This window comes from Micromonospora sp. DT46, assembly GCF_049841735.1.
GTDB lineage: Bacteria > Actinomycetota > Actinomycetes > Mycobacteriales > Micromonosporaceae > Micromonospora > Micromonospora reichwaldensis.
On record NZ_JBNCKW010000006.1, the window covers coordinates 238,150 to 350,686 of the forward strand.

Below are 112,537 nucleotides of genomic sequence, written 5' to 3' on the forward strand. Positions count from 1 at the left end.
ACCAGCTCGTCATCTCCGACCACTGCCACCCCCGGCCCGCTCCGGCCAGCGCCGCCGGCTGGCCGTGGCTGCCGCCGGCCTCCGGCTGACGGGGGGGACGGGCTGACGGTCAGCGGCGGGCGGCCGTCACGGGGTCGGCACGGCCTGCGGGCCGGGCACCCGGGCGGGGCCGGGGATCACCACCGGCGTGCCGGCGGGGGTGAGCAGGGCGCGGGCGGCCACCGCCAGCCGGCGGCGCTGCGGCACCAGCGCCCGGTCGACGAAGACGTCATAGTCCCGCGCGGCCACCTCGTCCAGGATCCCGCCGTAGAGCGCGTACGCGGTGCGCATGCAGGCCTGCGAGGCGGGTGCGAGCAGGGTGATCCCGGGAGCCGCGGCGACGTAGTGCGCCTGGGCGCGGGTCACCTCGTACGCGATCAGCTCCCGGATCCGGGACGTGGCGCGGCCCCGGGCGCGCGCCTCGGCCAGGTCCTCCCGGGTGACGCCGAACAGGGCCAGGTCGTCGTCGGGCAGGTAGGTCCGCCCCCGGTCGAGGTCCTCGGCCACGTCCCGGATGAAGTTGGTGAGCTGGAAGGCGAAGCCGAGCTGGCGGGCCGGCTCCCGGGCCGCCGCCGGGTCGGAGCTGCCCAGGATCGGCAGCATCATGGTGCCGATCACCGCCGCCGAGCCCTCCATGTAGTGGAGCAGGTGGTCGTAGGTGCGGTACGAGGTGACCGTCAGGTCCATCGCCATGCTCTTGAGAAACGACGCGAAGTCGTCCCGGTCGAGATCGAAGACGGCGATCGTGTGCAGCACGGCGGGGAGCAGCGGGTCGTCCACCGGGCCGCCGTGCAGTCCGGCGATGAATCGGCCGGCCCAGTCGTCGAGCCGGGCGGCGCGCTCGGCCGGGGGAAGTTCCTCGGTGCGGTCGACGATCTCGTCGGCGTAGCGCGTAAATCCGTACAAGGCGTGCACATGCCGCCGTTTCCAAGCGGGCAGCAGCCGGGTGGCGAGATAGTAGGTGCGGCCGTGCCGTTTGTGCAGCTCACGGCAGCGGTCATAGGCAGCGGTGAGATCGGTGTCCACCGGCCCTCCTCAATTATCGACGCACAAATCGACGCAACTCGTAAGCCTAGGGTACGCTCGGTCACATGGCCAACGACGCAGTTGCGGGTAACTCGCTCCGCGTGGCCCCCACCGGCCCGACCGACGGGGACGACCCGGTCCGGGCGGTCCTGGCCGCGTACACGAAGGACCTGGTTACGGCGGTGCAGGACACCCTCGCCGCCTTCCTGGCCACCGAGGTCGACGCGTTGCGCGAGATCGACGCGGCGATGGGCGGATTCGCCGCGACGGCGCGCGACTGCGTGCTGGCCGGCGGCAAGCGCGTCCGCCCCACGTTCGCCTACTGGGGGTGGCGCGGCGCGCCGGACGGCACGGGTCCGCTGCCGGCGGTGCTGCCCGCCTTCGCCGCCCTGGAGCTGCTGCACACCTTCGCCCTCGTCCAGGACGACGTGATGGACGCCTCCGCGACCCGCCGTGGCCGGCCCACCGCGCACGTGGCGCTGGCCGCCCGGCACGCCGCCGCCGGCCACCAGGGCGACCCGCGTCGGTTCGGCGAGGCGGTCGCCGTGCTGATCGGCGACCTCTGCATGGTCTGGGCCGACCGGCTCCTCGCGCGCGCGACGCTGCCGCCGGCCCGCCTGCTCGACGTCCGGCGCTGCTACGACCAGATGCGCGTGGAGACGATCGCCGGGCAGTACCTCGACGTGCTCGGCGAGAGCGACGCGGCGAACTGGTCGGTCGACCGGGCGCTGCGGGTTGCCCGCTACAAGACCGCGAGCTACACGGTGCAGCGGCCGCTGCTCTTCGGCGCCCGTCTGGCCGGCGTCGGCGGCGACGCCCCGCTGACCGCCGCGTACACCCGCTACGGGCTGGCCGTCGGCGAGGCGTTCCAGCTCTGCGACGACCTGCTCGGCGTCTACGGCGACCCGGCGACCACCGGCAAGCCGGCCGGCGACGACCTGCGCACCGGCAAACCGACCGTGCTGCTCATGCTGGCCCGGCAGCTCGCCACGCCGACCCAGCGGCGCGCGCTGGACGGCCTCGGCGCCGACGTGGGGGACGCGGAGGTCGCCCGCCTCGCCGAGGTGGTCGCCGACACCGGGGCGGTCGACCGGGTCGAACGCATGATCTCCGACCGGGTCGACGAGGCGCTGACGGCCCTCGGCACCGCGTCGATCGACGAGACCGCGCGCACCGCGCTGACCGGCCTCGCCACCGCCGCCACCAACCGGCGGGCATGATGGGCAACTTCGCACAAGGAGGTGGTCGCGTGCGCACCGTCGACGGGCGTACGGACCGGGTGGTCGTCGTCGGCGCCGGGCTGGGCGGGCTGGCCTGCGCGCTGCACCTGGCGGGCAGCGGTCGGCAGGTGACCGTGCTGGAGCGCGAGCCGGTGCCGGGCGGCCGGGCCGGCCGGCTCGGCGTGGACGGCTACGAGTTCGACACCGGACCCACCGTGCTCACCATGCCCGACCTGATCGCCGAGGCGCTCGGCGCGGTCGGCGAGGAGCTGGACGACTGGCTCGACCTCACCCCGCTCGACCCGGCCTACCGGGCGTACTACCCGGACGGGTCGACGCTGGACGTCATCACCGACACCACCCGGATGGCCGCCGAGATCGCCCGGGTCTGCGGCCCGCGCGAGGCCGACGGCTACCTGCGCTTCGTCGACTACGCGCGCAGGCTCTGGCAGTGGGAACGCGCCGACTTCATCGAGCGCAACCTGGACGCACCCACCGACCTGCTCACCGGCAACCTGGTCAAGCTGCTGGCGGGCGGCGCCTTCCGCCGACTCCAGACGAAGATCAACCAGTTCTTCCGGGACCCGCGCACCCAGCGGATCTTCTCCTTCCAGGCGATGTACGCCGGCCTCGCCCCGCACGACGCGCTGGCCATCTACGCGGTCATCGCGTACCTCGACTCGGTGGCCGGCGTCTACTTCCCGCGCGGCGGCATCCACGCGGTCTCCCGGGGCATGGCCGGCGCCGCCGAGAAGCACGGCGTCGAGATCCGCTACGACACCACGGTGACCCGGGTGGAGACCGCGCACGGCCGGGCCACCGGCGTGGTGACCGCAGACGGCGAGCTGATCCCGGCCGACGTGGTCGTGCTCAACCCCGACCTGCCGGTCGCCTACCGCGACCTGCTGCCGCCGAGCCGTCCGCGCCGGCTCACCTACTCCCCTTCCTGCGTGGTCCTGCACGTCGGTTCGACGCAGGGGTATGGGAAGATCGCCCACCACAACATCCACTTCGGACGGTCGTGGAAGGGCACCTTCGATGAGGTCATCCGGCGGGGCGAGCTGATGAGCGACCCGTCCCTGCTGGTCACCAACCCGAGTCGGACCGACCCGTCGGTGGCTCCGGCCGGGCGGCACACCTACTACGTGCTCGCCCCGGTGCCCAACCTCGACCGGGCCCCCTTCGACTGGCGGGGCGACCTCACCCGGCGCTACGCCGACCAGCTCGTCGGGACCCTGGAGGAGCGCGGCTACGTCGGCTTCGGGGCCGGCGTCGAGGTGCTGCGGGCCGTCACCCCGGCCGAGTGGGCGGAGCAGGGCATGGCCGCCGGCACTCCGTTCGCCGCCGCCCACAGCCTCTTCCAGACCGGCCCGTTCCGCCCGTCGAACCTGCACCGGACGCTGCCGAACGTCGTCTTCGTCGGCTCGGGCACCCAGCCCGGCGTCGGCGTGCCCATGGTGCTCATCTCCGGCAAGCTCGCCGCCGGCCGCATCACCGGGGCAGCCTGATGGCCCTCCCCCTCGGACCCTGGAGACACCTGCCGTGACCACCCGCGAGAAGCATCTCGTCGAGCTCGTCGACGACGCCGGGCGGCCGCAGGGCGAGACCACCGTGGCCGCCGCCCACCAGCCCCCGGGCCAGCTCCACCGCGCCTTCTCGGTGCTGCTCGTCGACCCCGACGGCCGGGTGCTGCTGCAACGACGGGCGCCGGTGAAGACCCGCTTCCCGCTGCGCTGGGCCAACTCGTGCTGCGGCCACCCGACGCCGGGCGAGTCCCTCGTCGAGGCCGCCAACCGCCGGCTGCGCGAGGAACTCGGCGCCGGCCCGGTCGAGCTGACCGAGGTCGGGGTGTACGTCTACTACGCCGAGGACCCGGTCACCGGTCGGGTCGAGTTCGAGTACGACCACGTCCTGCGGGGCGAGTTCCGGCCGGACGACCCGCTGCTGCCCGACCCCGACGAGGTGGCCGAGCTGCGCTGGGTGGACCCCCTCTCGCTGGCGGCCGACCTCGACGCCGACCCCCGCGCGTACGCACCGTGGCTGGGCGGGGTGGTGAACCGCCTGCTGGCCCCCTCGGGTCCGGCCGCCAGCCTGCCCGGTCCGCCGGGTCCGGCCGTCACCCCGCCCGGTCCGCCGGCGAACGACGCGTCGGAGCGGTCGGGTGGCCGATGAGGCGCTGAGCGCGGGAGCCGTCGCCCGACGGCTGGGCGTCGCCGTGACCACCCTGCGCACCTGGCACCAGCGCTACGGCCTCGGGCCCAGCGAGCACGTACCCGGGCACCACCGGCGCTACACGCCGGCCGACCTCGCGCGCCTGGAGATCATGCGACGGCTCACCGCCCAGGGGGTCACCCCGGCGGAGGCGGCCCGCTGGGCCCGCCGGACACCGGACGCCGTGCCCGCCGACGCCGCCGTACCCCCACGGGTGCGCGCCGTCACCGGCCGGGACGGCGGCGGTTCGACGATCCCGGTCGGCCGGGCCGGTCCGGCGGCCCGGGGGCTGGCCCGTGCCGCCATGCGGCTCGACGCGGTCGCGATCGGCGAGACGATCGCCCGGGCCGTCCAGGCAGACGGCGTGATCGCCACCTGGGACGGGTTGCTGCGCCCCGTGCTCTTCGGCATCGGGGAGCGGCACGCCGCCACCGGTGGACTGGTCGAGGTCGAGCACCTGATGTCGCGCTGCGTCTCGGAGGCGTTCGCGGTGGCCGCCCGGGCCGGCGCGCCCGCCGGCCCACCACGCATCGTGCTCACCTGCGCCGACGAGGAGCAGCACACCCTGCCGTTGGAGGCGCTCGCCGCCGCGCTCGCCGAGGCCGGGGTCGGCTACCGGATGCTCGGCGCCCGGATGCCGCTGCCCGCGCTGCTCGAGGCCGTCAACCGGACCGGGCCGGCCGCCGTGGTGATCTGGTCGCACACCCGGGACACCGCCGACCCCACCCAGCTCAACGCCCTGCTCGCCGCGCCCCGCCGGCCGCTGCTGGTGCTCGCCGCCGGGCCGGGCTGGCTGGCGGACTCGCTGCCCGCCGGTGTGGTGCGGCCGGTCGACCTCGCCGAGGCGGTCTCGCTGGCGCTCGCCCTACGCGACTCCCTGGACCAGGCGACGGCGGACTGACGGGGGTGCCGCGGGCGGGACGCCGTCCACTAGCGTCGGGAGTTCCGCCGACCCCGACCCCTCCGGGAGCGAACGATGCGCCTACGCGCCGTGCTGGCCACCGGTCTGGCCCTGATCCTCCTCGGCGGCTGCGGCGACGGCACCGCGACAGATCGGCGGGCCGCCGGCCCCGACCCCGTCGCCTCGGCCCCGCTGCCGGCCGAGCCGACTCCGTCGGCCACCCCGCGACCGACCCGCGGCACCCCGCCCAGGCGCCTGGTCCGGCCGCTGCCACCGAAGCTGCCAGCAGGGCTGCGTCGCACGACCGGCGCACGGACCGTGGCGCTGACCTTCGACGACGGGCCGGACCCGACCTGGACGCCGAAGGTCCTCGACCGCCTCCGGGCGGCCAGGGTCACCGCCACCTTCTGCGTGGTGGGCAAGCAGGCCCGGCGCCACCCCGAGCTGGTCCGGCGGATCGTGCGGGAGGGCCACCAGCTCTGCAACCACAGCTGGAACCACGACATGCAACTCGCCCGGCGTCCGGCCGCCGAGATCCGGCGGGACCTCCTGCGCACCAACGCGGCCATCCGGGCGGCGGTGCCGGGCGCCAAGGTGCCGTTCTACCGGCAGCCGGGCGGCCGGTGGACAGCCGAGGTGGTGACGGTCGCCAAGCAGCTCGGGATGCGGTCGCTGCACTGGCATGTCGACCCGCAGGACTGGGGCAAGCCGACCGCCGCGACGATCGCCAAGCGGGTACGCGCCGCGGCCCGCCCCGGCTCGATCGTGCTGCTGCACGACGGCGGCGGCGATCGGGCGGCCACGCTGGCCGCCAGCCCCCGCCTGATCGCGGACCTGAAGCGCCGCTACGGCGTCGCCCGGCTCCGCTAGACCCCTCTGACCTGCGGATTCGTGCGCCGTTGTGGCCAGGGCCATACCGGTTTGGTCGAGAGACCGACCATCACGTAAGCTATCCAAGCCTCCGGCGGGGCCGGATGGGAGCAAGTCCGCTTGAAGTTGCGAGTGTGCAATGATGGCGGGGCCGCCCTCATCGTCTAGCGGCCCAGGACGCCGCCCTTTCAAGGCGGTAGCACGGGTTCGAATCCCGTTGGGGGCACGGTCCGGCTTCGGCCGGAGGCAACAAAGCTAGGTCCTGTGGAGCAGTTGGAGTGCTCGCCGCCCTGTCAAGGCGGAGGTCGCGGGTTCAAGTCCCGTCAGGACCGCCAGCGGAGAACGCCGCGCCCTGCGCGGCGTTCTGCGTATCGGGGCATGTGACCCTTCCGGCGGAGAACCCGCCGTGCGGGTAGCATGAACCGAGCAACACGGCCAGGTAGCTCAGTTGGTACGAGCGTCCGACTGAAAATCGGAAGGTCGGCGGTTCGACCCCGCCCCTGGCCACATAGCCTTTCGCCGGGCTAAAGAGGTCCCCACCAGCGGAAACGCCGGTGGGGATCTTCTTGTATGCCCTTCTGGCGCATCGATCGGCGTTGCCCGTGGTTACCTTCCATGACCTGCGGCACACCGGACAGACCCTCGCCGCGCAGACCGACGCGACCCTGGCTGACCTGATGAAGCGGCTCGGGCACTCGTCCATGGCTGCGGCACGCCGGCATCTGCACGCCACGGCAGGCTACGGCGGGCTTCTGACCTGCGGAAATGTGGGCGCTTGAAAATCGGGAGGCTTCCGGTTCGACGCCGGAGGGGACTCTGCTTCACCTTCCCTGAGGCCAGCGCTGGGTGGCTCCTTCGGAGCTGACGGTCCGGGCAGCGTCGGTGGCAGGACCGGGCTGGCGGACGTCACCTGTCGCCCCGGCTCCGCTGGGTCCGGTGCGCCGGGCGCGTCTGAGGCGCCGTATCGCCTCGGCTCCGGCCGCTCCCGCCGCAAGCAGCCCCGCCATCAGCGGCCATGGAGTACGACGCTTCACGGCTTGTTGCCTCTTCCGAGCACGAGCACGACGGAGAGGGACGGCTGTATGCCTCTTCAGGTACCTCTGCGCTGTCATTTCCTCATTGTGGGCACCCGCGACCGGGCCAGGTGGCTAGATCGAGGCGCAGAAATGGTCCGGTTGGTCCTGCCCCCGGGTTGGTGGCGGGGACGCGGGTGGCGGCAGGTGCTGCGGCTGTCCGAGGTTCTCGTCCGGGTGGGCCACCTGGTGAAGTGCGCGGATGACCATCAACCTGCGTTCCGCACCACCCAGGCAACCAGCACAGGTCATCCACCCAGCCGCGATCCGAATGGAGTCGGCGCAATCGCACGTTGGCTGCCGCAGTACTCGACGTGGCGGCACCCCTGCTACGTTGCGTCTTCCGGGGCGGCCGGCGTCCCGGCGACCAGGACGAGGAGAGCCTCGGGGAGGAGCGCGGTGCCCACCGTCGACATGCCCGCACTGCGCGAGCGGATCGTCGCGAGCATCTGCGCGACGATCGGCCCGATGCTCGAGGGACGTGCATCGGAGGAGCTGTACGCGGTGGCGCTCACCACGGACAGCGACGTCGTCACGGTGACCCTGCTGGCGCACACCGAAGAGGCCCTCCAGGTGCTCGTCGAGGCCGACGACGCGTACGCGGACGGCTACCGCTGGTGGCCCGACGAGTGGGCTGTCACGGACGACCAGGGGGCTGCCGAGCCCGGCGTCGAGTCGATGGTGCAGATCAGCCGGGACATGTTCGACACCCACGACTCGCTCGGCGACGACGACGAGGCTCACGGCGAATGGTGCCTCCGGGCCCGCGCGACGCTGGATGACGCCCTGGGCGGCCACCGCGTCCGGGCGAGCATCGCCGACATCAACCCCGCATGGCACCCCGTGCTGTTCGTCACGGACACGGATGGCAACGCGCATCTCACGGTGCGCAGCATCGACCTCCTCAACGACGGCCACCCGAACCCCGACCTCGTCGCTTCCGCCCGCGACTTCTTCGACGAGACGGACGGCGGCTGACGACCGTTGCCGTAACCCCATCTTCGCGACGCCTACGCCGCCACGCGGCCGGAATGACCGCCTCCTGCCCGGCCTGGGCAGGATCAGCCAGCGACACGGCACGGAGCCGGTGCTCTAGCGCCGGAGCAGGGCGAACCATCCCGCCCCGGTGACGGCAAGGAGGAGTGCCACCACGAACAGGGTGCGCCCGGCCAGGAAGGGCATGGGAACGAGGAACGGCGCCTGCTGGACCAGCAGGCACGCGCCGAACAGCGCCTGGCTACCGCCGATCCGGGCGGGTTGGGACCGCTGGCTCGCCGTCAGACGGGCGACCCGCACCCACGCCGAGGGAAACCGTCCCGACACGGCGACACGCACGCCGAGAGCGATCATGGTCAGGCTGAGGACCACGATCACGAGGCGTACGGCGATCCACACCGGGTCCGGATCACTCAGGCTCATGCGGCCCATCATGCAGGGAACGTCAAGGTCCCAGGCCGTACCGGCGGTGCCCGCCCTTTCGGCTCGGCCGCGACTGTCGGGGGCACGCAGTACGGTCCTGCCATGGCAGCCAGAATCAGCCTGACCCTCGACTGCGCGGACGCGAAACTCCTCGGCGAGTTCTGGAAGACGGCGCTGGGTTACGTGGACGAGCCGCCGCCCGCGCCCTTCCGGACCCGCGCGGAGTGGCACGCGAGTTTCCACCTGCCGGAGGACGACCCGGTGGACGACGTGGCGTGGCTGTGCGATCCCGCCGGCGTCGGGCCCGCGCTCTCCATCCTCAGGGTCCCCGAGCCGAAGACGGCGAAGAACCGACTGCACATCGATGTCCGGGTGCCGGGCCACGGCACCCCCGACGAGCGGTGGGCGCGGATCAGGGCCGAGTCCGAGCGGCTGGTGAAGGCTGGCGGGAGCGTCCTGGAGGAGTTCACCGGGCACCACGTCGTCATGGCCGATCCGGAGGGCAACGAGTTCTGCGTCGCCGCGACCTCCGCCTGACGGCGCGTCTGCCGTCCGCCCGCCCCGACTCCTGTCGGCGGACGGATCCGGGACAGCGGTAGGCCGCCCGGTTCTGCCAGGCTGTTCACCGACCCGCCCTGGTTCCGTCTGCGGCGGGCCGGCGCGACGGGGGGCGGAGCGTGGCCGAGCAGTCGACCGCACAGTCGGCACCGCTGGTCGTGAACTCAGGACGCCTGGCGGTGGGGCAGATGGTCGTGGTCGGCGCGACGGCCGTCCTGTTCCTGCGCGGGACCGACGGGGGCCCGTGGCTGCTGTTCGCCTTCTTCGTGGGGGTGCACGCCGTGCTGCTCGCCGGCGTTGCGACGCTGCTGACGCTGACCTACCTGCTCGGCACGCTCACCCGCCACGGGTCGCTGCTGACCGAGAGCCCCGGGCGCCGGTGCGGCTGGACCCTGCTCGTCTGGGTCGGCGGTGCCGCACTCGTCGGCTACGGGCGTGCCGCCCTCGGCCACCTCGGCTTCGAGCCCGACCGGCACCCCGAGGTCGGTCACTGGTTGCTGGGCCTGGGCGCGGCACTGGTGGTGGGCCTGTTCACCCGGTCGCGACAGGCACGGATCGCCTCCGCCGCCGCCATCGCGCTCTTCGTCGTGGTCACGGGCGCACTGCGGGCCCTCGACTGATCATCCCGGTCGCGCGGGCCCGGACACCTGGGGCCGGGGCGACGGCATCGACGAATTCGGTTGCGACGGGTGCCTGCCCTGCGGTTGTGTGCGGCCATGCCTACGGACCGTGTCGACTCGTACTTCGTCTGCGGCACCCCGCGCACCGGCAGTTCGCTCCTGCTCGGGTTGCTGGAATCCACCGGTCTCGCCGGTCGCCCTCAGGCCTACTTCCGCTCCCCGGACGAGCCGCTGTGGGCCGACCGGTGGCAGCTTCCCCGCGGGGCGGACGGCGGCTTCGACTACGCGGACTTCGTACGGGCCGCGCTCGCCGCGGGCCGGACCGGCAACGGCGTGTTCGGCGCGAAGCTCATGTGGGGCACGCTCGAGGAGGTGGTCGCGAAGCTCGCAGCGGTCCATCCCGACCTCGACGGCGACGACGTCGCGCTGCTGAACCGGGCATTCGGCCGCACCGGCTTCGTCTTCCTGCGACGCGACGACGTACTGGCGCAGGCGGTGTCGCGGCTGCGCGCCGAGCAGACCGGCAGGTGGTTCGTCGGCGGCAGTGGGGAGATCAGCGGCGACGTGGGCAACGGGCAGGCGCCCCGCTTCGACGCGAACGGGATCAGGCACTACATCGAGGAGATCCGGGAGCACAACGCGGCCTGGGAGGCGTGGTTCGCCTCGTGCGGGATCCAACCGCACGTCGTGCGCTACGAAGACTTGGCCGAGGACATGGCCGCCACCACGCGCGGCGTCCTCGACTTCCTGGGGCTCGACGTGCCCGAGGACGGCTGTGCCGTCATCGCACGTCACCAACGCCAGGCCGACGAACTCAACCGGCAGTGGATCGCCCGGTATCAGGCGGCGGTGACCAGCACCTGATCCGTCGGCCGGCGGGGCTCCCCGTCGGCTCCTCGAACCACGGATACTCCGGATGCGTCAGGGCGCCGGACCGCCAGACCGGGCCGCCGCCACACCGGGCCGGCCCTCGGCCCGTGGACGTCCACGACGGGGCCGCAGGCGGGCCCGTCCGCTGGGTCAGCGCCGCTGTTGGCGGTGCTGGGCAATCCCGCCCTGGATCGCCTCCCAGACGCTCCGGCCGGCCTGCCTCAGCGTCTCCCCCGCCTGCTCGGCGATCTGGGCGGCGCTCGGTGCGCCACCACCGCCACCGCCTGAGGTCTCGGGCTGCTGCCGGCCCTGCCCGCCCTCGGACGGGCCGCCCGACGACTCACGCTGCCCGGCCTGCGGCCCGCCACCGGACCCGCCGGCACCCCGGTCCCCGCCGCCCGCTCCGGCCGTACCGCCCCCGGGCCCACCGACCCTCTCGCCGCCCGGCTGCTGAGCGCCCTGTTCCGCGCGCCCCGGCCGCTGCCCGCCCTGCTCCGCGCCGCCTTGCTCCGCACCGCCCTCTTGCGAACCGCCCGGCCGCTGCCCGCCGCCCTGCTCGCCACCCGGCCGCTGCCCGCCACCCTGCTCGCCGCCCGGCTGCTGCCCGCCGCCCTCCGCGCCCTGTTGCGAACCGCCCGGCCGCTGCCCGCCACCCTGATCGCCCTGTTGCGAACCGCCCGGCTGCTGCTCGCCCTGCTCGGCGCCACCCTGTGGCGAACCATCCGGCCGCTGACCGCCCTGCTCCGGGGCGCCCTGGCCCTGCTCCCGTTCCTGGGGTCCGCCCGGCTCCCGACGGGCCGCCTCGTCGCCCTCCTGCTCGCGTGCGCGCTGCGCCTGGCCCTGCTCACCACCGCCGCCCGACCCGCTGGCGAGGCCACCACCCCGCTGGGCCTGCTCGGCGCCGGGCTCCCCGCCCTGCCCTCGGCCGCCCGGCTCCCCGCCCTGGCCGGTGCCGGGCCTGCCGCCCCGGCCCGGGCCGCCCGGCCCCCGCAGTGACTGGTCGGCGACCGCACCGATCGCGCCCACCTGCTGACCGAGATCGTCGGTCGCGCCGCCGGCCCGCTCCAGCGGGCGCTGCTCCCCGAGGGCGGTGAGCTGCCCAGCCCCGCCGCCCCGCTCCCCCGGGCCGGTGAGCTGCTCACTCAGGTTGGCCATCTGCTGACTGGCCCGGTTCACGTCGTCCATCGAGGCCGTCGCCGTACCCGACAGCGTCTGGATGACCTGCGGGTTGCGGTCGATGGTGGTCAGCGCCCGGTCGAGGATCTGCACCAGCTTCTCCAGCCGCACCTTGAGCAACGCCTCGGCGTGCACCCCGGTGATGTCCAGCTCGACGCCCTCCAGGTGCACCCGTACCCCGGCGTCGAGCTGGAGGAGGTTGGCCAGCCTGGCCCGCAGGGAGACGTCGGCGTCCAGCCCGTCCACGGCGAGCCGGATCGAGTCGACCGACACCTCCGGGATGTCCAGCAGGACGTCCGGCTCGTTCTCCCCACCCCGGCGGGCGGGTTCCGCTTCCGCGTCACGTCGCCTCGATCGGCCGCCGGTCCGGTCGTCGTCCCGCTGCTGCGCGTTCTCGCTCATGCTCCCCGCTCCGCATTCTCCGGCCGGGCCGGCCGGGACCGTTCGGCGCGGGTACCCGCTATCCGGCCGAACATCCCGCCGTCACGGCGACACAGCCGGTCACGGGCGGGGCGCGCGGGCGTCTTCCGGCGTACGGATGGGCGGCCCGAAGACAGCAATCACGAAGCTGCGCACCCGGGCATGAGCCGGTATGGTCCGGGCCTATGGGACAGGAGATGGCTGACCCGGCCGGCATCCGGCAGGAGTCCGAACGATTCGCGTTGCGCAGCGCCCTCCTGGTCCCCGCTCCCGCGCAGCGGGCGTTCGAGGTGTTCACCGGCGCCCTGGCGCAGTGGTGGGTGGTGGAATACACCTGGTCCGGGCCGGAGCAGCTAGCCGACCTGGGCATGGAGCCGCGCGGCGGCGGGATGCTCTACGAGATCGGTCCGCACGGCTTCCGCTGCGACTGGGGCCGGGTGCTGACCTGGGATCCGCCCGAGCGGCTGGTCTTCACCTGGCAGATCGGGGCGGACCGGGCACCGGTGCCGGACCCGGCGAAGGCGAGCGAGGTGGAGGTGCTCTTCCACGCCGACGGGCCGGAGCGGACGCGGGTGGCGGTCGAACACCGGCACTTCGACCGGCACGGCGAGGCCGCGGAGGGCTACCGGCAGGCGCTGACCGCCGGCTGGCACGAGCTGCTCACCCGCTACGCCGCCAGAGTGGCCGACCACAGCGCCGACTGACCGGCTTCCGAGCGAATCAGCGGCCGCGGCCCGACCGCCCGCACCACGCGCCACCGCCGCCCGGCCACGCGCCACCGATACCATCCGCCACCGTCACGCACCGCCAGAGGCTGCGGCGGGTCAGCGGTCGAGGCCGGGACGGGCGCCCGGCGCGGTGGCGACGCCCCGGCCGCCGAGGTCGGCGCGGCGGCCCGCCTCGGCACCCGAGCCGAACCCGCCGCCGGCCAGCCGGCGCGGCGCGGCGGTACGCAGGCGTGGGTACACCTCGGCGACGCGGTGCTGGACCCGGTCCGACCGGTCGGCCAGGACCAGAGCCACCGAGGGCGCGCCCGCCTCGGCGACCGCCCCGGCCTCCGCCGCCCGCAGTCGCACGCCGATCACCTGGGCGAACCCGGCCAGCCACGAGCGCCGGAAGGCGGCGACGTGCGCGCCGGCCGGCACCTCGACGCCGGCCAGCCCGTGGGCGGCCTGCACCAGCAGCGACGTGAAGAGCAGCTCGACCCGTTCCAGGTCGCTGGCGAAGCCGAACAGGTGCATGGCGAAGCCGGCGCCCTCCCGGCGGCGGACGCAGCGGCAGCGCAGCGGATCGGCGACCGCGGCGAGCAGGCCGGCCTTGTCCCGGGCGTACGGGGCGACGACCTCGACCACCCGGTCGCCGACCGGGTCCGTGGCCGGGTCCCGGGCGGCCAGCAGCGCCCGGTCCACGCCGTAGCGGGCGATCAGCTCGGTCGCCTTGGCCGTGAACGCGGCCGACTCGGCGGGGGTGCAGGCCGGGTCCTCGGCCTGGGCCAGCAGCTTGCGCACCTTGCTGAGCATGGCGTCGGACATGCCCTCAGCCTGTCACGGCGGTCCGGCCCCGCCGCGCCACGTCCGGGCCGGCGGGCGGGCGGGCGACGGTCCGGCTGGCGGGCGCCCACCCGTCCGGGCCGCCGGGCGCCCAACCGTCCGGCCGGCGTGCGCCGTCGTCCCGGTCCGTGCCGTCGGGGCGGCACGAACGGTCAGGTGGTCCGGCTACGCAGCGTTGCCACGGTCGAGCCGGCGAGCGTGAGCAGGCACTCCGGCAGCAGCCCGTCGGCCGCCGCCGCGCCGAACAGCGCCTCGCCGGTGTCGTCGTCGGCGTTGGCGTACGCGCTCACGAAGCGCGCCACCCAGCGGGTGTCGTAGCCCGCCTCCTCGATGCCGGGGAAGTCCAGCGCGCACGTGCCCGGCGGCACCGGATCGCCGACCATGGTGGCGGCAAGACACCAGGCCACCCCGTACGCGCCGGCCAGGCCGGACCGGTCGACGACCGCGTCGAACGCCCCCGCCACCGCGTCGCCGTCCCCGGCCAGCGCCGAGCGGAGCACGGCGGTCGCGTCGTCAAGCGTCTGCTGTGGTGAGTCCGTCACCCACAGCACGGTAGAGGGGAGGGTCAAGCCATCCACCAGCGGTCACGCTCCGTAATCAGGGCGGGCGACCTGCGGATTGAGCCGCATCCGTGGTCCCGCCGCACGGCCCAGCACGCTAATGTGCGCAGCGGACCTTCGCCGGAGGAAGGACGACCATGTTCAAGTCACGCGCCTCGCGGGCGGCCACCCTGGCTGCCTGCGCGACGTTCCTGCTCGCCACGAGCGCCTGCGGGACCGAAGAGCCCGAGGAGGCGGCCACCCAACAGGTGCGCCTCTACGGCACCGACGGCAACATGCTGAACTCGTACCCTGCCGAGCTGAAGGACCGCGCCAGCCTGGTCGACGGCATGAAGGGCACCACGCCGCTCACGCCCCTGCCCGAGGACTTCAAGAACCGGCTCCGGTCCGTCGACCCGAAGCTGGGCGACTTCCTCTACTCCGCCGAGGCGTACGACGCGGTGGTGATCAGCGCGATCGCCGCCCAGCTCGCGGGCACGACGGATCCGGCCGCCATCGCGAAGCAGATCGTCGGGGTCACCAACGACGGGCAGCGCTGCGAACGGGTGGCGGAGTGCCTGACCCTGGCCCGCGCGGGCCGGGACGTGGAGTACCGCAGCGTCTCGCTGACCCGGGCCGGCTTCACCGACGCCGGCGAGCCGTCCACCGCGAGCTACGGCACGCTGCACTTCGACGGCCAGCGGCTCAACGACGGCAAGACGGAGTTCGTCGGGGCCGGGGACGAGTCGGCGGCGAGCACCAAGGCCCCGCCGAAGGCGAAGAAGCAGCGTGGCGGCCGGACCGACCGCAGCGACGGCTCGCCGCTGGTCCTGGGCGGCCTGCTGTCGCAGACCGGTGACCTGGCCCTCGCGTACCCGCCGATCTCCGCCGGCACCAAGCTGGCGATCAGGGAGATCAACGCGGCGGGCGGGGTGCTCGGCGAGCCGGTGGTCTGGATCGACGGCGACGACGGCACCAACCCGGCGGTCGCCAAGGCCACCGTGGCGAGGCACGTCGCGCAGAAGGTCCACGTCATCATCGGCGCCAGCGCCTCCGGCATCTCCCGCGCGGTGCTGCCCGACGTGGTGCAGGCCGGGAAGGTGCTGTTCTCCCCGTCGAACACCGATGCCAGCCTCACCGAGCTGGACGACAACGGCCTCTACTTCCGCACCGCCCCGCCGGACAGCCTCCAGGGCCGGGCGCTGGCCGACGTCATCCTCCGCGACGGCCCGCAGAAGATCGCCATCGTCGCCCGTAAGGACTCCTACGGCGAGGGCCTCCAGGGCACCGTCCGGGCCGAGTTGGAGCGGGCCGGCATCGGCGGTGACCGGCTCAAGCTGCTGACCTACGACCCGCCGGCGGACGCCAAGGCGAACCCGATCGACTTCGTCGCGGGCGCGAAGGAGATCAAGGACTTCGGCGCGGAGGCCGTGCTGGTCATCGGCTTCGCCGAGTCCGCAGAGGTGATCCGGGCCCTCGCGGACGCCGGGGTGCAGATCCGGCACTGAGTCACCACCCGTGGGACACGGACGGCCGCACCGGTGACCGGTGCGGCCGTCGTCTCGTCCGGGGCTCAGCGGGGGCGTCGCCGCTCGAGGAACTCCGTCATCCGCCGGTGCTTCTCCTCGTCCTCGAAGAGCACCGCCTGGCTGACCAGGTCGAGGTGCGGGTGCGCGGCGGCCGGCGCGTCGACCGCCAGCTTGGTCAGCCGCAGCGCCAGCGCGGACCCCTTCGCCATCTCGTCGAGCAGCCCATGCGCCGTGGGCAGCAGCTCGCCGGGCTCGGCCACCACCCGGTTGACGAGCCCGATCCGCAGCGCCTCCTCGGCGTCCACCCGCCGGCCGGTGAAGAGCAGTTCCTTGGCCCGGGCCTCCCCGACCAGCGCCGGCAGCCGGTGGGTGGCGCCCGCGCCGGCCAGGATCCCCAGCCGGACCTCCGGCTGGCCGAACACCGCCCGCGCCGTGCAGACCCGCAGATCGCAGGCGTACGCCAGCTCGGCGCCCCCGCCCAGCGCGGGCCCGTCCACGGCCGCCACGGTCGGCATCGGCAGCGCCCGGATCCGGGCGAAGGCCGCCGAGTTGATCGCCGCGAGGGCGTCCAGCCGGCCCCGCTCACGAAGCTGCCCGATGTCCGCCCCACCGGCGAAGATCCCCTCGGCGCCGCCGGTGAGCAGCAGCAGGCGGGGCCGCGCCTCCAGCTCCGCGCAGACCTGGTGCAGCTCGGCGATCAGGTCGGCGTCGATGGCGTTGCGCTTCTCCGGCCGGTCGAGCGTCACCACCAGCCGGTCCGGCTGCTCCTCGATCCGCAGCCCACTCATGAGCAGGCCCCCCTTCCGTTCGCGACTGCGGGGCTCGCAAGCTCACTCCTCACGCTCACCCGTGCCGACCCTCCGTTCGCGACTGCGGGGCTCGCAAGCTCACTCCTCACGCTCACGAACGCACCCCGCCTTCCCAGCGGTAGAAGCCCTGGCCGGACTTCTTGCCCAGGCGGCCGGCGGCCACCATCTCCGCGAGCAGCGGCGGCGGGGCGAACCGGTCCCCGTACGCGGCCTGGAGGGTGCGCGCGATGTCGAGCCGCACGTCCAGCCCGACGATGTCCGTCAACTCCAGCGGGCCGACCGGGTGCCGGTAGCCGAGCACCATCGCCTTGTCGATGTCGGCCGGGCTGGCCACCCCGTCGGCGACCATCCGGATGGCCTCCAGCCCGAGGGTGACCCCGAGCCGGGAGGTGGCGAAGCCGGGCATGTCGCGTACGACGACGGGGTCCTTGCCCAGCCGCCCGGCGAGCGCGACCGCCGCGGCGGTGGTCTCCTCGGCGGTGGCCGGGCCGACCACGACCTCCAGCAGGGCCATCGCCCAGACCGGGTTGAAGAAGTGCAGCCCGAGGAAGCGCTCGGGTCGGGCCAGCCCCTCGGCCAGCTCGGCGATCGGGATGCTGGAGGTGTTGCTGCCCAGCAGCGCCGGTCGCAGGGCCTCGGCCTCGCGCAGCACCGCCCGCTTCAGCTCCGGCCGCTCCGGTACGGCCTCGACCACGACGGCCGGCTCCTCGGCGACCTCGGCGAGCCCCGAGCGCAGCGTCACCCGCTGCCGGTTCGTCGCGGCCCGGTCGGCGTCCAGCTTGCCGCGCTCCACCGCCCTGTCCCACAGCTCCCCGAGTCGCTCGACGGCCGCCGCGCCCCGGGCCCGGTCCACCTCGACCAGCTCGACGGCGTGGCCGGCTCCGGCCGCCACGTACGCGATGCCGAGCCCCATCGTGCCGGCCCCGACGACGACAAAGCGGTCGCTCATGACGCCTCCCTGTCTCCGGTGGCGGGACGGGGTCGACCCGCGCCCCGCCGCCCGCTCCACTCGCTCATGGGCCCGACCCTATGCAGCGGCGATCTCCCCGGCATGCGTGGGGGCGCGCCGGATCGGGTACCACGGCACGCAACCGAGGGAAGGACGGCCCAGATGAGCCAGGCACCGGAGACCGTGCACGCCGCGGACGCGGCGGAGACCGTGGAGACCCGCGGGGACGAGCGGGTCGACCTGCTGCGCGCCGACACCAACAACGACGGCCGCACCGACGTCTGGGTGGTCGACACCGACGGGGACGGCAAGCCCGACCTGTTCCAGTTCGACACCGACGGGGACGGCAAGGTGGACATCACGATGGTCGACCTCGACGAGGACGGCACCCCGGACGAGGTGGTCGACGGCGACGGCGGCCTGCCGCCCGAGCAGCTCCCCCCGACCGTCCAGGTCTGACACCCGCGCCGGGTTCCCGCGTCCGGCGGGAATCCGGCGTCGGCGTCGGGGGGTCCGCGGTCGGGGCCGGTCGTCAGCCGGCGAGGCGCAGGGTCGCCAGGTAGTACGGCGCGTCCCGATCGTCCACGTCGGTCAGCCGCCAGTCGGTGCCCCGGACCAGCTCGGCCAGCTCGTCCGGGGAGCAGACCAGGTAGTCGAACCACTCGGTGCCCAGTTCCCGGTAGCGCAGTCGGAGCCGGAGCTGCCCACCGAACCGGCCCCGACGCCGGTTGCGCTCGTGGTAGCCCGTGTGGACCGGGTCCCGGGTGCCGTACGGGTCGGTGCCGTGGGCGATGACCTGTGCTCCCGGCCGGGCCAGCGCCGCCAGCGCGGCCAGCAGCGCCGGCCCGCGTTCCCGCCCCTCCAGCAGGCCCACGTTGTTGCCGAGCAGCAGGAACGTGTCGTAGCGGCGGCCGTCCGCCACGTGCGCGTCGACCGTGCCGTGCACCAGGTCGCGTACGCCCCGGCGGCGGCAGACGGCCAGCGCCCCGGCCGAGGTGTCCAGCCCGGTGACGGGCACGCCCCGTTCCTGGAGCAGCAGCGCGATCCGGCCCGCCCCGACGCCGACGTCCAGGGTCGCGCCCCGGACCCGGTCCACGGCCCGGTGGTCGTACGGCTGCCAGTCGGCCGGCCCGTCCAGGTAGTGCGCGGCGGGGGCGCCGTTGATGAGCCCGTCGTCCCGCTCGATGATCTCGATGACCGGTCGCGGCAGCCGCCCGCCGGCCAGCGGGCGGGGGCCGACCCCGGTGGCCACGGCGTACGCGTCGCGCAGCATCTCCCCGAACACGTCACCGATCCGTGGCTGTCCCGTCACGGGCTTCACGCTATCCGGCCGGTCAGTCAGCCGCACCGGCCGTATCCTTGGCGGGGTGACCACCCTGGACCGCCTCGGCGCGGAGAAGTACATCCTGCTCACGACGTTCCGCAAGGACGGTCGGGCGGTGCCGACCCCGGTCTGGGCGGTGCGCGACGGCGACGCGCTCTGGGTGTGGTCGGCGGCGGACGCCGGCAAGGTGAAGCGGATCCGGCGCAGCGGCGACGTCACGGTGGCCCCGTGCGACGTCCGGGGCCGCCCGCACGGCGAGGCGGTCGCCGCCCACGCGACCCTCTGCGACGCGGCCGGCACCCGGCGGGTACGTGAGCTGATCAAGCAGAAGTACCGGATGATCGGCCGGCTCAGCCTGCTCGGCAGCCGCCTGCGTCGCGGCGAGAGCGGCACGGTCGGCATCCGGGTCGTCCTCGCGGACCGGCCGCCGGCTGGCGCCTGATCCCACGCCCGTCGTCCGTACGCGGGCGGGGTCCGGACACGACGGAGGGCGGCGGACCATGTCCGCCGCCCTCCGTTCACACCCGTTTGTATCCCAGTCGGTCAGTCCCCCTGGCGCTGCTGGGGGATCTGTCCCTGCAACAGGGCCCTGACCTCCGATTCCCGGTACCGACGGTGTCCACCCAGCGTGCGGATGGCGCTGAGCTTGCCCGCCTTTGCCCACCGGGTCACCGTCTTCGGGTCGACACGGAACATCGACGCCACCTCGGCCGGTGTGAGTAGCGGCTCTGGTTCGTGCGTTCGCGATGCCATCGGTCACTCCTCCACATGTATAGACATCGGCCGGGGTCCCGCCGGTCGACGCGTCTCCCATGGTCCGGCTAGTCCCCGATGTCCGACATGGGCCGAACGGCCGAACGTCCCTAGACGGACGGATGAACCATGCCCGATTTATGCGACTTTTACACGGCAGAAAGTACCTTATTCGGACTCATGATCACGGTTCGTGATGCGTCGACTACGAACTCGCCTCGACTTCGGAGCAGTTTCTGGGCGATTTCGCCTCAGTTGCACCGTTCCAGCAGCTGGACCGCCCGCCAGCGCGCGACCAGCTTGTCGTACGCCGCCGAGGCCTCCTCCGCCTCGCCCCGGGACAGCCCGGCGAGGCCGCTCGCCACCAGCTGGGGCGAGTCGTCGGCGGCCAGCGTCTCGTCCGACAGCAGCTCGACCAGGCCGCCGTAGTCCAGCTCCACCATCGAACGGGGGTGGAACTCCTCCAGCCAGCGGGCGGCCTCCTCGACCGCCTCAGTGATCGGCGCGTCGCCGATCGACTTGCGCAGCACCGACAGGGCCCGCGACGAACGCCGCCGCGCCTTGGAGATCTCCGTCCGGTAGTGCAGCGCCCGCCGCCCGGGGTGGGTCACGTGGTGCCGTTCCTCCGGGCCGAAGAGCACGAACCAGCGCAGCGGTACGCCCCACGTGGCGATCTGCTCGTGCACGCGCGGCACGCCGTGCTCCAGCACCCGCGCCCCGCTGCGCCAGTCCTCCACCACGGCCTTCGCCTGCCCGGCGAGCACCGGCGGCACGAACGCGTCGGCCAGCACCGGCGGCACCCCGTCGCGCGCGTTCAACGCCGCCTCGGCCACCCGGATGCGCAGGTTCCACGGGCAGACCAGCAGGGCCTCGTCGGTCTCCAGGACGTACGCCTCGTCCGGCAGGTCGGGCAGCCGGGTCCAGCCGGCGCCGAGCGCCTCGAGCACCGACGTCCGTTGCCGGCCCGGCCCCTCCACCGGTGCCACCGCCCGCCCCTGCTCGACGTAGCGCCGCCAGTACGCCTGGCGGTCCCGGTCGAAGGCGGTCAGCGGCTCGTACACGCGCAGGTATGAAGCGAAGAGCGACGGCACGGCGCGATCCTCCCACGAATTGGAACTCGGCCGTCGTCGGCAGCGCGATCACGCGTGCCGTGGGCGGCCGGACGGCGTCGGCCGATACTAGGCTCAGCGGCACCGGCAGCATCCCGCCGGCGGTCCACCGGTCCGCGTCCCACAAGGGCGCACCCCACACCAGGAGCGAGTCATGGGCGTATTCGCCACCACCGAAGACCCGGGGTCCAGCGGTCACGAACAGGTCGTGTTCTGCCAGGACAAGCAGACCGGCCTCAAGGCGATCATCGGCATCTACTCCACCGCGCTCGGCCCCGCGCTCGGTGGGACCCGGTTCTACCCGTACGCCAGCGAGTCCGACGCCCTCGCCGACGTGCTCGACCTCTCCCGGGGCATGGCCTACAAGAACGCCCTCGCCGGGCTGGACCTGGGCGGCGGCAAGGCGGTCATCTGGGGTGACCCCGAGCGGATCAAGAGCGAGGCGCTGCTGCGCGCGTACGGCCGCTTCGTGGAGTCCCTCGCCGGGCGCTACTACACCGCCTGCGACGTCGGCACCTACGTCGCCGACATGGACGTGATCGCCCGCGAGACCTCCTACGTCACCGGCCGCAGCGTCGAACACGGCGGCGCCGGCGACTCCTCGATCCTCACCGCCTGGGGCGTGTTCCAGGGCATGCGGGCCGCGGCCGAGCACGTCTGGGGCGCCCCGACCCTCGCCGGCCGGCGGGTCGGCGTGGCGGGCCTGGGCAAGGTCGGCAAGTACCTCGTCGGCCACCTGGTCGACGACGGCGCCGAGGTGGTGGCGACCGACGTCAACCCGAAGGCCCTCGAGTGGGCCCGCGCCACCCACCCGCAGGTCGCGCTGGTCGACGACGCCGCCGCGCTGGTCGCCGCCGACATCGACGTGTACGCCCCGTGCGCCCTGGGCGGCGCGCTCAACGACGACACGGTGCCGGCGCTGCGCGCCAAGGTGGTCGCCGGCGCGGCCAACAACCAGCTCGCCCACTCCGGCATCGAGAAGCTCCTCGCCGACCGCGGCATCCTCTACGCCCCGGACTACGTCGTGAACGCCGGCGGCGTGATCCAGGTGGCGGACGAGATCGAGGGCTTCAACTTCGACCGGGCCAAGCTGCGCGCGACCCGGATCTACGACACCACCCGGGAGATCCTGCGACTGGCCGACGCCGAGGGCGTGCCGCCGGCCGTGGCGGCGGACCGGCTGGCGGAGCGGCGGATGGCCGACGTCGGCCGGCTGCGCACGATCCACCTGCGCTGAGCGCCTCGGGGGCGGAGCGGCCGTTCCGCCCCCGGCCCCGGCGGGCGGCCCGTCCCGTTAGGGTGGTTTCGCATGGCTCTGCCCGGTGTCACGGGCGCTCCCGGCGCCGCTCCTTACCGGGTACAATCGGTGACGGCCGGATGACCGCGACGCGCGGTGTCGGTCGACGGTAACCCGAGGTGCCGAACGGTGGCATCCCCATGTACCGTAAGAGCCACGAGAGATGCCTGACGTCATCGGGGCCCGCCTTCGGGCTGCCCCGCATTCTGTGCGAGGGGGTCGAGCCATGGGGCGCGGCCGTGCTAAGGCCAAGCAGACGAAGGTGGCGCGGGAGTTGAAGTACCACTCCCCGAACACCGACCTCACCGCCTTGCAGCGCGAACTGGCGGGTGCTGGTAAGTCTGAGCACAACTTCGACGACGACTACAAAGAGTATGTCGACGACGATGATGAGGATCACGCGGACGAAGACCCGGATCCCTGGGTACGTCCGCCCCGCTGACCTCCGGTAGCAGCTGAGCACGCGGTGATCGCCCGCGTGCTCACGCATGTGCCCATCGAAGCGGCGCCAAGACCGACGATCAGGGACCTGCCCCGCCCGGACAACCCTCCGGACGATCGGCAGGTCCCTGATCACGGTCTGTCTCAGCGGGGACGGTTGTTCCAGTTGTAGAACGTCGGGATGTTCTCGAAGTGGTTCCAGGCGCACACGGCGCTCGCGCCGTCCCCGCCCGCCACCTCGGCCCGTAGTCGCCGCGCGGCCTCGGCCTCGTGGAGGAGTGCGGTGAGTCCCGGCGCGGCTTCCCGCACCCGGTCGGCGACCTCGTCCGGGGTGTCCGTCCTCCGGTCAGGATGCCGGTGACTGGTGGTCTCGGGCATGCTCCAACACTCCCTCCAGTAAGTGGATCTTGCTGTTGCGGCAGTGCGCGGTCTGCGTACCGTCGAAACGCCCCTGTTCGAAGTAGCGGTTGGCCGCGTGGCCGCCGCCGCAGAACCCGAAGTAGGGGCAGGACGCACGGCACGCCTCGACGCCGGCGAGGAACTCGCCGACCCAGGGCGTCCGATCCGCGTGGGCGAGGATCTCGACCAGCGGGGTGGCCAGCACGTTTCCGCTGCTGAAGTCGCCGTACCGGACATCGGTGAAGCCGGCCAGCTCCGGCGAGAGCACGGTCACCGAGCCGTCGTGGCCGACCGTCGGGATCGGGTCCAACCGCCGGGGAAGCAGGTCGTCGGCGCTGCCGTCGAGCACCGCCGCGGCGTACCGTAGCGACCACTCGACCTCGCGCAGGTGGATCCGGGGCTCCCGGCGCCAGGCCGCCACCAGCTCCGCCCAGAAGGCGGTCACCAGCTCCGCGTCGTGGGAGTTGTCGCGGAGGTTGACCCCCTCGGTCTCCTCGATGTTGACGCCCAGCACGTCACAGCCGAGGTCGAGGAAGTAGTCGTACAGCTCGGTGGCCAGGCCCGGCCCGGGACGACCCACCACCGCCAGCGCCGAGAACGGCAGGCCGTGCCGGCGCAGCGCCGCCACCCCGCGCAGGATCCGGTCGTACGCGGGACCGCCGCCCCGGGTGACCCGGTCGCCGTTGCGTTCCCGCGGGCCGTCCACGCTCACGCTCACCCGCACCCCGTGCTCGACGAAGAACGCGCACCAGGCGTCGTCGATCAGCGTGGCGTTGGTCTGCACGTGGTGCTCGACCCCGGGCCCGAAGGGCGCGATCAGCGCGGCCAGGTGCTCCCGGCCAGCGGCCAGCGGCTCGCCGCCGTGCCACACCACCGAGAACCGGCCCGCCGCCGCCCACGGGTTGACCGAAGCGGCCACCGCCTCGGCCACCGGCACCGGCATCCGCCGGTCGGCCGCGCGGAACGGCAGGTAGCAGTAGGCGCAGTCCAGGTTGCACAGGGTGGTGGGCTGCATGACCACGTACGAGGGGACGGCGGCCAGGCCGCGCATCCCGCTGAACGACAGTCCCCGAGCAGCCATTGCCCTCCTCCGCGCCTGAAGGGCTGTCGGGAAAACCGGGCAGGCGGCCCCGACAGCTCTGAGGGTGCCCTTCAGGCTAGGCGGCGACGGCCACTCGGGTGAAGCCCTGATCAGGTGCCCGTACGGTCACCGGGAGTCGATCAGCCCCGGGTGTGCTGGCCGACCATCTGCACGTTGCCGGAGCCCTCGATGATCTCGCCGGCCTGCCACGCGTCGACGCCCCGGCCCGTCAGGGTGGCCAGCGCGCGGTCCGCGTCCTCGGCGGAGACGATCGCGAACATGCCGACGCCCATGTTGAAGGTCGCCTCCATCTCCGGGTCCTCGATCCGCCCCTTGGACTGGATCAGGTCGAAGATCGGCTGCGGCTTCCAGGTGGACCGGTTGACGACCGCGTCGACGTGCTCGGGGAGCACCCGGACCAGGTTGCCGGGGATGCCGCCGCCGGTGACGTGGGCGATGGAGCGCACCTCGGCCTCGGCGATGAGCTTGAGGCAGTCCTGCGCGTAGATCTTCGTCGGGGTGAGCAGCTCCTCGCCGAGGGTGCGCTGCCGGCCGAAGTCGTCGATCACCACGTCGAGCCGCATCCGGCCGGCGCCCAGCAGCACGTGGCGCACCAGCGAGTAGCCGTTGGAGTGCAGGCCGGAGGAGCGCATCGCGATGACCACGTCGCCCACCTCGACCCGGTCCGGGCTGAGGATGTCGCTCTCCTCGACCACACCGACACCGGTGGCGGAGATGTCGTACTCGTCCGGGCGGAGCACGCCCGGGTGCTCGGCGGTCTCGCCGCCCAGCAGGGCGCAGCCGGCGTAGCGGCAGCCGTCGGCGATGCCGGCGCCGATCTCGGCGACCTTGTCCGGCACGACCTCGCCGGTGGCGATGTAGTCGAGCAGGAAGAGCGGCTCGGCGCCGCAGGCCACCAGGTCGTCGACGACCATCGCGACCAGGTCGATGCCGACCGTGTCGTGGATGTCCATCTGCTGCGCGATCACCAGCTTGGTGCCCACGCCGTCCGTGGACGAGGCCAGGATCGGGTTCTTGTACTTCTTCGTGTCCAGCCGGAACAGGCCGGCGAAGCCCCCCAGGTCGCCCATCACCTCGGGGCGTCGGGTCTGCTTCACCTTCGACTTGAGCAGCTCGACCGCGCGGTCGCCCGCCTCGATCGAGACGCCGGCGTCCGCGTACGAGACCGAGCGTTTGCGCGCCTGGCGGCCGGTGCCGGCCGTCCAGGGCTGGCGGTCGCCGCCGGCGCCGGACGGGCTGCTTCCTGCGCCGCTGCGCTCGGACACGTGCGTCACGGTTCTCCCCCTTGGTTCTGGCGCCGCGCCGGCGGTGGCCGGGCCGCGCCGGGTGGTGCTACGGGCGGTGTGTGGTCACGCCGCCCGGAGTGGCGACGAGCGGGGCGGTGTGCTCCGGGGTATCGACCGCCTGCGCGGCGACCCGCCGGCCCACCCCTTCGAGCACGTGCTTGCCGATCAGGTTGCCGGCGGGCAGCTCGATCGGGTATTCCCCGTCGAAGCACGCCCGGCACAGCCGGGTCTTCGGCTGCTCGGTGGCGGCGATCAGGCCCGGGAGCGACACGTAGCCGAGCGTGTCCGCCCCGATGGAGCGCCGGATGCCGTCGTTGTCCAGCCCGTTGGCCAGCAGCTCGGCGCGGGTGGCGAAGTCGATGCCGTAGAAGCACGGCCAGTTGACCGGCGGCGAGGAGATGCGCACGTGCACCTCCAGCGCGCCGGCCTCGCGCAGCATCCGCACGATCGCCCGCTGGGTGTTGCCGCGCACGATCGAGTCGTCGACCACGACCAGCCGCTTGCCCCGGACGTTCTCCCGCAGCGGGTTGAGCTTGAGCCGGATGCCGAGCTGGCGCAGCGTCTGCGACGGCTGGATGAAGGTGCGCCCGACGTACGGGTTCTTCATCAGGCCGGCGCCGTAGGTGATGCCCGACTCCTCGGCGTAGCCGATCGCGGCCGGGGTGCCGGACTCCGGCACCGGGATGACCAGGTCGGCCTCGACCGGGTGCTCCTTGGCCAACTGGCGGCCGATCTGCACCCGGGCGGAGTGCACGTTGCGACCGGCGATGGTGGCGTCCGGGCGGGCGATGTAGACGTACTCGAAGAGGCAGCCCTTGGGCTCCGGGGCGGCGAACCGGCTGGAGCGCAGGCCGTCCTCGTCGATCGCGATCAGCTCGCCGGGCTCGACCTCGCGGACCACGCTCGCGCCGACGATGTCCAGCGCGGCCGTCTCGCTGGCCACCACCCAGCCGCGCTCCAGACGGCCCAGCACCAGCGGGCGTACGCCGTGCGGGTCGCGGGCCGCGTAGAGGGTCGACTCGTCCATGAACACGAAGCTGAACGCGCCCCGCAGCCGCGGCAGCACCTCCAGCGCCGCCGCCTCGACCGACAGGTCCGGGCGGCTGGCCAGCAGCATCGTCACCAGGGAGGTGTCGTTGGTCGAGCCGTCGGCGACCAGGCCCCGCTCGGCGACCTCGCGCTGGAGCTCCGCGGTGTTGACCAGGTTGCCGTTGTGGGCCAGCGCGATGGTGGTGCCGGAGGTGGTGGACCGGATGGTCGGCTGGGCGTTCTCCCACGTCGAGCCGCCGGTGGTGGAGTAGCGGGCGTGCCCGATCGCCACGTGCCCGCGCAGGCTGGCCAGGGTCGGCTCGTCGAAGACCTGGGCGACCAGGCCGAGGTCCTTGTAGACCACGACGCCCGAGCCGTCGCTGACCGCGATGCCCGCGGCCTCCTGACCACGGTGCTGGAGGGCGTAGAGCCCGAAGTAGGTCAGGTTGGCGACCTCCTCCCCGGGCGCCCAGACGCCGAAGACGCCGCACGCGTCCTGGGGGCCTGGTCGTTGGGGATCAAGGTCGTGGCTCAGCCGGCCGTCGCCTCGGGGCACCTGCGCTCCCTCATGCTGATCTGGACCGGCCTTGCGGAATCACGCGGGGGGCGGATCCGCACTCCTCGGCCGGGACCACTGTCGTCGCCTGACAGTGTACGCGAATCCGTGTCGATACAGAAAGTCACGATCCGGCTCCGATGTGTGACCGGTCGATGCGTATCGCCCCAGCTAGAGCGGCAGGTGCGCGGAGAGGTCCGCTCGGATTCCACTCACCCGTACGCGACCCTGGGTGATCGCGTCGGCCCAGTCGAGCCGTCCGGTGGCCACCGCCAGCCAGGTCTCGGGCTCCATCTCGACGACGTTGGCGGGGGTGCCACGGGTGTGTCGGGGACCGGGAACGCACTGAACTGCGCCGTAAGGTGGGACCCGCACCTCCACCGATCGGCCGGGGGCGCGCTCCGCGAGGACGGTCAACAGGGCACGGACCGCCTCCCGGAGGACCGGCCGTTCGGGCGTACGCCCCTCGTCGAGCGCCGACAACGCCGCCGCGACCGCGGCGGACTTAGTGTGCGGAGAGGACACGACGGGACGATACGGCTTCAACGCGCCGCGCCTGACGCTGGCCCTGGGTCGCGCCGATCCGGTCAGACAAGGCATAGTTGCCGACGGCGTATTCGTACCGTGATGATCCCCGGCCCGGCGCCCCGCCGCCGAGGGAAGTCAGTCCGGAAGGGCGGTGGACGTGTCAACACACCGACGTGCCTGGAAGCAGCGGGCCGGTGTGGTCGTGGCGCTGGTTGTCGGCGCTCTGCTCGCCGCCCCCGTCACACCAGCCCTGGCCGCGGACGTCACCGTGTCGCCCGGCTCGGTCACCGTCAACGCCGGCAGCGACGCCGCCGTCACCGTGCAGGTGACCCCCCGCGAAGGCGACGAGAAGGTCAAGATCAGCCTCGCCGGCCTGCCGGGCGGCGTGAGCTGCGCGGGCGGCTGCGGAGAGATCGACGTCAACAACGACCGGCCGAGGTCCCAGCTGCTGCGGATCAGGGCCAGCGACAACGCCGGCGACGCCAACGTCACCGTGACGGTGGCGGCCGAGGGCGACAAGTCCGGCGCCGGCACCGCCACCTTCCAGCTCGGCGTCAAGGGCCGGGCCCAGCCGTCCCAGCCGCCCCAGACGCAGACCGTCAAATCGGTCTCCGGCAAGGTGGTCGTGCAGGCGAACGGCAAGGCCGTGCCGAACGCCGTGGTCATGCTCCAGGACGGCGCCGGCAAGAAGATCGACACGATCAGCGACGACGACGGCAACTTCCGCTTCTCCGGCAACAGCGAGAAGCCGATCGCGCCCGGCCGGCTCGCCATCGGTGCCAGCGTCGGTGAGGTCTACGCCACCAAGAGCTTCGACGCGTCCGCCGGGCAGAGCGTCACCGGCCAGCGCATCGCGCTGGCGATCAAGGTCGAGACGACCCCGAGCCCCACCCCGTCGGCCAGCGAGGAGCCGCCCCCCTCCGACGAGCCCGTCGAGGAGACGCCCGAGGAGAGCACCGAGGCGACCCCGGGCGCGGCGGCCAACGCCAGCAACGAGGACTCCGGCGGCATGGGCTCCTGGCTGATCATCCTGCTCGGCGGCCTGCTCGTCGCCGCCGGTGTCGGCACCATCGTGCTGCTCCTGATGCGGCGCAAGGACAACGGCGACGAGGCCGACGACGACGCCCCGGCGGGTGCCGCGGCCGGTGCGGTCCCGGCGGCTCGCGGGGCGTTCCGCGGCGCGGACGACCAGACCCGGGTGGTCAACCGGGTCGGCACCACGCCGGATCCGACGATGGTGGGCGGCGCCGCGCTCAGCGACGCCCCGACGATGATGCACCGCCCCGTGGTCGACGACGTTCCGCCGGACCCGTACGGCGCTCCCCCGCAGCCCTACGGCGCGGCGGGCAACCAGCAGGGCTGGGGCGGCAGCGGCTACGGCGACGAGCCGGCCGGCGCGGGTGGCTACGGCGGTGCCGGCTACGGCAACGCTCCCGCTTCCGGCGGCGGCTACGGCAGCGGCGGCTACGGCAACGCGCCCTCGTCCGGGGGCGGCTACGGCAACGCGCCCGCCTCGGGCGGCGGCTACGGCAGCAACGACTACGGCGCTCCGGCAGGTGCGGCCGGCACGGCGGGTGCCGCGGGCTACCCGCCGGCGGGCGGCGGCCGGGGCCACGGCGAGCGGTACGACGAGCCGACCGGCCGCTACACCGGCGACGCCACCCAGTACCCGGCCCCGGCCGACCCGTACGCCACCGGCGTCTACCAGCCGGAGCAGGGTCAGGGCTACGGCCAGTCCGACCCGGGCGCGTACGGCCGGGGCGGCGAGCAGACCGGCGGTTACGACCAACCGGGCGGCGGCTACGAGCGGGGCGGCTACGGCCAGCCCGGTGGCTACGGTCAGGAGCCCCCGGCGCCACGCGGCGGCTACGGCCAGCCGGGCGGCTACGACCAGCCCACCTCGTACGACAACCAGGGCGGCTACGGCCAGGGTGGCTACGGTCAGGAGCCCCCGCAGCAGCGCGGCGGCTACGAGGACCGCGACGGCTACGGCCAGGGTGGCTACGGCCAGCCGGGCGGCTACGACGACCCGCAGACCGGTCGCGGTCGCCCGGACGGCCCACCGCAGCAGGACCGGGGTGGCCGCCGGCTGGACTGGCTGGACGACTGACCCGCTCGGGGGCCGGCCCCCGACGACAGCACCACGGCGAGGGCCGTCCGGATCTCCGGGCGGCCCTCGCGCCGTTCCGGCCCGCCCCGACCGGGTCGGACGCGCGGTCGCGGGGAGGTCAGGCGGCGGAGAAGACGCCCTGCCGCAGCACCGGGACCACGTCCGAGACGCCGACCCGGACGGCGACCTCCACGTCCCCGGCGAAGCCACCCTCGATGAGCTCCCGGCCGGACACGCTGCCGCAGACCGCGGCGGGCACGTCGGGGGTGCTGGCGAGCGCGGCCAGGGCCACGGCCGCCTCCACGGAGAGGCCGCCGGGCACACCCGACAGGGCGTCCAGCACGCAGGCCGCCCCGAGCTGGTCCTCCACGCAGGGGCGCAGGGAGCCGTCCGGCCAGCGCTCGCCCGAGGCGATCACGCCGATCGGCGCGTCCGTCGAGCCGTACCCCTGCTGGTCGAGCCAACGGCCGACGGCTTGCGCGTTGCGCAGGCAGGCCGCGACCACCGGCAGCCCGGTGGCGCTGGCCGCCGCGCTGATCGCCGACCCGTTCGGCGACGGCAGCACCAGGTCGGCGACGACCGGTGCGGTGGTCAGCGCCGCCGACGAGAGCGACCACGGATGTTCCGGGGTCGTCTGCCGGCGGCCCACCGCCGCGACCGCGCCGACCCGCCGCGCGTAGTCGGCGGCCTGCTCGCCCCACGGGAACGGGTGCACCCGCATGCCGCGCCCGACCGCGACGTCCACGGCGGTGGTGAACGACAGCACGTCCACCACCACCAGCACCGCGCACACCCGGCCCAGCTCGGCCGCCCCCGTCAATCCCCAGTCGAAGCGGGCGCCTGAACCGGGTTGGACGTGGACGGCCGCGGCCACCGCCTCAGCGCCGACCAGGCTCGGTGTCGCCGGGCTCGGGAGCCGACGCCCCGCCGGCCTCGGCCGGCCGGTCTGCGGCCTCGGCCGCCGGCTGCTCCGGGCCGGGCGCGACGGCCTCCGCCGGGGCTGCCGCCTCGGCCGGGGCCACCGGCTCGACGACGCCGGTCGACGGGACCGGCCCGGCCGACGCGATCGGCTCGCTCACGACGGCCGACGGGTCCACCGGCTCCACGCCGGCCGATTCGGCGACGGGCAGCGGCACGGCCTCGACGGCACCCGCCACACCGGTGGCCGGCGCGGGCACCTCGACGACCCCCGCGCCCCCGAAGAGGCGCGGCAGCGTCTCGCCGTGCGCGGCCCGCAGCTCGTCCAGGCCGATGCGGAACTGGCCGTGCACCTCCAGCGCGCCGCCGGTCGGGTCGGTGACGCCGATCAGCTCGAACGGCACGCCGCGCTCGGCGCAGAGGGCGGTGAACGCCTTCTCGTGGCCGCGCGGCACCGACACCAGGGCCCGGCCGGCGGACTCGCTGAACAGGTAGACGAACGGCATCGAGCCGCCGTCGAACCGCTCCGGCACCGCGATCCGGGCGCCGACGCCGCGCCGCAGGCAGGACTCCACCAGGCTCTGCGCGAGGCCGCCGTCGGAGAGGTCGTGCGCGGCGCTCAGGTGCCCGACCCGCGCGGCCTCCGCCAGCAGGTCGGCCAGGAGCCGCTCGCGGGCCAGGTCGACCTGCGGGGGTACGCCGCCGAGGTGCTCGTGGGTGACCCAGGCCCACTCCGAGCCGGAGAGCTCCACGTGCGTCTCGCCGAGCAGGAAGATCTGGTCGTGGTCGCCGCTCGGCCGGGGCACGAAGCCCATCGGCACCCGGTCGGCCACGTCGTCGAGCACGCCGAGCACGCCGACCACCGGGGTCGGGTGGATCGGCGCCGCGCCGGTCTGGTTGTAGAAGCTGACGTTGCCGCCGGTGACCGGGATGCCCAGCTCGGCGCAGCCGTCGGCCAGGCCGCGGACGGCCTCGGCGAACTGCCACATCACGCCCGGGTCCTCCGGCGAGCCGAAGTTGAGGCAGTTGGTGACGGCGATCGGCTTCGCGCCGGTGACGGCCACGTTCCGGTACGCCTCGGCCAGGGCGAGCTTCGTGCCGTGGTACGGGTCGAGCCGCGCGTACCGGCCGTTGCCGTCCACCGACAGCGCCACGCCCAGCCCGGTCCGCTCGTCGATCCGGATCACGCCGGAGTCCTCCGGCTGGGCGAGCACGGTGTTGCCCAGCACGTAGCGGTCGTACTGCTCGGTGACCCAGGTCTTGTCGGCCAGGTTGGGCGACGCGATCATGCGCAGCACGGTCTCGCGCAGCGCCTCCGGGTCGGCCGGCCGGGGCAGCGTCTCCGCGCGGTCGGCCTGGAGCAGGATCAGGTCGGCCGGCTCGCGCATCGGGCGGGCGTAGACGGGACCGTCGTCGACCAGCGAGCCCGGCGGCACGTCCACCACGAGCTGGTCGTGCCAGGTGATCAGCAGCCGGCCCGGCTGGCCGTCCGGCGCCGGCGGGGTGACCTCGCCGATGGCGGTGGCCCAGACGCCCCACTTCTCGGCGGTCTTGAGCACCGCTTCGAGCTTCTCCGGCTCGACGACCAGCAGCATCCGCTCCTGGGACTCGCTGGCCAGGATCTCGTGCGGCTCCATCGAGGCCTCGCGCAGCGGCACGCGCTCCAGCCAGACCCGCATGCCGGTGCCGGCCGCCGCGGCGGTCTCGGTCAGCGCGCAGGTGAGGCCGGCGCCGCCGAGGTCCTGGATGCCGACGACCAGCCGGGCGTCGTAGAGCTCCAGGCACGCCTCGATGAGCAGCTTCTCCATGAACGGGTCGCCGACCTGCACCGACGGGCGGCGCTTCTCGCTGCCCTCGTCGAAGGTGGCGCTGGCCAGCACCGACACGCCGCCGATGCCGTCCCGGCCGGTCCTGGCGCCCATCAGCACGACGACGTTGCCCGGGCCGGCGGCGGCCTTGTTCTGGAGCCGGTCGACCGGCAGCACGCCGAGGCAGAGCGCGTTGACCAGCGGGTTGCCCTGGTAGCAGGGGTCGAAGACGACCTCGCCGCCGATGTTCGGCAGACCCAGGCAGTTGCCGTAGCCGCCGACGCCGGCGACCACGCCGGGCAGCACCCGGGCGGTGTCGGGGTGGTCGGCGGCGCCGAAGCGCAGCGGGTCCATCACCGCGACCGGGCGGGCGCCCATGGCGAGGATGTCCCGCACGATGCCGCCGACGCCGGTGGCCGCGCCCTGGTAGGGCTCGACGAAGCTCGGGTGGTTGTGCGACTCGACCTTGAAGGTCACCGCCAGCTCGTCGGAGACCTGCACGACGCCGGCGTTCTCACCGATGCCGGCGAGCAGCCGGTCGCTCGGCGGGGCCTTCTCGCCGAACTGCCGCAGGTGCACCTTGCTCGACTTGTAGGAGCAGTGCTCGCTCCACATGATCGAGTACATCGCCAGCTCGGCCTGGGTGGGCCGCCGGTCGAGGATGTGCCGGATCCGCTCGTACTCGTCGTCGCGGAGCCCCAGCTCGGCGTACGGCTGGAGTTCACCGGGGGTGTCCCCGGCGCGCGGCACGGTGTCCAGTCCGTCGGCCCAGTCGGCGGTCGCCGGCCCGGGACGCCCGGCCGGCGGCACGACGCCGGCCGGACGCGGCTCCACCGGCTGCGCCGGGGCGGCCGGGAAGGCCTCCGGGTTATCCCGTACCTCGTCCGGATGGGTGGTCATGACCTCTCCTCGCTGCGCTCGCGTCCGCCCGACGGGCGGGTGAGCCGACCGTTGATGCCGCGCACGGTCACGCCGGCGTCCCCACCAGGTGCTTGAGCACCGAGGTGAAGAAGCCGAGACCGTCCAGGGAGGGGCCCGTGAGCGCCTCCACCGCGTGCTCGGGATGCGGCATGATGCCGACCACGTTGCCGGCGGGGTTCGTGATCGCGGCGATGTCGCGCTGCGACCCGTTGGGGTTGCCGCCGACGTAGCGGGCGACCACCCGGCCCTCGGCTTCGAGCTGGTCCAGCGTCGCGGTGTCGGCGACGTAGCAGCCCTCGCCGTTCTTGACCGGGATCAGCACCTCCTGGCCGGGCTGGAACGCGTTCGTCCACGCGGTGCCGGCCGACTCGATGCGCAGGACCTGGTCGCGGTTGCGGAAGTGCAGGTGCTGGTTGCGGGTGAGCGCGCCGGGCAGCAGGTGGGCCTCGCAGAGGATCTGGAAGCCGTTGCAGATGCCGAGCACGGGCAGGCCACCCCGGGCCGCGTCCACGATCGTCCCCATCACCGGGGCGAACCGGGCGATGGCGCCGCAGCGCAGGTAGTCGCCGTAGGAGAAGCCGCCGGGCAGGACGACGGCGTCCACCCCGTGCAGCTGCGGGTCACCGTGCCAGAGGCGGACCGGTTCGGCGCCCGCGATCCGGACGGCCCGGGCCGCGTCCCCGTCGTCGAGCGAGCCGGGGAAGGTGACCACACCCACCCGGGCGGTCACGAGCGTGCGTCCACGGTCTCGTCGGCCTCGGCCACGCGGACCGTGAAGTCCTCGATGACCGGGTTGGCGAGCAGCTTGTCGGCGATCTCCCGGGCCCGGTCCAGGTCCGGTTCACCGGTGAATTCGATCTCGATCCGCCTGCCGATCCGAACCGAGGCGACGTCGCTGACGCCGAGCCGGGGCAGCGCGTTTGCGACGGCCTGGCCCTGGGGATCGAGGATCTCGGGCTTGAGCATGACGTCGACGACGACGCGAGGCACTGGGCACTCCTGACTGTGTACGCAGTTGGGTGCCGACCCACAACGGGCGAGCGCAGCCAGCCTACCTGGCAGATACCGCCCCGGACGCACCGGCCGGACGCAGTTCAGGCGGTGATCGACATTCCCGGCGCGGGGCCCGGGGACCGATGCGGGTTCGTTGCGATCCCGATGCCCATCCGTTGCCGACCGACCCGTTTCGCCCCGCTCCGCCGGATCGCCGGGGCACCGCCCGCCGCCCGGCCCGCCATACCGTCTCATCCATCATTTCCGATGGATCTCTTGTGAACGACATCTCAGGGGCCCTACCGTACATCGTCGTACGTCGATCGATCGTCGGGCCACCCCGCCCGCCGGCCGACAGCTCGACCCGGTGAACCCGGGCCCCGTCCCCGAAGGAGCCCCCATGCGCATCCGATCCATGGTCGCGGTGCTGGCCACCGCAGCGGCCGGCCTGCTCGGCGCCAGCTCCGGCGCCCTCGCCGCCCCGGCCGGCCCGCAGCCGATCATCGGCGGCAGCACCGTCTCGTCGGCCCCGTGGGCCGCCGCCGTGCTCAGCAACGGCTCGTTCACCTGCTCCGGCACGATCATCGCGCCGCAGTGGGTGCTCACCGCGCGGCACTGCGTGAACGGCACGATGTCCGTCCGGGTCGGCAGCGTCAACCGCACCTCCGGCGGCCAGACCCGCACCGTCAGCGCCAGCTACAGCCGGTACGACCTGGCCCTGCTGCGCCTGTCCAGCTCGGTGAGCACCTCGTACGTCACGCTCGCCAACAGCAACCCGCCGCTCAACTCGACCAACTCGATCTACGGCTGGGGCATGACCTGCTACAGCGGCTGCTCGGCCTCGACCCAGCTGAAGACCGCGTCGGTCCGGGTGACCAGCAACAGCGTCACCGACGCGTACGGCGGGCAGGCGATCCGGAGCACCCGGGTCAACGGCAACGCCTGGCGGGGCGACTCGGGCGGCCCGCAGTTCTACAACGGCGCGCAGGTCGGCGTCGCCTCCACCGCCGACGGCCAGAGCATCCAGAACTACGGCAGCGTCGCGTACAACCGGGCCTGGATCACCCAGACTGCCGGTGTCTGACGGTTAGCGCCGCGCCAGGCGCGGATGGCCGGCAGCGCGCCGGCCGTCCGCGCCGCGCCGTTTTGCAGCATCCGATCAGGTGAACACGGCTCACGATCGGGTGCGCGCAACCCTGAGACCATCGGAAACGTGCTGGTCGTGACGACGGAGCAACTACCCGGGTACGAAATCCGCCAGATCCTCGGCGAAGTGGTGTCATCGATGGCCAGGACGCGGAACCCGTACCGCGAGGGGGTCAAGAACCTGCGCGGTGGCGCGTACGACCCGATGGCCCCGGACAACCTCACCCGGTGGCGTACGGACTCGGTGGCCCGGCTCGGCGAGGAGGCCCGCCGCATCGGCGCGAACGCCGTGGTGGGGATGCGCTTCGACAGCCGCGACTGCGGCGAGATGTGGATGGAGATCTGCGCGTACGGCACGGCCGTGGTCGTGGCGCCCAAGATGCCCGACGTCATGCCGCCCGACCAGCCGCTGGTCGCCGCGGAGACCGCGCACGACCCCGCCTTCGCCGAGTCCCCGGGTGGCATCGCCGAACCGGCGAGCGCCCCCAACCTCCGCTCGGCCGCCGAAACCCCCACCCGAGACTGACCCGATCCACCCCCTCCGGGGCGCTCCGGTCGGTTGATCATGAAGTTGTTGCCGCATTCATCGGCGTGTCACGACAACAACTTCATGATCAACGGCCCGGGAGGGACGGGCGGCGGGTGGGGTGGGGGTTGGTGGGGTGGGGGGTCAGAGGATGGGGGGTGGGGTGTAGGTGGCTGCTTGAGGGTGGGCGTCCACTACCGTGGCGATGCGGCGGGCGACCGCCTCGACCTGGGCCGGGGCTGCGCCGACGAAGGCGGTGCGGTCGGCGACGAGGGTGTCGATCTCGGCGCGGGTCAGGCCCAGGCGGCCGTCCTCCGCCAGGCGGTCGAAGAGGTCGTTCTCGGCGGCGCCCTTCTCGCGCATGGCCAGGGCCACCGCGACCGCGTGCTCCTTGATCGCCTCGTGGGCGACCTCGCGCCCGACGCCGCGCCGGACCGCCGCCACCAGGATCTTCGTGGTGGCCAGGAACGGCAGGAAGCGCTCCAGCTCCCGGTTGACGACCGCCGGGTACGCGCCGAACTCGTCCAGCACGGTGAGGAAGGTCTGGAACAGCCCGTCGGCGGCGAAGAACGCGTCCGGCAGGGCGACCCGGCGGACCACCGAGCAGGAGACGTCCCCCTCGTTCCACTGGTCGCCGGCCAGCTCGCCGACCATCGACAGGTAACCCCGGATGATCACGGCGAAGCCGTTGACCCGCTCGCTGGAGCGGGTGTTCATCTTGTGCGGCATCGCGCTGGAACCCACCTGGCCCGGCTTGAAGCCCTCGGTGGCCAACTCCTGGCCGACCATCAGCCGGATGGTGGTCGCCAGCGACGACGGGGCGGCGGCGATCTGGGCGAGCGCGGCGAGCACCGCCAGGTCGATCGAGCGCGGGTAGACCTGGCCGACGCTGTCGAGCACGCGGGAGAACCCGAGGTGCCCGGCCACCCGGCGCTCCAGCTCGGCCACCTTGTCGGCGTCGCCGTCGAAGAGGTCGAGCTGGTCGGCGGCGGTGCCGACGGGGCCCTTGACGCCCCGCAGCGGGTACCAGTTGATCAGGTCGTCGAGCCGCTCGTACGCGATGAGCAGCTCCTCCGCGGCCGACGCGAAGCGCTTGCCCAGCGTGGTGGCCTGCGCCGCGACGTTGTGTGAGCGGCCGGTCATGACCAGGTCGGAGTGCTCGACGGCGAGCCGGGACAGCCGGGCGAGGGTGGCGACCACCCGGTCCCGGATCAGCTCCAGCGAACGGCGTACCTGGAGCTGCTCGACGTTCTCCGTGAGGTCCCGGGAGGTCATCCCCTTGTGCACGTGCTCGTGCCCGGCGAGCGCGCTGAACTCCTCGATCCGGGCCTTCACGTCGTGCCGGGTGACCCGCTCCCGCTCGGCGATCGAGGCCAGGTCGACCTGGTCGAGCACCCCCTCGTACGCCTCGACCACGCCGTCGGGCACGGGGATGCCGAGGTCCCGCTGGGCCCGGAGCACGGCGAGCCAGAGCCGCCGCTCCATCCTGATCTTCTCCTCCGGCGACCAGAGGGCGACCAGTTCGGGTGAGGCGTACCGGTTGGCGAGCACGTTCGGGATCGTCGTCACGGCGCTCATTCTCCCGGACCCGCCCGCACCGCATCGGCAGGGTTGCCGGCTGGCTATGGTGATCACCCTGCTGAGCCGACTGACGGGAATGAGGAAGAGTGTCCAGACTAACCGGCAGGGTCGCCCTGGTCACCGGTGGTAGCCGCGGTATCGGCGCCGCCGTCGTACGCCGGCTGGCCGAGGACGGAGCCCACGTCGCGTTCACCTACCGCAGCGCGGAGGAGAGCGCGAAGGCCGTCGTCGCCGACATCACGTCGTACGGCCGCACCGGCCTGGCGATCCGCGCCGACAGCACCGACGGTACGGCGATCGTCGACGCGGTCGAGCGGACCGTCGCCGAACTGGGGCGGCTGGACATCCTGGTCAACAACGCCGGGGTGTTCTCGTCCGGGCCGATCGGACAGGTCGGCCTCGACGATCTCGACCGGGCCATCGCCGTCAACGTGCGCGGGGTGTACCTCGCCACCCAGGCGGCGGTACGCCACCTGCGCGACGGCGGGCGGATCGTCAACATCGGCAGCAGCTTCGCCAGCCGCGTACCGGCTCCCGGGGTGAGCGTCTATGCCATGACCAAGACCGCCGTCAACGGCCTGACCAGGGCGCTCGCCCGCGAACTCGGCCCGCGCGGGATCACCGTCAACCTGGTCCTGCCCGGCTCCACGGACACCGACATGAACCGCGCGGACAGCGCCGGCGCGGACGCCCAGCGGTCACACATCGCCCTCGGTCGCTACGGCACGCCGGAGGACGTGGCGGCGACGGTCAGCCACCTGGTGGGCGAGGGCGGCCGGCACATCACCGGCGCGTCGATCGCCATCGACGGCGGCGCCACCGCCTGACCCGGCGGGCGGATGCGAGACCCGGGCGAACGGCGTGGACCTGCCCCATCTGCCGGTCCGGCCGGATCGAGGCCGCGGCGCGCGCCTCGACCCGCGCCGGACCAGCGCGGCGCTGGATATACTCGGCAAGCGGACGGTATATAGGGGGCGCGCAATGACCAAGATCCTGGTGGACGTCGATGACGAGGCGCTCGCCGACGCGGCTGCGGCTTTCGGCACCAAGACCAAGAAGGACACGGTGAACGTCGCGCTACGGGAAGGGGCTGCCCGCCTCCGGCGCGCCCGCGCCCTCGCGGAACTCAGCGGACGGGCCCAGGCCGGGGACTTCGACGAACTGCTCGACAAGAGCACGTACCGGTCGTGAGACTCGCCGACTACCTGGTCGACACCAGTGCGCTGGTCCGGCTGCTGCGCGACCCCGACACCCAGGCCCGATGGGAGCAGCCACTCACGGCCGGCCTGCTCGCGGTCTGCCCGCTGGTCGAACTGGAGTTCCTGTATTCGGCCCGCTCGCTGGCCGACCGCAGATGGCTGGGGGACCGGCTTCGCACGGTGTTCAACTGGGTGAGCATGCCGGACCGGATCTACGAGCGGGCGGCCGAGATCCAGGAGCAGCTCACCGCTCGGGGTACCCACCGGTCTGCCGGCGCCGTCGATCTGCTGATCGCGGCGACGGCCGAGTACCAGAGCCTCTCCCTGCTGCACTACGACCGTGACTTCGACCAGATCTCCGAGGTCACCGGTCAGCCCGTGCGATGGCTCGCCCCGGCAGGCACCATCAAGTAGGTACGGGGCGGCCGGTGAGGGCCCGCCACAACCCGGCGCACGCCTCCTCCTCGGTGTCGAACACCAGCCGGACGTCGTACCGTCCGCGCTCGTAGGCGCCGATCTCCCACCGCTCCCCCGCCGAGCGGCGCAGGAACCAGAAGTCGGGCGGGACCGGCACGTGCTCGTGCACGCCTTCCAGCTCGAATGCGTCCGGTGACATCCCGGTCGCCAGCAGGGCGTCACGCACCTCGTGCCGGTCCACTCCCCGACCTCCCCTGTCCACGCGGCTCAGCAGACGGGGGTTCCGCCGCCCACTGCACCCTGCCCGCATGGTCGCCGTCAGTCGACCCCGCCGCCCGCGGCCACCATTCGCGCCGCCGCACGTCCCGCGCGGGCCCGGGTCACCAGGCGGGGCGGGCGGCCGGGTCGAGGGCGAGGTCCCGGAGCTGCTCCGGGGTGAGCACGAACCGCCCGTCACGGCTGTGCAGCCCGACCACGATCCAGGTACCGTCGGGGTACAGGACGTCGACCCGCCGGCGTTGGATTACACCCCCACCCCGCCCTTCGTGCGAGACGGCTGCGGTCTCCCGGACGCGCGCGCCGTCCGGCCCCGTCGACAGGCCGCACGAGTCGACGGTCTGCTTCCCGCAGTCCATGACGTCGCGGTTCAGGCCCGGCTGCGGCTCGGCCAGGGCCCGGACGGACAACTCGTTGCTGAACGCGCCGGCGGGGTCCACCGGATAGGCGCGCACCGAGAAACCGACGTTGCGGAAGTCTTCGGACGCAATTCCGACCGGTGCGTCGCCGGCCGGTCCCGTGGGGAAGACGCCGCCGCGTACCACGGTCGGTTCCACCCACCGGGCTCCCGACGCCCGCGCGACGAGGGCCGCCGCCACCGCGTCCCGGTAGCGCTCGGCCGCCTCCGTGGGCAGCCTCTGGTTGCTCTTGCGGTACGGGGGGCGCGAGGCGGGCACCGGGCCCGCCGGCTGCATGTCCGGACGGTCGACCACCAGGCTCGCGCCCAGCACCAGCGCGAGGACCCCGCCGGCCGCCGAGGCGTACGCCCCGAGCCGGCGGGTGCGGACCAGCCGGCGCTGTCGCAGGATCAACCCGTCCAGGTCGATCGAGGAGGTCGGCGCGTCGCCGATCGCCGCGTCGAAGATCTCCCGGTACGTCACGCGAACCTCCCTGTGCTCAGGGCCGGCTGGTCAGCGGCCAGCAGGCGTAGCGATTCCAGTGCTCTGGCGGCCTGGCTCTTCACCGTGCCGGTGGTGATGCCGAGGATCTGCGCGGTCTCCTCCACGGAGAGGTCGCAGTAGTAGCGCAGCACCAGCACGGCGCGCCGCCGCTCGGGCAGCTTCCCGAGCAGGTCGAGGAGCAGCTCCCGGTCGGCCAGGTCGGGCTCGGTGTCCGGCGCGGCGTCGTCGGGGACCTCGTCGGTGCTGCGTTCACGCCGCCACGGCCGCCGTCGCTCGTCCAGCCAGGCGCGCATGAGCACCTGCCGGACGTACGCGTCGACGTTCTCCGCCGCGCGGACCCGGGTCCAGGCCCGGTAGAGCTTGCCCAGGGTGATGGAGACGAGGTCGTCGGCGGTGTGCCAGTCCCGGCAGAGCAGGTACGCCGTGCGGCGCAGATGCTCCAGCCGGGTCTCGACGAACTGCCGGTACTCGTCCTCGTCGGCCGACTTCACGCGTTCCGCCTTCGTCGCCTCATGCCCAGGGGACGGAGCGCGGGGCCGGGCGGGTTGCCCGGCCCCGCGTTTGCGGATCAGGTGCCCGGCTCAGCGCTCCAGGATCGCGGTCACGCCCTGGCCGCCGGCGGCGCAGACGGAGATCAGGCCCCGGCCGCTGCCCTTGTCGGCGAGCAGCTTCGCCAGGGTCGCCACGATCCGCCCGCCGGTGGCCGCGAACGGGTGCCCGGCCGCCAGCGACGAGCCGTTGACGTTCAGCTTCTCCCGGTCGATGGCGCCGAGCGGGGCGTCCAGTCCCAGCCGGTCCTTGCAGAACTCCGGGGACTCCCAGGCGGCCAGGGTCGCCAGCACCTGCGAGGCGAAGGCCTCGTGGATCTCGTAGAAGTCGAAGTCCTGGAGCGTCAGCCCGGCCCGGGTCAGCATCCGGGGCACCGCGTACGCGGGGGCCATCAGCAGCCCCTCGTCGCCGTGCACAAAGTCGACGGCGGCGGTCTCCGACCAGGAGAACCACGCCAGCACGGGCAGGCTGTGCGCGCGGGCCCACTCCTCGCTGGCCAGCAGCACCGTCGAGGCGCCGTCGGTCAGCGGTGACGAGTTGCCGGCCGTCATGGTCGCCGCCTCGGCGTCGGGCCCCTTCGCGCCGAAGACCGGCTTCAGGGCGCCGAGCCGCTCCAGGCTGGTGTCGGGGCGCAGGTTCGCGTCCCGGGTCAGCCCGAGGTACGGCGTCAGCAGGTCGTCGAAGAACCCCCGGTCGTACGCGGCGGCGAGCCGCTGGTGCGAGCGCAGCGCCAGCTCGTCCTGCGCCTGCCGGTCGATCTGCCAGCGCAGCGCCGTGCGGGCGGCGTGCTCCCCCATCGACAGCCCGGTTCGCGGCTCCGCGTTGCGCGGGATCTCCGGCTTGAACGGCTGGGTGGGGCGCAGCTTCGCGGCGATCCTCAGCCGCTCGCCGAGGGTGCGGGCGCTGTTGAGCCGGAGCAGCGTGCGGCGCATCTCCTCGTTGACGGCGAGCGGCGCGTCGGAGGTGGTGTCCACGCCGCCGGCGATGCCGACGTCGATCTGCCCGAGGGCGATCTTGTTGGCGACCAGGATGGCCGCCTCCAGCCCGGTGCCGCAGGCCTGCTGGATGTCGTACGCGGGGGTGTGCGGGTCGAGCTTCGAGCCGAGCACCACCTCGCGGGTCAGGTTGAAGTCCTTCGCGTGCTTGAGCACCGCGCCGGCCACCACCTCGCCGACGCGCTGGCCGGCCAGGCCGAACCGGGCGACGAGCCCGTCCAGCGCGGCGCCCAGCATGTCGGCGTTCGACGCGCTGGCGTACCGCGAGTTGGACCGCGCGAAGGGGATGCGGTTGCCGCCGATGACCGCCACCCGCCGGATGCTCTGCACGATCCCGCCTCCTCGAAAGACTTGCCCTCAACCTACTCGCCAGTAGGCTACGCCTATGACCGACAGGTACGCGAGCTTCGTCCGATCGGGGGCCGGCCGCACGCTGGTCAAGCGCCTCGGGCTGCCCGACCCGCCGCGACTGCGCCGGCACACCCCCGGCGATCCCATCGTGCCCGGCCCCGTCCTGCTGGGCGCCGCGACCGGCGGCCGGCTCGCCGAGCGGGCCGGCAAGATCCTGACCGCCGCCGGGGTCGAGCTGCGCGATCCCGGCGCCGTGGACTCCACCGAGCGCTTCGCCGCCCTGGTGTACGACGCCACCGGCATCACCGACTCCACCGAGCTGCGCCAGCTGTACGACTTCTTCCACCCGCGCGCCCGGTCGGTGCTGCCCAGCGGCCGGGTCGTCGTGCTCGGCACCCCGCCCGACGAGTGCGGCTCCCCCCGGGAGGCGACCGCCCAGCGGGCCCTGGAGGGGCTGACCCGCAGCATCGGCAAGGAGTTCGGCCGGGGCGTCACCGCCCAGCTCGTCCACGTGACGAAGGACCCGGACGCCGGCACCTGGACCAGCGTGGAGGCGACCCTGCGGTTCCTGCTCTCGGGCCGGTCCGCGTACGTCTCCGGGCAGGTGGTCCGGGTCGGCGCCGGCACGGCCGGGGCGCCGGCCGACTGGGACCGCCCGCTGGACGGGCAGGTCGTCCTGGTCACCGGGGCGGCCCGGGGCATCGGCGCGGCGCTGGCCCGGGTGCTGGCCCGCGACGGCGCCCGGGTCGTCGCGCTGGACATTCCGGCGGCCGGGGACGAGCTGGCGGCGGTCGCCAACGAGATCGGCGGCACCGCCGTCCAGCTCGACCTGACCGCCCCCGACGCCCCGCAGCGGCTCGCCGAGCACCTGGCCGAGCGGCACGGGCGGGTCGACGTGGTCGTGCACAACGCCGGGATCACCCGTGACAAGACCCTCGGCCGGATGGACGCCGACCGGTGGGACTCGGTGCTCGACGTCAACCTCTCCAGCCAGGAGCGGATCAACGACGTGCTGCTGGAGCGGGAGCTGATCCCGGCCGGCGGCCGGATCGTCTCGGTCTCCTCGATCGCCGGCATCGCCGGCAACCGGGGCCAGACCAACTACGCCACCAGCAAGGCGGGCGTGATCGGGCTGGTCGAGTCGCTCGCCCCGGCGCTGCGTGAACGGCAGATCAGCGTCAACGCGGTCGCCCCCGGTTTCATCGAGACCCGGCTGACCGCGCGCATCCCGCTGGTGATCCGCGAGGCGGGCCGGCGGATGAACAGCATGTCCCAGGGCGGGCTGCCGGTGGACGTCGCCGAGACCATCGGCTGGCTGGCGTGGCCGGCCTCCGGCGCGGTCAGCGGCAACGTCGTCCGGGTCTGCGGCCAGAGCCTGCTGGGGGCGTGATGGCGAGGAGAGGACAACCGGCGCCGGAGCCGGACGACCTGTCGGTGCACGAGCTGATCGACGGCCCGACCGAGATCCTGTCGCAGGACACCCTGGACGCGATCCGCGGGCCGGCGGCGTTCGGCCACGACCTGAGCCTCGAAGAGACGCACGACCTCTCCGCCTCCGCCGCCGAGGCGACGCGGGACCTCTCGGGCGGGGGCCCGGCCGCGACGGGTGCCCGGGAGCGCGTCGAGCTGCCCCGGATGCCGGCGGCCGGGGCGCTCTACCGGCGGGCGCTGCTCGGCGCGCTGCCCGGCCTCGGCGGTGGGCGGCGGTCGGCGGGCCTCCCGGCGGTCGAGCTGGCCGTCGGCGGGATCGCCGTCGACCGGACGCACCTCGCCGACTACGACCGGGTCTGCGGGTTCCGGCTCACCGACCGGCTGCCCGCGACGTTCCCGCACGTCATGGGCTTCCCACTGGCGCTGCGGCTGATGACCGCGCCGGAGTTTCCCATCCCGCTGACCGGCGTGGTGCACGTCGGCAACCGGATCACCGTGCACCGCCCGGTCATCGCCGACGAGACCCTCGACTTCCGCGCGTACGCCGAGAACCTGCGCCCGCACGACCGGGGGCGGCAGGTCGACGTGGTGCTGGTCGGCTCGGTCGACGGGGCGGAGGTCTGGCGCGGCGTCTCGACGTACCTCGGCAGGGAGGGCAAGCGGGGCGGCGGCGGGCGGCGCGAGCAGGCCGGGCGGCCCACGACGCCGGCCGGCTCTGCCCGCTGGCGGGTCGATCCCCGCGTCGGTACGGACTACGCGCGGGTCTCCGGCGACCACAACCCGATCCACACCTCCCGCCTCGGCGCGCGGCTGTTCGGCTTCCCCCGGCCGATCGCGCACGGGATGTGGAGCAAGGCCCGTTGCCTGGCCGCGCTGGAGAACCGCCTGCCGGACGCCTACACGGTCGAGGTGGCCTTCAAGCTGCCCGTGCCGCTGCCGAGCACGGTGAGCTTCGGCCTGCTGCCGGACGGCGGGTTCGCCCTGCACGACTCGCGCGGCCGACCGCACCTGGCGGGCCTCGTGCGCTGAGGCGCCCCCGCCGGAGCTGAGTACGCCCCTGCCGAATCCCGTCCCGGGCTTGGCAGGGGCGTTCTCGTGCGCTAAGTTCTTCTCATATCGAGATGTTCTCAGAATGAGAGAGACATGGTTGACGAGCAGGACTTCCTGGCCGCGTACGACCCCGGGGCCTACCCGTCGGTCGCCGTGACCGTCGACGTGGTGGCGCTGACCATCCGGGACGGCGCGCTGCACCTGCTGCTGATCCGGCGCGGCCAGCCGCCCTTCGAGGGGCGGTGGGCGCTGCCCGGCGGCTTCGTCCGCCCCGACGAGGACCTCACCGCCGGCGCCCGACGGGAGCTGGCCGAGGAGACCGGGCTCGGCGGCGAGGGACTGCGCCGCGTACACCTGGAGCAGTTGGGCAGCTACGGCACCCCCGACCGCGACCCGCGCATGCGCGTCGTCTCGGTCGCCCACCTCGCGTTCGCCCCCGACCTGCCCGACCCGGCCGCCGGCACCGACGCCGACGAGGCCGGCTGGCTGCCGGTGACCGCGCTGGCCAACCGGCAGCTCGCCTTCGACCACGGCCGGATCATCGAAGACGCGCTGGAGCGGGCCCGGTCCAAGCTGGAATACACCCCGCTCGCCACGCGCTTCCTCGCCGGCGAGTTCACGATCAGCGAGCTGCGCGCCGTCTACGAGACGGTCTGGGGCCACCCGCTGCACGCCGGCAACTTCCACCGCAAGGTGCTCTCGGTGCCGGGCTTCGTCGAGAGCACCGGCACCAGCACCGAGCGCGGCGGCGCCCGGGGCGGCCCCCGCGCCAAGCTCTACCGGGCCGGCGACGCCCGGCTGCTGCACCCGGCGCTGCTGCGCCCCGCCCGGGAGGAGACGGTCCGATGAGGACCGCCGAAGCCGTCCGCCTGGTCGCGGCGGCCCGCACCGACGCCGACCTGTTCGGCACGGACCAGCCGGCCCGGCGCTACCGCGAGCTGGTCGCGGCCCTGCACCCCGACCGCCTGCCGGCCGACCCGGCGGTACGCGCCGAGGCCACCGACGCGTTCGTCCAGGTCACCACCCGCTGGCGGGCCCGGCAGGTCACCATCCTCGGCGACTACCGACTCGGCACGCCGGCCTACTCGGGCGACCTGGCCGACCTCTACGACGTCGGGGCCGACCGGCTGCTCAAGCTGCCCCGGCGACCCACCGACAACGACCTGATGGCCCGCGAGGCGCACGCCCTGCGCACCATCGCCGAGCGCGGCGACCCGCGCTACCTGCCGTACGTGCCCCGGCTGGTCGAGGACTTCCGGCACCTCGACGCCGCGACCGGCGCCGAACGGCGGATCAACGTGCTCGCCTCCGCGCCCGGTTTGCACGACCTCACCGAGGTCCGGCGCGCGTACCCGGACGGGCTCGACGCCCGCGACGTGGCCTGGATGTGGCGCCGGCTGCTGGTGGCGCTCGGCCTGGCCCACGGGGCGGGCATCGTGCACGGCGCGGTCCTGCCGCCGCACGTGCTGATCGAGCCGGACGCGCACGGCGTGGTGCTTGTCGACTGGTGCTTCTCCGCCCCCGTCGGCGGCACTGTCCCCGCGCTGGTGCCCGGCTACGACGCGAACTGGTACCCCGACGAGATCCCCCGCAAGCGGCCCTGCGGGCCGGGCACCGACATCGCCATGGCCAGCGGATGCATGAGCTGGCTGATGGGACCGCGCGCGCCCCGCGAGCTGGACGCCTTCGCGCGGGGCTGCCGCCAGCGGGCCCTGGACGCCCGGCCCGACGACGCGTGGCGGCTGCTGCGCGAACTGGACGAGGTGCTGGACCGGCTCTACGGGCCACGCACCTTCCGACCCTTCACCCTCAACCCGTAAGGAGCTGTCATGGGCAGTGGAATGTGGTCCACCGACGTGTACGACGCCGCCGACCGCTACCGCCGGAAGACCGGCAAGAGCGCGTTCTCCTACAGCGACAGCGGGGCGCGCAAGGTGCACCCCGCCCTCGACCCGCGCGACGCGACGCGCGAGAGCCGCGACTCCGACGAGCACCCCCGGTCGACGCCCATCGCGGTGCTCTTCGACGTCACCGGCTCGATGCGCAACGTGCCGCGCGTCCTGCAGACCAAGCTGCCGCAGCTGCTCGGGCTGCTGCAACGGCAGGGCTACGCCAGCGATCCGCAGATCATGTTCGGCGCGATCGGCGACGCCACCTGCGACCGGGTGCCGTTGCAGGTCGGCCAGTTCGAGTCGGACAACCGGATGGACGACGACCTCGGCCTGATCGTCCTGGAGGGCGGCGGCGGCGGGCAGATGACCGAGTCGTACGAGCTGGCCATGTACTTCATGGCCCGGCACACCGTGACCGACTCCTGGGAGAAGCGCGGCCGGCGCGGCTACCTGTTCATCATCGGCGACGAGCTGGCGTACCCACAGGTGAAGGCCCGGGAGGTGGCCGGCGTCGTCGGCGACGACGTGCGCGAGGACGTGCCGCTGCGGCAGATCGTCGACGAGCTGACCCGCCGCTGGGACACCTACTACCTGCTCCCCGCCGGCAGCCACTACTCGGGCAACGCCAAGGTGCTCGACTTCTGGCGGGACCTGCTCGGGCAGAACGCCGTCGTGCTGGACGACCTCGACGCGGTCTGCGAGACGATCGCGCTCACCGTCGGGCTCGGCGAGCAGGCCATCGACCTGGACGAGGGCCTGCGCGACCTCGACCGGGCCGGCTCGGGCGCCAGCGGCACCGTCTCCAAGGCGCTGGCCCGCCTGCGCGGGGGGCGGCGCGCCGAGGTGTCGACGCTGCCCGCGTTCCGCGACACCGGCGGCGAGGTGACCCGGCTGTGAACCACGTGACGGCGGTCGGCGGCGGCGGCTGCGGCAGCTCCGGCTGCGGCTGCCGCTGCGGCGGCGGGGAGGTCCGGTGAGCAGGCACGTCGCGGTGGTGGACCTCGGCTACGGCGACGCTGGCAAGGGCACGGTCGTGGACTGGCTCTGCGCCACCCGGCCCGTGCACACAGTAGTCCGCTTCAACGGGGGCGCGCAGGCGGCGCACAACGTCGTGCTGCGCGACGGCCGGCACCACACGTTCGCGCAGTTCGGCGCCGGCACGTTCCACCCCGGCGTCCGTACGCACCTGTCGCGGCACGTGGTGGTGGACCCGCTGGCGCTGGCCGCCGAGGCCGACCACCTCGCCTCGGTCGGGGTGCCCGACGCGCTCGACCGGCTGACCGTCGACGGGGAGGCGCTGCTCGCCACCCCGTACCACCGGGCCGCGAACCGGGCCCGGGAGATCGCCCGGGGAGCCGACCGGCACGGCTCCTGCGGGCTCGGGGTGGGCGAGACCGTCGCGTACGGTCTCGCCCACCCCGACGAGGCGCCCCGGGTGGCCGACTGCGCCGACCCGGCGCTGCTGCGGCGGCGGCTGACCGCCCTGCGGGACCGGTTGACCGCCGAGCTCGGCCCGCTGGACGCGCCGCCCGTCGCCGACTGCCTGCCCGCGTTCACCGGCTTCGCCGGGCGGGTCGCGATCGTCGACCGGAGCTGGCTGGCCGGGGCGCTGCGGGCCGGCACCTGCGTCTTCGAGGGCGCGCAGGGGGTGCTGCTCGACGAGTGGCACGGCTTCCACCCGTACACGACGTGGAGCACCACCACCTTCGCCAACGTGGACGGCCTGCTCGCCGAGGCGGGCCAGCCCGGCGACGTCACCCGGATCGGGGTGCTGCGCGTGGTCACCACCCGGCACGGGCCCGGCCCGCTGGTGACGGAGGACCCGGCCCTGCCGCTGGCCGACCCGCACAACCCGACGAACCCGTGGCAGGGCCGGTTCCGGTTCGGCCACTTCGACGCGGTCGCCCACCGGTACGCCCTCGCCGCGGCCGGTGGGGTCGACGGCCTGGCGCTCACCCACCTCGACCTCGCCGGCCCCGGGCTGCGGATCTGCCGCCGCTACGACAGCACCGACCGGCTCACCCCGGGCCCGCCCGGCGACCTGGACCGGCAGGCCGCGCTCACCGCCCGCCTGCTGCGCGCCCGCCCCGTGTACGACGACGCCCCGCCGCCCGACTGGACGGCGGCGGTGCGGGAGGAGCTGGGCGCGCCCGTGGTGCTGACCTCCCGGGGACCCACCGCCGACGACAAGACCCCGCACGGCCCGCTGCTCGCCCCGCGCCCCCTCGCGCCGGCCGGAACGCCCGCCGAGGCGTCGGTGTGACGCCGGGCCGCGCCGGAGTCCCGAGCGGGTCGATCCGGCGACTCGACCACCGGGCGGGTCGCACCCGGCGAGCATGGGAGGCATGGAGTCCGTGCTCGACCTGCTCCGGCAGCTGGTCGCCTCACCGTGGGTGTACCTGCTGATCTTCGGGCTCACCGCGGTCGACGCGTTCTTCCCCGCCGTACCCGGCGAGACGGCCGTGATCACCGCCGCGGTGCTCGCCACGGGCGGCAACCCCGACCTGGGGTGGGTGATCGTCGCCGCCGCGCTCGGCGCGTGCGTCGGCGACCACGTCTCGTACGCCATCGGGCGCGGCGGCGGCGCGAGCCGGCTCGCGCGCTTCCCGGCGGACAGCCGGCGCCGGGCCAGCTCCGAGTGGGCCCGTCGGGCGGTGCACCAGCGCGGCGGGCTGATCCTGACCACGTCCCGGTACGTCCCCGGTGGCCGGACGGCGGTCACCCTCACCATGGGCGCGGTCCGCTACCCGCTCCGGTCGTTCCTGCTCTTCGACGCCATCGCGGCGGTGAGCTGGGCGCTCTACTGCACCCTGCTCGGCTACTTCGGCGGGCTGGCCTTCGAACGCGACCCGGTCAAGGGCATCCTCGCCGGCGTGGGCCTCTCGCTGGCGATCACCCTGCTGCTGGAGTCCGCCCGCTGGCTGTACCACCGCCGGCGCCGCGCCACATCCCACCGCTGAACGCGCGACCGTGGAGCCGCCGCCGCTCAGCCGGGGGTGACCCGTGGGTGCCAGGTGACGCCGTGCAGGAGTTGACCGGCACCGAGCCAGGCGACGTTCATCATCCGGGTGGCGGTCTTCTCCGGGTCGGCCTCCGGGTGGTCGGCGAGCCAGTCCGCCAGCGACTCGGTCGCCCCCACCAGGGCGTACGCGACGACCTCCAGGTCGGTCTCGCCCACCTCGCGGCCCTCGGCGCGCAGCGCGTGGTCGAGCATCCCGGCGACCACCTCGACCAGCCGGGCCCGCATGCCGGCCAGCTCGCCGGCGAAGGGCTGCTCGCCCCGGGCCTGCCGGTAGAGCACCGCCCATCCGTCGCGGTGCGCCCCGACGAAGCCGAAGAAGGCGCGAAGCCCGCGCCAGAGCCGCTCGTCGGCAGGCAGCTCGGGGGCGGCCGCCCCGGCGATGGCCTGCATCATCCGGGTGCCCTCCCGGTGCAGGCAGGCGACGAAGAGTTCTTCCTTCGTGCCGAGGTACGCGTAGACCATGGGCTTGGAGATGCCGGCGTCCTCGGCGATCTCGTCCATGCTGGCCGCGTGGAAGCCCCTGCGTGAGAACACTTTCACGGCCGCGTCGAGCATCTGCTGCTCGCGTACGGCGCGGGGGAGGCGCTTGAAGGTGGGTGGGGTGGACACCTTGCGAGCATACCTACTCGCCCGTAAGGTTACGCACGAGTAGCCAATACCCGGAAGGTGCAGCCCCATGACTGACTTCGACCCGGCCAACTTCGCGAACGTCGGCCCCAAGGAGTTCGCCCAGCTGGTCAAGTCCACTCCGGACGACAAGATCGCCGAGGTGATGTCCGGCGACCTGCGCGGCAAGATCCTCGGCGAGGTCTTCGGCCGGATGCCGCAGCTCTTCCGCGCCGACCGGGCCGGCTCGACCAACGCGGTCATCCACTGGAACATCACCGGCCGTCCCGACGGGGGCACCGACACCTACGAGGTGGTCGTCGCCGACGGCGCCTGCACCGTCAACGAGACCCCGCAGCACGACCCGAAGCTCAGCCTCACGATGGGCCCGGTCGAGTTCCTGAAGATCGTCTCCGGTGGCGCGAACCCCGTCATGATGTTCATGACCGGCAAGCTCAAGGCCAAGGGCGACCTGGGCCTGGCCGCCAACATCGCCAACCTGTTCGACATCCCCAAGGCCTGACATGGCCGAGTTCTCGCTAGACCTGAACGAGGAACAGCGGGATCTGCGCGACTGGGTGCACGGCTTCGCCGCCGAGGTCGTGCGCCCGGCCGCGGCCGAGTGGGACGCCCGGGAGGAGACCCCCTGGCCGATCATCCAGGAGGCGGCGAAGGTCGGCCTCTACGGCTTCGAGTTCCTCGCCACCTGCTGGGCCGACCCCACCGGCCTCTCCCTCCCGATCGCCAGCGAGGAACTCTTCTGGGGTGACGCCGGCATCGGGCTGGGCATCTTCGGCACCTCCCTCGCGGTGGCCGCGATCTACGGCGCCGGCACCCCCGACCAGATGGTCGAATGGGTGCCGCAGTGCTTCGGCACAGTCGACGAGCCGGCCGTCGCCGCGTTCTGCACCACCGAGCCCGAGGCCGGCTCCGACGTCGGCGCGATGCGCACCCGGGCCGTCTACGACGAGGCGAGCGACGAGTGGGTGCTCAGCGGGCAGAAGGCGTACGCCACGAACGGCGGGATCGCCGGGGTGCACGTGGTCACCGCCTCGGTCGACCCGACGCTCGGCTCCCGCGGGCAGGCGGCGTTCGTCGTACCGCCGGGCACCGCCGGCCTGGCCGCGACCCGCAAGCTGCGCAAGCTGGGCCTGCGCGCGTCGCACACCGCCGACGTCTTCCTCGACGACGTACGCGTGCCGGGGCGCTGCCTGCTCGGCGGCCGGGAGGCCCTGCTCGAACGGCTCGACCGGGCCCGCTCCGGCAAGCGCGTCTCGGGCCAGGCCGCGATGCGCACCTTCGAGCTCTCCCGACCCACCGTCGGCGCGCAGGCGCTGGGCGTGGCCCGGGCCGCCTACGAGTACGCCCTGGACTACGCGAAGGAGCGGGTCCAGTTCGGCCGCCCGATCATCGAGAACCAGGCGGTCGCGTTCGCGCTGGCCGACATGAAGATGGAGATCGACGCCGCCCGGCTGCTGGTCTGGCGGGCCTCCTGGATGGGCCGCAACAACCGGCCCTTCACGGCCGGCGAGGGCTCGATGTCCAAGCTGAAGGCCGGTGAGGTGGCCGTCTCCGTCACCGACAGGGCCGTGCAACTGCTCGGCGGGGCCGGCTTCCTGCGGGACCACCCGGTCGAGCGCTGGTACCGGGACGCCAAGATCTACACCATCTTCGAGGGCACCTCCGAGATCCAGCGGCTGGTCATCTCCCGGGCCATCTCCGGCGTCCAGATCCGCTGACCGACCGCCGGCGCCGTCGCCGTCCAGGGGGCCGCACCAGGCCCGGACGTCCGCCGCGCCCGTACCGCTGCGCGCTCGATCTCCAGATCGCCCGCGTGGGGTCCCCGGCCCGGGGGCCCCACGCGCACCGCACGAGGAGGCCGCGTCATGGACCTGCCGTTCGTCGTCGCCACCCTGACCCGACGCGGGCTGCTCGCCCCCGGCCGACCGATCCGCGTCGCCTCGCAGCTCCAGGCGCTGCGCAGGTGGGGCTGGAACATCGCCGGCGAGCTGCGCCAGGCCGCCGCCCGCGACCCCGACCGGGCGGCCGTCGTCGACGAGCAGGGCACCGGCCTGACGTACGCCGAGCTGCTCGACCGGTCGGAGCAGCTGGCCCGGGGAATGCGGACGGCCCTCGGGGTGCGACCCGGGGACCGGGTCGGCGTGCTCTGCCGCAACCACCACGGCCTGGTCGAGACGATCGTGGCCGCCACCCTGCTCGGCGCGGACGCGGTGCTGGTCAACACCGGGCTCTCCGCCGGGCAGCTCGCCACCGTCGCGCAGGAGCAGCGGCTGCGGGTGCTGGCGCACGACGCCGAGTTCGCCGACCGGGTCGCCAACCTCCCCGCCGAGGTGCAGCGGCTCGACGAGCGCGCCCGGGAGGCGCTCGTCGTCGGCGCGGTCCCCGGCGAGCTGCGTCCCCCCGAGCGCGACGGCCGGATCATCGTGCTCACCTCCGGCACCACCGGCGTCCCCAAGGGCGCCCGGCGCCCCACCCCGAACGGGTTCGGCCCGCTGGTCTCCATCATCGACCGGATCCCGCTGCACGCCCGGGACACCGTCATGATCGCCGCGCCGCTCTTCCACACCTGGGGGTACGCGGCCCTCCAGGTCTGCTTCGCCCTGCGGGCCACGGTCGTGCTGCACCGCCGGTTCGACCCGGCCGCCACGCTGGCCGCCCTCGTGGCGCAGCGCTGCGACGCGCTCTTCGCCGTGCCGGTGATGCTGCAACGGCTGCTGGAGGTGCCGCCGCCGGACCCCCGTCCCCCGCTGAAGGTGGTCGCGGCCAGCGGTTCCGCGCTGCCGGGCGGCCTCGCCCTGCGGTTCATGGACGTCTACGGCGACGTGCTGCACAACCTCTACGGCTCCACCGAGGTCTCGTGGGCGTCCATCGCCGGCCCCGCCGACCTGCGTGCGGCTCCGACCACCGCCGGCCGCCCGCCGCACGGCACCCGGCTGGAGATCCTCGACGCGGCCGGCGAGCCGGTGCCGGCCGGGCAGGTCGGCCGGATCTTCGTCGGCAACGAGATGCTCTTCGAGGGCTACACCTCCGGGGCCGTCCGGGAGCACCGCGACGGCCTGCTCGACACCGGCGACCTGGGGCGGCTCGACGCCGACGGGCTGCTCTTCGTCGACGGCCGGGCCGACGACATGATCGTCTCCGGCGGGGAGAACGTCTTCCCGGCCGAGGTGGAGGACCTGATCGCCCGGCTGCCGCAGGTACGCGAGGCCGCCGTGATCGGCGTACCGGACCAGGAGTACGGCCAGCGTCTCGCCGCGTTCCTCGCCCTGCACCCCGGCGAGACGCTCGATCCGGAGGCGGTCCGCGAATACGTCCGGCACTACCTGGCCCGGTTCTCCGTACCCCGGGACGTGGTCTTCGTGAAGTACCTGCCCCGCAACGCCACGGGCAAGGTGCTGGCCCGCGAGCTGCGCCGCTACTACGGCTGACCGTTCCCCGCCCGTTACTGCCCGGAACCCGGCCGCCCCTAGGCTGACGGCACCATGATCGGCTCCGGACCACGCCGCCGTGCCCGTCACCGCCACCATCCCCGTCACCGCCAGCCGGGACCACGGATGGCACCGCTGCTGCTGGTCGAAGCGGCGACCCTGCTCTCCAACACCGGCAACGGGGTGGCCAACGTCGCCCTGCCCTGGCTGGTGCTGGAACGTACCGGCAGCGCCACCGCGGCCGGCGTGGTCGCGGCGGCCGCCGCGCTGCCGATGCTGCTGTCCGGCCTCGTCTCCGGCACCATCGTGGACCTGCTCGGCCGGCGGCGTACGGCGCTGGTCTCCGACACGCTCTCCGCCGCCTCGGTCGCCGCGATCCCCGTGGTCGACGCCCTGCTCGGGCTGAACCTCGGCTGGATCGTGGCGCTGGCCGTGCTCGGCGCGGTGTTCGATCCGGCCGGGCTGACCGCCCGGGAGACACTGCTGCCGGCCGCCGCACAGGCCGCCCGCTGGCGGATCGAACGGGCCAACGGGGTGCACGAGGCGGTCTGGGGGCTCGCCTTCCTGATCGGGCCCGGCGTCGGCGGCATCCTCATCGCCGCGATCGGCCCCGGCCCGACGCTCTGGGTCACCGCCGCCGGGTTCGCGCTGGCCGTCGTGATGATCGCCGCCGTCCGGCTGCCCGGGGCCGGCCGCCCCGAACGCCCCCCGGAGGGCCTGTGGCAGGGCACCGCCGAGGGCCTGCGGTTCGTCTGGCGGGACAAGCTGCTGCGCACCATCGCGCTGCTCACGATGGTGCTGGCCGCGCTCTACCTGCCGGTCGAGGGCGTGCTGCTGCCGGCGTGGTTCGTGGCCCAGGGAGAGCCGGCCCGGCTCGGCGCGATCCTGATGGCGATGAGCGCCGCGGGCGTGATCGGAGCGCTCGCCTCCAGCGCGGCGGGGCGGCGGGTCCGTCGCCGTACCCTGCTGGTGGCCTCCCTGCTGGTCATCGGGGTGTCGCTGGTCGGCCTGGCCACCCTGCCCCCGTTCCCGGCCATGATCGGCTTCGCCGCCGGGATCGGGCTCGCGTACGGGCCGGTCAACCCGCTGTCCAACTACGCCATGCAGACCCGCACCCCGGAACGCCTGCGCGGCCGGGTGGTCGGGGTGATGACCTCGTTCGCGTACGCGGCCGGCCCGGCCGGTTACCTGCTCGCCGGGCCGCTGGTGGAACGGATCGGGCTACGCCCCGCGTTCCTGGCGCTGGCCGGGGCGCTGCTGCTGGCGGTGCTGGTCGCCGCGCCGCTGCCGGTGCTGCGGGCGCTGGACGATCCACCCCGCTACCCACCCGCCCCGCCCGGCGGCCCGGGCGACCGGGCGGAGGAGCTCGTGCCCCTCAACAGCCAGTACGCCTCCGCGACGCGCCGGGACACGCCCCGCGTACAGGGGCGCGTCCGGGTCGAGGGGCTGTGGACGCCCGCCACGCACCGGGACGCGCCCGTGCGGGGGTGACGGCCCCGGGTCAGGGATGCAGCATCAGCCCGGGCCAGCGGTTCCAGCCGCGCCCCGACGTACTCGCGGTAGCCCTCGATGTCGGCAGGCGATCCCGCCGCCTCCTCGCCGCACCGCTCAGACGGAGGCGAGGCGGGTGTGGGTTGCCCGGTCAGCCCGGAATCGTGATCCGACCCTCGACGGCGGCGGAGGCGATGTCGGTGCGGTGGTGCGAGCCGGCCAGCTCCACCCCGGCGACCAGCGCGTACGCGGCGTCCCGGGCGGTGGGCAGGTCGACGCCCGTGGCGGTGGCGCAGAGCACCCGGCCGCCGGAGGAGAGCAGCGCCCCGTCGGCGCCCCGTCGGGTGCCGGCGTGGATGATCCCCGGCCCCTCGCCCCCGGTGATCACGTCGCCGGTGCGCGGGGCGGCCGGGTAGCCCTCGGCGGCCACCACGACCGTGACGCCGGCACCGTCGCGCCAGCGCAGCGGCGGGTGCCCGGCCAGCGTGCAGGTCGCGGCGGCGTGCAGCAGCCCGGCCAGCGGGGTCTCCAGCAGCGCCAGCACCACCTGCGTCTCCGGGTCACCGAAGCGGGCGTTGAACTCGATCACCCGGGGGCCCTCGGCGGTGATCGCCAGCCCGACGTAGAGCAGCCCCGCGAACGGGGTGCCCCGCCGGGCCATCTCCGCCAGGGTCGGGTGCACGACGTCGCGCATGACCTCGTCGACAAGTCCGGACGGCGCCCAGGGCAGCGGCGCGTACGCCCCCATGCCGCCGGTGTTCGGGCCGGTGTCGCCGTCGCCGACCCGCTTGAAGTCCTGCGCCGGCAGCAGCGGCACCGCCGCCTCGCCGTCGGTGACCACGAAGAGGGAGACCTCCGGGCCGGACAGGTATTCCTCGACGACGACCCGGCCGCACTCCTCGGCGTGCCGCAGCGCGGCGGCGCGGTCGTCGGTCACCACGACGCCCTTGCCGGCGGCGAGCCCGTCGTTCTTCACCACGTACGGCGCGCCGAACTCGTCCAGCGCCCTGCCGGTGCTCTCCGCGTCCGTGCAGGTGTACGCGCGGGCGGTCGGTACGCCTGCGGCAGTCATGACGTCCTTGGCGAACGTCTTCGAGCCCTCCAGCCGGGCAGCCTCGGCGGACGGCCCGAAGGCGGCGATCCCCTTGGCGCGTACGGCGTCGGCGACCCCGGCCACCAGCGGCGCCTCCGGCCCGATCACCACCAGGTCGGCCCCGGTCTCCACCGCCAGCGCGGCAACGCCCGCCGGATCGCACGGATCGACGGCCCGCACCGAGGCGACCGAGGCGATCCCGGGATTACCGGGCGCCGCGATCAACTGCTCGACGGCCGGATCCGCAGCCAACCCGAGCGCGAGCGCATGCTCCCGCCCCCCACCACCAAGAAGAAGAACCCGCACACCGGCATCCTACTGACCCCCACCCCCACCCCGTTGATCATGAAGTTTGCGTCCCATTTCCGCCCCAGGACGGGCCAGAACCTCTTGATCACGCCGAGCGGGTGGGTCAGTCGGGGCGTAGGGCCGCTTTGACCGTGTTCGGGATGTAGTCGGGACGCAGCGTGTCGGCCCAGGTGAAGCGGAGGATCCGCCAACCGGCGTTGACCAGCCGGTTCTGCCGCGCCCGGTCCTCGAAGACCGCCCCGGGCGTGTGGTGGGGGGCCTGTCCGTCCGCCTCGGCGATCACCCGCGCCGCCCGCCAACCGAGGTCGCCGATGCCGAGCAGGTAGCCGTCCCCGTCGCGGACCTCCAACTGAAGTACGTCGGGCGGTACGCCACCGTCGACGCACCGCAGCCTCGTCCGGGTCTCCAGCGGGGACTGCGCCCGCCCGTCGGCCTCAGCCATGTGACGGCGGGCCGCGACGGCTCCCCTACGGCCCACGAGAAGGGCCGGCATCCGGGCCAGGTCGGGCCCGGTGACAACCCGCCGATTCAGCGCGGAGTCGAGCACGCACACCGCCGAGTAACGGTCCACCCGGAGGATGACATCGGCCAACGTTCGCAGCGGGGTGGTCACGGGCATCCCGGCGACCTCGCCCACGGCGTGGGGATCGATGGTGAGCTGGTGCACCACGACGTCAGGGTCGGTGATCCGCTGTGGGCGTGGCCGGTTCGGCGGCAGGGACACGTGGATGGCGGACGCCGGACGGAGCCCGGCGATCCGATGCAACTCGGCGGCGGTGTCGAGAACGACGACCGAACCCGGCCCGAGGATGGCGACCGCAGCCCGGACGCGGGCTCTACGCAGTGCCGCAGGGCTCAACTCGGGGGCCGGCACGAAGCAGCCCCTCGCCACCCGGAGCCAACGGCCCGAGCGACACAGGTGCCGGATCTGGCTCCGGCTGAAGCCGGCGGACAACGCTTGGGCGGCCGTCACCACCCCGTCCTGGCGACCGGCGATGCGGCGGAGAACATCGACACTCACCCCACCACGATGACGGCCCGCCCGCGCTCCGCACCGCCCCTGTGGACAACCCCGCCCCTCCTGTGGACACGCCCACCCTCTCCACGTTGATCAAGAGGTTTGCGTCCGGATCCAGGCCGGACCAGGACACAAACCTCTTGATCAACCGCGCAGGCGGGCGGAGGGCCGGGTTGGGGGTTGGGGTTAGGGGAGGAGGGGGTGGCGGAGGACGTTTTCCTCGCGGCCCGGGCCCACGCCCACGACGCTCACCCTGGTGCCGCAGAGTTCCTCGATACGGGCGACGTAGCGGCGGGCGTTCTCCGGGAGCTCGTCCTCGGTCCTGGCCTTGGTGATGTCCTCCCACCAGCCGTCGAGCTCCTCGTAGATCGGAGTCGCGTGGTGGAAGTCGGTCTGGGTCATCGGCATGTCGTCGAAGCGCTCGCCGTTGATCTCGTACCCGACGCAGATCGGCACCTTCGGCAGGCCGGTGAGCACGTCCAGCTTGGTGACGACCAGGTCGGTGACGCCGTTGAGGCGGCAGGCGTACCGGGCGACGACGGCGTCGAACCAGCCGCAGCGCCGCTCCCGGCCGGTGGTGGTGCCGTACTCGTGGCCGATCTTGCGTAGGTGCTGCCCGTTGTCGTCGAAGAGCTCCGTCGGGAACGGCCCGCTGCCGACGCGCGTGGTGTACGCCTTGCTGACCGCGATCACCTTGCTGATCGCGGTCGGCGGGATGCCGGCGCCCACGCAGGCCCCGCCTGCCGTCGGGTTCGACGAGGTCACGAAGGGGTACGTGCCGTGGTCCATGTCGAGCATGGTGGCCTGGGCGCCCTCCAGCAGGACGGTCTCGCCGCGGTCCAGCGCGTCCCAGAGCATGACCCGGGTCTCGGCGATGTACGGCTTGAGCCGCTCCGCGTACCGCAGGTATTCCTCGACGGTCTCCTCGACGTCGATCGCCTTGCGGTTGTAGATCTTGAACAGGAGCTGGTTCTTCTCGCGCAGCGCCAGTTCCAGCTTCTTGCGCAGGATGCCCGGGTCGAGCAGGTCCTGCAGCCGGATGCCCATCCGGGCGACCTTGTCCCCGTACGCGGGGCCGATGCCCCGGCCGGTGGTGCCGATGCGGGAGCTGCCGAGGTAGCGCTCGACGACCCGGTCGAGAGCCCGGTGGTGCGGCATGATCAGGTGCGCGTCGCCGGAGATCCGCAGGCGGCTGACGTCGACACCGCGCTCGGCGAGCCCGTCGATCTCGGCCAGCAGCACCTTCGGGTCGACCACGACACCGTTGCCGATGACGATCATCGCGCTCGGGGAGAGCGCACCCGACGGCATCAGGTGCAGCGCGTACTTCTGGCCGTCCGGCGTGATCACCGTGTGGCCGGCGTTGTTGCCGCCGGAGTAGCGCACGACGTAGTCGACCCGCCCACCCAGCAGGTCGGTAACCTTGCCCTTGCCCTCGTCGCCCCACTGGGCACCGAGGAGCACGATCGCTGGCATCTCTTCGCCTCCAGAAGGCTCGGGTGCCAGGTGGCGACCGGTCAGCGAGCCCGGGGTGTCAGGCTAACAAGTAGTGGCGGCGCGGCCGGCAGGGGTCGCGTCGGGAGGCAGGAGGCCTTTCCGTGTACGACGTGGTGCTGCTCACCCTCGGCTCGGACCGCGACGCGTCCGGCGGGGCCTGCGGCAGCGGCGGCTGCGGTGCGGCGCCTCAGGAGGGGGCCGTCCCGACCGCCGCCGACGCGACCGACGGCACGACGACCGACGTTGGCGCCCCCGCCAGCGGCACGACCGACGGCGGCACGACAGCCAGCCGCGCGACGGCCGACGCCTGCGCCCCCGCCGGTGGCGCGACGGCCGACGCCTGCGCGGCCGGTGACGCTACGGCCGACGGGCGCTGCGACACCCCGCGGGTGCCGGTGCTGGCCTGCGCGGACGCGCTCACCGCCCGGGGCGCCCGGGTCGAGACGGTCACCGCCCGCTCCGACGCCGAGATCGACGAGGTGCTGGCCCGGTTCGACGGCCCGCCCCGCCCGGACGGCCTCACCTGGCCCGACCCGGACTCCAAGGCCCGGCTCGTGGTCGCCGCGGCCAGCGACGCCCAGTTGCGCGCCGTCGTGCGCCGGCTCGTCCGGCGGTACGCCCCACCGCCCAGCCGCCGTCCCGACGATCTGCCCGGCAACCGGACGGTGCCTGACCTGCCGCCGATCGGCGTACTCCCGCTCGATCCGGCACGGGGCACGACGCACCGTGACCTGGCGGCGCAGCTCGGGCTGCCCCGCGACCCGGCGGCGGTGGCCGCCGCGGTGCTGGACGGCACGCCCCGCCGGCTCGACCTGCTGCGCAACGACGGCGGCTCGGTGACCCTGGACGGCGCGCTCCTCGGCGCCGCCGACGACAGCGGCCGGCCGCTGCACTGGCGCGGGCGGGTGGAGGTGGACGACGCTGTGCTCTCGAACGGCGACGATCCGCTGCTGGCCTGCGCGATCGGCAACGCGGGCGGGTACGCCCGGCTCGACGACGTGGCCCTGCTCGGCGACCCGGACCCGACGGACGGGCTGGTCGAGGTGGCGGTCGCCGTTCCCGTGGTGACCCGCTCGGCGTTGGGCAGGAAGCGGGTCCGGCTGGAGGTACGACGCGCCCGGGGGCGGGCCGTGGCCGTGCTGCCCCGCGAGGGGAAGGTCCCGTTCCTCGACGACGGGGCCGAGGGCGAGCTGAGCCGGAAGCGGTCCTGGTGGACCGAGCCGGGTGCCTGGGCGGTCTGGGCGGGCTGACCTCGGCGTCCCCGACGCGACCGACGCGGCCGGCCCGCGACGGCCGACCCGGCGCGGTCACTGGGCCTATCCTCGGCAGGAGGAATGGGGAGGAACCGTGGTGGACGAGAACGTCGACCGGGTCCACGGGCCCGGCCAGCAGCCGATGCCGGAGCGGGACATCGAACCACTCTGGCCGCCGGAGCAGATCGACGGCACCGACACACCGCCCTGGGCGTCGACTGCCGCGCCCGCGTCCCCCGTCCCGCCCCAGGGCCGGCCGGGTCACCCACCCTCGCCGGCCGACTACCCGTCCCTGCACGGCGGGGTGCCGCTCCCCGACGCGGGGGCGACCGCCCCGCAGGGCGCGAACACCGGCTGGTCGCCCCCACCACCCGCACTCCCGAGCCACCCTCAGGCCGCAGTCCCGGGGCCCTCACCGGCCGCGATCCCCGGACCTCCACCGGCCGCGATCCCAGGGCCTCCGCCCACCGCAGCCCCGGGGCCTCCACCGGCCGTGGCCCCTGGGCCTCCACCGGCCGTGGCCCCTGGGCCTCCGCATGCCGCCGCCTCGGGCCGTCCAGCGACCGGGGCCCCGGCCCGTCCACCGGTCGAGGCCTCTGGTCCCCCACCGGCCACGGCGTCGGGATGGGGGCCGGACGCCTCGGCCTGGGCACCGCCGACGCCCACCGCGCAGGCCACACCGGCCACCCCGAACGCCCCCACGGGCCCGACGGTCCCGCCGGTCCCGATCCCAGGCCCGAGCCCGACCCCAGGCCCGAACTCGACCTCTGGCCCGACCCCGGGCCCAGGCCTCGGCGCGGTCGGTGCGCCTGCCCCCGGCTCTGCCGGCGACCGCATGGCGGTCGGGGCGGGCAGAGGTCCGTCGGTGGCCGCCGGAGGTGGCGTACCGGCTCCTCGGGCTCCGCAGACCGGGCCCGCCCGGGTCGACCTCGACATGCCCTTCAGCCTCGACCAGCCGGTCGTACCCGTTCCGGTGGCGTCCCCGCAGCCCGTGGGCACCGCCCGGACCGACACAGCGCCGGCCAACTCGACTCGTCCCAGCGGTCCGGGCGAGCCGGCCCAGGGGTTCGCCAAGCGGCAGGACGGCGCCTCGCCGGACGCCACGGCCGACGCCTTCCCGGGTGGTCGGCCGTCGTCCCACGACACGGCGCCCGGCCCCGGCGGATCCGCCGGGGCTGACGGCCTCCACCGGACCGGCGACGCCCCGACGGCCGGCTCGCCGGCTATGGGCGGGAACGGGACCGGCGGCCCGGCGAACGGGAGCATCATCAGCAGCCCTGCGAATGGGAGTAGCGGCGTCCCGACGGAGGGCAGTGCCGGCGGTTCGGCGGATGACGGTTCCGACGGCCCGGCGAAGGGCAGTGCCGGCGGTCCGACGCACGGGGGTGCCGGCGGTCCGACGCACGGGGGTGCCGGTAGTGCCGCGAATGACGGTGCCGGCGCTCCCGCGAACGGGGGTGCCGGCGGGGCGGCGACGGGCGGCGGCCAGGCCAACGGCGGCGGGGCGCGGATGCCGGCCGAGTCGCCGTGGGCGCAGCCGCCGCAGCGGCCCGCCACGGCGGCCGTCGAGCCCGGCCCGGGACCCGGCGCGACCGATCCCGCGCCCACGCACCAGGGCGCCGCGCTCCGACGGACCCTCCACCACCAGCAACCGGCCCAGCCAGGCCCGGCCGGCCAGGCCCTCCCCCCGCCGGATCCGGCCGACCAGGGCCCACTCCAGCAGGCCCCGCCCCTGGCGGGTGCGCCCCAGGTGCCGTTCCCACGCGATTCGGCTGGGCAGGGCGTGCCGGTCAGCCCCACGCCGAGCCCTGCGCCGAACCCCGGGCGCGAGCCGGCGACGCCACGGCAGAGCTTCGGAGCCGACCCAGCGGCGGCACAGCAGAACTTCGGACCCGCCCCGGCGACGACACAGCAGGGCCTGGGACCGGACCATGCGGCGGCCCAGCAGGGCCTGGGACCGGACCATGCGGCGGCGCAGCAGAACTTCGGTGCCGACCCGACGCCACAGCAGGACTTCGGGGCCGACCCGACGGCGGCGGCACAGCAGTCCGCGCCGCCCGGGCCCTACCCACCGCAGCAGGGCGGCCCCTACCCGGCGCAGCAGGGCGGTCCGCCGGGGCCGTACCCGCCGCAGCAGGGCGCGACGCCGCCCGGGCCGTACCCGCCCGGCTGGTATCCGCCGCCCTGGCAGCAGGCCGTCCCGGGGGGCCACGCCCCGGCTCCGCAGCAGGCGTACCAGCCGGCGGAGGGGGTCGTCGCGGTGCCGCCGGCACAGCCCGACCCGAACTGGCGCCCGGCGATCACCGACCCGCCGACGGCCGAGGACTTCGCGCGCCGCCGGCAGGTCCGGCCCGCCGACCCGGTGGCCACGATGGGCGTACGGGCGGTGGCCAACCGGATGGGGCTGCGGCTGCCGCCCGGGCGGCACGAGCAGGAGATGCGGCGGGACATCGAGACGGTACGCCGCAACTTCGGCGGGCTGCGCCAGGTGACCGTGGTGAACCCGAAGGGCGGGGCCGGCAAGACGGTGGCCATCCTGCTGCTGGCGATGACGTTCGGCCAGAAGCGCGGCGGCTACGTGCTGGCCTGGGACAACAACGAGACCCAGGGCACCCTCGGGATGCGCGCCCAGCAGGACTTCCACTCCCGTACGGTGCGGGACATGCTGCGGGACCTGGGCCAGTTCCAGGGCGCGCACGGGCGGGTGGGCGACCTGTCGCAGTACGTCCGCTCGCAGGGCGAGGGGATGTTCGACGTCCTCGCCTCGGACGAGTCGGCCACGGGTGGCGAGATGCTCACCGCCGCCGCCTTCGCCGAGATCCGCGAGGTGGTCAGCCGGTTCTACAAGTTGATCTTCGTGGACACGGGCAACAACGTCCGGGCCCAGAACTGGCAGGCCGCCATGGACGCCACCGACCAGTTGGTGGTCACCATGTCGGCCCGCAACGACTCGGCGGAGACGGCCGCCCGGATGCTGGACCACCTGGAACAGAGCGGCCGGCAGCGGCTGGTACGGCAGGCGGTCACCGTGGTCTCCATGCCGCCGTCGCGCAAGGAGATCGACCTGCCGGCGATCCAGGAGCACTTCGCGGCGCGCACCCGGGCGGTGCTGCTCGCGCCGTACGAGCGGCTCATCGACACCGGCGAGCCGATCCGGTACGGGGGGCTCTCCGCGGCCGCGCGGGACGCCTGGCTGAAGATCGCCGCCGCCGTCGCGGAGGGGCTGTAGGCCCTCGCCCGGCGCGGCGGGATGGTGGACTTGGACGAGCCGACGGCCGGCGGGACTGACGCCGTGCCGGCCGTCGGCTCGGACGTCAGTTGCTCGCGAGCGCGTCCGCGGCGGCCGGGTCGCAGTCGCGGAGGAACTGGGCGCAGCGGGCCGCCTCGTCCGCCTCGCCGATCTCGTCGGCGGCCCGGGACAGCACGTAGAGGCAGCGCAGGAAGCCCTGGTTCGGCTCGTGCGACCACGGCACCGGACCGAATCCCTTCCAGCCGCTGCGGCGCAGCTGGTCCAGGCCCCGGTGGTAGCCGGTGCGCGCGTAGGCGTACGCCGGGATGACCTGGCCGGCGGCGAAAGCCCGCGCGGCCAGCGCACCCCAGCCGGCGCTGTAGGTCGGGAAGCGCGCCGCCACCTGGGCGTACGCCTCGTCGCTGCCGGCCTGCTCGGCGGCGGCCAGGGCGGCGTCGGCCTCGTCGTGCGCGGGGAGGAGAGTGGCCGGTGGTTCCGGCAACAGGTTCTGCATCGCCCCATTCAACCCGCTTCGCCCAGGGGCGCGCGAGGGGGTTGGGCGAGCCGACTGGCTGAACGGCTGAGGAGTTGGTCACGCCTGCGGCCCATGCCCCGGGCAGATGCTTTCGACTACAACTATTGGTCGGGAGCCTCCCCAGGACCCGGTACCGCGGAAGCCCGGTGGTCACGGCCGCCGGGCTCCCGTCGGTCCAGCGCGGGTGCGGTGCCGCGCGGGTCGGGCGACCTCCGGCGGCAGGATCGCCGGAGCGCGGAGGGCTCCCAGGTTTGGCCGGTTGACCCGGCGAGGCAGGATGGCCAGGGTGCCGACCCCACCTCCCGCGGACGTCATCGAGCCGCACACCTGCACCGACGAGATCGAGACCCGCGCCGAGTTCGACCGGCGGCTGACCACCGGCAGCCTCGTCGGGCTGACCGTGCAGGGGCTACGGCTCGACCTCGATCCCGTCCCCGACCTCACCGCCGTCGAGGTGACCGGCACCCTCTTCGTGGGCTGCCGCTTCGCCTCCCGGGAGGTCGGCGCCGACCTGGTCCGGCGCGGCGCGAACGTGGTGCCGCCGTTCTCCGGGCTGCCCTACCCGACCCAGCCGTCCCACCTCTACACCCCGGAGGAGCTGGCCGCCGGCTTCGCCGAGGGCGGGTTCGCCGGGATGTACGACACCCGCGTCTACGAGCACTTCCGGGCGCACGGCGGGGCGCTGCCGGACGTCCGGGAGGCGCTCGGTCAACGGCTGCACGACCACGGCGTGGACAACGCGCTGGCCGACGCCACCCGCGCCTGGCTGGCCACCCACGGGCCGCAGTCGGTGGTCGGCATCATGGGCGGCCACGCGGTGCCGCGCGGCAGCGCGCCGTACCGGATGGCGGCGGTGCTGGGCTGGGAGCTGGCGCGGGCCGACCGGCTGGTGGTGACCGGCGGCGGCCCCGGGGTGATGGAGGCCGCCAACCTCGGCGCCCACCTCGCGCTGCGGCCGGTCGAGGACCTGGACGCCGCGATCGACCTGCTGGCCGGGGCGCCGGACTTCACCGACCACGACCGCTACACGGCGGCGGCGCTGCAAGTCCGGGAGCGCTACGGCCAGCCGGTGGTGCCGCCCCGGCCCCGGGCCGCCGACCCCGGCAGCGCGTCCCGCGCCGACTCGGCCGCACTGGCCGGCGGCGACGTGGACTGGGCGCGTGCCGGCGGGCTGGCCATCCCGACCTGGCTGTACGGGCACGAGCCGGCGAACCTGTTCGCCGGCCGGATCGCCAAGTACTTCTCCAACGCCATCCGCGAGGACACCATCCTGCGGCTGGCCCGGGGCGGGATCGTCTTCGCCCCCGGCCGGGCGGGCACCGTGCAGGAGGTGTTCCAGGCCGCCACGAAGACCTACTACGGCACCGACGGGGCCAGCGGCGCGTACGTCTTCCTGGACCGCGCGTACTGGACGGACGAGCTTCCGGTGGAGTCGCTGCTGCGGCCGCTGCTGGGCGCCTCGCCGTTCGGCGACCTGTCGTCCTCCGTGCACCTCACGGACGACGTCCACGAGGCGGTCCGGGTGCTCACCGCCGGCTAGGACGGGCACCTTCCTGTCGCATTCCGATGTGCGAGGTGCCCTTCCTGACCGAAGCGACGGCCGGCCCCCCCGGGTGGGGAGCCGGCCGTCGGCGGTACGCGTCAGTGCGTCACTGTGCTGAGTGGAGGCCGCTCAGCGCGTCACTTGGCCAGCGTGGTGCCGGACGAGCGCAGGTGCTCGCAGGCCTCCGCCACGCGGGCGGCCATGCCGGCCTCGGCGGCCTTGCCCCAGACCCGCGGGTCGTACAGCTTCTTGCTGCCGACCTCGCCGTCCACCTTGAGCACGCCGTCGTAGTTGCGGAACATGTGGTCCGCGACCGGCCGGGTGAAGGTGTACTGGGTGTCGGTGTCGATGTTCATCTTCACCACGCCGTAGTCCAGCGCCTCGCGGATCTCCGAGAGCAGCGAGCCGGACCCGCCGTGGAAGACCAGGCTGAGCGGCTTCTCCTTGCCATACTTGGCGCCGACCGCCTCCTGGATCTGGTTGAGGATCTCGGGGCGGAGCTTGACGTTGCCCGGCTTGTAGACGCCGTGCACGTTGCCGAAGGTCAGCGCCGCCATGTAGCGGCCCTTCTCGCCCAGGCCGAGCGCCTCGACCATGGCCAGGCCGTCCTCGACCGTGGTGTAGAGCTTGTCGTTGATGGCGTTCTCGACGCCGTCCTCCTCGCCGCCGACCACGCCGACCTCGATCTCAAGGACGATCTTGGCCTCGGCGGCCCGGTCGAGCAGCTCGGCCGCGATCTCCAGGTTCTCCGCCACGGGCACGGCCGAGCCGTCCCACATGTGCGACTGGAACAGCGGCTCCTGGCCGGCGGCCACCCGCTCCTTGGAGATCTGCATGAGCGGCCGGACGAACTTGTCCAGCTTCTCCTGCGGGCAGTGGTCGGTGTGCAGGGCGATGTTGACCGGGTACTTCTTGGCCACCTCGTGCGCGTACGCGGCGAACGCCACCGCGCCGGTGACCATGTCCTTGACGGAGGAGCCGGAAAGGTATTCCGCGCCACCGGTCGAGACCTGGATGATGCCGTCGCTCTCCGCGTCGGCGAAGCCCTTCAGCGCCGCGTTCAGGGTCTGCGAGGACGTCACGTTGATCGCGGGGTACGCGTACCGGCCGGCCTTGGCGCGGTCCAGCATCTCCGCGTAGGTCTCGGGGGAAGCGATGGGCATGTCGAACGCTCCTTACTTACCGCTGTCGGCCGTCACCGGCCGCTGTTGTCCCTGGGTGCGCCGGACCGCGCTGTCCACCGTCGGCAGTATCCCGTAGAAGACCGGTGCCGGCACAACCGACCCGGTACGCGCCCGGTCCCTGGCCACCGCCCCACCGCCCCTCCCACCTGTCGGGCACAGAAGACGCCGATCAGCCAGGTCGCCACGGCCAGCACGACGGCACCCCGGGACGCGGCCGCGCGACGGCGGCGGCCGACCGGATCAGGAAGCCACCGTCCCATCCTGGCACCGGGGGCGGCGGCCGGTGGGTCGATTCGGTCGACTCGGCTTCCGAGCGGCGGGCGGGCGCAACCCGTACGGTGTGTGGGGAACTGTCCGCTGAGATCCCGGGAGGGACTGATATGGGTCAGCCCGAAGAGGACTTCGCACCCAGCGACCACCTCAGCCCCGAGGAACGCGACATGGAGGCGGAGCCGGCCGACGCGATCGAGCAGGCCGCCGCGATCGACCCCGGCGACGCCGACACCGAGCCGCACCGTGGCCTGGAGGTCGACGACTGGGACGCGATGGAGCAGGCCCGGGTGGTCGCCCCCGACGAGGAGGACTACCGCTGAGTCGTACGCGGGCCGGCCGCCTCCGGACGATCCCGGTGACGGCCGGCCCGCGCGTCAGCGGATGCGGTTGACCCGTTCCGGATGCTGCGCCACCCACTGCGCCAGCCGGTCCTCCCGCAGCGCGGCCAGGAACGCGGGGGCTTCCGTCGGGTCCGGTGACAGTCGCCAGCCGAGGCCCTCCGGCGGCCCGACCGGAAGACTGAGCCCGATCGGGTCGACGGACCTCAGATCCGGAAGCACCTTCAGCAGATCCACCAGCGGCGAGCCGTCACTGCCCACGACCAGCTCCGCGCCGACGGTGCCGACCAGGGCGAGGAGCCTGACCGGGTCGGTCAGCACCCCCTGCTCGCCGGCCCGCCGGATCAGCCCGGCGGCGAAGAGCTGCGCGTGCCGGTCCCGGTCGAGCCCGCCCTCGGGCAGTTCCCGCCGCTGCCGCAGCAGGTCGACCGAGGCGGCGCCGTCGAGCCGCTGGCAGCCGCTCGGGAAGACCCGCTCCGTGTGGAAGGAGCGCACCTCGCGCGGCAGGCAGACCTCCACGCCATCGACCTCGTCGGTGAGCTGGCGCAGCACCGGGTAGGTGAGCACCGCGCCGGCGTTCACGCGTACGCCGGTCAGGTCGGCGACCACCTGGCGGGTCAGCAGGTAGCCGCCTCCCAGGTCGGGCCGGCCCTTGCCGGCGCCGTACAGGAAGGCGGCGTTGAGCTTGTCGATCCCGCGACCGGGAATCGGCACCGCCAGGTCGCGGGGCAGCGAGATGAGGTACGGCCGGCTGCGGTCCGCCGGTATGTGCACCAGCAGTACGGAGTCCGCCAGCCGGGTGGGCTCCTTCGCCGTACCGTCCACGCCGAGCAGCAGGATGTTCAGCGCGCCCGTCGGTGCCGGTCCGGCGGGCTCGGCGAGCAGGGTGGCGTCCTCGGCGACCCGGTCCGGCGTGAGCTGTGGCACCCCGATGCCCAGCACGCCGAGCAGGGCCAGCGCGGCACCGCCGGCCCGGAGCCGCAGCCGGCGACGGCGGCGGGCAGCCGCGAGCCGGTCGATGGCGGACCGCAGCGGGCCGGCGGGCGGGGTCAGGGCCTCGTGCCGGGCGAAGGCGGCCCGCAGTTCGTCCTCGATCATGAGCAGGCCTCCACGTGTTCGGCGCGCAGCGTGGCCAGGGCGCGGGAGATGGACGAGCGGACGGTCCCGACGGCGCAGCCGAGGATGTCGGCGATCTCCGCGTCGGGCAGGTCCTCGTAGTAGCGCAGCACCAGCATGGCCCGCTGCCGGCGCGGCAGTCCGGACAGCCAGGACCAGATCTGGTCCCGGTCGACGGCGTGCTGGGCGTGGTCGGCCGGCGCCGGCACCGCGTCGTCGGGCTCGGCGCGCAGCAGCACCCGGCGCATCCAGGAGCCCCGCCGCCAGTCGACGTACTGGTTGGTCAGCATCCGGCGGACGTAGCGCTCGGGCGAGTCGGCGCGGGCCACCCGGCGCCAGTTGAGCTGGACCCGGACCATGGTGTCCTGCACCAGGTCCTGCGCCTGGTGCGGGTCGCCGGTCAGCATGACCGCGTACCGCAGCAGCGCGGCCAGCCGTGAGTCGGCGAACTCCTCGTACGTCACTGCACCTCCCGGACTCCTGCTCCTGATGACGGATGCGGGCGGCCGGAACGTTGCGGCGATCGTGGTCAGCCGTTCGGTCGATGTTTGCCCGCCGGAGGCCGAGCGGGCAGCGGCGGTTCTTAGGTGTTCTGCACCTTCGACGAGGAGTTGGAGCCGGGCAGGAGCTACCGGCTTTCCTCCGAGCTGCCCTTCCAGCTCTACGAGGACGCTCGGACGGGCGCCACCCTGCTGTCGACAAGTGTCTGGTGGAAAGGACGACTGGGAGCTGACCAACCAGGACTGGCCGCTGGACGGCAAGCCCGGCACCGGGGAGAAGCTACGTCTCGTGGCGGAGCCCGAGTCCAGGTCACTGGCGCGGCAGACCGACCCGGACAGGATGAACAACTACACCGACATCTCGGTGAAGGTGACCGGCGACAACCCGGCCGATCTCAGCCGCCAAGGGCGCCACCGCGAGCGGCAAGAAGGGCGACGTCGTCCAGGTGCGGCCGTCCGTCACGAACCTCGGCCCGGCGCTGCTGGAGCACCAGAACGGACCGGTTTTCCGGGTCACGATTCCGGAGGGAACCACGGCGGTGGAGGCCTCCGGCGAATGCCAGCCGTACACGTCGGACGACGAGTGGGACCCGTGGAGCGGCAACTGGGGTGAGCCGGGCGCCAAGCAGTACGGCTGCCAGGTCACCGAGAGCCCGAAGGGCATGGAGAACGGGTACGAGTTCAGCCTGCGGATCGACAAGGTCGTCCCGAACGCCTCGGGTGCCGTCTCCGTTCACCTGGCCGGCGACTCGAACACCAAGAACGACAGCGCGAAGATCGTGATCAACCCGGTCAACACGGGCGGTGGCGAGGGAGGCGGTGACGGTGACGGCGGCACCCTGCCGATCACCGGTGAGTCCACCGGCCTGATCGCCGGCATCGGCGGGCTGCTGCTCGTCGCCGGCGTCGGCGGCTACGTGGTGACCAAGCGCCGCAAGACCCGCTTCGTCGCCTAATCCCCCGCACCACCGGTGCCCCGCCGACCCCCTGGCCGGCGGGGCACCACCATTTCCACCCCACCCACAGACACCCCACCGACGGCACGCGCCCCCGCCCGAGCGGCCGACGAACCGCAACCACGACGGGTTTCCGGGGGAGCCCCGCCCGCGCAGGGATCAAGCCTGACCGCCCGGAGCGGGCGGGGCTCCCCCGGAAACCCCACCAGCGGACCCCCCGGAACCCACCGACCCACGAGCAACCAAAAACGGGACGACGCAAGATCGGCGCGACTGACACCATTGGGCGCGTGCTGCTCACCCTGACCACCACGCACCGCCCGGCCACCGACCTCGGACACCTGCTGATCAAGCACCCCGACCGTGCGCACGCCTTCGACGTGCCGGTCGGCACCGCGCACGTGTTCTACCCGGAGGCGGACGAGCAGCGTTGCACCGCCGCCCTGCTGCTCGACGTCGACCCGCTGCGGCTGGCCGGCGCGCGCGGCCGTGGCCGGCAGCAGGCGCCGACCCCGGACAGCTTCACCCTCGGGCGGTACGTCAACGACCGGCCCTACGCGGCGTCCAGCCTGCTCTCCTCCGCGCTGTCCAAGGTGTACCGCTCGGCCCTGCGCGGCGAGTCCCGCGAGCGCCCCGAGCTGGCCCGTACGCCGATCCCGCTGGAGGTGCGGGTGCCGGTGCTGCGCTGCCGGGGTGGCGCGGACGTGGCGGTCCGGATGTTCGGCCCGCTCGGCTGGGCGGTGACCGCCGCCCCGATCCCGCTCGACGAGCGGCACCCGGAGTGGGGCGACAGCCGGTACGTCGACCTGACGCTGACCGGCACGCTGCGCGTCGCCGACGCGCTCAACCACCTCTACGTCCTGCTGCCGGTGCTGGACGACGCCAAGCACTACTGGGTCGCCCCGGACGAGGTCGACAAGCTGTTGCGGGCCGGCGCGGGCTGGCTGGCCGACCACCCGGAACGCGACATGATCACCCGCCGCTACCTGGCGCACCGGCGGGCGCTGGCCGGGTTGGCCCTGGCCCGCCTGGCCGAGCGACGCCCGACCGACGAGCCGGCCGCCGACGAGGCGACTGCGGACGAGGCGACCGGGGACGGCACGACCACGGACGGGGCGACCGGGGAGGGCGGGCGGGTCTCGGCCCGCCGGGCGTCACTGGCCGCGCGCCGGCGTGAGGCGGTGCTCGGCGCACTGGCCGGTGCGGGTGCGAACCGGGTGCTGGATCTCGGCTGCGGCGGCGGTGCCCTGCTCGCCGCGCTGGTCGGGGACCGCCGGTTCACCGAGATCGTGGGCACCGACGTGTCCACGCACGCGCTGACCCTGGCCGCCCGGCGGCTGCGGCTGGACCGGCTGCCCGAGCGGCAGCGGGACCGCATCCGGCTCTGGCAGTCCGCGCTGACCTACCGGGACGACCGGCTGCGCGGGTACGACGCGGCGGTCCTGATGGAGGTGATCGAGCACGTCGATCCGCCCCGGCTGCCGGCGCTGGAGGACGCCGTGCTCGGTCACGCCAACCCGGCGACCGTCGTGGTGACCACGCCGAACGCCGAGTACAACGTCCGCTACGAGGGGCTGCCCGCCGGGCGGTTCCGGCACGCCGACCACCGCTTCGAGTGGACCCGTGCGGAGTTCGCCGCCTGGGTCGACCGGGTGTCCACCACGTACGGCTACTCCGCCGCGATCGGCGGGGTCGGCGACGACGATCCCGAGGTCGGCGCCCCCACCCAGCTCGTCGTGCTGACCCGGAAGGAGAACCCGTGACCACCCTCGACATCCCCGAGCTGGCCCTGGTCGCACTCGTCGGCGTCTCCGGCTCCGGCAAGTCCACCTTCGCCCGCCGGCACTTCGCGCCCAGCCAGGTGCTCTCCTCGGACACGTTCCGGGCGATGGTCGCCGACGACGAGAACGACCAGTCCGCCTCCGCCGACGCCTTCGACGCGCTGCACCACGTCGCCGCCACGCGGCTGCGCCGGGGCCGGCTCACGGTGGTCGACGCGACCAACCTCCAGCCGCACGCCCGGGCGGGCCTGGTGCGGGTGGCCCGCGAGCACGACGTGCTGCCGGTGGCCGTCGTGCTGGACGTGCCCGAGGCGCTGGCGTGGGAACGCACCGAGGGCCGCGCCGACCGCACCTTCAACCGGCACGTGCTCGCCCGGATGCAGCGCGACCTGCGCCGCTCGTACAAGCTGCTGGCCCGGGAGGGCTTCCGCAAGGTGCACGTGCTGCGGGGCGTCGAGGAGATCGACGCCGCCGAGATCCGCTACGAGAAGCTGTTCAACGACCGGCGCGAGCTGACCGGGCCGTTCGACATCGTCGGGGACGTGCACGGCTGCCGCGCCGAGCTGGAGGCGCTGCTCGTCCGGCTCGGCTGGGAGCTGCGCCGCGACGAGCGGGGCCGGCCGGTGGACGCGACGCACCCGTCGGGGCGTACCGCCGTCTTCGTCGGTGACCTGGTGGACCGCGGCCCGGACTCCCCCGGCGTCCTCCGCCTGGTGATGGGCATGGTGGCCGCCGGGCACGCGATCTGCGTGCCCGGCAACCACGAGCAGAAGCTGCTGCGCCGGCTGCGCGGCCGCGAGGTGCGGCTCACCCACGGGCTGGCCGAGACGATGGAGCAGCTGGCGGCGGAGCCGGACGCCTTCGTGGCCGAGGTGGCGGGCTTCATCGACGGCCTGACCAGCCACTTCGTGCTCGACGAGGGCCGGCTGGTGGTCGCGCACGCCGGGCTGAAGGAGGCGTACCAGGGCCGCGCGTCGGGCCGGGTGCGCTCCTTCGCGCTGTACGGCGAGACCACCGGCGAGACCGACGAGTACGGGATGCCGGTGCGCTACCCGTGGGCGCGGGAGTACCGGGGTTCGGCGATGGTGGTCTACGGGCACACACCGGCCGCCGTGCCGGAGTGGGTGAACAACACCATCTGCGTCGACACCGGCTGCGTCTTCGGCGGCCGGCTCACCGCGCTGCGCTATCCGGAGAAGGAGCTGGTCTCGGTGCCGGCGGAGCGGGAGTGGTACGCCCCGACCCGCCCGCTGGCCGCCGCGCCGGCCCGACCCGACCAGGTGCTGGAGCTGACCGACGTGACCGGCCGGCGGCACGTCGAGCACCCGTACGGGTCGCTGACCGTGCCGGCGGAGAACGCGGCCGCCGCGCTGGAGGTGATGAGCCGCTTCGCGGTCGACCCGCGCTGGCTGGCCTGGCTGCCGCCGACGATGGCGCCCTGCTCGACGGCGACGTCGGGCGGCTTCCTGGAGCACCCGGCGCAGGCGTTCGCCGACTACCGCGCGGCGGGCGTGGACCGGGTGGTCTGCGAGGAGAAGCACATGGGCTCGCGGGCCGTGGTGCTGGTCTGCCGGGAGCCCGACGGCGGGCCCTTCGGTCCTGGTGGCGGGGTGGTGCACACCCGCACCGGCCGCCCGTTCTTCGGCGCGCCGCTCGACACCGAGCTGCTCGACCGGGTGCGCGCGGCGGTCGGCGGGGCGGGGCTGTGGGACGAGCTGGGGACCGACTGGCTGCTGCTCGACTGCGAGCTGCTGCCCTGGTCGGCGAAGGCGGGCGGCCTGATCCGCGAGCAGTACGCCGGGGTCGGCGCCGCCGGCCGGGCCGCCCTGCCGGCGGCGCTGGCCGCGCTGGAGGCGGCGGCCGGGCGAGGGCTGCCCGTGGGTGAGCTGCGTGACCGGATGGCCCGTCGCCGCGACGAGATCATGGCCTACTCGGACGCCTACCGGGCGTACGTGGGGCCGACCGACGGGCTGCGCGGGGTGACCCTGGCCCCGTTCGCGGTGCTGGCCGGCGCGAAGGCCAGCTACGCCGACCGGGACCACGGCTGGCACCTCGGGCTGGCCGACCGGCTCTGCGCCGCCGACCCGGAGTTCTTCACGCCGACGCGCCGCCAAGTCGTCGACCTGGCCGATCCGGCCGCCGAGGCGGCGGCCACCGAGTGGTGGCTGGCGCTGACGGCGGCCGGCGGCGAGGGCATGGTGGTGAAGCCGTACGCCGGCCCGGCCGCCCGCACCGAGCGGGGTTCGCTGCTCCAGCCGGGCATCAAGTGCCGGGGCCGGGAGTATCTGCGGATCATCTACGGTCCCGGCTACGACGAGCCGGAGCAGTTGGCCGCGCTGCGCCGCCGGTCGCTGGGGCGCAAGCGGGGGCTGGCGCTGCGCGAGCACGGGCTGGGGCTGGCGGCGCTGGACGCGCTGGTCGCCGGTGCTCCGCTGTGGCGCCGGCACGAGCTGGTCTTCGCGATCCTGGCCTGCGAGTCCGAGCCGGTCGACCCCCGGCTGTGACGAGGCGTGACGGGTGACGGCGGTCGACGGCGGCCGTCACCCGTGACCGCCGGTCCGCGGCTGTCGGTGACCGCGGGTATGGTCGCCGGCCATGACGTACGAGGCGTTCTACGAGCCGGCCGGCGGTGGTCGGTTCGGGTCGACGCCGGCGACCGCCGGCCCGTGGGATCCGGCCGCCCAGCACGCCGGCCCGCCGTCGGCCCTGCTCGCCCGGGCGCTCGCCGGTCACGACCCGGTCGACGGCCAGCTCCTCACCCGCGTGTCGGTGGACATCCTGCGTCCGGTGCCGGTGGCGGAGTTGACGCTGCGGGTCCGTACGGTCCGGGCCGGCCGCCGGATCACGCTGGTGGAGGGGATCGCGGAGGCCGGCGGGCAGGAGGTGCTGCACGCCCGGGGCTGGCGCGTCCTGGCCCCGGCCGAGGCGACACCCGCGACGGCCGACGACGGGCCGCCGGTGCCGGGGCCGGACGCGGGCACCGAGCCGGAGCACTGGGCCGCCGCGCACTCCGCCGGTTATCTGTCGGCCATGCAGTGGCGTTTCGTCTCCGGCGCGTTCGTCGAGCCGGGCCCGGCCCGGGTGTGGGCGCGGCCCCGGATTCCGCTGCTGCCCGGCGAGCCCGTCGGCCCGGCGGAGCTGGCGCTGCTGGTGGCGGACTCGGGCAGCGGCGTGAGTGCCCGCCTGGACCTGGCCCGGTGGCTGTTCGTGAACGTCGACCTGACGGTGACCCTGCACCGGCCGCCGCGCGGCGACTGGCTCCTGCTCGACTCGGCCACCACGATCGGGCCGCACGGTTCGGGCGTGGCGGCGAGTCGGCTGGCCGACGCCGACGGCACGGTGGGTGGCGCGGTGCAGACGCTCGTCGTCGCTCCCCGCTGAGGCGGCGCGGCGGGCGGGGGCCCGGTGCCGGATGTGCCTGCCCGACCGGGCTGGCACCGCCTCGCGCGCTGTGACGTCGAGCACCGGGCCGGCCGGCAGCCACCTAGACTACGGACGTTCCGTCACCGACCGGCATACATCGGAGGTCACCTCGTGCCGACGCCCACCACCACCCTGGCCCTGGGGCCGAGCTGGCTCGATCCAGAGGTGTTGATCTCGACGTTCGGGCTGATCGGCATCCTGGTGATCGTCTTCGCCGAGTCCGGCCTGCTGATCGGGTTCTTCCTGCCGGGCGACTCGCTGCTGTTCACCGCGGGGCTGCTCACCGCGGACGGGAAGTACATCACCTACCCGCTGTGGCTGGTCTGCCTGCTCATCACCATCGCGGCGATCGCCGGCGACCAGGTCGGGTACGCGTTCGGCCGCAAGGTCGGCCCGGCGCTGTTCCGCCGGCCGAACTCGAAGCTGTTCAAGCAGGAGAACGTGCTCAAGGCGCACGAGTTCTTCGAGAAGTACGGCGCGCGCTCCATCGTGCTGGCCCGCTTCGTGCCGATCGTGCGGACGTTCACGCCGATCGTGGCCGGGGTCAGCCGGATGAACTACCGCACGTTCGTGATCTACAACGTGATCGGCGGCGTGCTCTGGGGCACGGGCGTGACCGTGCTCGGCTACTTCCTCGGCCAGATCCCGTTCGTCAAGGCGAACATCGAGATGATCCTGATCGCCATCGTGGTGATCTCGGTGGTCCCGATCGCCGTCGAGCTGCTGCGGGCGCGGATGGCCGCCAAGCGTGGCACCACCGCGCAGGAACGGGCCGCCGCCGAGGAGGCGATCCAGGAGACCCGCGAGCACTACGGCAAGCACTGACCGACCGGCCGTCCGGTGCCGTCCCCGGTGGGGGATGGCACCGGACGAACGGTGAAGGTCAGCGCGCCTTCTTGGTGGCGCGCTTGCGCGGCGGGGTCAGCAGATCGGCGATCGTGGCGATCGCCGTCGGCACCAGCCGGTAGTACGCCCAGACACCGCGCTTCTCCCGCTCCAGCAAGCCGGCCTCGGTGAGGATACGCAGGTGGTGACTGACCGTCGGCTGCGAGAGACCGAGGGGTGCGGTCAGGTCGCACACGCACGCCTCGCCCTCGGGCGCCGACTGGATCAGGCTGAGCAGCCGAAGTCGAGCAGGGTCGGCGAGGGCCTTGAGGACCCCCGCCAGACGCTCGGCATCGGCACGTTCGATCGGCTCGCCGGCAAGCGGCGAGATCTGAGGCATAGTCATTTCGGCCAACGCAGTTCCCACGTATTCCATCCTTCCACCAGCAGCATCGATCCGCCTGCATATCGGCGGATCCGAATCGGCAGACTTTTACGCCACAAGGCCGAGGTCAGCCAACGTATAGGCCGCTCGATACGGCAATCCGGCGGCTCGCACCGCGTCGCCGGCGCCTCGATCAACAATAACCGCCACACCCACGATCTCGGCCCCGACCTCGCGAAGGGCCTCGACCGCCGTCAACACACTTCCCCCGGTAGTGGAAGTGTCCTCCACCGCCAACACCCGCCGGCCGGCCACGTCCGGCCCTTCGATCCGACGCTGGAGACCGTGCGTCTTACCCGCCTTGCGGACCACGAACGCGTCCACCGGACGGTCGGTCCCGGACGCGGCGTGCACCATCGACAGCGCCACCGGGTCGGCACCCAGGGTCAGCCCGCCCACCGCGTCGTACTCCCAGTCGGCCGTCAGGTCACGCATCACGCGCCCCACCAACGGAGCGGCCTCGTGATGGAGCGTGACGCGACGTAGATCGACGTACCAGTCGGCCTCGCGGCCTGAGGAGAGCACCACCCGGCCGTGGACCACCGCCAGGTCAGTGATGAATTTACGCAGGTCGTCGTGGTCCCCCATGCCGATAGAGGGTACTGCTCAAGTCTGGGAGTCGTGTGCGGGGTCCACCGGGATCAGCCCTGGGGACGACCGACGGGTGGCGATGGCCGGCTACGCTGAGCGACCGTTCAGCCGGACATATCGGACGATCGACGGAGGTCGACGGGGCGAGCCCGCCCCGACCCGCCGCTCAGCCGCCGTCGCGGCCGATCCGGCCCCGGGTGTCCCGGGACACCGCCTCCAGCAGCCGCCGGGGCGCGTGCCGCAGCCCCGCCACGGCGAGCTTGTACTTCCACGCGGGAACGCTGACCAGCTTGCCTTTCCGCAGGTCACGCAGGGCTTCGTCGACCACGTCGTCGGCCCGCAGCCACATCCACTCCGGCGTCTTCGACATGTTGATGCCGGCGCGCTCGTGGAACTCCGTACGCGTGTAGCCGGGGCAGAGCGCCATCACGCGCACGTCGAAGGGCCGGGCGGACTGGCCGACGGACTCGCTGAAGTTGGTGACCCACGCCTTGCTGGCGGAGTATGTCGAACCCGGCATGACCGCGCCGAACCCCGCCACCGAAGAGACATTTATCACTGCCCCACGGCGCCGCTCGGTCATCGGACGCAGGGCCGCGAGGGTCAGCCGCATCACGGCGTGCACGTTGAGCCGCAGCAGCCGCGCCTCGTCCTCGGCGGACGAGCGCAGGAACGGGGTGTTCAGACTGATCCCGGCGTTGTTGACCAGCAACTCGATCGGCGGGCCCTCGGCCAGCCGCCGCTCCACCGTCGCGCAACCGTCGTCGGTGGACAGGTCGGCCGGGATCGTCTCGACCTCCCGGCCGTGCCGCCCGGTCAGCTCGGCGGCCGTCGCGGCCAGCCGGTTCGCGTCCCGGGCCACCAGCACCAGGTGCCAACCGTCGGCGGCCAGCCGGCGGGCGAAGGCGGCACCGATGCCGGCGGTCGCTCCGGTGATCAGGGCCCGCCGCTCGTTGGCCGACTGGTCGAGCGTCACGGGCGGTCCTCACTCGGCGGGTACGGGGGCGCGGGCGGCGCCCCGGGCGGCTGGTGCGGGGGCTGGACGGGTGGCGGCGCGGGCGACGCCGGAGGGTGGTGCGGGGCGGACGACGCGGGCCGCGGACGGAACCAGGCGCCGGCCGCCGGCAGTGCCAGCAGCACGGCTACCACAAGGTAACCGAGCACCTGACCGACGGAAAGCCCCGCGCCCAACGGAATCCACCAGGACGGGTAGGCGTCGGCGAGGAGGCCGAGGAGTTCCGCCGTCGGCCGCTCGTCCTCGCCCGACCCGAGCGGAGTGGCGCGCTGCCCGACCAGCAGCGCGAGCCCGCAGCACCCGGCGATCAGCCCCAGCCCCGAGACCACCCAGGTCGCGGTGCGGGCGCCGTCCCGGCCGGCCCGCAGGCCGAGGGCGAGACCGGCGAGGAGCAGCCCCGCGAGCAGGCTCACCACCGCCGTCAGCACGGTGGAGACGCTCAGCAGGGTGACCGTCCCGTCGATCTGGTCCGGGAGTGCCGAGGTGTCCGCCGCGGCGGCGCGGAACCGGTCGACGGTGCCGCCCCGGATCGCCACACCGGCGGCGGCGTACGCGAGGGCGGCGACCGCCATCAGCGCCAGCAGCGCCACGGCCGCCGTGACGACGGCCGGGCGGCGGGCCGGTGCCCGATCGGGGTGCGACACGACGAGTCCCTCCGGTAGGCGTCGGGTTGCAACCTACTCGGAGGGACTGTCGGCGTCGCTGTTATCGACCCGTCAACTCACCGGCGGCGGGGTCGGTCCGGGACGGTCCGACCCGGGCTGCTCGCCACCCGGGTTCGACCCCGGCTGGCCCGGCTGGTCCCCGCCGTACGGCGTGGACGGCGGTTGGTCACCCGGAGCCGGCGGGTAGCCCGGCTGGTCGGAGGCCTGCGGCTGGCCCGGCGTCGGCGGGTACCCCGGCGTGGGCGGGTAGCCGGGCTGGCCGGACTGCGGGTAACCGGGCTGGCCACCGGACTGCGGGTAGGCCGCACCCGGGACCGGCGGCTCCCAGCCCTGCTTCGGCTTGCGGAAGAACTCGTTGGCCTTCGGCAGCGCCAGCAGGATCAGCGCGGCGAGCAGCGCGAGCAGCCCGAGCACGCTGAGCAGCGTGGTGACCGGGGTGAACCAGCCGGGCAGCGCCTCGTCGAGGCGGCGCTGGATCTCCTCCGGGCTCGGCGCGTCGCCGGTCGTCTGACCGGTGCCGATGCCGCCGCCCACTCCGCTGACCAGTCCGCCACCCATGCAGCAGACCATGATGCCGCCGAGCACCCAGGTGGTGATCCGCGATCCGTTGCTGCCCTTGTTGTTGAACACCCCGAGCACGGCCAGCACGACCGCGAGCAGGAGCACGAAGACGGCGCCACCGATGGTGATCATCGTGGTGATGTCGGCCAGGTTCTGCGTGCCGTTGGCGTCGGTGCCCCGGTACGCCTCGTCGAGCACCTCCGAGATGGTGCCGACGGTGGAGAGCGTGATGATGAGGCCGATCAGCTGGGTGAGCGCGAACAGCCACAGCAGATACGTGGATATGGTCACCACACCCGGCCGGGTGCGGGCCGGCGTGTTGTGGGAATCGACCATGATTCTCCTTCCCTAGATCGCGGTCACACCGTATCCAGGTCGAGCCAGTCCGGCACGTCAGACGGGCATTGACCCGCCGGGACGGCGGCGATCGCGGGCCACGGGCGGCACCTCAGTAGCCGCGCCACTCCGCGCGGGCGTACTCCAGCACGTGGGGCTGGAGCAGGGTGGAGGCCGGCACGTCCACCCGGCCCCGGTCGGCGGGGAAGGACCCGGCGGCGGAGAGCGTCGCCGCGTCGAGGAAGCGCAGCGCGGGCGCGTCCGGCGGCAGGGCCAGGGCGGGCGCGGTCGGGCCGGGGGCCGCCAGCAGGAAACCCCAGTCGCCGAAGGACGGCACGTCCACGTGGTACGGCGTGGTGGCGAAGCCCGCCTCGCGCAGCGACGCCTCGATCGACCAGTACGACCGGGGCGCGAAGTACGGCGAGCCGGACTGCACCACCAGCCGCCCGCCCTCGGCGAGCACCGCCCGTACCAGCGCGTAGAACTCGACCGTGTAGAGCTTGGCGGTGGCCGTCTCGTCGGGGTCGGGCAGGTCCGCCACCACCGCGTCGAACCGTTCGGGGGCGGTACGCAGCCAGGCGAACGCGTCGGCGTGCACCACCCGGACCCGGGGGTCGTCGAGCGCCCCGCCGTTGAGCCGGCGCAGCTGCGGCTCGCTGCGGGCCAGCGCCACCACCGCCGGGTCCAGGTCCACCACCGTGATCCGCCGGACGTCGGGATAGCGCAGCAGCTCGCGTACGGCGAGACCGTCCCCGGCGCCCAGCACCAGCACCTCGCCGCGCGGGCCGTTCAGCACCGGATGCACCAGCGCCTCGTGGTAGCGGTACTCGTCGACCGAACTGAACTGGAGGTCGCCGTTGAGGAAGAGCCGCAGGTCGGTGCCGGCGCGGCCGGTCTCGGCGACCGAGCGGGTCAGCACGATCTCCTGGTAGCGGCTGCGCTCGGAGTGCACCACCGGATCCCGGTAGAGCTGCTGGCGGGCGGTCAGCTCGAAGTCGTGCGCGGTCACCCACGCGTACCCGAGGCTGAGGAAGACCACGACGCTGCCGGCGCCGAGCGCGACGCGCGCCCGGCGGCTCAGCTCCCGCCGGAAGACCGTGCAGACCAGTGCGAGCCCGGCGACGGCGTTCACCGCGCCGACCACCAGCGCGCCCTTGAGCAGGCCGAAGACCGGCAGCAGCAGGAACGGGAAGGCCAGCCCGCCGAGGAGCGCGCCGACGTAGTCGGCGGCGAACAGGTCCGCCACCGCGCTGCCGGCCGCCTGCTCCCGGATGCGTTGCAGCAGCACCATCAGCAGCGGGATCTCCGCGCCGATCAGCAGGCCGAGCACGAAGGCGGTGGCGACCAGCGCCGGGCCGTAGAGGTCCAGCCACGCGAAGGCCGCGTAGAGGCCGAGCACGGAGAGGCCACCGAGCAGGGCCAGGGCCAGCTCGATCGCGGCGAACGCGGGGGCGGACCGGGGCTGCAGGGGCTTGGCGGCGAGCGCGCCCACGCCCATCGCGAACACCATCACGCCGAGCACGATCGACGCCTGCCCGACCGTGTCCCCGATCAGGTAGCTGCCCAGGGCCACGAGGGCCAGCTCGTAGACCAGGCCGCAGGCGGCACAGACGAAGACCGCGACGAGCACCGCCGCGCGGGACAGCCGCCACCGCGCGGGCGGTGCCGGCGCGTCGACGGTCACCGGCCCTCCGGCGTACGCCTGGGGTCCCGCGCGGCGGCCTGCCGGGCGACCCTGAAGTCCCGCATCCCGGCCCCCGCCTGTGCCTGCCGCTGGGCCTCCTCGCGGCGTTGCCGGCCGCGCTGCCAGAAGCCGGCGGCGAACAGCAGCGCGGTGAACAGCAGCAGGCCGACCGCGGCGAGCAGGTAGCCCCAGCGGTCACGCCAAAGGTCGCTACCGGCGTCCGGCAGCGGTGGCGCGTCGGCCGTCGCAGCCGCCGGGGTCGCAGCCGGCTCCACCAGGCCCGCCTCGGCGGCGAGCAACGGCAGCGAGACGGCGGCCCGGGTGACCGCCCAGCCGGGCTCGTCGACGAAGGCGTCCTCGGTCAGCCCGAGCCGTTCCAGCCCGCTCTCCATCCGCAGCTGGGCGGTGGCGGAGACGTCGTCGGAGGCTTCCACCGTGATGCGGGCGAAGTCGTTGCTCTCGCTGCTCTCCGAGGTGTACGCGACCTGGGCGACCACCTGCACCCAGCGCGGGCAGGCCGCGTTCTCCTCGACCGCCACCCCCTCGCCGAGGTTCGAGCCGACGCTGAGGTCCGTGTACTCGTAGAAGTCCCGCAGCACCCAGCCGTAGCAGATGCCCTGGCTGGCGCTGGAGCGTTGCAGGATCGGCACGGTGTCGCCGCGTTCCTGCGAGGTCGGCGGCAGCACGTCGTCCCCGCCGCCGCTGCGGTTGACCACGCCGATGCCCACGCAGCACAGGAAGACCACGCCGACGATCACCCAGACGATCCAGGTGCCCTGGTTCGCGTTCGCGACCGCCGCCTGCTGCCCGCCGGGCTTCTTCGCCGTCGCCATCAACTGATCGCGGCGGCGATGATCGCGCCGGTGGCGAGGTGCACGACGGCGGAGACCCAGACCGCCGGGTGCGGCTGCTGGTCGACCAGGATCTCGCCGAGCTTGCCCGGCGTGGCGACGTCGAGCAGCACGAAGGCCGCCGCCATGATCACCAGGCCGAGGATCCCGTACGCGGACGCGCCCACGATGCCGAGCGCGAAGTCGTCGTCGCTGGCGGCGATCGCGGCGACCACGATGATGCCGACGCCGGCCAGGTTGGAGGCGAGCAGCAGCGCCGCGTTGCGGTTGCGCTCGGTCCAGATCAGCTGGTTGAGCTTGCCGGGGGTGGCGAGGTCCACCAGGACGTAGCCGATGCCCATCAGCAGGACACCGACCGCCCCGTAGGCGAGGGTGACCAGCAGATCGGTGACGAGGGTCTGCACAGGAGGCTCCAGGGTGAGGGGGTCGGTGCGGTCACTTGCCGCTGCCGGGGCCGCCGCCCCGGACGGTGCTGCCACGGCCCCAGCCCCAGTGGGAGCCGACCGTGGAGTGGTAGCGGGGATAGGCGGTGCTCATGCGCTCCAGCAGGATCACCGAGCCGGCGGCGATCGGCAGGATCACCACCGAGTCGTCGTCGTAGCGCAGGTAGACGCCGCTGCCGTCGACGTACTGGTCGGCGGGCTGCCACGCGTCGGTGACCTCCTTCGCCACCTGGCTCGGCGAACGGGGCGAGGTGTAGGCGACGGCGTTGCGGCCGATGTCCCGGCTCGCCGCCCGCTTGTACTTGTCCTCGACGTAGCCGCGCGGCGAGAAGCTGCCGTAGAAGATCGCGAAGGCGGCGACCAGGGCGCCGATGACGGCGAACGCCACCCCCACCACGAACCAGCGTCGGTACGTCATCGCAGTGCCACCACCGTCTCGGTCAGGACCAGCTCGTTGGTCTGGGGATACGCGTGCCAGGTGCGCCAGGCGAGGGTGCCGGCCGGCGGGTCGGGGCGGACCGCCAGCGCGGTCACCGCGTCGGCGTCGCCGGGGAACACGCCCACCAGCGCGTACGGGTCGTCGGCCAGGTCGGCGCGGAGGGCGGCGACCTGCTCGCTCAGCCCGGTGCCGGCGGGGCGCAGCACGGTCGCCGTGAAGTGGTAGCCGCTCGCCTCGTCCCGTACCGCACCGGGCAGCTCCGGCGGGCGGCCGGGCAGGCAGGCGACCGTCTCGGTCAGCGCGGCGCCGGGCGCGTGCAGGACCACCTGGTGCGAGGCGCCGAGCAGCCGCAGCCGCAGCCGGACGCCGTCGGGCAGGTCGAGGTCGAGCACGTGCAGCGCGGGCCGCTCGACGTCGTCGAGCGCCAGGCTGAGGTCGGCGGCACTGGTGTCGACGTACGGGGCGTCGAGGGTGACGAGCATCAGCCCACCTCGGACTGCGGATAGATCATCACGTCGCCGCGGTGCAGCAGCTCACCGAGCGCCACCTCCCAGCCCGCCTCGCCGTACGCCTCGAAGGAGAGCCGGGCGCCGCCGGGCGCCTGGTAGTCGTGGTAGCGCATCGTGCCGGTCGGGTCGAGCCCGGTGTTGCCGACGGCGGTGAAGCGGGCCTGGCCGGACTCGTTCCAGTTGTAACGGCGGCCGGCGAAGTCGATGGTCGGGGCGCCGGGGGTGACGGTGGCGCCCTGCTCGGCTCCCCAGAGCACCAGTTCCAGCTCCGGGTCCTCCTCGACGGAGAGCCAGCGCCGCACGCCGCCGGCGTCGTCGAGCAGGTGCTCGGCCCAGCTCCAGCCGCCCTCGACCAGGCGGATCGAGCCGCGCACCGCGTACGACACGCCCCGGATCTCGACGATGTCGCCGGGCTTCAGCCGGCGCGGGTCACCGCGCAGCGCGTCGGCGTCCCGGTCCCGCAGCGGGTCACCCGGCCCCTTGGCCCGTCGTTGCGGGCGGGAACGCGTCCGGTTCCAGGCGACCGCGGCCACCACCAGGCCCGCCACTCCGACCAGACAACCCATCGCCGCGAGCACGTACGCGAGCGTTCCGCTCAACCCGACCACCTCCCCAGGTACGTCGGCGCAGACGGTAACAACCCCGCGCACCTGGGGAAAATGCCTGGTCGGGGAGTGAGAGGCCGGTTACCCCACGTGCCCGGCGACTGCCCTCCCCCGGGCCCGCTCTTCGAGCCTCTACGGCCCGTCGGGGCGGTCCGTGGCGTACTCGCGCAGGGTGGTGCGGCCCATGACGCAGCCCGTGAAGGTGCCGAACTCGGCCGGGTCGTCGCGCAACGCCGTCCAGGCGGCGCGCCCGGCGGTCGGGTCCACGCTCTCCAGCAGCGTGGCGGCGTAGACGCGCCCCGCCGGGGTGCCCTCGGCGAGCAGCCGGTCGAGCTGTCCCCGCAGATCCTCGGGATCGTCGCCCAGCGCGGCCTCGACCCGCCGGTACGCCTCGGTCACCGGCAGCAGCGTCCCGGCGATCCCCACCCCGCCGAACGCCACCGTCTCGGCCCGCCGAAGCTCGTCGAAGGCCGCCTCGACCTCCCGATCCTTATTCCGCCCCATCCCGAACATCCTCCACCCCTCCCCCTACCGCCTCCCCACCCCAACCACCCCCACCCCCTTCCCCACCCACCCCCGCCCCACCCTGTTGATCATGAAGTTGTTGCCCGCCGAATCGGCGTGTCGCGACAACAACTTCATGATCAACGCGACGGGGGTGGGGGGGTGGGGTTAGGCCCGGGTGATCGTTAGGGCGTCGGTGGTGGGTGTCAGGTCGACGCTGACCGTGTCGCCGTCGCGGATCTGGCCCGACAGGAGTGCCTTGGCGAGTTGGTCGCCGATCGCCGTCTGGACCAGGCGGCGCAGCGGGCGGGCGCCGTAGATCGGGTCGTACCCGTGCTCGGCGAGCCAGACCCGGGCCGGCTCGGTGATCTCCAGGCCGAGTCGGCGGTCGGCGAGACGCTTGCGCATCCGGTCGAGCTGGATGTCGACGATCGCCCGCAGGTCGTCCCCGAGCAGCGCGGCGAAGACCACGATGTCGTCGAGGCGGTTGAGGAACTCCGGCTTGAAGTGCGAGCGGACCACCGCCAGGACGCCCTCCCGGCGCTGCTCCTCGGCCAGCGTCAGGTCGCCGATCACCGACGAGCCCAGGTTGGAGGTGAGGATCAGGATCGCGTTACGGAAGTCCACCGTACGGCCCTGCCCGTCGGTGAGCCGGCCGTCGTCGAGCACCTGGAGCAGGATGTCGAAGACGTCCGGGTGGGCCTTCTCGACCTCGTCGAGCAGGATCACCGAGTACGGCCGGCGGCGCACCGCCTCGGTGAGCTGGCCGCCCTCCTCGTAGCCGACGTAGCCGGGCGGGGCGCCGACCAGCCGGGCGACGGAGTGCTTCTCGCCGTACTCGCTCATGTCGATGCGGACCATGGCCCGCTCGTCGTCGAAGAGGAACTCGGCGAGCGCCTTGGCCAGCTCGGTCTTGCCGACGCCGGTCGGGCCGAGGAAGAGGAAGCTGCCGGTCGGGCGGTCGGGGTCGGCGACCCCGGCCCGGGCGCGGCGGACCGCGTCGGAGACCGAGCCGACCGCCTCGGCCTGACCCACCACGCGGGTGCCGAGCGACTCCTCCATCCGCAGCAGCTTGGCGGTCTCGCCCTCCAGCAGCCGGCCGGCGGGGATGCCGGTCCAGGAGGCGACCACGGCGGCGATGTCATCCGCGCCGACCTCCTCCTTGAGCATCGCGCCCTCGGCCTGGAGCCGGGCCAGCTCCTCCTCGGCCTGCTTCAGCTCGTTCTTGAGGGCGGGAATCCGGCCGTAGCGCAGCTCGGCGGCCCGCTCCAGCTCGCCGTCGCGCTCGGCCCGCTCGGCCTCGCCGCCGAGCCGCTCCAGCTCCTCCTTGGCCGTGGAGAGCTTGGTGATGTGGCTCTTCTCCAGCTGCCAGCGCTCCGACAGGACGGTGAGCTGCTCGCGCTTGTCGGCCAGCTCCTTGCGCAGCCGCTCCAGCCGCTCGGCGGAGGCGGCGTCCGGCTCCTTGGCCAGCGCCATCTCCTCGATCTCCAGCCGGCGCACCGCCCGCTCGATCTCGTCCACCTCGACGGGCCGGGAATCGATCTCCATCCGGAGCCGGGACGCGGACTCGTCGACCAGGTCGATCGCCTTGTCCGGCAGGAACCGGTCGGTGATGTAGCGGTCCGACAGGGCGGCGGCGGCGACCAGGGCGGCGTCGGTGATCCGTACGCCGTGGTGCACCTCGTAGCGCTCCTTGAGCCCGCGCAGGATGCCGATGGTGTCCTCGATCGTCGGCTCGCCGACCAGCACCGGCTGGAAGCGCCGCTCCAGGGCCGGGTCCTTCTCGATGTGCTCGCGGTACTCGTCAAGCGTGGTCGCGCCGACCATCCGCAGCTCACCGCGGGCCAGCATCGGCTTGAGCATGTTGCCGGCGTCCATCGAGCCCTCGCCCTTGCCGGCGCCGACGACCGTGTGCAGCTCGTCGAGGAAGGTGATGACCTGCCCGTCGGAGTTCTTGATCTCCTCCAGGACGGACTTCAGCCGCTCCTCGAACTGCCCCCGGTACTGCGCGCCGGCGACCATCGCGCCCAGGTCGAGCGAGACGAGCTTCTTGTTCCGCAGCGACTCGGGCACGTCGCCGGCAACGATCCGCTGGGCCAGGCCCTCCACGATGGCGGTCTTGCCGACGCCCGGCTCACCGATGAGCACCGGGTTGTTCTTGGTACGCCGCGACAGCACCTGGATCACCCGGCGGATCTCCGAGTCCCGGCCGATGACCGGGTCGATCTTGCCGTCGCGGGCGCTGGCGGTCAGGTCCACGCCGTACTTGGCCAGGGCCTGGTAGGTCTGCTCGGGGTCGGCGCTGGTGACCCGCCGGTCCCCGCCGCGCACGGACGGGAAGGCGGCGACCAGCGTCTCCTCGGTGGCACCGGCCGACTTCAGCGCGTTCGACACCGCGCCGCCCACCCGGGCCAGGCCGGCGAGCAGGTGCTCGGTGGAGGTGTACTCGTCGCCGAGCGGCCGGGCGATCTGCTCGGCGGCCCCGATGGCGTTGACGAACTCCCGGGCCAGGGTCGGCTCGGCGATGCTGGAGCCCCGCGCGGCGGGCAGGCCGTCGACCGAGCGCTGGGCCGCCCGGCGCAGCTCGCCGGGGTCGGCCCCGACGGCGCGCAGCAGGCCGGCGGCGGTCGAACCGTCGGTGTCCAGCAGTGACAGCAGCAGGTGCCAGGGCTCCACGGTCGCGTGGCCGCGCTGGTTCGCCAGCGCGACGGCACCGGTGATGGCCTCGCGGCTCTTGGTGGTGAGACGTTCCGTGTTCATGGGCTCCCCCGGATCGGCGTGTCCACTGGAAAGGACACAACCAGAGTTGAGCCTATTCCGCTCAACCCTGACCACGTGAGCTGACTCACACGTGTCCCGCGCGGCGGCCGAATTCTCCGGCCTCGAGGTCCGGCCCCTGGCGAGCCGAGCCGTCCGCATCGGTGGCGGAGAAGCACTGACAGATCACTCAGCGACAGGCGCGTCCTGACTGGATCCGCAGGTGACGGCGGGGAGTAGCCTGACCGCGTGCGCGTACGTGTCGAACAGACCGCCCTGCCTGGCATCGGGGTCCGTCACGATCTGCTGACGGAATCCGGCCGCCGCCTCGGCGTCGTCTCCCACCGCAATGGCCGCCGTGACCTCGTCCTGTACGACCCGGACGATCCCGACTCATGTCAGCACGACATACCGCTGACCGACGACGAGGCGGAGGCGCTCGCCGACATCCTCGGGGCGTCGCTGATGCTGGGCCAGCTCTCCGGGCTGCGCGACCAGGCCGCCGGGCTGCTCACCGAGCAGATCGCCATTCCGGCCGGGTCGAAGTACGTCAACCGGAAGCTCGGCGACACGCAGGCACGCTCCCGTACGAGCGCCTCGATCGTCGCGGTGCTGCGCCACGGCGAGGTGATCGCCTCGCCGGACCCGTCCTTCCGCTTCGCAGCCGGTGACGTGGTGGTCGTCGTCGGGACCCGCATGGGCCTCGACGGCGTGACAGCCATTCTCGCCGACAGCGACCCGGACGGCTGAGGCGCGGATGCACCACACGACAACACTGCTCATCGAAGTCGGCGCGCTGCTGTTCCTGCTCGGCCTGCTGGGTCGGCTGAGCCGCCGGATCGGCCTCTCACCCATCCCCCTCTACCTGCTCGCCGGGCTCGCCTTCGGGCACGGCGGCCTGCTCCCCCTCGCCGCCAGCGAGGAGTTCTTCGCGGTCGGCGCCGAGATCGGCGTGATCCTGCTGCTGGTGATGCTCGGCCTCGAATACTCGGCCAACGAGCTCGTCGGCAACCTGCGCGCCGCGGCCCCCGCCGGGCTGATCGACGGGCTGCTCAACGCGCTGCCCGGGGCGGCGTTCGCACTGCTGCTCGGCTGGGACTGGGTCGCCGCGCTGGTGCTCGCCGGCATCACCTGGGTCTCCTCGTCGGGTGTCATCGCCAAGGTGCTCGCCGACCTCGGTCGCCTCGGTAACCGGGAGACGCCGGTGATCCTCTCGGTCCTGGTGATCGAGGACCTGGCCATGGCGCTCTACCTGCCCCTGCTGACGGCCGTGCTGGCGGGCACCGGCCTGCTCGGCGGCGGGATCGCGCTCGGCGTGGCGGTCGGCACCGTGCTCCTGGTGCTGGTGGTCGCCATCCGGTACGGCAACCTGATCTCCACCGCCATGTCGGCGAAGGACCCGGAGGCGCTGCTGCTCGGCGTACTCGGGATGACCCTGCTGGTGGCCGGCATCGCGGCGAAGCTCCAGGTGTCGGCGGCGGTCGGGGCGTTCCTGGTCGGCATCGCGCTCTCCGGGCCGGTGGCACACAACGCCACGGAGCTGCTCACGCCGCTGCGTGACCTCTTCGCGGCGGTCTTCTTCGTCTTCTTCGGGCTGGTCACCGATCCCCGGGACATCCCGCCGGTGCTGCTGCCCGCGCTCTCGCTGGCCATCGTCACCATGGCGACGAAGACCCTCACCGGCTACCTGGCGGCCCGCCGCGTCGGCATCGGCGAACCCGGTCGATGGCGCGCCGGCCTGGGGCTCGTGCCACGGGGTGAGTTCTCCATCGTCATCGCGGGTCTCGCGGTGGCAGCCGGCAGCGTCGAGCCGAAACTGGCGGCGCTCGCGACGGCGTACGTGCTGATCACCGTGGTGACCGGGCCGATGCTGGCACGGCTGCCCGACTTCGCGTGGTTCAAGCGCTGGCTGCGGCAGCGCGGCGCCGCGCAGCGGGCCCAGCCGGCACCCGTGGCGGACTGATCCACGTTGGCCGAGGGCCGCATCGACCGTACGGTCGGGTCGGCCCTCGGCCAACGGATGTCGAATTGCTCCGCGCGGGGTCTACCGCCGATCAGCGCTCCGGGTTACCGTTTCGCCCCAGCAGCCAGAGCTCGCGGGTGGCCGACGCCCGCGCGGGCTCAGAGCGGAAGGTTGGCCGGTGAGCGTGCAGGAGTCGACGTTCCACGGCTTCGCCAACCCCGTCGACCCGACCCCCGCCGAGTTGCGGGCGTGGGCCTACCAGCCGGACTCCGTACCGCTGACCTCGATGCCGCCGGACTGGGACCTGCTGGTCTCCGGTGACCGGCTGGTGGCGGTGCTCTTCGCCCTGGCCATGGACCCGGCCTGCCCGGCGCGCCGGTTCGCGCTGCACTGCCTCTACATCTACGCCGCCGACGGCATCCGGACGAACTTCCGCGCCCACCCGAAGCGGCGCTTCCGCAAGCTCGTGGAGCAGGCCGAGCGCGACGGCGACGACCTGATGCGCACCTGGGCGTACAACAGCCGGGCGCTGCTGGCCCGCCCGGAACTCTTCGTCTACCGGGACTGGTGCGAGGGCGGCCTGGTCCGGGAGAACCGCCGCATCGCCTGAGCGACGCAGGCACTCTCCGACGACGAACGGGCCGGGACCCCCCGTGGGTCCCGGCCCGCACGTCGGCGGAACGTCAGTGCTCCGATCCGCCCTTTTCGCGGCGTCTCGCCTCGTCGCGTCCCTGCTCGGTGCCGTGGTCGGCCCGGTCGGCGAACGCGCCGTTCTTGACCTTGTCGGTGAAGCGGCCCTCGGTGACCCGGTCGAATTTCTCCCGGACGTTCTTCGCCACCTCTTCGAGCCGTTCCTCCGCCTGCTGGGCAACCTTCCTCGCGGCTTCCGTCATGGCTCCCCCTGCCATTGGAGTCCGGATTAAGCGGGTTGGACCTGATTCGCAGATTAGCGGATCCGGTGCCTTCCCCGCCGGCAAACCGGCATCCGCGACGAGTGGAACACCAGGGGTGTCATCCGGGGGCGGAGACACCCCTGGTGTTCCACTCGTGGCTCAGGCGGAGCGGTGTTCGGCGACACGGCGGACGCGACGCGCCTGGAAGGCCTGCCCCGCCAGCAACGCGGGCGGTGCGGCGATAGCGGCAGCGACCGACGACGGCACACCCGGAGCCGGAGCCCGAGCCGGAGTCGAGGCCGGGGCCGGGCCGGGGCCGGAAGGGTGCACGTTCGGGTGCGGCGGACCGGCGGGACCGGCAGTGGCGACCACGCCCGCCACCGGGCCGCCGAGCGGGACGGGAGGACGACCGCGCCCGCCGCGCGGGACGGAAAGACGACCGCGCCCGGCCGCGGGAGAGCGGCCGGGCGCGGGAGGTGTCGTCAGCGCTCGGGGCCCCGGCGGGGACGCCAGACCACCAGCGCGGTGGAGGTGCGGTTGGTCGGCACGAGGTCGCTGCCCGGGAAGCGGGCCAGCGCCTCCAGTTCGGCGATCCGCCGGTACGCGGCGTCCAGCTCCGCCTCCAGCCGGGCCACCCGCTGCTGCGCCTGCTCCAGCAGCCGTTCCAGCCCGATGATCCGCTTGACCCCGGCCAGGTTGATCCCGTCGTCCTGGCTGAGCCGCTGCACCTCGCGCAGCAGCACCACGTCGCGGACGCTGTAGCGGCGCCCGCCGCCGGCGGCACGTCCCGGCTGGACCAGGCCCAACCGGTCGTACTGGCGCAGGGTCTGCGGGTGCATCCCCGCCATCCGCGCCGCCACCGAGATCATCAGCACCTTGGCCTCGTAGGCAGGGTCACCCGAGCCGACGAACTCGTCCGACATCCCGCTCACCTCCGCGTGCACTCCACCGAGCCGACTGAACACCGGGTCAACTGAATCGACGTACGCGCGCCTCGAGATGTTCCCGGGCGGCCGGCGGGGTCTGCGCGGCGAAGTCCTCCAACGCCGCTCGCGCCTCGTCGGACACCTTCGCGGGTACCACCACGTCGAGCGTCACCAGCAGGTCGCCCGCCTGACCGTCACGGCGGACCACCCCCTTGCCCCGCGCCCGCAGGATCCGGCCGCTCGGCGTGCCCGGTGGCACCCGCAGGGTCACCGTGCCGTCGAGGGTGGGCACCCGCAGGTCCGTGCCGAGCACGGCCTCCGCGAACGTGACCGGCACCGTCAGCGTGAGGTCGTCGCCGGTACGCCCGAACAGTTCGTCCGGCCGCACCTTCACGTGTACGAAGAGGTCGCCCGCCGGGCCACCTCGCGCGCCGGGCTCGCCCCGCCCGGCCAGCCGGATCTTCTGGCCGTCCGCCACGCCGGCCGGGAAGCGGACGTTCAGCGTGCGGGTCTTGGTGACCCCGCCGGTGCCCTGGCACTCGGGGCACTTCTCGTCCACGACGGTGCCCACGCCCTGGCAGTTGCGGCACGGCTCGGAGAAGCTGAACGACCCCTGGTTGCGGTTGGACACCCCGGCCCCGTGGCACACCGGGCAGGTGCGCGGCTGGGTGCCGGGCTTGGCCCCGTTGCCGTGGCAGGTGTCGCACACCCCGGGGGCGCGCAGCGTCAGCGGGAGCGTCACCCCGCGTACGGCGTCGTCGAAGTCGAGGGCCACCTCGGCCTCGACGTCCCGCCCCCGGGCCGGGCCACGGGCCGCCGCCCCGCCGGCGGCGGGACCGCCGGCACCGCCCGAGAAGATCGAGCTGAACAGGTCCTGGAAGCCGGCCCCGCCGAAGCGGCGGTCACCGCCCCCGCCCGCGGCGCCCCCGAACAGGTCGGAGACGTCGAACGGCACGCCGCCGGGCTGGCCGGCGCCACGGGCTCCGCGCCGGAACGCCCCCGAGCCGAACAGCGACCGCAGCTCGTCGTACTCCCGCCGCTTGGCGTCGTCGCCGAGGACGGCGTAGGCCTCGGAGGCGGCCTTGAAGCGCTCCTCGGCCTTCGGGTCGCCGGGGTTGTGGTCCGGGTGCGAATCCCGGGCCAGTTTCCGGTACGCCTTCTTGACGTCGTCGGCGGTGGCGGCCTTGTCCACGCCCAGCACGGCGTAGAAGTCCTTCTCGATCCAGTCCTTGGAACTCACCGGTCCACCCCCTTCCCTAGCTGGGGACCGACCGTCCCGCCGGCCCTCTGCGGGCAGGCGGGACGGTCCGGTCGTGGTTCCGCACTACTCCGGGTCGGCGACTGCGACCATCGCGGGCCGCAACAGCCGCTCACCGACCTGGTAGCCCCGACGCATCACCTGTACGCAGGTGGGCTCGGTGACATCGGCCGAGGTCTGGTGCGCGACCGCCTCGTGCCGGGTCGGGTCGAACGGGTCGCCCTGCTCGCCGAACGGGGTGAGCCCGAACTTGCCGAGCGCCGTGGTGAGCTGGTCGGCCACGCTGCCGAACGGCCCGACCAGGTCGCCGTGCTCGCGGGCCCGGTCCAGGTCGTCGAGGATCGGCAGCAGCGCGGCGAGCACCGCACCGGTTGCCTGCTCGGTGACCAGACCCTTGTCCCGGTCCACCCGCTTGCGGTAGTTGGCGTACTCCGCCGTCACCCGCTGGAGGTCCCGGGTCCGCTCGTCGAGGTCCTTGCGCAGCGCCTCGAGTTCGGCGCCGAGCGCGCTCGGGCCGCCGTCGACCGGCTGGGCCGGGGCGTCCACCACCGGCGGGCCGGTCACCTCGGTCGCCTCGACCTCGATCTCGTCGACGACGACCTCGGACTCCTCGACCAGGCCCTCGGCCGGGGCGTCCGAGCCGGCGTCGGCGGCGGCCGGCTCGGACGTCTCGCTGATCTTGCGGTTGTCACGGATGACGACCCGCGGCCCGTCGCCGGCCTGCTCGGCGGGCGCGGAGCCACCCGGCGCCGACCCGGTCGCACCCGGGTCGGCAGCTCGTGGCTTCTCCGTCATGGGGCTACCTCATCCCTCTGCCGTGGTGCCGTGTCCAGGGACGGATCGTCACTTCTTGTCCTTGTCCTCGTCCACGATCTCCGCGTCGACCACGTCGTCCGCGCCGCCGGCGGGCCCGCCGGCCTGCGTACCGCCGGTCGCCCCGGCGCCCGCGGCACCCGCCGCGCCCGGACCGGCCTCGCCCGGCTGCTCGCCCTGCTGGGCGTAGAGCAGCGAGCCGGCCTCCTGGGAGACCTGCGCCAGCCGCTCGTGGGCCGACTTGATCTTCTCGATGTCCTGGCCGCCGAGCGCGCCGCGCAGCTCACCGAGCGCCTCGTTGATCTTGTCACGGGACTCCGCCGGCAGCTTGTCGCCGCTCTCGGCCAGGAACTTCTCGGTCTGCCACTGGAGCGCCTCGGCCAGGTTGCGGGTCTCGGCCTCCTCGCGGCGACGCTTGTCGTCCTCGGCGTGTTCCTCGGCGTCGCGGCGCATGCGCTCGATGTCGTCCTTCGGCAGCGAGGAGCCGCCGGTGATCGTCATCTTCTGTTCCTTGCCGGTGCCGAGGTCCTTGGCGTGGACGTTGACGATGCCGTTGGCGTCGATGTCGAAGGTGACCTCGATCTGCGGCACGCCGCGCGGCGCCGGCGGGAGGCCGGTCAGCTCGAAGGTGCCGAGCTTCTTGTTGTAGGCCGCGATCTCCCGCTCACCCTGGAACACCTGGATCAGCACCGACGGCTGGTTGTCGTCCGCCGTGGTGAAGACCTCGGAGCGCTTGGTCGGGATAGTGGTGTTGCGCTCGATCAGCTTGGTGAAGATGCCGCCCTTGGTCTCGATGCCCAGGCTCAGCGGGGTCACGTCGAGCAGCAGGACGTCCTTGACCTCGCCCTTGAGCACGCCGGCCTGGAGGGCGGCGCCGACGGCGACGACCTCGTCCGGGTTGACGCCCTTGTTGGGCTCCTTGCCGGTGAGCTGCTTGACCAGGTCGGTCACGGCCGGCATCCGGGTCGAGCCGCCGACCATGATGACGTGCTCGACGTCGGAGACCTTGATGCCGGCGTCCTTCACGGCCTGCTCGAACGGGCCCTTGCAGCGGTCCAGCAGGTCCTGCGTCATCCGCTGGAACTCGGCCCGGCTGAGGGTCACGTCGAGGTGCAGCGGGCCCGCCGCGCCGGCCGTGATGTACGGCAGGTTGATGTTGGTGGTGGTGGCGGCGGACAGCTCGATCTTGGCCTTCTCGGCCGCCTCGCGGAGCCGCTGGAGGGCCATCTTGTCCTGGCCCAGGTCGATGCCGTGCTCGCCGCGGAAGGTCTTCACCAGGTGGTCGATGATCCGCTGGTCCCAGTCGTCGCCACCGAGGTTGTTGTCACCGCTGGTCGACTTGACCTCGACGACGCCCTCGGCCAGCTCCAGCAGCGACACGTCGAAGGTGCCGCCGCCGAGGTCGAAGACCAGGACGGTCTGCTCCTTGGAGCCCTTGTCCAGCCCGTACGCCAGGGCCGCCGCGGTCGGCTCGTTCACGATCCGCAGCACGTTGAAGCCGGCGATCTCGCCGGCCTCCTTGGTGGACTGGCGCTGGCCGTCGTTGAAGTAGGCCGGGACGGTGATCACCGCGTCGGTGATCTGCTCGCCCAGGTACGCCTCGGCGTCCCGCTTGAGCTTCATCAGCGTGCGGGCCGAGATCTCCTGCGGGGTGTACTTCTTGCCGTCGATGTCGACGGACCAGTTGGTGCCGATCTCCCGCTTGACCGAGCGGATGGTCCGGTCCGGGTTCGTCACCGCCTGGCGCTTGGCGACCTCACCGACGAGCACCTCGCCGTTGCGGGCGAACGCGACGATCGACGGGGTCGTCCGCGAGCCTTCAGCGTTGGCGATGACGGTGGGCTCACCGCCCTCCAGAACGCTGACGCAGGAGTTCGTCGTGCCCAGGTCGATACCGACCGCACGTGCCATCTTCGCTTCCTCGCTTCATCACGTTGTGGGCAGGTGACGGGCGACGCCCGTCGAGCTGCCCGGCGGGCGTCGCCCGCAGCGACCCCACCACAAGTTGAGTGAACTTGACTCAATAGTGCCACGCCCCGCGAAATCGTCAAGTCGGGGTTGAGTCGACCCGACGCAACCCCAGGTTCGTACCGATCGGTTGTCTTCCCTTGCATCGGTCGGGCACGCTTTAGCGGTGACGACGCACGGCGATCCCGCCACCCCGGCCGGCACGCCCACCGTCGCAGCCCGCACCGGCCCCACGGACGCCGGGGAGGACCGGCCCGCCACCACCGGGGACGACAGCCTGCCCGCCACACTGGCCGGCCTGCGCGCCGCGATCGGGGCGGCCCGGTTCCCGCTCGCGCTGCCCTCCGCCGAGCCTGCCCGGCGCGCCGGCGGGAGCCTCACCGACCAGCTCGACGACTACCTGCTGCCCCGGCTGCGCCGGCTCGACGCGCCGCTGCTCGTGGTGGTCTGCGGGTCCACCGGCGCGGGCAAGTCCACGCTGGTCAACAGCCTGGTGCAGGCGCGGGTGAGCGCCGCCGGGGTGCTCCGCCCGACCACCCGCTCCCCGGTGCTGGTCTGCAACCCGGCCGACTCGGGCTGGTTCCGCCAGGGCGAGCTGCTGCCCGGCCTCACCCGCACCACCGAGCCCAGCGAGGACCCGCGCACCCTGCAACTGGTGACCGCCCCGGCCCTGCCCGCCGGGCTGGCCTTCCTCGACGCCCCCGACATCGACTCGGTCGTCGACGCCAACCGGGCCCTGGCCGGTCAGCTCCTGGCCGCCGCCGACCTCTGGCTCTTCGTCACCACCGCCGCCCGCTACGCCGACGCCGTCCCCTGGGAGCTGCTGCGCAGCGCCCGGGCCCGGGGCGCGGTCATCGCCATGGTGCTGGACCGGGTGCCTGCGGAGGCGGCCGACGAGATCGCCGCACACCTGTCGGAGATGCTCGCCGCGCAGGAGTTGGGGGCGGCCCCGCTCTTCGTGCTGCCGGAGACCTGGGTCGACGGGCAGGGCCTGCTGCCCGAGCGGGTCACCGCGCCGCTCGCCGCCTGGTTCGCCCGGCTGGCCGCCGACGCCGACGCCCGCGCCGCCGTGGTCCGGCAGACCCTGGACGGCGCGCTCGCCGCGCTGCACCCGGCGGTCGAGGGGCTCGCCGACGCCGCCGAGGAGCAGGTCACCGCCGCCGACGCGCTCGACGAACGGGTGCTGGCCGCGTACCGGGGGGCGTACCGGACCGTCGGGCAGGGGCTGAAGGACGGCCGGCTGCTCCGCGGCGAGGTGCTGGCCCGCTGGCAGGAGTTCGTCGGCACCGGCGAGTTCTTCCGCACCATGGAGGCCCGCATCGGGCGGCTCCGCGACCGGGTCGTGGCGGCGGTCACCGGCCGGCCCGCGCCCGCGTCCGAGCTGCGGGACGCCATCGAGTCCCAGCTGGTGACCCTGCTGCGGGGCGTCGCCGCCGAGGCGGCCGAGAACGCGTACACCGGGTGGAAGGCGCATCCCGCCGGGGCGGCGCTGCTCGAACCGGAGCTGGCCCACCCCTCCGCCGACCTGCCCGAACGGGCCGAGCGGCTGGTCCGGGAGTGGCAGCGTGGCGTGCTGGAGCTGGTCCGCGCCGAGGGCGGCGACCGCCGCTTCGTGGCCCGGACGGCCGCGTACGCGGTGAACGCCACCGGGCTCGCTGTCATGATCGCGGTGTTCGCCTCGACGGCGTTCATCCCCACCGGGCTGGAGGTGGCCACCGGGGCCGGCACGACCGTCGCCGCGCAGACCGTGCTCCAGGCGATCTTCGGCGACCAGGCCGTGCGTACGCTGGCCGCCAAGGCCCGGGCCGACCTGCTGGACCGGGTGCGGGCCCTGCTCGACGACGAGGCCGCCCGCTACCTGGACCGGACGGCGCAGGCGCGGCCCGCCGCGGACACCGCGGAGGCCCTGCGCGGCGCCGCCAACCGGGTGGAGATCGCCCGCAACCGCAGCGACCTCTCCGGCGCGGCCGTCGCGGGCCCGCCCGGCACCGGGGACGGAGGGTCATGACCAACATCGTCGGGCGGATGCGCGAGGCGTTCCGCGGTGACCAGCGGGTGGACGCCGACGCGCTCGTCGCCCGCCTCGACGCCGTACGCCGGTTCCTGACGGTCGTCGACGGCCACCTGCCGGACGCGCGGCTCGTGTCGGCGCACACCCTCGTCGAGCGGGCCGGCACCCGGCTGGCGCTCTCCCGCGACCACACCGTGGTGGCCCTCGCCGGCGCGACCGGCAGCGGCAAGTCCAGTCTGTTCAACGCGCTCGCCCGGATGGAACTCTCCACGGTCGGCGTGCGCCGCCCCACCACCGGCGTCGCGCACGCCTGCGTGTGGGGGCCGCTCGACGGCGGCAACCGCCTGCTCGACTGGGTGGGCGTGCTGCCCCGGCACCGGTTCGTCCGGGAGAGCGTGCTGGACGGCGACGACGAGTCCGCCCTGCACGGGCTGATCCTGCTCGACCTGCCCGACTTCGACTCGGTGCAGCGGTCGCACCGGCTGGAGGTGGACCGACTGCTCGGCCTGGTCGACCTCGTGGTGTGGGTGGTCGACCCGCAGAAGTACGCCGACCGCGTCATCCACACCAACTACCTGCGCGAGTTCCACCGGCACCGGGACGTCACCCTGGTCGTGCTCAACCAGGCCGACCGGCTGCCACCGGCCGAGCTGCCCCGGGTGCTGGCCGACCTGCGCCGGCTGCTCGACTCCGACGGCCTGGACGGCGTACCGCTGCTGGCGACGACCGCCGTCGACCCGGCGGGCATGGTCGGGCTGCGGGAGGCGCTCGAACGCACGGTGGCCGAGCGGCAGGCCGCGCTGCGGCGGCTCCAGGGCGACGTGGACGCGGTGGTGGCCGGGCTCGAAGAGCTGGTCGGCGGCGCCTCGCCGGCCGGGGGACCCGACGCCGCCGCCGTCAGTGCGCTGCACCGGGCGCTCGCCGGCGCCGCCGGGGTGCCGGCGGTCGCCGAGGCGGTCGAGCAGGCGTACCGGCACCGGGGCGCCGCCACCACCGGCTGGCCGCTGGTGCGGGGCTGGCGGCGGCTGCGGCCCGACCCGCTGCGCCGGCTGCACCTGCCCGGCCCGGCCGCCGGGCGCGACGAACCGGCGGAGAGCCTCGTCGCCGCGACCTCGGTGCCCGACCCCACCGCAGCGCAGCGCGCGGCGCTCGGGCTGGCGATCCGGTCGGTGGCCGACCGGACCGGGGCGGACCTGCCCGCCGCCTGGCCGGCCGCGGTGACCGCCGCCGCCCGATCCCGCCTCGCCGACCTACCGGACGCGCTGGACCGCGCGGTGGCCAACACGGACCTGGGCATGGACCGGCGACCGCTCTGGTGGCGGTTCGTCGGCGGCCTCCAGTGGCTGGTGACCCTGGCGGCGCTGGCCGGGCTGGGCTGGCTGGCGCTCGGCTACGCGCTACGCGCGCTGGGCCTGCCGGCGCTGGAGCACCCGATGGTCGGCGAGGTGCCGCTGCCCACCCTGCTGCTCCTCGGCGGCCTGCTCGCCGGGCTGCTGGTGGCCGCCCTGACCAGGCCGATCGTCCGCTGGGCGGCCCGCCGCGCCCGTCGCCGGGCCGAGCGGCGCCTCACGGACGCGGTGGCGACGATCGGCGAGGAGCACGTGCTGACCCCGGTGCGGGCGGTGCTCGCCTCCTACGCCGAGGCCCGTACGGCCCTCAGGGAGGCCGCCGGCCGCTGAGCCGAAAATCCCGTCCCGCGACAACCGCAGGTCGGCGGCGTGGCGGCGCGACGCGGGCCGGACGCTCGGGTCGCTCGTACCGTCCCGGGGCGGGCGGCGGCGTAGGGTCGGTGGATGGGAACGCCTCAGACCCCGTACGACGCGGTGCTGCACGCCGCCCGCGACGTGGCCAAGCTGGACAACGCCCTCGACGCGGAGATGCTCGGCGCGGCCCTGCTCGGCAGCGTCTACTCGGTCGCCGAGACCGAACGTGACGCCGCCGTCCGGGACTTCGTGGCCGGCTTCCTGGCCGCCACCTCCCGCCGCCGCTCGGCCGCGGCGACCACCATCCGTTCCGTGTTCGCCGCGCTGGTGCCCGACGCCGAGGGCACCGACCGGGTCCGCCCGGGCGCCGCCACCCCCGCCTGGGCCAGCCAGCTCGGCCGCGTGCACCTGACCGGCTGCTGGTCCTACGGCGACGTGTACGGCGACCAGACCTCCTACCTGGCGACCTTCGCCTACGACGACCCGGCCGGCGGTTCGGCGCACGCCGTGGTGACGCTGCTCGACCACAACATCGGCATCACCAAGGACGTCTTCGTCGGCGGGCCGCCCGACCGCATCCTCGACCAGGTCCGGCAGATGTGCGCCGGGGACGAGCTGACCTGGTTCCGCGACGAGGAGCCGGCCCGGATGCGCGCCGAGGTGACCCGCCACCTCGCGATCACCGACGGCCTGACCGAGTTGCCCGGGGAGGGCTCGCTCGCCACCGACCGCGCCCTGCTCGGCGCCCGGCTGGCACGGCTGCCGCAGGCGGCCGGGGCGGCCCCCGCGCCCGCCGCCGAACCGCTCTCCGCCGCCGAGCGTACGGACCTGGTCCGCCGGTTCCTCGCCTCGCCCGAGGCGGCCCGCTTCGGCCTGGACACCATCGACGGGGCGGAGCTGGCCTCGCTGCACTTCTGCCTCAGCCTGCTGCTGGACCACGCGGCCAGCTTCCCGGACGCCGACCCGCTGCGGTGGAGCCCCACCGTGGCCGGGCTGTTCCTGCTGGACTGGGTGCACCGGCGCGCGGTGCTGGACATGGACGACGCGGCGCTGCTGCCCCGGGTGCTGCGCGCCTGGGCCGGCTACGCCACCCGCAAGCGCGGGCTGCCCGAGCAGGCGGCGACGCAGATCGACACGGCCGTCGAGGAGATGGTGCCGGAGTTCGCCCGCCTCTACAGCACGGGCGAACGCCGCAGCCCCGCCACCGCCGCCGTCGCGCAGCTGATGGCCGACGGCGTCGACCCCGACGACCCGGCCGCCCTCGACGCCTGGATCGAGGCCAACCGCCACCGCCTCACGGACGACCCCGCCTGACCCCCCACCCGCCCCCTTTCCACCCTCATGCCCTCCCTCCCGCGCGGCGTCGATCATGCAGTTGTGGTGGACGAAAAGCAGCGTTACGCGGCTTTTGCGGGGCACCACAACTGCATGATCAACGGCCTCGGCCGGGGGCGCACGGACCGGGAGGGGTGGGGTGGGGGTTAGCGGAGGGGGGCGAAGAAGAGGGCGGCTACCAGGGCGCCCAGGGCTAGTCCCGCGACCACCTGGGGCACGGTGTGGTCGCGCAGGCGGACCCGGGACCAACCGACCAGCGCGAGCAGTGGCGCCGTCGCCAGCAACCCGGCCCCGAACGTGAGCACCAGCACGACCACCGTGCCGGCGGCCACCGCCGAGTGGATCGACATCTTCCACCAGTGGCTCACCGTCACGGCGACCACCAGGCCGACGAGCCCGGCGGCGGCCAGGGCCAGCACCGGTCGCGGCGCGCCGAGCACGGCGAGCAGGGCCAGCCCGGCGGCGACCGAGCAGAGCCCGAACAGCAGCGGGACGCGGCGCTGCTCGCGGATCCCCACGTGATGGTCGGTCAGCCGGCCGCGACGCACCCCGCCGAGGATGTACGCGAACGGGATCCCGCTGACGAAGAGCGTGGCCAGCAGCCCCCAGGCCAGCCCGTGCGCGCCCTGGGCGCTGTGCCAGCCGACCGCCAGCGTCAGCGCCGAGACCAGCACCGCGGGCGCGGTCAGCTCGGTCACGAACCGAGCGAGCCGGAGGGTCCGGCCGGGTGGTGGCGGGGCGGCCGGACGGCTGTGGGGCTCCGCGTCCGAACCACCCGTCCCGCTCAGCGCCCCGCCTCTGCGTCCACCCCGGGCCGTCGCCCGGAACCGTTCCCGTCCGTACCCCGGCGCTCCGACCGGGCCGGGGTCCTGCCGTGGATCACCTGCCGTCGACCGTCACCGTACCCGCGGCCGGCCGTCCCGGTGCCCGGTCCCGCCGGGATCGCCGGTGGTCGGGTCGGGGTCGACGGTCGCGCTGGCGGTCGGGCCGTCGGGTGCCGGGGACGCGCTGGGCGCCGGGGACGCCGTGGGCTCGGGCGGCGGTAGCGAGAGGGTGCTCGTCGGCTCCACCGACGTCGGCTCGCCGGTCGGCGTGGGTGCCGGGCTCGGGCTGGGGCTCGGCGAAGGCTTCGGCGACGGGCTCGGGGACGCCGGAGGCCTCGGGGACGGGGGCGAGGGCGGCGGTACCGGTCGGCCGCCGGGCCGGGACGGGGGCTTCGGGCGCGCCGCCGGGCCGAGCGGCGGCGGCGGGGCGGGCGCCGCGACGATCGGCGTACGCGGGAAGGGCACGACGGTCCGCCAGTCGCCCGGGTCGGCCACGGCGGGGGACGGGGTCGACGGGGCTACCGGGGGGCGGCCCGTCGCCGGCACCGGGATCACCACGGGGCCGACCGAGGGCGTCGGGAGGAACGGGGTGCTGCCGTCCGGCAGGGCCGTGCTGCCGACGGTGGCGGAGCCCGTGCTGATCGCGGCGAGGATCGGCATCGACGCGGTGCCGGCGAGCAGTGCCACCGTGAACAGGTAGCCCCGGGACGGCCCGCCCGAGCCGGGGGCCCGGTGCGCGCCGACCAGCCGGCGGTAGCCACCGGCCCGGTGCCGGCCGAGGAGGGGAACGGTGGGATCTGGGCCTGGCTCGGACACCACACACCCCTTTCGTCGACTCCGGCGGTGGACGGGCCGGTACGGCGACCGGCCCGAGCGCCCGGGGCACCGCCCGGACACGAGGAAGCGGCAAACCGCCCCGACGCGGACGATCCCGCGCCAATCAGCCTGGACCAGTGACGGTCGGTCGGCCAACCCTGTACAGCGTGTCGACACGCGTATCTGGCCGAACGGTGACGAACCACCGCCGGATCGGCCGCGCGTCGATGCAACGGACACCGGGCGCGCCGTGCGACGAAGCGGGCCACCGCGAGCGCCCGGGACGGGCGCACTGTGGGCGCGCTCACGTGTGATGCGAATATGGACCACGACGGCAACGCAGCCACGACCTCCGCGCACCCTCGCGGCAGGCGCGGCTGGGCGCCGGCGCTCCCGATCCGGGTTCGGCCAGAATCCGGCTCACGCCGCGCGGCAACCCCCACCGGGGCTAGGCGCGGCCGCCAGGAACCCGTCCGGCACCAGCCGGGCAGGCGCACGAGTTGCGCGGCCGGGTGACCCCCCGGTGCCGACGCAGACAGACAGGGAGAGACGGATGGCAAAGGGCGACCCCGGGGTCTCCAGTCGCGGCCGACGGGCCGCACCCCGGTCCAAGAAGGGTGCGACCGGCGACCCGCAGCTGGTGCAGCTGCTCACCCCGGAGGGTGAGCGGATCGAGAGCGCGACCGGCCCGGACGGGACCGAGTACCGCGTCGACTTCACCGACGAGGAGTACCGCGGGCTCTACCGCGACCTCGTGCTGGTCCGCAAGCTCGACGCCGAGGCCACCGCGTTGCAGCGCCAGGGCGAGCTGGGCCTGTGGGCCAGCCTGCTGGGCCAGGAGGCCGCGCAGGTGGGCTCGGGACGCGCGCTGCGTACGCAGGACATGGCCTTCCCGACCTACCGGGAGCACGGCGTCCTCTACTGCCGGGGCATCGACCCGATCATGCCGCTCGGCCTGTTCCGGGGCGTCGACCAGGGCGGCTGGGACCCGAACGAGTTCAAGTTCAACATGTACACGATCGTGATCGGGGCGCAGACCCTGCACGCGACCGGCTACGCCATGGGCGTCCACATGGACGGCAAGACCGGCACCGAGGACGGCGAGGCGGTGATCGCCTACTTCGGCGACGGCGCCACCAGCCAGGGCGACGTCAACGAGGCGTTCGTCTGGGCCAGCGTCTTCAACGCCCCGCTGGTGTTCTTCTGCCAGAACAACCAGTACGCCATCTCCGAGCCGCTGGAGCGCCAGACCCGCGTGCCGCTCTACCAGCGGGCCGGCGGCTTCGGCTTCCCCGGCGTCCGGGTCGACGGCAACGACGTGCTCGCGTCGTACGCGGTGACCCGGCACGCGCTGGACAACGCCCGGCTCGGCCAGGGCCCCAGCCTGATCGAGGCCTACACCTACCGGATGGGCGCGCACACCACCTCCGACGACCCGACCCGTTACCGGATCGCCAGCGAGGTCGAGGCCTGGCAGGCGAAGGACCCGATCGCCCGGATGAAGGCGTTCCTTGAGAAGCAGCAGATCGCCGACGCGGACTTCTTCGCGGCCGTCGACGAGCAGGCCCGCACCGAGTCGGTGCACCTGCGCGAGCGGGTGCTCGCCATGCCCAACCCCGAGCCGGTGACGATGTTCGACCACGTCTACCCCAACGGGTCCCCCGAGCTCGACGAGCAGCGGGCGCAGTTCACGAAGTACATGGAGTCGTTCGAGGGGAGCGCCCACTGATGGCCACGGAGACGCTCACCCTCGGCAAGGCACTCAACACGGGCCTGCGCAGGGCCCTGGAGAACGACCCGAAGGTCGTCATCATGGGCGAGGACGTCGGCAAGCTCGGCGGCGTCTTCCGGATCACCGACGGCCTCCAGAAGGACTTCGGCGACCAGCGGGTGATCGACACCCCGCTCGCCGAGTCCGGCATCATCGGCACCGCGGTGGGCCTGGCCATCCGGGGCTTCCGGCCGGTCTGCGAGATCCAGTTCGACGGCTTCGTCTACCCCGCGTACGACCAGATCGTGTCGCAGGTGGCGAAGATGCACTACCGCTCCCAGGGCAAGGTGCGGATCCCGATGGTCATCCGGATCCCGTTCGGCGGCGGCATCGGCGCGGTCGAGCACCACTCGGAGTCGCCGGAGGCGTACTTCGCCCACACCGCCGGCCTGAAGGTGGTGTCCTGCGCCAACCCGCAGGACGCGTACACGATGATCCAGCAGGCCGTCGCCTCGGACGACCCGATCGTCTTCCTGGAGCCGAAGCGGCGCTACTGGGAGAAGGGCCCCGTCGAGCTGGACGGCCCGCTGTCGGGGGCGTACCCGCTGCACTCGTCCCGGGTCGTCCGGCCCGGCACGGACGCCACGGTGCTGGCGTACGGGCCGATGGTGCGGACCTGCCTGGACGCGGCGACCGCCGCCGCCGAGGACGGCCGGGAGCTGGAGGTCATCGACCTGCGCTCGCTCTCCCCGCTGGACCTGACCGCCGCGTACGAGTCGGTGAAGCGCACCGGCCGCTGCGTGGTCGTGCACGAGGCCCCGGGCAACCTGGGCCTGGGCTCGGAGATCGCGGCCCGGATCACCGAGGAGTGCTTCTACTCCCTGGAGTCCCCGGTGCTGCGGGTGACCGGCTTCGACACCCCCTACCCGGCCTCCCGGGTGGAGGAGGAGTACCTGCCCGACCTCGACCGGGTGCTCGACGCCGTCGACCGCACCTTCGGCTGGTGAGCGGCATGTCACGGATCAAGGAGTTCAACCTTCCCGACCTGGGCGAGGGACTGACCGAGGGCGAGATCCTCGCGTGGCTCGTCAAGGTCGGCGACGTCATCGAGCTGAACCAGCCGATCGTCGAGGTGGAGACGGCCAAGGCGGCCGTCGAGATCCCGGCGAAGTGGGCCGGCCAGGTGCAGGCGATCTTCCACCCGGAGGGGAGCACGGTCGAGGTCGGCACGCCGATCATCGCGATCGACACCGACCCGGGCGCCGGACCGATCGAGGCGTCGACGACCGGCGCCCCGGACGCGGCCCTGCCCACCCCGTCGGCGGCGTCGCTGGCCGCGGTCCAGGTGGCGCCGGCAGAGGGCGCGGTCGAGCCGGGCCTGATCGGCGGTCCCGCCCCGGGCGGCCGTACCGCCGTGCTGGTCGGCTACGGCCCGCGCACCACGGCGGCCAAGCGCCGCCCGCGCAAGGGTGGCACCCCGCTGCCGGCCCAGGCGGCCGCACCGGCCGCACCCGTCGCGCCGGCTGCCCCGGTCGTTCCGGCCCCGCCGGCGCCGCCCGCCCCGGTGGCGACCGCGCCGTCGAACGGTCACGGACCGACCGGCGGGCCGGTGCTGGCCAAGCCGCCGGTACGCAAGCTCGCCAAGGATCTCGGCGTCGACCTGTCCGCGCTGACCGGGTCGGGGCCGCTGGGCTCGATCACCCGGGAGGACGTACAGCGGGCGGCGAGCGGGGCCACGGCGGCGGCCGAGCCGCTCGCGGTGTCGGCCCCGGCCACGGCGGCCACGAGCTTCGGCGCGGACCGCGAGCAGCGCATCCCCGTCAAGGGGGTACGCAAGCTCACCGCCGAGAACATGTCCCGCTCGGCGTTCACCGCTCCGCACGTCACGGAGTTCCTCACCGTCGACGTGACCCGGGCGATGAAGGCCCTGGACCGGCTCCGCAACCGGCGGGAGTGGCGCGACGTGCGGGTCTCGCCGCTGCTGCTGGTGGCCAAGGCGGTGCTGCTGGCCGTCAAGCGCCACCCGATGGTCAACTCGACCTGGGCCGGCGACGAGATCGTCGTCAAGGACTACGTCAACCTGGGCATCGCGGCGGCCACCGAGCGCGGGCTGATCGTGCCGAACATCAAGGACGCCGGCCGGCTCTCGCTGCGCGAGCTGGCGGACGCGATGACCGGGCTGGTGCAGACGGCCAAGGCCGGGAAGACCTCGCCGGCCGACATGTCCGGCGGCACGCTGACGATCACCAACGTCGGCGTGTTCGGGGTGGACACCGGTACGCCGATCCTGCCCCCGGGCGAGTCGGCGATCCTGGCCTTCGGCGCGGTCCGCGAGATGCCCTGGGTCCACAAGGGCAAGGTCCGGCCGCGTCAGGTCACCACGCTGGGCCTCTCCTTCGACCACCGGATCATCGACGGTGAGCTGGGCTCGAAGTTCCTGCGCGACATCGGGGAGTTCCTGGCCGACCCGGAGGCGGCGCTGCTCGCCTGGACCTGACGGTCCTGACGCCAGCCGAACGGCCGGTGTGCGACGGGTTGACGCCCGGCACACCGGCCGTGTCCTTTTGTGGCGCGCGCACGCCCGGCACCGGCCGCCTCTAGAGACAGAGGATTGCGTGGGTCACAGGCCCCCCTCACCTTCGATTGTTCGGCCCGTGTCCCAGCTCACCTAACAATCGATGGAAGTTGCGCCCGTCTTGGGGTTCAATGGAAGACATCAAGGGGCTGACAACCGAATAGCCAGGAGGAGAGACCCATGAGCATGATCGAGCGAATCCGCAACCGCCGCGACGCCAACCGCCGCGCCCGTGCCATCGAGCACGCGCTGCGCTCCGCCAACTCGCCCGCGGTCCGCGAAGAGATCCTCGCCATCGCCCAGCGTCACATGAGCTGACGCCCGGAACCTTTCTCACCTCCTCCAGATCGATGACCCGCCCGGTCCGCCCGGGCGGGTCATCGGCGTTTCGCAGCGGCTGACACCGGGATTCCACCTCGCCTCAGCGCCCGGTACGGTGGGCTTCGGTCGTCGCCCGCCGACCCGGAGCAGTCGAGTCGATAGAAGCCGCTCGACACCATCCGGCCACGGGGAGTGACGATCGTGCTCCCCGGTCGCCCTCGGGCGGTCACCGGATACGGTGCGGGGAGCCGGCACGGCCGGTACACCGGCGACGCCGGCCACCCTGCCGAGAAGACCGATCGGCAGTGGCGGCCGACAGGTGATGGAGGAGGCGCACGCATGACGTCCGAGGGCACGCACCACCCCGGCCAGCAGCCGGACGAGGTGTCGCCGGGCGCCGGCGGACCGGCGCCGTACGGCGACCGCCCGGCACAGCAGGACAACAGTTACGGCGCCGGCGCCCCCGATCTGGGCTGGGCACCCCCGCCCCCGTCGGAGCGACCGAACCCGCCCGCCTGGGGCGCGCAGGGTGAGCAGCCGCCGGCCCCCGCGTGGGCCGCCCAGGCGCCGCAGCAGACCGACCCGGCCCAGTCCGGCCAGTGGGGACCGTCCGGCGCGTCGCCGCAGCCGCCGCAGCCGCCATGGCCGGGCGCGCAGGAGCAGGCCGGCCCGGCCTGGGCTGCCGCCGCCCCGCAGCCGCCACACGCCGCCCCGGAGCAGCCCGCATGGGGATCCGGCGAGCAGGCGTCCCCCGCCTGGGCGCAGCCCGAGCCCGCCGCCCGCGGCGCCGCCCGCGTCCCGCAGCCCGCGCCCGCACCCACCCCCCAGCCCTGGCCCGCCCAGGACGACCCCAACCGCTCCGGCGGCTGGGCCGGCGACCAGCAGCAGCAGGACGAGCAGCCCCGGCCCGGCGGCTGGGCCGGCGGTGCCACCCCGGACGACCGGCCCGCGCAGGGCGACTGGGCCGCGCAGCAGAACGACGCCGACCGCCCCGGCGACGGCCAGCAGCAGGACGATCCCAACCGCTCCGGCGGCTGGCAGCAGGACGACCCGAACCGCTCCGGCGGCTGGCAGCAGGACGACCCGAACCGCTCCGGCGGCTGGGCCGGCGGCCAGCAGCAGGCCGAGCAGCCCGCCTGGGGATCCGGCGAGCAGGCGTCCCCCGCCTGGGCGCAGCCCGAGCCCGCCGCCCGCGGCGCCGCCCGGGTCCCGCAGCCCGCGCCCGCACCCACCCCCCAGCCCTGGCCCGCCCAGGACGATCCCTCCCGCTCCGGTGGCTGGAACGCCGAGTCCCCTCAGGACCCCGCCAACGGCTGGAACCCCGGACAGCAGCAGGACGACCCCAACCGCTCCGGCGGCTGGTCCGGCACCGAGCAGCAGCAGGGCGAGCAGCCCGGCTGGGACGCCGGTGCGGAGCAGCCTCCGGGTGGCACCTGGGCCGCCTCCCGCGACGACGCGCCCCGGGACGACCAGCCCCAGGGCGGCGAGTGGCCGGCCCGGGACGAGCGCTCCCCACGGGGTGCCGCGTCCGTACCCTCGCAGTCCGACGACCGGGACGCGAACGGCTGGGGTGCCCCGCAGCCCACCTCCACCCCGCCCGGCCGCGCCTCCGTCCCGGTACCCGGCGACGGCGGTCCGAAGCCGTGGGGTCCCGCTGCGGAGAACCCGCCGCAGTGGGCCGGCAACGCCGCCGAGCGCCCGGCCGTACCGGACGTCGAGCCGTGGTCGGCGGACGAGGTGTGGGGCCGCGCGGAGGCGGGCGAGCCCGCCCCGGGCCGGGCCGGCAACGGCTGGGAGCCGGAGCGGGCCGAGGAACCCCCGATCTACCAGCCCGCACCGGGGCCCGGCATCTCGCCGGCCAACGCCGTGCCGCTGCCGCCGCAGGAGCAGCGGGTGCCCGGCGCCAGCCTGGCCTCCGCCCCGCCCGTCGACTACGCGCCGCCGGCCCAGTTCGCCCCCGAGCAGCCCGGCCGGGACGGCGGCCTGCCGGCGTACGAGCAGGAGCAGCCGGGTTGGGCCCAGGCCGGCTCCCGGCACGACGAGCCGCAGTCGCCCGCCGGTCCTGCGGTCCCCGCGCCGCGCACCTCGCCGGAGGTGGGCGGGCGGGCGGCCGTACCGTCGCCGGAGGGTGCCGAGCCGGCCGCCGGCAGCGTCTCGGCCAGCGCCTCGGTGCCGCTGGCCAGCCGGGTGCTGCCGCCGACCGACCAGGCCCTGCGACCGGGCGGTGCGCCCGCGCCGCAGCCTCGGGTGTACGGCCGACCGGCCCGCCCTGAGCCGGCGGACGAGCCGGAGCAGGAGGACCCGCGCGGACACCGGCCGGACCACGCGCCGGCGCCCAGCTTCGACCAGGGGCCGGACCCGCGCTTCGGCCAGGGACCGGATCCGCGCTTCGAGCAGGGACCGGACCCGCGCTTCGGCCAAGGACCGGACCCGCGCTTCGACCAGGGTCAGGACAACCGGTTCGACCAGGGCACCGAGAGCCGGTTCGACCAGGGCCCGGACAACCGGTTCGACCAAGGACACGAGGGCCGCTTCGACGACCGGGACCGGGCACCGAGCGGGACCGCCGTCTTCGGCGCGGTCGCCCCGATGGCGCCCGCCTCCCCGGCCGCGCCCCCGGCCTTCCCGCCGGGCGTACCGTCCTTCGTCGACCCGCCGGCCAGCGACCGGCCGGTGAACGGGGTCCGGCCGCACGACAGCGCCGACCGGCCCGCCGACCCCTTCGGTACGCCGAACGCCGGCGGCGCGGCACCCGGCTACGGGCCCGCCCCGACCGCCGCGCCCACGTCGGGCGGCGCGTTCCCGTCGGCGTTCCCCCCACCCCCGCAGCAGCCCGGTCCCTGGGACCAGGGCGGCCCGGAGCAGGAGCAGAACCGCTTCGACTCGTTCAAGCCGATCGCGGAGCCGAAGACCGAGCCGGCCCCCACGCCCAAGATCCGCAACGGCCGGGTGCTCGCCGCGGTGCTCGTCGCGGCGGTGCTCATCCTGGCGGTGCCGCTGGGGCTGCTCATGCTGCTCGGCAAGGTCGGCGGCGACGACCCGGCCCCGGCGTTCGACCCGGCGGTCGGCAGCTGCGTGAAGAAGTCGGGCGAGACGGCGGCGGCGGCGGAGTGCGGCGAGGCGGGCGCCTTCACCGTGGTCTCCAAGGTGGACGCGAAGGACAAGTGCGCCGACCCGACCCAGCCGCACGTGGTGCTCAAGGGCGGCGGGACGAACCGCGTGCTCTGCCTCAAGCCGGCGGGCCAGTAGCAGACGAAGACGACGGCGGGGCCACGGGAGACCGTGGCCCCGCCGCCGTTTCCGGCCGGCAGCGCCGTGGAACGGCTGCGGAAACGGCAGTGACCGTGGTACGGAAACGGAAAGCGCCCGCCTCCGGGATCGGGGACGGGCGCTTTCGGGGTCTGGTGGTTCAGGACTGATTGGCGACCTGCGCGACGAAGACCCGCCAGGCGGCCGGGGCGAAGACAAGGGCCGGGCCGGTCGGGTCCTTCGAGTCGCGGACCCCTACGACGCCGGGAAGGTTGTCGGCCACCTCGACACAGTTTCCGCCGTTGCCACCGCTCTTCGTGCTCTTGCGCCACCGTGCGCCGGTCATGTCCATGATCTCGCCGCTTCTCTCAGGAGATTCAGAGTCCGCCCCCGGGGAAGCGCCTCCCCACGAATGCGTTCCCAACGTCGTTCAAGCGTAACAAGGTCGGATGCCTGGTCCAGGATCTGAGCCTGAGCGGGGCTATCGACGTGCGCGACCCGCGTGCCATCCGGCATGTCGGCGATGGTGAAAGCCCCGTCCAGTCCTGGATAGCTGGGCGCATCGGCCGGAACGACGTGCAGTTGCACGCTCGGCAGTTCGACGCACGCGATGAGATGCGCGATCTGAGCTGCCATGAGGGCCGGGTCGTCCCCGACCCGTCTACGTAGGATCCCCTCGTCCAGTACGGCGACCAGCAGGGGGCCGCGCTCGCGTCTGAGAATCGCTTGCCGGCTGATCCGCGCGTCGGCGAGGTCGTCTATGGCGTCGGCCGTCAGTACCCCGCCCGCGAGTGTCGCTCGCGCGTACGCCTCCGTCTGGAGAAGACCGGGTACCCACGCGAGTTCGAACGCGCGCAGGGTGGCCGCCTCTCGCTCGATGTCCACCCACGGCCGGAACCACACCGGCTCTCGTCGTCGGCCGACGTCCGGCCACAGGGTGTCCACATCTCGCCCGAGCAGGTTTGCTACTTGAACACGATGCCGGCTCTGTGGAATGTGCCCAGGGTTTGCCCAGCGCGCCGCCGTCTTCGGATGCACTCCTACGTGACCTGCAAGGCTCTCGGCCGTGTGGCCCGCCTCGGCGAGCGCCGCGACAAAGGCGTGATTCATGCCAGCCCTTCCCAGGAACAAATGAGTTGCCCGAAGAAGATTAGACAACGCTGTGTGATTGTCCGGCAACCCTCGGCAGGGTGCTTTGTAGACGGCGTGAGCCGGTGGGGCGATGGACGCCCGCCGGTCGCGCTGCGGGGTCGGCCTGGGCGAGCAACCGGGCGGCCCCTCCCACCACCCGCCGCACGAGGGGGAGCGATGCCCGGGGAGAGGCCGACACCGACACCCACGCCGAGGAGCAAACCGCCACCTCCCGTACGGATGCTGCGGGCCGGCGAGGTCCTCCACCTGACCCGGGCGGCGTCGCCGCAGTTCGTGACCCCGATGCGCGTCCGCGTGATCCGCGAACTCGTCGACCGCTTCCCGCCGTACGGCTGGCTCTGGTTCGAGGGTTACCAGCTCGACGCCAGGGGCCGCGCGGTGGCGAAGCGCGAGCTGTTCGTCCTGCGCGAGGGCCTTGAGTCGGTCGTCACCGCGCCGCTCCCGGCGCGGCCCGCCCCCACACGACGGTCGCCGGCCCGCCCCCGCGTGGCGGTGGGCTGATGGTGCACGTCCGCGCCCACGTCCCCAGCCGGCCCACCTGGCGCTGTGGCGCCTGCGGGGTGGCGTGGCCCTGCTCGACGGCGAAGCTCCTCCTGCTCGCGAAGTACCGCGGGAACCGCGACGCGCTGATGATCCACCTCGCCGCGCTGTGCGCCGAGGCCGCCGAGGAACTCGCCGGGCTGGACGGCAGCCCGCCGGCGGATTTGGCGGTGCGCTTCACCGGCTGGGCCCGCGCCCGCTAGCCCGGCTCGCCGCTGTCGTCCGGGTCACGGGTCCGACTTCACGCAAGCCCGACGTGGCAGGCTGGCGGGCATGGGAACGACACCGCGCGTACGTGCCCCCGAACTGCGGGGCCGGCAGTGGCTCAACACGGGTGGGCGAGAGCTGAAGCTGTCCGATCTGCGGGGCAAGATCGTGATCGCCGACTTCTGGACCTTCTGCTGTATCAACTGCCTGCACGTGCTCGACGAGCTGCGCCCGCTGGAGGAGAAGTACGGCGACGTGCTCGTCGTGATCGGCGTGCACTCGCCGAAGTTCGAGCACGAGAAGGACCCGGACGCGCTGGCCGCCGCCGTGGAGCGGTACGGCGTCCACCACCCCGTGCTCGACGACCCCGAGCTGGACATGTGGCAGCAGTACGCGGCCCGCGCCTGGCCCACCCTGTCGGTGATCGACCCCGAGGGCTACGTGGTGGCGACGATGGCCGGCGAGGGTCACGCCGAAGGGCTCGCCCGCCTCGTCGACGACCTGATCGCCACCCACGAGGCGAAGGGCACCCTGCACCGGGGCGACGGCCCGTACGTCCCGCCCGCCGAGCCGCAGACCACGCTGCGCTTCCCGGGCAAGGCGGTGCTGCTGGAGAACGGCAACCTGCTGGTGTCCGACTCGGCCCGGCACTCGCTTGCGGAACTGGCCCCCGACGGCGAGACGCTGGTACGGCGGATCGGCACGGGCAGCCGGGGCCGGGTCGACGGTCCCGCCGGGGCGGCCACCTTCTCCGAGCC

At 73.8% G+C, this 112,537-nt stretch carries 110 protein-coding genes and 3 tRNA genes (1 of these 113 cut by a window edge); 60 read left to right on the top strand and 53 right to left on the bottom strand.

The features are described 5' to 3' along the window. Positions 1-126: 126 nt before the first annotated feature. Positions 127-1,065, bottom strand: coding sequence for a phytoene/squalene synthase family protein (locus tag ACLQ20_RS18225; protein WP_425856772.1), 939 nt, complete (start codon positions 1,063-1,065; stop codon positions 127-129). A gap of 65 nt (positions 1,066-1,130) precedes the next feature. On the opposite strand from ACLQ20_RS18225, the gene ACLQ20_RS18230 reads away from it, so the two are divergent. The 10 genes from ACLQ20_RS18230 (at position 1,131) to ACLQ20_RS18275 (ending at position 8,318) form a co-directional block, all read left to right on the top strand. After that, positions 1,131-2,285: a polyprenyl synthetase family protein gene (locus ACLQ20_RS18230; RefSeq protein ID WP_425856775.1), complete on the top strand. Its 1,155-nt coding sequence runs from the start codon at positions 1,131-1,133 to the stop codon at positions 2,283-2,285. Continuing rightward, positions 2,285-3,793 carry a phytoene desaturase family protein gene (gene crtI / locus ACLQ20_RS18235; protein ID WP_327031129.1) on the top strand — a complete coding sequence of 503 codons (1,509 nt, stop codon included), beginning with the start codon at positions 2,285-2,287 and terminating at the stop codon, positions 3,791-3,793. Before ACLQ20_RS18230 ends, crtI begins: the two co-directional genes overlap by 1 nt. A 34-nt stretch (positions 3,794-3,827) precedes the next feature. Continuing rightward, entirely contained in the window at positions 3,828-4,457 is a 630-nt protein-coding gene (gene idi, locus ACLQ20_RS18240) for an isopentenyl-diphosphate Delta-isomerase (protein ID WP_151456591.1), read from the top strand. Further along, complete coding sequence (locus ACLQ20_RS18245; protein ID WP_425856778.1) at positions 4,447-5,397, top strand: MerR family transcriptional regulator; 951 nt, start codon at positions 4,447-4,449, stop codon at positions 5,395-5,397. The genes idi and ACLQ20_RS18245 overlap by 11 nt, the downstream gene beginning before the upstream one ends. Positions 5,398-5,472: 75 nt before the next feature. Continuing rightward, on the top strand, positions 5,473-6,267 hold the full coding sequence (locus ACLQ20_RS18250; protein WP_151456593.1) for a polysaccharide deacetylase family protein: 795 nt from the start codon (positions 5,473-5,475) through the stop codon (positions 6,265-6,267). A gap of 153 nt (positions 6,268-6,420) precedes the next feature. Next, a tRNA-Glu gene (locus ACLQ20_RS18255) sits at positions 6,421-6,493 on the top strand. A gap of 32 nt (positions 6,494-6,525) precedes the next feature. Continuing rightward, positions 6,526-6,602: transfer RNA gene (locus ACLQ20_RS18260), tRNA-Asp, on the top strand. A gap of 98 nt (positions 6,603-6,700) precedes the next feature. Then, positions 6,701-6,774, top strand: a tRNA-Phe gene (locus ACLQ20_RS18265). A gap of 47 nt (positions 6,775-6,821) precedes the next feature. Further along, the gene (locus ACLQ20_RS18270; protein ID WP_327030165.1) at positions 6,822-7,046 is read left to right on the top strand and encodes a hypothetical protein; all 225 of its coding nucleotides are present in this window, start codon (positions 6,822-6,824) and stop codon (positions 7,044-7,046) included. 441 nt (positions 7,047-7,487) lie between these two features. Then, a complete protein-coding gene (locus ACLQ20_RS18275; protein WP_425856782.1) occupies positions 7,488-8,318 on the top strand; it encodes a DUF4303 domain-containing protein in 831 nt (276 codons plus the stop codon). A 114-nt stretch (positions 8,319-8,432) separates the two neighbouring features. On the opposite strand, the gene ACLQ20_RS18280 is transcribed toward ACLQ20_RS18275, so the two are convergent. Further along, complete coding sequence (locus ACLQ20_RS18280) at positions 8,433-8,759, bottom strand: hypothetical protein (protein ID WP_425856785.1); 327 nt, start codon at positions 8,757-8,759, stop codon at positions 8,433-8,435. Positions 8,760-8,861: 102 nt separating this feature from the next. On the opposite strand from ACLQ20_RS18280, the gene ACLQ20_RS18285 reads away from it, so the two are divergent. From ACLQ20_RS18285 to ACLQ20_RS18295, 3 genes are all read left to right on the top strand, one after another. Next, entirely contained in the window at positions 8,862-9,296 is a 435-nt protein-coding gene (locus tag ACLQ20_RS18285; protein WP_151456597.1) for a VOC family protein, read from the top strand. 140 nt (positions 9,297-9,436) lie between these two features. Next, entirely contained in the window at positions 9,437-9,937 is a 501-nt protein-coding gene (locus ACLQ20_RS18290; RefSeq protein WP_327030163.1) for a hypothetical protein, read from the top strand. Between the two features lie 96 nt (positions 9,938-10,033). Next, positions 10,034-10,801, top strand: coding sequence for a Stf0 family sulfotransferase (locus ACLQ20_RS18295; RefSeq protein WP_327030162.1), 768 nt, complete (start codon positions 10,034-10,036; stop codon positions 10,799-10,801). A gap of 156 nt (positions 10,802-10,957) precedes the next feature. Here ACLQ20_RS18295 and ACLQ20_RS18300 read toward each other — a convergent pair whose 3' ends face one another. Further along, the gene (locus tag ACLQ20_RS18300) at positions 10,958-12,385 is read right to left on the bottom strand and encodes a hypothetical protein (RefSeq protein ID WP_425856789.1); all 1,428 of its coding nucleotides are present in this window, start codon (positions 12,383-12,385) and stop codon (positions 10,958-10,960) included. Between the two features lie 203 nt (positions 12,386-12,588). Between ACLQ20_RS18300 and ACLQ20_RS18305 the strand changes: the two genes are divergently transcribed. Continuing rightward, positions 12,589-13,107, top strand: coding sequence for an SRPBCC family protein (locus ACLQ20_RS18305; protein ID WP_151455697.1), 519 nt, complete (start codon positions 12,589-12,591; stop codon positions 13,105-13,107). A gap of 120 nt (positions 13,108-13,227) precedes the next feature. Here the strand turns inward: ACLQ20_RS18305 and ACLQ20_RS18310 are convergent, their stop codons facing one another. Then, entirely contained in the window at positions 13,228-13,935 is a 708-nt protein-coding gene (locus ACLQ20_RS18310; protein ID WP_151455698.1) for a DUF2786 domain-containing protein, read from the bottom strand. A gap of 170 nt (positions 13,936-14,105) precedes the next feature. After that, entirely contained in the window at positions 14,106-14,495 is a 390-nt protein-coding gene (locus ACLQ20_RS18315; protein ID WP_151455699.1) for a hypothetical protein, read from the bottom strand. A gap of 155 nt (positions 14,496-14,650) precedes the next feature. Between ACLQ20_RS18315 and ACLQ20_RS18320 the strand changes: the two genes are divergently transcribed. Beyond that, a complete protein-coding gene (locus ACLQ20_RS18320; protein WP_327030160.1) occupies positions 14,651-16,000 on the top strand; it encodes an ABC transporter substrate-binding protein in 1,350 nt (449 codons plus the stop codon). 65 nt (positions 16,001-16,065) lie between these two features. On the opposite strand, the gene ACLQ20_RS18325 is transcribed toward ACLQ20_RS18320, so the two are convergent. After that, positions 16,066-16,809 carry an enoyl-CoA hydratase/isomerase family protein gene (locus tag ACLQ20_RS18325; protein ID WP_151455701.1) on the bottom strand — a complete coding sequence of 248 codons (744 nt, stop codon included), beginning with the start codon at positions 16,807-16,809 and terminating at the stop codon, positions 16,066-16,068. Positions 16,810-16,921: 112 nt separating this feature from the next. Next, positions 16,922-17,779: a 3-hydroxyacyl-CoA dehydrogenase family protein gene (locus ACLQ20_RS18330; RefSeq protein WP_327030159.1), complete on the bottom strand. Its 858-nt coding sequence runs from the start codon at positions 17,777-17,779 to the stop codon at positions 16,922-16,924. A gap of 162 nt (positions 17,780-17,941) precedes the next feature. Here ACLQ20_RS18330 and ACLQ20_RS18335 point away from each other — a divergent pair, with 162 nt between their 5' ends. After that, a complete protein-coding gene (locus tag ACLQ20_RS18335) occupies positions 17,942-18,238 on the top strand; it encodes a hypothetical protein (protein WP_151455703.1) in 297 nt (98 codons plus the stop codon). A 73-nt stretch (positions 18,239-18,311) separates the two neighbouring features. On the opposite strand, the gene ACLQ20_RS18340 is transcribed toward ACLQ20_RS18335, so the two are convergent. Continuing rightward, the gene (locus ACLQ20_RS18340) at positions 18,312-19,091 is read right to left on the bottom strand and encodes a class I SAM-dependent methyltransferase (RefSeq protein WP_151455704.1); all 780 of its coding nucleotides are present in this window, start codon (positions 19,089-19,091) and stop codon (positions 18,312-18,314) included. A 55-nt stretch (positions 19,092-19,146) separates the two neighbouring features. On the opposite strand from ACLQ20_RS18340, the gene ACLQ20_RS18345 reads away from it, so the two are divergent. After that, positions 19,147-19,545, top strand: a complete 399-nt coding sequence (locus tag ACLQ20_RS18345; protein ID WP_132235136.1) for a PPOX class F420-dependent oxidoreductase — start codon at positions 19,147-19,149, stop codon at positions 19,543-19,545. A gap of 101 nt (positions 19,546-19,646) precedes the next feature. Here the strand turns inward: ACLQ20_RS18345 and ACLQ20_RS18350 are convergent, their stop codons facing one another. Both ACLQ20_RS18350 and ACLQ20_RS18355 read right to left on the bottom strand, forming a co-directional pair. Continuing rightward, a complete protein-coding gene (locus ACLQ20_RS18350; RefSeq protein WP_007073996.1) occupies positions 19,647-19,856 on the bottom strand; it encodes a BldC family transcriptional regulator in 210 nt (69 codons plus the stop codon). Between the two features lie 251 nt (positions 19,857-20,107). Beyond that, positions 20,108-20,947 (bottom strand): hypothetical protein, encoded by an 840-nt coding sequence (locus ACLQ20_RS18355; protein WP_151455705.1) that lies wholly within the window; start codon positions 20,945-20,947, stop codon positions 20,108-20,110. 172 nt (positions 20,948-21,119) lie between these two features. Here ACLQ20_RS18355 and ACLQ20_RS18360 point away from each other — a divergent pair, with 172 nt between their 5' ends. Then, complete coding sequence (locus tag ACLQ20_RS18360) at positions 21,120-22,202, top strand: Glu/Leu/Phe/Val family dehydrogenase (protein WP_151455706.1); 1,083 nt, start codon at positions 21,120-21,122, stop codon at positions 22,200-22,202. A gap of 286 nt (positions 22,203-22,488) precedes the next feature. Next, positions 22,489-22,704, top strand: coding sequence for a DUF3073 domain-containing protein (locus tag ACLQ20_RS18365; RefSeq protein WP_089002617.1), 216 nt, complete (start codon positions 22,489-22,491; stop codon positions 22,702-22,704). A gap of 143 nt (positions 22,705-22,847) precedes the next feature. Here ACLQ20_RS18365 and amcA read toward each other — a convergent pair whose 3' ends face one another. The 5 genes from amcA to ACLQ20_RS18390 all read right to left on the bottom strand — a co-directional run bounded on the left by amcA (position 22,848) and on the right by ACLQ20_RS18390 (position 27,600). Then, the gene (gene amcA, locus ACLQ20_RS18370) at positions 22,848-23,081 is read right to left on the bottom strand and encodes a multiple cyclophane-containing RiPP AmcA (RefSeq protein ID WP_151455707.1); all 234 of its coding nucleotides are present in this window, start codon (positions 23,079-23,081) and stop codon (positions 22,848-22,850) included. Then, the gene (amcB, locus tag ACLQ20_RS18375) at positions 23,050-24,153 is read right to left on the bottom strand and encodes a cyclophane-forming radical SAM peptide maturase AmcB (RefSeq protein WP_425857213.1); all 1,104 of its coding nucleotides are present in this window, start codon (positions 24,151-24,153) and stop codon (positions 23,050-23,052) included. The genes amcA and amcB overlap by 32 nt, the downstream gene beginning before the upstream one ends. A gap of 170 nt (positions 24,154-24,323) precedes the next feature. Beyond that, positions 24,324-25,478, bottom strand: a complete 1,155-nt coding sequence (gene purM / locus ACLQ20_RS18380; protein WP_132235146.1) for a phosphoribosylformylglycinamidine cyclo-ligase — start codon at positions 25,476-25,478, stop codon at positions 24,324-24,326. A gap of 58 nt (positions 25,479-25,536) precedes the next feature. Continuing rightward, complete coding sequence (purF, locus tag ACLQ20_RS18385; RefSeq protein WP_151455709.1) at positions 25,537-27,075, bottom strand: amidophosphoribosyltransferase; 1,539 nt, start codon at positions 27,073-27,075, stop codon at positions 25,537-25,539. Positions 27,076-27,246: 171 nt separating this feature from the next. Continuing rightward, positions 27,247-27,600 carry a sterol carrier family protein gene (locus tag ACLQ20_RS18390; protein ID WP_225852315.1) on the bottom strand — a complete coding sequence of 118 codons (354 nt, stop codon included), beginning with the start codon at positions 27,598-27,600 and terminating at the stop codon, positions 27,247-27,249. Positions 27,601-27,760: 160 nt separating this feature from the next. Between ACLQ20_RS18390 and ACLQ20_RS18395 the strand changes: the two genes are divergently transcribed. Continuing rightward, positions 27,761-29,713 (top strand): hypothetical protein, encoded by a 1,953-nt coding sequence (locus ACLQ20_RS18395; protein WP_425856801.1) that lies wholly within the window; start codon positions 27,761-27,763, stop codon positions 29,711-29,713. A gap of 118 nt (positions 29,714-29,831) precedes the next feature. On the opposite strand, the gene ACLQ20_RS18400 is transcribed toward ACLQ20_RS18395, so the two are convergent. The 4 genes from ACLQ20_RS18400 to purS all read right to left on the bottom strand — a co-directional run bounded on the left by ACLQ20_RS18400 (position 29,832) and on the right by purS (position 34,350). Next, entirely contained in the window at positions 29,832-30,587 is a 756-nt protein-coding gene (locus tag ACLQ20_RS18400) for a 2-phosphosulfolactate phosphatase (protein WP_151457116.1), read from the bottom strand. Between the two features lie 4 nt (positions 30,588-30,591). Beyond that, positions 30,592-33,339, bottom strand: a complete 2,748-nt coding sequence (purL, locus tag ACLQ20_RS18405; protein WP_425856804.1) for a phosphoribosylformylglycinamidine synthase subunit PurL — start codon at positions 33,337-33,339, stop codon at positions 30,592-30,594. Positions 33,340-33,406: 67 nt separating this feature from the next. Further along, positions 33,407-34,090 carry a phosphoribosylformylglycinamidine synthase subunit PurQ gene (gene purQ / locus ACLQ20_RS18410; protein WP_151457114.1) on the bottom strand — a complete coding sequence of 228 codons (684 nt, stop codon included), beginning with the start codon at positions 34,088-34,090 and terminating at the stop codon, positions 33,407-33,409. Next, entirely contained in the window at positions 34,087-34,350 is a 264-nt protein-coding gene (gene purS / locus ACLQ20_RS18415; RefSeq protein WP_121397234.1) for a phosphoribosylformylglycinamidine synthase subunit PurS, read from the bottom strand. Before purS ends, purQ begins: the two co-directional genes overlap by 4 nt. Positions 34,351-34,753: 403 nt before the next feature. On the opposite strand from purS, the gene ACLQ20_RS18420 reads away from it, so the two are divergent. Continuing rightward, positions 34,754-35,437: a S1 family peptidase gene (locus ACLQ20_RS18420; RefSeq protein ID WP_151457113.1), complete on the top strand. Its 684-nt coding sequence runs from the start codon at positions 34,754-34,756 to the stop codon at positions 35,435-35,437. A gap of 24 nt (positions 35,438-35,461) precedes the next feature. Further along, positions 35,462-36,025: a YbjQ family protein gene (locus ACLQ20_RS18425; protein ID WP_425856808.1), complete on the top strand. Its 564-nt coding sequence runs from the start codon at positions 35,462-35,464 to the stop codon at positions 36,023-36,025. Between the two features lie 144 nt (positions 36,026-36,169). On the opposite strand, the gene purB is transcribed toward ACLQ20_RS18425, so the two are convergent. Further along, positions 36,170-37,594 carry an adenylosuccinate lyase gene (gene purB / locus ACLQ20_RS18430; protein WP_425856811.1) on the bottom strand — a complete coding sequence of 475 codons (1,425 nt, stop codon included), beginning with the start codon at positions 37,592-37,594 and terminating at the stop codon, positions 36,170-36,172. Between the two features lie 98 nt (positions 37,595-37,692). Here purB and ACLQ20_RS18435 point away from each other — a divergent pair, with 98 nt between their 5' ends. The 3 genes from ACLQ20_RS18435 (at position 37,693) to ACLQ20_RS18445 (ending at position 39,219) form a co-directional block, all read left to right on the top strand. Next, a complete protein-coding gene (locus ACLQ20_RS18435; RefSeq protein ID WP_151455567.1) occupies positions 37,693-38,433 on the top strand; it encodes an SDR family NAD(P)-dependent oxidoreductase in 741 nt (246 codons plus the stop codon). A 154-nt stretch (positions 38,434-38,587) separates the two neighbouring features. Next, on the top strand, positions 38,588-38,797 hold the full coding sequence (locus tag ACLQ20_RS18440; protein ID WP_327030153.1) for a type II toxin-antitoxin system VapB family antitoxin: 210 nt from the start codon (positions 38,588-38,590) through the stop codon (positions 38,795-38,797). Further along, entirely contained in the window at positions 38,794-39,219 is a 426-nt protein-coding gene (locus tag ACLQ20_RS18445) for a PIN domain nuclease (RefSeq protein WP_327030152.1), read from the top strand. The genes ACLQ20_RS18440 and ACLQ20_RS18445 overlap by 4 nt, the downstream gene beginning before the upstream one ends. On the opposite strand, the gene ACLQ20_RS18450 is transcribed toward ACLQ20_RS18445, so the two are convergent. The 4 genes from ACLQ20_RS18450 to ACLQ20_RS18465 form a co-directional block, all read right to left on the bottom strand. Then, complete coding sequence (locus tag ACLQ20_RS18450; RefSeq protein ID WP_327030151.1) at positions 39,212-39,463, bottom strand: hypothetical protein; 252 nt, start codon at positions 39,461-39,463, stop codon at positions 39,212-39,214. The genes ACLQ20_RS18445 and ACLQ20_RS18450 overlap by 8 nt on opposite strands. A 139-nt stretch (positions 39,464-39,602) precedes the next feature. Continuing rightward, positions 39,603-40,379, bottom strand: a complete 777-nt coding sequence (locus tag ACLQ20_RS18455; RefSeq protein WP_425856816.1) for a hypothetical protein — start codon at positions 40,377-40,379, stop codon at positions 39,603-39,605. Continuing rightward, the gene (locus ACLQ20_RS18460; protein WP_358114203.1) at positions 40,376-40,891 is read right to left on the bottom strand and encodes a SigE family RNA polymerase sigma factor; all 516 of its coding nucleotides are present in this window, start codon (positions 40,889-40,891) and stop codon (positions 40,376-40,378) included. Before ACLQ20_RS18460 ends, ACLQ20_RS18455 begins: the two co-directional genes overlap by 4 nt. Before the next feature lie 90 nt (positions 40,892-40,981). Further along, the gene (locus ACLQ20_RS18465) at positions 40,982-42,274 is read right to left on the bottom strand and encodes an acetyl-CoA C-acetyltransferase (protein ID WP_425856819.1); all 1,293 of its coding nucleotides are present in this window, start codon (positions 42,272-42,274) and stop codon (positions 40,982-40,984) included. A gap of 55 nt (positions 42,275-42,329) precedes the next feature. On the opposite strand from ACLQ20_RS18465, the gene ACLQ20_RS18470 reads away from it, so the two are divergent. From ACLQ20_RS18470 to ACLQ20_RS18500, 7 genes are all read left to right on the top strand, one after another. Continuing rightward, positions 42,330-43,685, top strand: a complete 1,356-nt coding sequence (locus ACLQ20_RS18470) for a 3-oxoacyl-ACP reductase (protein ID WP_425856822.1) — start codon at positions 42,330-42,332, stop codon at positions 43,683-43,685. A gap of 245 nt (positions 43,686-43,930) precedes the next feature. Further along, the gene (locus ACLQ20_RS18475; protein ID WP_425857215.1) at positions 43,931-44,755 is read left to right on the top strand and encodes a MaoC/PaaZ C-terminal domain-containing protein; all 825 of its coding nucleotides are present in this window, start codon (positions 43,931-43,933) and stop codon (positions 44,753-44,755) included. A 114-nt stretch (positions 44,756-44,869) separates the two neighbouring features. Beyond that, a complete protein-coding gene (locus ACLQ20_RS18480) occupies positions 44,870-45,625 on the top strand; it encodes an NUDIX hydrolase (protein ID WP_151455561.1) in 756 nt (251 codons plus the stop codon). Next, positions 45,622-46,596, top strand: coding sequence for a J domain-containing protein (locus ACLQ20_RS18485; protein ID WP_425856825.1), 975 nt, complete (start codon positions 45,622-45,624; stop codon positions 46,594-46,596). The genes ACLQ20_RS18480 and ACLQ20_RS18485 overlap by 4 nt, the downstream gene beginning before the upstream one ends. Positions 46,597-46,605: 9 nt before the next feature. Then, positions 46,606-47,565, top strand: a complete 960-nt coding sequence (locus ACLQ20_RS18490) for a hypothetical protein (RefSeq protein WP_425856827.1) — start codon at positions 46,606-46,608, stop codon at positions 47,563-47,565. A gap of 76 nt (positions 47,566-47,641) precedes the next feature. Beyond that, on the top strand, positions 47,642-48,931 hold the full coding sequence (locus ACLQ20_RS18495) for an adenylosuccinate synthetase (RefSeq protein WP_425856830.1): 1,290 nt from the start codon (positions 47,642-47,644) through the stop codon (positions 48,929-48,931). A gap of 82 nt (positions 48,932-49,013) precedes the next feature. Then, positions 49,014-49,628, top strand: coding sequence for a DedA family protein (locus tag ACLQ20_RS18500; protein WP_151455557.1), 615 nt, complete (start codon positions 49,014-49,016; stop codon positions 49,626-49,628). A 26-nt stretch (positions 49,629-49,654) separates the two neighbouring features. Here the strand turns inward: ACLQ20_RS18500 and ACLQ20_RS18505 are convergent, their stop codons facing one another. Further along, positions 49,655-50,299 carry a TetR/AcrR family transcriptional regulator gene (locus ACLQ20_RS18505; protein WP_151455556.1) on the bottom strand — a complete coding sequence of 215 codons (645 nt, stop codon included), beginning with the start codon at positions 50,297-50,299 and terminating at the stop codon, positions 49,655-49,657. Positions 50,300-50,366: 67 nt separating this feature from the next. On the opposite strand from ACLQ20_RS18505, the gene ACLQ20_RS18510 reads away from it, so the two are divergent. The 4 genes from ACLQ20_RS18510 to ACLQ20_RS18525 all read left to right on the top strand — a co-directional run bounded on the left by ACLQ20_RS18510 (position 50,367) and on the right by ACLQ20_RS18525 (position 55,236). Continuing rightward, positions 50,367-50,819: an SCP2 sterol-binding domain-containing protein gene (locus ACLQ20_RS18510; protein ID WP_151455555.1), complete on the top strand. Its 453-nt coding sequence runs from the start codon at positions 50,367-50,369 to the stop codon at positions 50,817-50,819. A 1-nt stretch (position 50,820) separates the two neighbouring features. Then, complete coding sequence (locus tag ACLQ20_RS18515) at positions 50,821-52,035, top strand: acyl-CoA dehydrogenase family protein (RefSeq protein WP_151455554.1); 1,215 nt, start codon at positions 50,821-50,823, stop codon at positions 52,033-52,035. A gap of 147 nt (positions 52,036-52,182) precedes the next feature. After that, entirely contained in the window at positions 52,183-53,745 is a 1,563-nt protein-coding gene (locus ACLQ20_RS18520) for an AMP-binding protein (RefSeq protein WP_425856835.1), read from the top strand. A 126-nt stretch (positions 53,746-53,871) separates the two neighbouring features. Next, positions 53,872-55,236 (top strand): MFS transporter, encoded by a 1,365-nt coding sequence (locus tag ACLQ20_RS18525; protein ID WP_425856837.1) that lies wholly within the window; start codon positions 53,872-53,874, stop codon positions 55,234-55,236. A gap of 151 nt (positions 55,237-55,387) precedes the next feature. On the opposite strand, the gene purD is transcribed toward ACLQ20_RS18525, so the two are convergent. From purD to ACLQ20_RS18540, 3 genes are all read right to left on the bottom strand, one after another. After that, the gene (gene purD, locus ACLQ20_RS18530; RefSeq protein ID WP_151457823.1) at positions 55,388-56,635 is read right to left on the bottom strand and encodes a phosphoribosylamine--glycine ligase; all 1,248 of its coding nucleotides are present in this window, start codon (positions 56,633-56,635) and stop codon (positions 55,388-55,390) included. A 106-nt stretch (positions 56,636-56,741) separates the two neighbouring features. After that, positions 56,742-57,659 (bottom strand): type IV toxin-antitoxin system AbiEi family antitoxin domain-containing protein, encoded by a 918-nt coding sequence (locus ACLQ20_RS18535; protein WP_425856840.1) that lies wholly within the window; start codon positions 57,657-57,659, stop codon positions 56,742-56,744. A gap of 183 nt (positions 57,660-57,842) precedes the next feature. Continuing rightward, positions 57,843-59,132 carry an adenylosuccinate synthase gene (locus tag ACLQ20_RS18540; RefSeq protein ID WP_327030141.1) on the bottom strand — a complete coding sequence of 430 codons (1,290 nt, stop codon included), beginning with the start codon at positions 59,130-59,132 and terminating at the stop codon, positions 57,843-57,845. Between the two features lie 122 nt (positions 59,133-59,254). Between ACLQ20_RS18540 and ACLQ20_RS18545 the strand changes: the two genes are divergently transcribed. Together ACLQ20_RS18545 and ACLQ20_RS18550 are read left to right on the top strand one after the other, a co-directional pair. Next, positions 59,255-60,403 carry a hypothetical protein gene (locus ACLQ20_RS18545; RefSeq protein ID WP_327030140.1) on the top strand — a complete coding sequence of 383 codons (1,149 nt, stop codon included), beginning with the start codon at positions 59,255-59,257 and terminating at the stop codon, positions 60,401-60,403. A gap of 1,513 nt (positions 60,404-61,916) precedes the next feature. Next, a complete protein-coding gene (locus ACLQ20_RS18550; RefSeq protein ID WP_425856843.1) occupies positions 61,917-63,635 on the top strand; it encodes a chromosome partitioning protein in 1,719 nt (572 codons plus the stop codon). 85 nt (positions 63,636-63,720) lie between these two features. Here the strand turns inward: ACLQ20_RS18550 and ACLQ20_RS18555 are convergent, their stop codons facing one another. After that, positions 63,721-64,149, bottom strand: coding sequence for a DUF3151 domain-containing protein (locus tag ACLQ20_RS18555; RefSeq protein ID WP_132235196.1), 429 nt, complete (start codon positions 64,147-64,149; stop codon positions 63,721-63,723). Positions 64,150-64,456: 307 nt separating this feature from the next. On the opposite strand from ACLQ20_RS18555, the gene ACLQ20_RS18560 reads away from it, so the two are divergent. Beyond that, complete coding sequence (locus tag ACLQ20_RS18560) at positions 64,457-65,710, top strand: LOG family protein (RefSeq protein WP_425856846.1); 1,254 nt, start codon at positions 64,457-64,459, stop codon at positions 65,708-65,710. A gap of 140 nt (positions 65,711-65,850) precedes the next feature. Here the strand turns inward: ACLQ20_RS18560 and fbaA are convergent, their stop codons facing one another. Continuing rightward, positions 65,851-66,876, bottom strand: a complete 1,026-nt coding sequence (gene fbaA / locus ACLQ20_RS18565) for a class II fructose-bisphosphate aldolase (RefSeq protein WP_327030138.1) — start codon at positions 66,874-66,876, stop codon at positions 65,851-65,853. Positions 66,877-67,277: 401 nt separating this feature from the next. Here fbaA and ACLQ20_RS18570 point away from each other — a divergent pair, with 401 nt between their 5' ends. After that, entirely contained in the window at positions 67,278-67,490 is a 213-nt protein-coding gene (locus tag ACLQ20_RS18570; protein ID WP_151456894.1) for a hypothetical protein, read from the top strand. A gap of 54 nt (positions 67,491-67,544) precedes the next feature. On the opposite strand, the gene ACLQ20_RS18575 is transcribed toward ACLQ20_RS18570, so the two are convergent. Further along, positions 67,545-68,606 (bottom strand): LCP family protein, encoded by a 1,062-nt coding sequence (locus tag ACLQ20_RS18575; RefSeq protein WP_425856849.1) that lies wholly within the window; start codon positions 68,604-68,606, stop codon positions 67,545-67,547. Beyond that, positions 68,603-69,088 carry a SigE family RNA polymerase sigma factor gene (locus tag ACLQ20_RS18580; protein ID WP_425856851.1) on the bottom strand — a complete coding sequence of 162 codons (486 nt, stop codon included), beginning with the start codon at positions 69,086-69,088 and terminating at the stop codon, positions 68,603-68,605. The genes ACLQ20_RS18575 and ACLQ20_RS18580 overlap by 4 nt, the downstream gene beginning before the upstream one ends. 482 nt (positions 69,089-69,570) lie before the next feature. Here ACLQ20_RS18580 and ACLQ20_RS18585 point away from each other — a divergent pair, with 482 nt between their 5' ends. From ACLQ20_RS18585 to ACLQ20_RS18605, 5 genes are all read left to right on the top strand, one after another. Further along, on the top strand, positions 69,571-70,080 hold the full coding sequence (locus ACLQ20_RS18585) for an LPXTG cell wall anchor domain-containing protein (RefSeq protein WP_425856854.1): 510 nt from the start codon (positions 69,571-69,573) through the stop codon (positions 70,078-70,080). Positions 70,081-70,370: 290 nt separating this feature from the next. Continuing rightward, the gene (locus ACLQ20_RS18590) at positions 70,371-71,843 is read left to right on the top strand and encodes a 3' terminal RNA ribose 2'-O-methyltransferase Hen1 (protein ID WP_425856857.1); all 1,473 of its coding nucleotides are present in this window, start codon (positions 70,371-70,373) and stop codon (positions 71,841-71,843) included. Continuing rightward, positions 71,840-74,365, top strand: a complete 2,526-nt coding sequence (locus tag ACLQ20_RS18595) for a polynucleotide kinase-phosphatase (protein ID WP_425856860.1) — start codon at positions 71,840-71,842, stop codon at positions 74,363-74,365. Before ACLQ20_RS18590 ends, ACLQ20_RS18595 begins: the two co-directional genes overlap by 4 nt. Positions 74,366-74,456: 91 nt before the next feature. After that, positions 74,457-75,242, top strand: coding sequence for a thioesterase family protein (locus ACLQ20_RS18600; RefSeq protein WP_425856862.1), 786 nt, complete (start codon positions 74,457-74,459; stop codon positions 75,240-75,242). Positions 75,243-75,395: 153 nt separating this feature from the next. Further along, positions 75,396-76,109 (top strand): DedA family protein, encoded by a 714-nt coding sequence (locus ACLQ20_RS18605; RefSeq protein ID WP_425856865.1) that lies wholly within the window; start codon positions 75,396-75,398, stop codon positions 76,107-76,109. A 58-nt stretch (positions 76,110-76,167) separates the two neighbouring features. Here ACLQ20_RS18605 and ACLQ20_RS18610 read toward each other — a convergent pair whose 3' ends face one another. The 13 genes from ACLQ20_RS18610 to clpB form a co-directional block, all read right to left on the bottom strand. After that, positions 76,168-76,545 carry an ArsR/SmtB family transcription factor gene (locus ACLQ20_RS18610; protein ID WP_007073957.1) on the bottom strand — a complete coding sequence of 126 codons (378 nt, stop codon included), beginning with the start codon at positions 76,543-76,545 and terminating at the stop codon, positions 76,168-76,170. Between the two features lie 57 nt (positions 76,546-76,602). Then, a complete protein-coding gene (gene pyrE / locus ACLQ20_RS18615; protein WP_151457173.1) occupies positions 76,603-77,142 on the bottom strand; it encodes an orotate phosphoribosyltransferase in 540 nt (179 codons plus the stop codon). A gap of 169 nt (positions 77,143-77,311) precedes the next feature. Beyond that, positions 77,312-78,121 (bottom strand): SDR family oxidoreductase, encoded by an 810-nt coding sequence (locus tag ACLQ20_RS18620; protein ID WP_327030131.1) that lies wholly within the window; start codon positions 78,119-78,121, stop codon positions 77,312-77,314. Continuing rightward, entirely contained in the window at positions 78,118-78,804 is a 687-nt protein-coding gene (locus ACLQ20_RS18625; RefSeq protein WP_425856868.1) for a hypothetical protein, read from the bottom strand. The genes ACLQ20_RS18620 and ACLQ20_RS18625 overlap by 4 nt, the downstream gene beginning before the upstream one ends. 72 nt (positions 78,805-78,876) lie before the next feature. Beyond that, positions 78,877-79,722, bottom strand: coding sequence for a hypothetical protein (locus ACLQ20_RS18630; protein WP_327030129.1), 846 nt, complete (start codon positions 79,720-79,722; stop codon positions 78,877-78,879). A 112-nt stretch (positions 79,723-79,834) separates the two neighbouring features. Then, positions 79,835-81,406 carry a polyamine aminopropyltransferase gene (locus ACLQ20_RS18635; RefSeq protein WP_327030128.1) on the bottom strand — a complete coding sequence of 524 codons (1,572 nt, stop codon included), beginning with the start codon at positions 81,404-81,406 and terminating at the stop codon, positions 79,835-79,837. Continuing rightward, positions 81,403-82,239 carry a hypothetical protein gene (locus tag ACLQ20_RS18640; protein ID WP_425856871.1) on the bottom strand — a complete coding sequence of 279 codons (837 nt, stop codon included), beginning with the start codon at positions 82,237-82,239 and terminating at the stop codon, positions 81,403-81,405. The genes ACLQ20_RS18635 and ACLQ20_RS18640 overlap by 4 nt, the downstream gene beginning before the upstream one ends. Then, a complete protein-coding gene (locus tag ACLQ20_RS18645) occupies positions 82,239-82,661 on the bottom strand; it encodes a DUF350 domain-containing protein (protein ID WP_101413564.1) in 423 nt (140 codons plus the stop codon). Before ACLQ20_RS18645 ends, ACLQ20_RS18640 begins: the two co-directional genes overlap by 1 nt. 31 nt (positions 82,662-82,692) lie before the next feature. Continuing rightward, positions 82,693-83,118, bottom strand: coding sequence for a DUF4247 domain-containing protein (locus ACLQ20_RS18650; protein ID WP_151457283.1), 426 nt, complete (start codon positions 83,116-83,118; stop codon positions 82,693-82,695). Continuing rightward, complete coding sequence (locus ACLQ20_RS18655) at positions 83,115-83,621, bottom strand: DUF2617 family protein (protein ID WP_151457284.1); 507 nt, start codon at positions 83,619-83,621, stop codon at positions 83,115-83,117. Before ACLQ20_RS18655 ends, ACLQ20_RS18650 begins: the two co-directional genes overlap by 4 nt. Then, a complete protein-coding gene (locus tag ACLQ20_RS18660; RefSeq protein WP_327030125.1) occupies positions 83,621-84,247 on the bottom strand; it encodes a DUF4178 domain-containing protein in 627 nt (208 codons plus the stop codon). The genes ACLQ20_RS18655 and ACLQ20_RS18660 overlap by 1 nt, the downstream gene beginning before the upstream one ends. A gap of 138 nt (positions 84,248-84,385) precedes the next feature. Beyond that, positions 84,386-84,757: a hypothetical protein gene (locus ACLQ20_RS18665; RefSeq protein ID WP_327030124.1), complete on the bottom strand. Its 372-nt coding sequence runs from the start codon at positions 84,755-84,757 to the stop codon at positions 84,386-84,388. 168 nt (positions 84,758-84,925) lie between these two features. Further along, on the bottom strand, positions 84,926-87,517 hold the full coding sequence (gene clpB, locus ACLQ20_RS18670) for an ATP-dependent chaperone ClpB (protein ID WP_327030123.1): 2,592 nt from the start codon (positions 87,515-87,517) through the stop codon (positions 84,926-84,928). Between the two features lie 246 nt (positions 87,518-87,763). Between clpB and ACLQ20_RS18675 the strand changes: the two genes are divergently transcribed. The 3 genes from ACLQ20_RS18675 to ACLQ20_RS18685 all read left to right on the top strand — a co-directional run bounded on the left by ACLQ20_RS18675 (position 87,764) and on the right by ACLQ20_RS18685 (position 90,087). Then, positions 87,764-88,264: a cation:proton antiporter regulatory subunit gene (locus ACLQ20_RS18675; RefSeq protein ID WP_151455886.1), complete on the top strand. Its 501-nt coding sequence runs from the start codon at positions 87,764-87,766 to the stop codon at positions 88,262-88,264. 7 nt (positions 88,265-88,271) lie between these two features. Next, on the top strand, positions 88,272-89,477 hold the full coding sequence (locus tag ACLQ20_RS18680; RefSeq protein ID WP_425856877.1) for a cation:proton antiporter: 1,206 nt from the start codon (positions 88,272-88,274) through the stop codon (positions 89,475-89,477). Between the two features lie 178 nt (positions 89,478-89,655). Next, positions 89,656-90,087 carry a hypothetical protein gene (locus ACLQ20_RS18685; RefSeq protein ID WP_151455884.1) on the top strand — a complete coding sequence of 144 codons (432 nt, stop codon included), beginning with the start codon at positions 89,656-89,658 and terminating at the stop codon, positions 90,085-90,087. Between the two features lie 73 nt (positions 90,088-90,160). Here the strand turns inward: ACLQ20_RS18685 and ACLQ20_RS18690 are convergent, their stop codons facing one another. The 5 genes from ACLQ20_RS18690 to dnaK form a co-directional block, all read right to left on the bottom strand. Continuing rightward, a complete protein-coding gene (locus ACLQ20_RS18690; protein ID WP_425856879.1) occupies positions 90,161-90,370 on the bottom strand; it encodes a hypothetical protein in 210 nt (69 codons plus the stop codon). Between the two features lie 482 nt (positions 90,371-90,852). Next, on the bottom strand, positions 90,853-91,293 hold the full coding sequence (locus ACLQ20_RS18695) for a heat shock protein transcriptional repressor HspR (RefSeq protein ID WP_121399143.1): 441 nt from the start codon (positions 91,291-91,293) through the stop codon (positions 90,853-90,855). A gap of 46 nt (positions 91,294-91,339) precedes the next feature. Further along, complete coding sequence (gene dnaJ / locus ACLQ20_RS18700) at positions 91,340-92,536, bottom strand: molecular chaperone DnaJ (RefSeq protein ID WP_425856881.1); 1,197 nt, start codon at positions 92,534-92,536, stop codon at positions 91,340-91,342. An 84-nt stretch (positions 92,537-92,620) separates the two neighbouring features. After that, positions 92,621-93,349 (bottom strand): nucleotide exchange factor GrpE, encoded by a 729-nt coding sequence (gene grpE / locus ACLQ20_RS18705; RefSeq protein ID WP_151455881.1) that lies wholly within the window; start codon positions 93,347-93,349, stop codon positions 92,621-92,623. 48 nt (positions 93,350-93,397) lie between these two features. After that, complete coding sequence (dnaK, locus tag ACLQ20_RS18710) at positions 93,398-95,278, bottom strand: molecular chaperone DnaK (protein ID WP_151455880.1); 1,881 nt, start codon at positions 95,276-95,278, stop codon at positions 93,398-93,400. Between the two features lie 223 nt (positions 95,279-95,501). Between dnaK and ACLQ20_RS18715 the strand changes: the two genes are divergently transcribed. The 3 genes from ACLQ20_RS18715 (at position 95,502) to ACLQ20_RS18725 (ending at position 100,363) form a co-directional block, all read left to right on the top strand. Beyond that, positions 95,502-97,343, top strand: coding sequence for an ABC transporter (locus ACLQ20_RS18715; protein WP_425856885.1), 1,842 nt, complete (start codon positions 95,502-95,504; stop codon positions 97,341-97,343). After that, entirely contained in the window at positions 97,340-99,025 is a 1,686-nt protein-coding gene (locus tag ACLQ20_RS18720; protein WP_358118924.1) for a GTPase, read from the top strand. The genes ACLQ20_RS18715 and ACLQ20_RS18720 overlap by 4 nt, the downstream gene beginning before the upstream one ends. A 114-nt stretch (positions 99,026-99,139) precedes the next feature. Beyond that, positions 99,140-100,363, top strand: a complete 1,224-nt coding sequence (locus ACLQ20_RS18725) for a hypothetical protein (protein ID WP_425856889.1) — start codon at positions 99,140-99,142, stop codon at positions 100,361-100,363. Positions 100,364-100,530: 167 nt separating this feature from the next. On the opposite strand, the gene ACLQ20_RS18730 is transcribed toward ACLQ20_RS18725, so the two are convergent. After that, positions 100,531-101,082: a phosphatase PAP2 family protein gene (locus ACLQ20_RS18730; RefSeq protein WP_327030118.1), complete on the bottom strand. Its 552-nt coding sequence runs from the start codon at positions 101,080-101,082 to the stop codon at positions 100,531-100,533. A 250-nt stretch (positions 101,083-101,332) separates the two neighbouring features. On the opposite strand from ACLQ20_RS18730, the gene ACLQ20_RS18735 reads away from it, so the two are divergent. The 6 genes from ACLQ20_RS18735 to ACLQ20_RS18760 all read left to right on the top strand — a co-directional run bounded on the left by ACLQ20_RS18735 (position 101,333) and on the right by ACLQ20_RS18760 (position 109,880). Further along, a complete protein-coding gene (locus tag ACLQ20_RS18735; RefSeq protein WP_425856892.1) occupies positions 101,333-101,908 on the top strand; it encodes a hypothetical protein in 576 nt (191 codons plus the stop codon). A 669-nt stretch (positions 101,909-102,577) separates the two neighbouring features. Beyond that, complete coding sequence (pdhA, locus tag ACLQ20_RS18740; protein ID WP_132235260.1) at positions 102,578-103,753, top strand: pyruvate dehydrogenase (acetyl-transferring) E1 component subunit alpha; 1,176 nt, start codon at positions 102,578-102,580, stop codon at positions 103,751-103,753. Then, complete coding sequence (locus tag ACLQ20_RS18745; RefSeq protein WP_151457451.1) at positions 103,753-104,742, top strand: alpha-ketoacid dehydrogenase subunit beta; 990 nt, start codon at positions 103,753-103,755, stop codon at positions 104,740-104,742. The genes pdhA and ACLQ20_RS18745 overlap by 1 nt, the downstream gene beginning before the upstream one ends. Before the next feature lie 5 nt (positions 104,743-104,747). Next, the gene (locus ACLQ20_RS18750; protein ID WP_425857216.1) at positions 104,748-106,232 is read left to right on the top strand and encodes a dihydrolipoamide acetyltransferase family protein; all 1,485 of its coding nucleotides are present in this window, start codon (positions 104,748-104,750) and stop codon (positions 106,230-106,232) included. A 258-nt stretch (positions 106,233-106,490) separates the two neighbouring features. Then, the gene (locus tag ACLQ20_RS18755) at positions 106,491-106,628 is read left to right on the top strand and encodes a hypothetical protein (RefSeq protein ID WP_165947779.1); all 138 of its coding nucleotides are present in this window, start codon (positions 106,491-106,493) and stop codon (positions 106,626-106,628) included. Between the two features lie 342 nt (positions 106,629-106,970). After that, positions 106,971-109,880, top strand: a complete 2,910-nt coding sequence (locus tag ACLQ20_RS18760; protein WP_358118917.1) for an LppU/SCO3897 family protein — start codon at positions 106,971-106,973, stop codon at positions 109,878-109,880. 160 nt (positions 109,881-110,040) lie between these two features. Here the strand turns inward: ACLQ20_RS18760 and ACLQ20_RS18765 are convergent, their stop codons facing one another. Both ACLQ20_RS18765 and ACLQ20_RS18770 read right to left on the bottom strand, forming a co-directional pair. Beyond that, a complete protein-coding gene (locus ACLQ20_RS18765; RefSeq protein ID WP_425856897.1) occupies positions 110,041-110,232 on the bottom strand; it encodes a DUF397 domain-containing protein in 192 nt (63 codons plus the stop codon). After that, positions 110,223-110,990, bottom strand: coding sequence for a DUF5753 domain-containing protein (locus ACLQ20_RS18770; protein ID WP_425856899.1), 768 nt, complete (start codon positions 110,988-110,990; stop codon positions 110,223-110,225). Before ACLQ20_RS18770 ends, ACLQ20_RS18765 begins: the two co-directional genes overlap by 10 nt. Positions 110,991-111,188: 198 nt before the next feature. Here ACLQ20_RS18770 and ACLQ20_RS18775 point away from each other — a divergent pair, with 198 nt between their 5' ends. From ACLQ20_RS18775 to ACLQ20_RS18785, 3 genes are all read left to right on the top strand, one after another. Continuing rightward, positions 111,189-111,533 (top strand): hypothetical protein, encoded by a 345-nt coding sequence (locus ACLQ20_RS18775; RefSeq protein WP_425856901.1) that lies wholly within the window; start codon positions 111,189-111,191, stop codon positions 111,531-111,533. Next, positions 111,533-111,775 (top strand): flavin reductase, encoded by a 243-nt coding sequence (locus ACLQ20_RS18780; protein WP_425856903.1) that lies wholly within the window; start codon positions 111,533-111,535, stop codon positions 111,773-111,775. Before ACLQ20_RS18775 ends, ACLQ20_RS18780 begins: the two co-directional genes overlap by 1 nt. 70 nt (positions 111,776-111,845) lie before the next feature. Beyond that, a protein-coding gene (locus ACLQ20_RS18785; protein WP_425856905.1) for an NHL domain-containing thioredoxin family protein crosses the window boundary here: on the top strand, positions 111,846-112,537 show its beginning. The gene runs 1,150 nt beyond the window's last position; 692 of the gene's 1,842 nt are visible here — the first part of the coding sequence; the start codon lies at positions 111,846-111,848; its stop codon lies off the right edge, out of view.

Coding starts and splice junctions, on each gene's coding strand:
- amcB (WP_425857213.1), bottom strand. CDS start 24,153: ATGCGCGGCCTGGCCGCCGTCCCCTCGTACGTGGTCATGCAGCCCACC.
- ACLQ20_RS18305 (WP_151455697.1), top strand. CDS start 12,589: ATGGGACAGGAGATGGCTGACCCGGCCGGCATCCGGCAGGAGTCCGAA.
- ACLQ20_RS18520 (WP_425856835.1), top strand. CDS start 52,183: ATGGACCTGCCGTTCGTCGTCGCCACCCTGACCCGACGCGGGCTGCTC.
- ACLQ20_RS18485 (WP_425856825.1), top strand. CDS start 45,622: ATGAGGACCGCCGAAGCCGTCCGCCTGGTCGCGGCGGCCCGCACCGAC.
- ACLQ20_RS18550 (WP_425856843.1), top strand. CDS start 61,917: ATGCCGGCCGAGTCGCCGTGGGCGCAGCCGCCGCAGCGGCCCGCCACG.
- ACLQ20_RS18760 (WP_358118917.1), top strand. CDS start 106,971: ATGACGTCCGAGGGCACGCACCACCCCGGCCAGCAGCCGGACGAGGTG.
- ACLQ20_RS18665 (WP_327030124.1), bottom strand. CDS start 84,757: ATGGGGCGGAATAAGGATCGGGAGGTCGAGGCGGCCTTCGACGAGCTT.
- ACLQ20_RS18325 (WP_151455701.1), bottom strand. CDS start 16,809: ATGAGTGGGCTGCGGATCGAGGAGCAGCCGGACCGGCTGGTGGTGACG.
- ACLQ20_RS18350 (WP_007073996.1), bottom strand. CDS start 19,856: ATGGCATCGCGAACGCACGAACCAGAGCCGCTACTCACACCGGCCGAG.
- ACLQ20_RS18515 (WP_151455554.1), top strand. CDS start 50,821: ATGGCCGAGTTCTCGCTAGACCTGAACGAGGAACAGCGGGATCTGCGC.
- ACLQ20_RS18570 (WP_151456894.1), top strand. CDS start 67,278: ATGGGTCAGCCCGAAGAGGACTTCGCACCCAGCGACCACCTCAGCCCC.
- ACLQ20_RS18420 (WP_151457113.1), top strand. CDS start 34,754: ATGCGCATCCGATCCATGGTCGCGGTGCTGGCCACCGCAGCGGCCGGC.
- ACLQ20_RS18310 (WP_151455698.1), bottom strand. CDS start 13,935: ATGTCCGACGCCATGCTCAGCAAGGTGCGCAAGCTGCTGGCCCAGGCC.
- ACLQ20_RS18480 (WP_151455561.1), top strand. CDS start 44,870: ATGGTTGACGAGCAGGACTTCCTGGCCGCGTACGACCCCGGGGCCTAC.
- ACLQ20_RS18775 (WP_425856901.1), top strand. CDS start 111,189: ATGCCCGGGGAGAGGCCGACACCGACACCCACGCCGAGGAGCAAACCG.
- ACLQ20_RS18540 (WP_327030141.1), bottom strand. CDS start 59,132: ATGCCAGCGATCGTGCTCCTCGGTGCCCAGTGGGGCGACGAGGGCAAG.
- ACLQ20_RS18510 (WP_151455555.1), top strand. CDS start 50,367: ATGACTGACTTCGACCCGGCCAACTTCGCGAACGTCGGCCCCAAGGAG.
- grpE (WP_151455881.1), bottom strand. CDS start 93,349: ATGACGGAGAAGCCACGAGCTGCCGACCCGGGTGCGACCGGGTCGGCG.
- ACLQ20_RS18490 (WP_425856827.1), top strand. CDS start 46,606: ATGGGCAGTGGAATGTGGTCCACCGACGTGTACGACGCCGCCGACCGC.
- ACLQ20_RS18695 (WP_121399143.1), bottom strand. CDS start 91,293: ATGTCGGACGAGTTCGTCGGCTCGGGTGACCCTGCCTACGAGGCCAAG.
- ACLQ20_RS18230 (WP_425856775.1), top strand. CDS start 1,131: ATGGCCAACGACGCAGTTGCGGGTAACTCGCTCCGCGTGGCCCCCACC.
- ACLQ20_RS18725 (WP_425856889.1), top strand. CDS start 99,140: ATGGGAACGCCTCAGACCCCGTACGACGCGGTGCTGCACGCCGCCCGC.
- ACLQ20_RS18745 (WP_151457451.1), top strand. CDS start 103,753: ATGGCCACGGAGACGCTCACCCTCGGCAAGGCACTCAACACGGGCCTG.
- ACLQ20_RS18330 (WP_327030159.1), bottom strand. CDS start 17,779: ATGAGCGACCGCTTTGTCGTCGTCGGGGCCGGCACGATGGGGCTCGGC.
- ACLQ20_RS18335 (WP_151455703.1), top strand. CDS start 17,942: ATGAGCCAGGCACCGGAGACCGTGCACGCCGCGGACGCGGCGGAGACC.
- ACLQ20_RS18425 (WP_425856808.1), top strand. CDS start 35,462: ATGGCCGGCAGCGCGCCGGCCGTCCGCGCCGCGCCGTTTTGCAGCATC.
- pyrE (WP_151457173.1), bottom strand. CDS start 77,142: ATGGGGGACCACGACGACCTGCGTAAATTCATCACTGACCTGGCGGTG.
- ACLQ20_RS18475 (WP_425857215.1), top strand. CDS start 43,931: ATGCCGGCGGCCGGGGCGCTCTACCGGCGGGCGCTGCTCGGCGCGCTG.
- crtI (WP_327031129.1), top strand. CDS start 2,285: ATGGGCAACTTCGCACAAGGAGGTGGTCGCGTGCGCACCGTCGACGGG.
- ACLQ20_RS18320 (WP_327030160.1), top strand. CDS start 14,651: ATGTTCAAGTCACGCGCCTCGCGGGCGGCCACCCTGGCTGCCTGCGCG.
- ACLQ20_RS18610 (WP_007073957.1), bottom strand. CDS start 76,545: ATGGAATACGTGGGAACTGCGTTGGCCGAAATGACTATGCCTCAGATC.
- ACLQ20_RS18600 (WP_425856862.1), top strand. CDS start 74,457: ATGACGTACGAGGCGTTCTACGAGCCGGCCGGCGGTGGTCGGTTCGGG.
- ACLQ20_RS18470 (WP_425856822.1), top strand. CDS start 42,330: ATGACCGACAGGTACGCGAGCTTCGTCCGATCGGGGGCCGGCCGCACG.
- fbaA (WP_327030138.1), bottom strand. CDS start 66,876: ATGCCCATCGCTTCCCCCGAGACCTACGCGGAGATGCTGGACCGCGCC.
- clpB (WP_327030123.1), bottom strand. CDS start 87,517: ATGAACACGGAACGTCTCACCACCAAGAGCCGCGAGGCCATCACCGGT.
- ACLQ20_RS18640 (WP_425856871.1), bottom strand. CDS start 82,239: ATGGCGACGGCGAAGAAGCCCGGCGGGCAGCAGGCGGCGGTCGCGAAC.
- pdhA (WP_132235260.1), top strand. CDS start 102,578: ATGGCAAAGGGCGACCCCGGGGTCTCCAGTCGCGGCCGACGGGCCGCA.
- ACLQ20_RS18440 (WP_327030153.1), top strand. CDS start 38,588: ATGACCAAGATCCTGGTGGACGTCGATGACGAGGCGCTCGCCGACGCG.
- ACLQ20_RS18555 (WP_132235196.1), bottom strand. CDS start 64,149: ATGCAGAACCTGTTGCCGGAACCACCGGCCACTCTCCTCCCCGCGCAC.
- ACLQ20_RS18680 (WP_425856877.1), top strand. CDS start 88,272: ATGCACCACACGACAACACTGCTCATCGAAGTCGGCGCGCTGCTGTTC.
- dnaK (WP_151455880.1), bottom strand. CDS start 95,278: ATGGCACGTGCGGTCGGTATCGACCTGGGCACGACGAACTCCTGCGTC.
- ACLQ20_RS18500 (WP_151455557.1), top strand. CDS start 49,014: ATGGAGTCCGTGCTCGACCTGCTCCGGCAGCTGGTCGCCTCACCGTGG.
- ACLQ20_RS18780 (WP_425856903.1), top strand. CDS start 111,533: ATGGTGCACGTCCGCGCCCACGTCCCCAGCCGGCCCACCTGGCGCTGT.
- ACLQ20_RS18770 (WP_425856899.1), bottom strand. CDS start 110,990: ATGAATCACGCCTTTGTCGCGGCGCTCGCCGAGGCGGGCCACACGGCC.
- ACLQ20_RS18750 (WP_425857216.1), top strand. CDS start 104,748: ATGTCACGGATCAAGGAGTTCAACCTTCCCGACCTGGGCGAGGGACTG.
- ACLQ20_RS18365 (WP_089002617.1), top strand. CDS start 22,489: ATGGGGCGCGGCCGTGCTAAGGCCAAGCAGACGAAGGTGGCGCGGGAG.
- ACLQ20_RS18655 (WP_151457284.1), bottom strand. CDS start 83,621: ATGCTCGTCACCCTCGACGCCCCGTACGTCGACACCAGTGCCGCCGAC.
- ACLQ20_RS18285 (WP_151456597.1), top strand. CDS start 8,862: ATGGCAGCCAGAATCAGCCTGACCCTCGACTGCGCGGACGCGAAACTC.
- ACLQ20_RS18280 (WP_425856785.1), bottom strand. CDS start 8,759: ATGAGCCTGAGTGATCCGGACCCGGTGTGGATCGCCGTACGCCTCGTG.
- ACLQ20_RS18360 (WP_151455706.1), top strand. CDS start 21,120: ATGGGCGTATTCGCCACCACCGAAGACCCGGGGTCCAGCGGTCACGAA.
- amcA (WP_151455707.1), bottom strand. CDS start 23,081: ATGCCCGAGACCACCAGTCACCGGCATCCTGACCGGAGGACGGACACC.
- ACLQ20_RS18720 (WP_358118924.1), top strand. CDS start 97,340: ATGACCAACATCGTCGGGCGGATGCGCGAGGCGTTCCGCGGTGACCAG.
- ACLQ20_RS18690 (WP_425856879.1), bottom strand. CDS start 90,370: ATGACGGAAGCCGCGAGGAAGGTTGCCCAGCAGGCGGAGGAACGGCTC.
- ACLQ20_RS18650 (WP_151457283.1), bottom strand. CDS start 83,118: ATGACGTACCGACGCTGGTTCGTGGTGGGGGTGGCGTTCGCCGTCATC.
- ACLQ20_RS18300 (WP_425856789.1), bottom strand. CDS start 12,385: ATGAGCGAGAACGCGCAGCAGCGGGACGACGACCGGACCGGCGGCCGA.
- ACLQ20_RS18755 (WP_165947779.1), top strand. CDS start 106,491: ATGAGCATGATCGAGCGAATCCGCAACCGCCGCGACGCCAACCGCCGC.
- ACLQ20_RS18630 (WP_327030129.1), bottom strand. CDS start 79,722: ATGGTCGATTCCCACAACACGCCGGCCCGCACCCGGCCGGGTGTGGTG.
- ACLQ20_RS18575 (WP_425856849.1), bottom strand. CDS start 68,606: ATGATCGAGGACGAACTGCGGGCCGCCTTCGCCCGGCACGAGGCCCTG.
- ACLQ20_RS18250 (WP_151456593.1), top strand. CDS start 5,473: ATGCGCCTACGCGCCGTGCTGGCCACCGGTCTGGCCCTGATCCTCCTC.
- purL (WP_425856804.1), bottom strand. CDS start 33,339: ATGACCACCCATCCGGACGAGGTACGGGATAACCCGGAGGCCTTCCCG.
- ACLQ20_RS18765 (WP_425856897.1), bottom strand. CDS start 110,232: ATGGACATGACCGGCGCACGGTGGCGCAAGAGCACGAAGAGCGGTGGC.
- ACLQ20_RS18525 (WP_425856837.1), top strand. CDS start 53,872: ATGGCACCGCTGCTGCTGGTCGAAGCGGCGACCCTGCTCTCCAACACC.
- ACLQ20_RS18295 (WP_327030162.1), top strand. CDS start 10,034: ATGCCTACGGACCGTGTCGACTCGTACTTCGTCTGCGGCACCCCGCGC.